This window comes from Vibrio xiamenensis (genome assembly GCF_900100015.1).
In the GTDB taxonomy this organism is placed as follows: Bacteria; Pseudomonadota; Gammaproteobacteria; order Enterobacterales; family Vibrionaceae; genus Vibrio; species Vibrio xiamenensis.
Genome location: NZ_FNDD01000004.1, coordinates 115,344 through 230,686, shown reverse-complemented (window position 1 = coordinate 230,686; position 115,343 = coordinate 115,344). Strand labels below are relative to the sequence as shown.

Below are 115,343 nucleotides of genomic sequence, written 5' to 3'. Positions count from 1 at the left end.
GTTTCCGTTTTAATAATTAATAATCTGAATTAAATTGTTTTTCATATTTTTATTATTACTAAACCTGTGGGTTAGGCTTTATTCTACTATGGTTGAGATAATTGCAAACAAAAATCCACCCTATTATATTTTTAGCGCAGTTACTGTACTCGGACCAATTTCGAAAAACGTTTTGGATAGCCACTGTTGTAGTAATCGGTTTCGGTGACGCCAAAGTGGCGCTTGGATGACGAGCTATGAATAAAGTGCAGTTTGCCTTTGCCTACTTGGGTAATAATGCCCGCGTGACCAGGACGGCGAGTACTAGGGTCAGTGCCGGTGAAAACGATGATATCGCCCACTTGCGCGTTATCAATCGAGACCGCTTGGTCGTACAGGCTAGGATAGGCAGCGGTGGTACGTGGAATATCGATATCAAAATGGCGATAAACGTATTGAATATAGCCAGAGCAATCAAAACCTTTTGGTGTGCTGCCGCCCCAAATATAGCGAGTGCCAAGATATTTGCGTGCGTAGGAAACCAGTTCTTCGTCAGATAAGCGTTGTTCCGACGGTTGTGATTGGGCAGCGAGTGAGCTTTGCGGTGTCGACTGGGCGTTGTTAACCGGCGCTGAGACTTTGCTACTCGGTAAACTCGCCGAGCTGCAGGCGGCCATTAGACACAGTGGCAGCAATAAAAGAGGTTTGAGCGTCATAATAAATATTGGGTTTCATAAAATGAGAAATAAAATTAACACAGTCGTACTGTAACTGGCTATTCACCTGTGCAAAATTGACACACATCATACAGCCGCAAACATCTGCACAAGCTAGAAGATGCAAAGGGAAGCCCAAAGCATAGGCTTCCCTTTTTTGCTTGGCGTTCAAACGGTGAATTATTGGTGCAGTTTTTCAAATACTGCCACAGACCAAGCTGGCACGCTGAGGAAACCGTCTTCATCGACGCTCGAAGCTAGGCTGTTATAGGCAATCGAATCACTGCCGGCAGCACTTTGGATACTGGATAGCTGGTAATCGCTGGCATCAAAGCCGGCAAAATCCTCCAAGGCATCGGGGCTGGCATTAAGTACCACCAATACACCATCGCGCTCACTGTCTATAGTCGCATCATACAAGCTGGCGCTGTTATCAATACTCATCACAATCACGCCGGGTGTTTGCGTGCTACCAGTATTATGAAATTGCACGCGACGAATGATTTCGCTGCCTTCACCGAGCGAGAATAAGCCGGAGCTGCTTCTTAGCGATACCAGTTCTTGGAAGTAGTCGTCCATCGCCGCGATGTTTGCCGCTTGTGGTGCGGCGTTGTCTCCCGCTTGGCTAAGAATCTCTTCAATCAAACTCCAGTTGGCACTGTCTTTGTCTTCACGCGGCAAACCGACATTCCAATTATTGGTCTGTTTGGTGAAATCGACATAGTTATACCAGTCGCCAGAGTCATAGGAGTCGCGTTGCATCGACTTCGAGCGCAGCAGTTCGCTGCCCATGTGAATAAAGGGGACGCCTTGACCGAGTATCGAGGTGGCGATTGAGAGCGCTTGCATGCGTACGCGAGTTTCAATCGATTGGTCATAGCCAATTTTGTACTGGTTATTGTCCCAAAGCGTTTGGTTATCGTGTTTGGAGACGTAGTTTTGAATCTCCCATGCGTCATCGGCATAACCTGCGGCTTGACCATTGTAATCAAGCTCTTCGCCAGTAATGCTGGCATCGGTGCTGTCGATAAATGGGAACGCTTTAAGGTTACCAGCCATCCCCAGACGCACTAAATCGGCTAGGTGCAGGGCGCTTTGTTTCACGCTGTCTGTTTGGCTATTGAGCTCATTGACGGCGACATAAGCACCATTGCCAAAGCCTTGGTTTTCACGAATGGTATCGCCTTCATCAAATGGGCCGCCGCCGCGTACGGCATCACGCAAGCGATCAGAGAACGAACCTATACCAGTGCCGCCAAGGTTGGCCTGCGACGCTTGGACGAACATGCGATCGTCTGCCACCTCACCAAAGTTCCAACCTTCACCATAAAAGTAGACGCTTGGGTCGATGGCTTGCGCCGCGGTAAGGGTTTGCTGAATCTGCGCCAATGGGTGATGGCCCATTAAATCCCAGCGAAACGCATCGATTTTGTACTGCTCAACCCAAGTGGCAATTGAATCGTCGATGAGTTTGGCAAACATGCGATTTTCCGGCGCTGTGTTTGAGCAGCAAGTCGAGGTTTCCACCGAGCCAGTCAGTTCATTGAGGCGCTGATAATACCAAGGCACGATTTTATCCAGCACAGACTTATCAGACACGCCGGCTTCATTGGTGTGGTTATACACCACGTCCATGACCACATTCATACCGATGTCTTGTTTTATCGACATCACCATCTGACGAAACTCTTTAATACGCGTCATGCCATCGGCATCGCTGGAATAAGAGCCTTCCGGTACGGTGTAGTGATACGGGTCGTATCCCCAGTTGTAGCCGTCAACATCGCGCACATAGCCATTAAGGCGTTGAATAATCGCGTTACTGGAACTGTCTTGCGCTTTGAGACTGGCAAATACCTCTGCCAGCGTATCGGCGCTTGAGCAGTAATTGCCAAGGTCGCTGTCACTGCTGACATCGCTATTGAGTTCGCACAGTTTGCTGAAACTAGCATCGATATTAGCCACTTGGTCCGGATCTTCATTGATGGTCGCAATATCAAATGCTGGCAGTAGGTGTAGGTGGGTCACGCCAGCATCAGACAGCGCTTTAAGGTGTTCAACTGGCACTGAATCCTCTTGGCTAAAGGCGGCGTATTTGCCTCGAGCTGCGATAGCTGTCGATTCATCACGAGCGGAAAAGTCGCGAATGTGCGCTTCGTAGATCACCATTTTGGCTGGGTTATCTTGGCTGTGCGGCGCGGATAAGCTATCCCAATCGGTCGGTTTGAGTTCAGCGCGGCTTAAGTCGACCACTTGGCTGTATTCAGAGTTCATCGACAAGCTTAACGAGTAAGGGTCGGTGACTTGATAAGTCTCTACCTCATCGGTCGCCGGGTGATACACGGTCACTTGATAGCGGTAGTAATCACCATGGCCAAGTTCGGTGTTGTTAAGGTACCAACTGCCAGACGCTTCATCGAAGCTCATGGCTTGGGCGCTTAAGGCGTTTTTATCACTGTCGAAAGGCACTAAGCTGACTGATTGCGCAGTGGGTGCCCACAAGCGAAAACTGGTGCTGCTATCACTATTGACGATGGCGCCATATTGAAGCTGAGTTGCGCTATCGGCATAAAGCGCATCCAAAGCACTGGCAGGTTGTACTTCGGTGGCGAGAATCACGCCAGAGCCATCACTGACCACAGCAATTAACTGATCTTTCAGTAAATCTTTAAGCGATAGATTGGCCGCATCAAAGTCAAAATCAAAGCCGGTGAAGTCGCTACTTAGCTGCGGCTTATTGCTTTGCCAATTGGCAGCGCTTTGCACGCTGGAACTGATGCTACCATCGGCACCCTCGACGCTTTTGGTTTGGCTATTAAAGCTTAGCGCCGCCGTTTGTGAGTAGTACAGAGTCACCGATGTCGCTTCTTGGCTGTTGACCAGCAGCACGCTGTCATCGGCAAAAATCGCGCTGGCGCCAGAAAGCTCAACTTGGTTGCTCGGCTTTTGCGCTAGAGGTTGGTAATACACTTTATCTGTGCCCTTAAAGACGAAACCGATATTGCCGATCGCGGTGGTGTTATCGAATTCAAATTTTAGGTCGGAAGTTTGGTAGTCGCCATTAGACGAGTTGGTCGCAATAAAGTTGACGCAGTTGTCGGTTGAAGTGACCGGAATGTCCCAATACACGCCATAAGTATCACTGCTGCCCGTTGGGGCGATGCCGGGCCAACTGGTGTCGCTGCCGTCATATTCATCACAAGTGTCGTTGTTCCAAAGGTGCAGGGTGAAAAATTGGCTGTCGCCATCTTGGGTGTTGAGATACACCCGCGCGGTATTTGCAGGGATGTCGCCACTTGGAATGAGCTCGGGATACACCGCTTGTACCCCTTGCTGAGTGTAGACGGCGTTATCACTACCCACTTGGTTAAGATCCAACATGGCGTCGTAATCCCCAAGCGGCTTTTCAAGGTCAACACGCGGAATAAAGTTGATGCACTGACTGGCATCATCGTTATATTCCAGCTCCCAATACGCGCCATATTGATCATCTACGCCATCGGGCGTCAGGCCCGTTGACCAGTTCGATGCATCTTCGCTGCTGCCGGAATATGCGGCGCAGTTGTCGTCGTTCCAAACGTAGAGCGAAGCGCCATCGTAGCTGCTACTGTCGCTAGCAAGGGTGGTCGTGTCGCTGCTGGCTTGGTAATAAACTCGAACCGTATTGGTTGTGGTATCACTGCTGGAATCCTCTTGATCGTCAGTGTTGTTACATCCTACAAGTAGAATGGGCACCATCACTGGCATGATGGCTTTGGCGATGGCAGAGAGATGAAATGGTTTCACGTCGGCTTTCCTTATCATTGTTATTTATCGGAAAAATACTAATGACATCGGATATTTACAGATTGTGAGGCGGTTCATTAAAGATATTTCATAATGCTAAAAAAGTGCTGAAGTATGCTGTGGTCACGCTTGGTAGGGGTAAAAACCGTCTGAAGCTGTCTCATTTTTGGGTTGCAATGTAAATAATTGTGGCTTTGAAGCGATTTTTGACATCGCGCTCAAGGTTAGAGAACGCTAATCAAACGTGACAGGGCTACAAAAGCGGAAACCGATCACAGTAAACAGCGGCCTTATTTAGATTCCAGAAATAAGGCAGCGAAACACTACAAGTGTTGGTTAGAGAATAAGCGAATCAATCGCTTAATAAGCACTGAACAGACGCTGGTGGAGGCGCTGGGCATGGACGTCGGTCATGGCCGAAATGTAATCGGAAATCACGCGTATTCTTGCACCATCGGTATCGCAGGCGAGCCATTCGCCGCGGGTTTGCTCAGGAAGCAGGCGCTCCGCATTAGGGCTTAACGCATCAAATAGGTCCATGATGATCTGCTGACCGCGGTACTCCACAATCTGGATTTCAGGAATTTGGATCACTTGCTGACTGACAAATTGCTTAAACACTTCCAGTGCATCGGCCATATGTGGTTCGAGATAGGCATTAAACGCCAGTAAATCACTATCAAATGGCGCATCGACGGGTTTGACGTGGATCGACGTCAATAGTGCGTTAACGATGCCACCAATCGCGTCTTTGCGCTGGTGGTGCTTACCGGAGAACAACATATCGCTAATCGAGGTAATGTGTTGCTCAAACCATGGCGCACCGATATCCACGAGTTTAGTCGCAACGTGCTCTTGCCATTGATTACGGCTAATCAGCCCCATGACGATGGCGTCTTCAAGATCGTGAACGCCGTAGGCGACGTCATCGGCCAGCTCCATAATCGAGCAATCGAGGGATTTAAAGCGCGTTAGGTTGTGACTGGTTTGCGGATTGTCATTGTGGCGAAATTCGCTCAGTCGCGCTTTATCTTGGCTGCTTAATGGCTCTAACACCCATTCAAACAATGCGTTATCGACATCATACAAGCCTTTCGCCGGCATCCATTCGTGAGCGTTGAGATGACGTTGATGCAACAGGGCTTGCGGCAGAGTTTTAGCACGAGCACGGCTAAGCAGCGCCGGGTATTTGATCAAACCAAGCAGAGTGCGACGGGTTAAGTTCATGCCGTAGTGCTCAGTATAAGGCTCGAGTTGGGTCACGATACGAAACGTTTGCGCATTGCCTTCAAAACCGCCGTGTTCACGCATCATATAATTGAGGGCGATTTCGCCGCCGTGACCATAAGGCGGATGGCCGATGTCGTGGGCCAAACACAGTGAGTCAATCAAACTGTCGCTAGGGAGTAAGGTGCGAAACTCCGGCTGCTTCTTTTTGATCTGCGCGACAATGCCGGTGCCAAGCTGCGCCGCTTCTAAGGAGTGCGTCAGCCGCGTGCGGTGAAAATCGCTGTCCGCAGCGCCGTGGACTTGAGTTTTTGACTGCAGGCGTCGAAACGCCGCCGAGTGAAGAATTCGAGCTCGGTCACGGTGATAAGGGCTGCGATGGTCATCGCGGCGGATTTTGTGTTCATCATCGTGGCGTTGTTGCCATAACGGGCTGATATCGAACGTCACCTAGCTCTCCTTAGTGTTTTTTCTTACTCTACAAAGCGTTAACTGATTTCGTCCAGTGATAACTCAAAACTTGGCGCAAAAGTATTGAGAAAGTAGTCCATTTCATCACTCCAACGCTGTTTGAGTGTGACATCAAGACGCTTTTTCGCCAGCGCGTATTCATGATTGCCCGCGCTTAACTCTTCTAGACATTTCAAATACGCGCAGATGCAATCTGCTTGTTTGACGATATCCGCGTCATCAGAATTTGCTTCGTGCGCTAATAAGAACGGCGCAAAGTCCTGCTGAAACTCTTGTGGCAGCATCGACAGCAATTTCTGCTCAGCGGCTGCTTCAATCTTCTTATATTCTTTGGCGATGTCTGGGTTGTAATATTTAACCGGAGTGGGTAAATCGCCAGTCAGCACTTCGCTGCTGTCGTGGTACATCGCAAGAATCGCCACACGTTCAGGGTTGAGATTGGCACCGAATTTCTTATTTTTGATCAGCGCCAATGCGTGGGCGACAAACGCCACTTGCAGGCTGTGCTCAGAGACATTTTCTTTGGAAATCGAGCGCATCAACGGCCAGCGTTGAATCAGTTTCATGCGCGCGAGGTGAGCGAAAAAGTGGCTTTGTTTCATGGTCATCGGCTTCCTATCTGATTGCATCACTAAAGTGATGGGCAAAGAACAACGTGCGATTTTCCATCGCCTGAATTGCACAGAGACAAAAACGGGCGCACTTCTCATTGTAGAAAAGTGCGCCCGTTTAGCCTATCACGTTAAGCGAGTCGCGATAATAAGTTCTTCGCCGTCGGCAGTTATTGGCGATACGTCGCTAAGAAGCGTTCAAAACGGCTGATGGCGATTTCTAAGTCTTCAACGTGCGGTAAGGTCACGATACGGAAGTGATCCGGTTTGGGCCAGTTAAAGCCAGTGCCTTGAACCAAAAGCACTTTTTCTTGAACCAGAAAATCAAACACCATTTTTTGGTCATCAACAATGTTGTACTTTTTGGTATCAATTTTCGGGAACAGGTACATGGCGCCTTTGGGTTTAACACAGGAAACGCCAGGGATTTGGTTGATCATTTCCCACGCTTTGTCACGCTGCTCAAGCAAACGACCGCCAGGCAAAATCAACTCGTTGATACTTTGGTAGCCGCCGAGCGCAGTTTGAATCGCGTGTTGCATTGGTACGTTGGCACACAAACGCATCGAGGCGAGAATATCGAGGCCAGCAATGTATTTTTGCGCGACGTGTTTTGGACCGGTTAAGAACATCCAACCGCTGCGAAAACCGCACACGCGATACGCTTTCGATAAGCCGTTAAAGGTCACGACCAATACGTCTTCGGTCAGCGAGGCCAACGGTGTGTGCGTTGCACCGTCGTAGAGAATTTTGTCGTAAATTTCGTCGGCAAAAATAATCAGGTCGTTTTGGCGTGCAATTTCAATCACTTCAAGCAAAAAGTCACGGCTGTATACGGCGCCCGTTGGGTTATTCGGGTTAATCAGCACAATACCGCGGGTATTTGGAGTGATTTTGCGTTTGATGTCGTCGAGATCTGGGTACCAGTCGGACTCTTCATCACACATGTAATGCACCGCATTACCGCCTGATAGGGCAACCGAGGCTGTCCACAGTGGGTAATCAGGTGCTGGAACCAACATTTCGTCGCCGTTATTGAGCAGTGCTTGCATCGCCATCACGATAAGCTCAGACACGCCGTTGCCGATATACACATCTTCGACATCGAGTGAGCGAATGCCTTTGCGTTGGTAGTGTTGCACCACTGCTTTACGGGCTGAATAAATGCCTTTTGAGTCGACATAACCTTGCGAAGTAGGAAAGTTACGAATGACATCGACCAAAATCTCGTCCGGGGCGTCAAAGCCGAAAGGGGCGGGGTTTCCGATGTTGAGTTTTAGTATTTTATGCCCTTCTTCTTCCATGCGTTTAGCATGTTTGAGTACAGGTCCCCTAATGTCATAGCAGACATTATCGAGTTTTGACGACATCCCGATATTTTGCATTACTTTTTACCTGTTTATTTTACGATTCCTTTATTAATCTACACCTAAATGCGGTTTTTTAGAATAAAAAACTACGCTAAGTGATTATTTTTTATTATGTAAATGTGATTATTATTTAACCGTTAAATAAAAGGCGCAGGAATATCCTTGATTTAAGAAAGGTCTATAAATAGAGTAATCATCTTACCACCGCAAAGCGCGAAACTTACGAGGTTGATTTGCCATACTTTCATCAAGCCGTTAGCGCACTGATCCAACGCATCGAAAGAGCCAGTGCCGGCGCGAATCGCCTGATTCAAAATATCGAACAGGCGCCTGATTTTTCGTTTATCGATTGGCTTGAAGCCCAGCCCATTTTTCCTAAATTCTATTGGCAATCTCGTGATGGACGTGAAACAGTCGTTGCATTAGGCCAGTTATACACCTTTACCGATCCACTTCCTGCTTACGCCATTTTAGCCGAAGGCCAACGGGTGTGGGGCGGGCGATCATTTGATGGTCAAACCGACAAAAACCGCCGCTGTATGGCGTCGTTTTTCTTTCTGCCGCAGATAGAACTGATTTGCCAAGATGACGAATATTCTCTGGCGGTGAATTTGACGTCGGATATCAACCGCACGCTAGCCAGCTTAAAAAAACTGCAGCATCAGGTGGCGCCGCAGCCTGCTTTGCAGCATCAAGTCAAGCACATGAGCCATACTCCAGAGCGCGAGCAATGGGGTAAATTGGTTGACAAAGTGCTGGCCGGCATTGAGCAGCAAGCCTTTAAAAAAGTGGTGTTAGCGCGGCGTACCACCGTCGAGCTTGATGCGCCGCTGAGCGCTGCTGGGTTACTGAAAGCCAGTATTGCGAAAAACCGCGACAGTTTTCATTTTCTGCTCGCGCTCGATCAAACTCACTGCTTTATGGGTTCGACGCCAGAGCGTTTGTATCAGCGTCAAGGCGCTGAGCTGTATACCGAAGCATTGGCTGGTACGAGCGGGCGCGGTGAAACCGCTGAGCAAGATCAGGCGCTCGCCAACTGGCTTAGCCACGATGACAAGAATCTCAATGAAAACCAGTATGTGGTGGATGATATCGTTGAGCGTTTGACTCCGCACTCGTTGGATGTCGATGTTGAAGCTAAGCCGCAACTGGTTCGCCTGCGCAAAGTGCAGCATTTGAAACGCCGCATTCATGCGACGTTAAAGCCCGGAATCAATGGCGTGCAACTGCTTAGCGCTCTACAGCCTACCGCGGCGGTTGCAGGCCTGCCACGCGATGCTTCGATGGCGTTTATTCGTGAAAATGAACCATTTGCACGTGGCTGGTACGCTGGCTCAATGGGTTATATCAGTCACCGCGAAGCGCAGTTGTGTGTGGCGATTCGCAGTGCCTTAGTTGTAGAACAAAGTCTCCACCTATTTGCAGGAGCTGGCATAGTGCCGGGTTCGATTGCAGAGCATGAGTGGCAAGAGTTGGATAGAAAGATGTCGACATTATTATCACTCATCAATCAGTATTCGCCGCTTGGTGTGGCGTCATGAGCGCCCAGCAAGCCACATTAAACCGTATTTGGGCGCAAACTGTTTTAGAAGAATTGGCGCGTTTTGGCGTTCAAGATGTATGTATTGCGCCGGGCTCCCGCTCGACGCCTTTGGCGCTGGAAGCGAAAGCGCAGGCGAAGTTTACTCTGCACACTCACTTTGACGAGCGTGGGCTAGGTTTTCTGGCTCTTGGCATAGCAAAGCAAAGCCAGCGCCCCGTTGCGGTGATCGTCACCTCTGGTACAGCGGTGGCAAATTTGCTACCTGCCACTGCTGAATCGGGGTTGACGGGGGAGAAATTGGTGCTGCTCACCTCAGATCGTCCAATTGAATTGGTTGGCTGCGGTGCAAACCAAGCGATTAACCAGCAAGGCATCTTTTCAACTCATGTCACGCAAAGCGTCAATCTGCCAAGTCCATCGACGTCGCTGCCATTAAACTGGTTGCTCACCACCGTCGATGAGGCGCTGTATCAGCAACAGCGTGTTGGCGGCGCGATTCAGATTAATTTCCCATTCCCAGAACCGCTTTATTCAGACCATGACTTGAGCCCATTTAGCACGTATCTCAACGCGATTGCGCGCTGGCAGCAAAGTGAGGCGCCCTATACGCGTCAAATCGTCGGCCAAACGCCTACGCCAAGTCTTGATAGCCATCTATTCACTCAGCGCGGCGTGATCATTATTGGCAGTGTTAGCCTTGCTGAGGCACAAAAGGGCTTGGCATTAGCAAAACAGTTAGGTTGGCCGGTGCTGTGCGATCCACAAAGCGGCGTGAGCAGTGAGTGGGCGCATTTTGATTTGTGGCTTCAGCATCAAACCGGGCGCGAACTACTTAACCGCGCGCAGTGTGTGATTCAACTGGGTAGTCGTTTGGTATCCAAACGTTTGGGTCAATGGCTCGCATCGCTCACCAATCGCGATGTCGAATACGTGTATGTCTCGCCGCATCTCGAACGCAATAACCCAGCGCACCTGATTCAAACCCATGTGCAAGCCGAGATAGGCACTTGGCTGGATGACACATTGACCAGTTTAGCCGCCAGCAGCGAAGCGCCAAACCGTTGCTTGGCATTTGGCTGGGCGGATTCACTGAAGCCGCTGGTGGCAAGCATCAATGCGATGATCAAAGACTTTACCGCCGAGGCATCACTGACGGAAATCGCGGTCGCGGTGAGCGCAAAACATTTACCGCAAAACACCAATGTGTTTGTCGGCAACAGTTTATTTGTTCGCCTGCTGGATATGTTTGCGACATGGCCTGAGCTTGAGGTGTTCACCAATCGCGGCGCCTCAGGTATTGATGGGTTGGTAGCCACCGCCTCGGGCGTGCAGCGCAGTCAATCACAACCGCAAGTGGTCTTTATTGGTGATACCTCGCTCTTATATGACTTAAACTCGTTGGCGCTGATGCGCGCGCCGCAGGCGCCAGTGGCGATTGTGGTGCTTAATAACGACGGCGGGGCGATTTTCGATCTGTTGCCTGTACCGAGCGAGCAACGCGAAGCCTTGTATCAAATGCCGCATGGTTTGCATTTTGAACATGCGGCGCAGCAATTTGGTTTGGCTTATTGTAAACCCGATAGCCTGAGCGACTACCAGCAACTCCTCAGTGAGCATTTAAGCGCTGGGCAAGGGACGCTGATCATTGAAGTGGTCACGCCGCCTGAGCAAGCCGCGCAGCATATTAAGCAGTTGATGGGCAAAGTGAATGCTCTTTAGTCACTATCATGCGTCTAGCAGCGACTCTCAGCAACCAGTGGTGGTGTTTTTACACGGCTTATTGGGCAGCGGTGAAGATTGGCAAGGCTGTTTAGAGGCGCTTGACGGCGTGAATTGTTTAACCATCGATCTTCCCGGGCATGGCAACAGCCACGCCATTGATGGAAAAAGTTTTGACCACTGCTGCGAATTGGTGGTGCAAAGCATTCAATCAAAAGTCAGTCGTAACACGCCGATTTTATTGGTGGGTTATTCCCTTGGCGCAAGAATCGCCATGTACGGCGCTGCGTTTGAACGCTTTAACACGCTGAACTTACGCGGGCTGCTGATCGAAGGCGGCAACTTTGGTTTAACCGACGAGGCGCAGAAAAACGCCCGTTGGCAACATGATAGCGCTTGGGCGCAGCGGTTTAAAAATGAACCCATCGGCCAAGTTTTAGACGACTGGTATCAGCAAGCGGTATTTAGTTCATTAAATTATGCGCAAAGACAAACATTAGTTGAGAAACGTAGTGCTAACCTTGGCGCAGCGATTGCAAATATGTTGCTAAGTACCTCATTAGCGAAACAGCCGTACTTATTGACACAGTTAGCAGGTCAAAAACTTGCAGCACATTATATCTGTGGCATAAAAGACACTAAGTTTTCTGCAATGGCAGAGCACAGCGGGTTGTCTTTTAGTCAGGTTAAAGACGCCGGGCATAATGTTCACCACGAGCAGCCTAAAGCGTTCGCCAACCTAGTTTTACATCACCTTCAAGCCGTTTCAGAGGCTTGAGTCAGCAAAGAGAATAACCATGGCAATGACAGTAGGCATGACAGAAGAAGAGCTTTACGCTCCTGTTGAATGGGCGGATCACAGCGCAGAATATGAAGATATTCACTATCAAAAATCGCCAGATGGTATTGCGAAAATTACCATAGCGCGTCCGCAAGTTCGTAATGCATTTCGCCCTCAAACCGTCAAAGAAATGATTCACGCTTTAGCCGATGCGCGTTACGATGAGCAAGTCGGTGCGATTATTTTAACCGGGCTTGGTGAAGATGCGTTCTGCTCAGGCGGTGACCAAAAGATTCGTGGCGATTATGGCGGCTATAAAGATGATAGTGGTACGCACCATCTCAATGTATTGGATTTTCAACGTCAAATTCGTACCTGTCCAAAACCAGTTATCGCATCGGTCGCCGGTTGGGCTGTGGGCGGTGGTCATGTGCTGCACATGATGTGCGATTTAACTATCGCGGCTGAAAATGCCAAATTTGGTCAAACTGGGCCAAAAGTCGGTTCCTTTGACGGCGGATGGGGTGCATCCTATATGGCGCGCATCGTGGGCCAGAAGAAAGCACGTGAAATTTGGTTCTTGTGCCGTTTCTACGATGCCAAAGAAGCCTTGGATATGGGATTAGTCAATACGGTTGTGCCGCTGGCGGAGCTTGAAAAAGAAACCGTGCGCTGGTGTCGTGAGACTCTGCAACATAGCCCAATGGCGCTGCGCTGCTTGAAAGCGGCCCTGAATGCCGACTGTGATGGTCAAGCGGGTCTACAAGAGCTTGCTGGAAACGCGACCATGATGTTCTACATGACCGATGAAGGCCAAGAAGGTCGTAACGCGTTTAATGAAAAACGTCGTCCAGATTTCAACAAGTTCCCGCGTAACCCTTAAGGGGCGCGTCGCAAGGCATTCGCTCGTCCGTGGCTGATGGAACAGTCACGTCGACTCTTTACAAGGATGATTGAACCGTTGTGGTTTTTGATGCTCTAAGCGCGTATAAGCTGCAATGGTTCGTTTAATGGGGTAAGAACAGAGATGAAATCAGCCAAACTGTACCGCTATCGACTCCCAATGGATAGTGGTGTCATTTTGCGAGACAACAAATTGGTGGAGCGAGTCGGCTATATTGTCGAGCTGCATCGAGATGGGGATGTGGGGCGAGGTGAAATTGCCCCTTTGCCGGGCTTTAGTTTAGAAGACCTTGATCAGGCGGGCGCCCAGGCCCAAGAGATGGCCCAGCTGTGGGTTCGTGGTGATGACCTTGATCTGGAATCCATGTTTCCGAGCGTGGCGTTTGGGTTATCCATGGCGATGCTTGAACTTGAGCAAGGTCTACCACTTGATGGCAATCATCGCAGCGCGCCGCTGTGTTATGGCGATGCGGATGACTTAATTCCAGTGTTGAGTACTTTATCTGGCGAGTGCGTCGCGAAGCTGAAAGTTGGCCTGTATGAGCCGATTCGTGACGGCATGTTGGTCAATGTGCTGCTTGAAGCGGTGCCAAACTTAATGTTGCGTCTTGATGCCAACCGCGCCTGGACGCTTGAAAAAGCGCAAAAATTTGCCAGTTATATCGCACCTTCACGCCGTCAGCGTATCGCCTTTATCGAAGAGCCATGTAAGCACCCCGGTGACAGTTTGTCGTTTGCCATTAATACCGGTATTGCGATTGCGTGGGATGAAACTTTGCAAGAGGGCGTGCGCGATGAAGAGTTCAGTTTGGAAGATTTGACTGGCGTAAAAACCATCGTGATCAAACCGACGCTGATCGGTTCGATTTTGCGCTGCATTACTCTGATTAAGCGCTCGCGCGACCTCGGCATTCAACCCATTATTAGCTCGAGTCTTGAATCCAGCCTTGGCTTAAATCAACTCGCACGTTTATCAAGATGGCTGTTGCCAAATGTCACGCCAGGGCTTGATACCATGCAGCTATTTAAAGCGCAGCTCGAAGTCCCTTGGCCAAACAGTGATTTGCCATTAGAGCGTCTAGAGCAGCAAGAACTTGTGTGGCAGTCGTGAGTCTTTTTCAGCAAAACCCGATTCAATACTGGGCTCAGCAGAGCCCTTTTTCTATTGCATTAAAAACTGCGCGCGGTGACTACACCTGGGCGCAAGTTGCCGAGCAAGTTGAGCGCTGCGCTTTGCTACTCGCCAAGCAAGGTGTGGTCGAGGGCAGTGTCGTGACTCTGGTGGGGAAAAACTCGCTTGAGATGTTGTGGTTAATGCTTAGCTGTTTTCGCCTAGGCGCCATCAGCGCGCTGACCATGCCGCAGCCAGCTGCTGCGCTGCAAATTAAGCTCAATACCCTTTATCGAGCAGACAGTCGCCAGTTTGTTTGGCTCGACAGCGGTATTGATACGACGGTGGCGCCAAGCATTCAGTTGGATCAATACATTGAGACCAAAAACGGCGAGGGCGCGACCGAGGTCAGCTACGACGCTGAGCGTTTGGCGACACTGGTCTTTACCTCTGGTTCAACTGGTCAGCCCAAAGCGGTTGCTCACACTCATGGCCAGCATCTCGCTTCGGCGCAGGGACTGCTGGCGCAATTTCACTTTCAGCCCTCAGATACTTGGCTACTTAGCCTTCCTATGTATCATGTGTCTGGCTTGTCGATTGTTTATCGCTGGCTTTACGCGGGAGCGTGTTTGAAGTTTGCCAGTGGCGATCTGGCGAAGGATATTCAAGGCGTAACTCACGCCTCATTAGTGCCGACTCAGCTTCAGCGCCTGTTTGATGAGGCAACGCCTCTGAGCTTAACCCACGTATTGCTTGGCGGCAGCCATGTGCCGGTGAGCTTGGCGAACCAAGCCAAGCTGCAAGGGGTGAACACTTGGATTGGCTATGGCATGACCGAAGCGGCGTCGACCGTTACTGCCAAGCCAGTGAACGACTCTTCCGGTGCTGGGCAAGTTCTGGCTAATCGCCGAGTGACGCTGCGCGGCGAGCATATTTTGATTGGCGGCGCTACGTTAGCGCGCGGCTATTTTTATCAAGGCAAGCTGCGCTCTTTGCGCGGCGATGATGGCTGGTTTGAAAGTGGTGACTTAGGACGCTGGCAAGACGATGAACTGCACATTATTGGCCGCGCCGATAATCTGTTTATTTCCGGCGGTGAGAACATTCATTGCGAAGAGATTGAAGCGGTGCTCAATCGTCATGCGCAGATACGCCAAGCGTTTGTGGTCCCGATTAAGGATGCTCAATATGGCGCGCGACCCGTCGCTATCATTGATGCCGATAGCTTGCCTAGTCCGCAGTCATTGAGTGAGTTTTTGGCGCCGTATCTGGTGAAATTTAAACATCCGGATCACTATTTTTTGCTGCAACAAGAGTTCAAATCAACTGGGATTAAAGTATCGCGTCAGCAGCTAAAACAGTGGCTTCAGGCGACAACAGACTTTGCAGTTATGTCTTAGTTCAAAAGCGAATTTGTATTGATATAACTTCCTATCATAATAGTGAGCGATATAGGTAAGTTATGGATATATGAAAAATGAAACTTACAATGATTGGCGCCGTGCTTTTGCAACTGTTACTCGCAAGCTTAACTCAAGGTTTACCGCGTTCTTTGGCGGAATTAACCGCCTTTGTGCTGCTGGTGGCACTGGTATTAAGCGGCGCCAAACCAAAGCCAAATGCCCATCACTGATATAGAACCCAAGTCAGTGACGCGATAGAAATCACTACCCACAAACTCACACCTAAAATCAATGGCTTGCTGCCTGCTGCTTTGATCTTGTCTAGTGAAATACCACATCCAATCAAAAACAAACACACCACAAGCGCACGCTTTGCCAGTGCAAAAATGCTTTGATAATAGTCAGAAAATTGCGGCAGTTGGTCGCTAATACCAATCGCAGCGCAGTAGAAAAAGATAAAGTACGGCAGCACCCATTTTTTGTTTTTGCTGCCAAAGGCGAGGGCACTTATCAAGGTGACCGGAATGATCCACAGCGCGCGAGCCAGTTTCAGTGTTGTGGCTGTTGTTAAGGCTTGCTCGCCATAGGCTGAAGCTGCGCCAACCACCGATGAGGTGTCGTGAATTGCCACCGCCGCCCAAGTGCCAAATTGAGTTTGACTGAGCCCAAGCGCATGACCGATAACCGGAAACACAAATAGCGCTACTGAGTTGAGCACAAAAACCGTCGCTAATGCCAAACCAGTCTGGTCATCTTTGGCGTTAATCGCAGGCGAAACTGCCGCGATGGCGCTGCCGCCGCAAATCGCGGTGCCAGCAGAAATCAGATAACCGGTGCGCAGGTTGATATTCAGCCATTTCGTCAATAGTACGCCCAGCAGCAAGGTGCCGAAAATCGTGGTAATAATCAGGCCAATGCCGTGACTCGTGACACTCAAAGCTTGCTGAAAGGGAATGCCGAAACCAAGGCCGACAATCGAGTAGGCAAGCAGTTTTTTGGTAATTTTTGCGAGTGGAACTTGGCGTGGAACCCAGCCAATCGCGCTCAGTAGAAATCCGACGACCAGCGCGGAAGGAGAATTGGCATAAGGGGTTAAGCAGTAACCCAAACCGAGCACAAATGGAATAAAGTGAATGTTACGAGACATGAAATCGAACGCCAGTAATGGAGAAACCCAAGTAGTTGAGAAACTTAGTGTAACAAAGCTGCGTTAAATTACTGTCTGATTATTTTAAACAAGCGTTCAGTTTTTCTTAACGAAGGCTCGCGTTTTCACTGCCGCGAGCCCATTTCGCTATTCACAACTATCCACAATTACCCACAACACGGCACGTAAGCGAGGTTGTTTTCGATTATTGCCAATCGCCGCGTAGCGCTTTAACTTGCTGCTGCATCGATTCTGTCGTAGCGATGTCTGGCAAAACAGGGGCTCCGGCTTCGATTTCAATTCGCGACCAGAAACGGTTCGGTAGACCGCAACAAGCTGTGCCTTTTTGGCGGCTAAAATAGCTGCCCCATAAGCCTTTGATGGCCATTGGAATTACGGGGACTGGGCTGCGTTTTAAAATGATGTCCATGCCGCGCATAAAATCGTGGATCTCACCATCAGGAGTTAACCTTCCTTCAGGGAAAATACACACGATGTGGCCGTCACGTAGGGCCTGTTCAACATCATTAAACGCGCGGCGAATTGATCCTTTACGTTTTGCGCAAATCGGAATAACCCCTGCACGTTTTAAGAAGCGTCGCACTGGTGGGTAATTGGCGTAATCTTCTTCCATCACGAAGCGGATCAGTCGCGGGCATACGGCGCTTAACAGCAGCGCGTCCATATAACTGACGTGGTTACATACTAATAGCGCGCCGCCTTGCTCTGGTAAGTTATGCAAATTCTTATGCTTAACGCGATACAAACTGTGGGTGAGCAGCCAAACTAAAAAGCGCACCACAAAAATCGGCACACTGAAAAAAAGCAGCGCTGTGACCACTAAATTCATCAACGCCAGCAATAAAAATAATTGTGGAATCGACATCTTTAGCAGGCTCAAACACACAATACCAAGCACAGCGCTAGCGACCATAAACAGCGAGTTATAGATATTAAGCGCGGCGACCACTTGAGCACGTTCGCTCTCTTTGGAACGCTGCTGCATCATAGCGTACAGGGGAACAATAAATACGCCGCCTGATGCGCCGAGTAATAGCAAATAGATAAAGGTAGGCCAGAGCTGAGTATCAGTGACGAACTCGTGAAACGACAAATAGTTAGGCAAAGAATCGGGTACCGATGAGGCCATTAAAGCGCCGAAGATGGTGATGCCCAGCGAGCCAAGTGGAACGATACCAATTTCGATTCTGTGATTGGAAATTTTATCGCAGGCCAGTGAACCCACCGCGACACCAATCGAAAACAGCGCCAACAGAAACGAGACCGCACTTTCATTACCATGCAGATAGAGCTTAGTGAAGTTGGGGAACTGAGTTAAGTATGTGGCGCCAAGGAACCAAAACCAGCTGATGGCCATTAACGACCAGAATACTGCGCGATCGGATTTGGCAATTTTCAACGTATGGCGGGTTTGTGACCACGGCCGCCATTTGAATACGAGTTCAGGAGCGCTGGCTGGCGCTTTAGGAATAAAACGGCTGGCGAGATAGCCGAGCACGGCAAACAGCACCACACAACCTGCGGCGATATATTTGGCTTGATCTGCTGAGGCAATCACCCCCGCTCCTAGTGTACCGAGTAAAATGGCCAGAAATGTGCCTGTTTCTACGAGAGCGTTACCTGGCACGAGCTCATGTTGTTTGAGCTGTTGAGGAAGCAGGGCATATTTGACGGGGCCAAAAAACGCCGATTGGGTGCCCATTAAAAACAGCAGCAGCAATAAAATCAGATAGCTTTGGGTGATGAAGCCGATGGCGCCAAGCATCATGATGATGATTTCGGCCAATTTTACTTTACGAATAAACGCGGATTTTTCGTACTTATCGGCCAAAACGCCGGCGGAGGCGGAAAACAAGAAAAACGGCAAAATGAACAAGCCAGCGGCGAGGTTGATAAACAGGTTACTTGAAATAGAAAGGGTATCGACACTGGCAAACGCAACCAATAATAACAGCACGTTCTTAAAAATATTGTCGTTGAATGCGCCTAAGAATTGAGTTGCAAAATAGGGGAAAAAACGCCTCTGCGTCAGTAACGATTTGGGTTGCTTAGCCATCTCTCGTCCTTGAGTTACCACTGCCTTAAATAATTGCTGAGCAAATTTTCAATCAGCTCTTTACCGTTAACGGGTTCGGCGGCAAAAAATTTGTCATCCACGCTTAATAGGGTGATACCGTGAACGCCAGACCATAATACTCGGCTAGCTTTAAGCACTTCACTACTGGAGCGATTGGGTCCGAGCATGCGCAGCAAACCTTCAAGCATGCTGGTCATCTTTTCAATCCGAGTCGCTTGCCATTCTGGCAGCGCCTCACCATTCATGTTGTGTTCGAAAATCAGTTGCCAGCGATAAGGATTCTTCTTGGCAAAATCGTGATAGCAGTAGGCAAGTTCATACAGGGCAATACTTGGGTCAGTCTGCTTTGAGGTGACTTTCTGGGCTTCTTTTGCGAGGTCATCAACCGTTTGCGCGACCACATGCAGTAGCAATAGATTGTAATTGCCGAAAACATTCACCAGTGTACTGGGAACATAACCGATCATATTGGCTATCTTACGTAGGCTAAGCTCGTGATAAGAGTGATGATTGAGAAAGGTTTTTACCGTATTGAGTGTCAGAGCGATCAACTCTTCCCTTGTGTGATCGTTTCTTCTTGCCATGGTCCGAAATCGTTAATGAACAACGTTCAATATAGTAAAGACCGCGTAGTGTAAGCGTCAAGGCGTAGTGTCTATTATTTGCAATATTCTGATACATCTATCCAGAAACAAGCGGTTTTATTCAGTGTTTGATCTGGTTATGATGGCTGCGATTATGGATTATTCTAAGGAATCACATGAAACGTCTTTTTACTTTTGTGGCTCTGTTAATGGTGGCGGTAGTCAGCGTACCGCACGCAGAAGCGCGCAAATTGGGTGGTGGTAAGTCATTTGGTAAGGTGTTTAAAACCGCACCTGCGCCGAAGCAGACAACCACAAACACCAGTTCTGTTGGCAGTAACAAAGCGACAACCAATCCAACGTCAAGCAAAAAAGGCTTGATGGGTGGTCTTTTAGGCGGTTTGCTCGCGGGTGGTCTGCTTGCCGCATTCTTTGGCGGGGCGTTTGAAGGTATCCAGTTTATGGATATTCTTATCATCGGCTTGATTGCTTACTTTATCTTCCGCATGATGCGCGGCACGCTCGCTGCCAAACAGGGCAGTATGAATCAGAACCAGCATCAACCGGCTTTTGGCGGTCATCAACGTACTTATGAGCAGCCTAATGTGCACAACTTCGAACAGCCTCAAACGGTGGGGGCAAGTGGCTTTGGCGCCAAGCCTGAAGTTCCACACAATTATCCGCCAGGGTTTGATCAAGCCGCGTTCGTCAACGGTGCGCGTGAACATTATCGTATTTTGCAAGGCGCTTGGAACTTCAATCAGCTAGATACGATTCAAGAGTATGTTTCAGAAAGTTTATTTGAAGACCTTAAGCAAGAGCGCGCCAAGCTGGATGGCGACCAACATACCGATGTGATGTACGTAGATGCGGAAATTGTTCGCGCCGATTACGATGCCAACAAAGCGCAGTTGAGCCTCCAGTTCAGCGGCCGCTATGCCGATTCAGTTGAAGGTATCGAAGAAGACATCACCGATATCTGGCATTTAGAACGTGATTTAACCGTACCAAACGCACCTTGGTTAGTTGTGGGTATTCAAGGTTAGAAATATTGGCTAATCAATACGTTATAAAAAACGCTTCACTCGCATGTGAAGCGTTTTTTTTTGCGTCTCAACATGAATAACGCGCGGCTTCAGGCTATGATGAGGACAAGTCTTCACTCTAATACTAAGGAAGTAATGTGGCTGATTTCAAATATAAACAACTCAACCAGCAGCAACAGGACCAACTCGATGCCGCGGTGTTCCGCCGTTTACTCGAACATCTTGATAATAATAAAGATGTGCAAAATATCGATCTGATGATATTGGCCGGGTTCTGCCGAAACTGTTTCAGTAAATGGTATCAAGCAGAAGCCGATCAACAAGGGCTAAATATTGATATCGATGACGCACGTGAGCGCGTTTATGGTATGACTTACCAAGAGTGGAAAGAGAATCATCAACCGCCAGCTACGCCGGAACAGCTCGCAGCGTACGAAGCGAAACAGAAAGGGTAAACTCAATTCTTATCAGGATGTCTAACGTTAAAGCCACGAGTTTCTAAAACTAGGTTAAGAAACTCGTGGCTTGATACCGTGATTCTTGGCTACATACGTCAATTTAATTTTTTTTGCGACAAATCTATGCCTTTATTATGACGAGTTGGGTGTGAAAAGCTGACCGAAGACTTAGGGTACAGAATTAATACTAGGTCTAGTTACCAGTATTCTATCGAAACTATAGATTTTTTTTATGTTTCTTATGGTGTTACAGCAATTGTTATTATTCAGTAAATAATCGAGGGTTTGGTATTTATTGACTACTTAACTTATATTGATTTGTTCGTTTTTACTAATCTTATTTGAAATTTAAATTAATTATTTTAAATACAATTTGATGGTAAATGTATTTATTTCTGAAATATTATTCCCATTTGCAAGACTATAGGTCTTATTAACCTTGGTTTGTCTGACTTTATATTTCGTTTATGTTTAATAAAAGGGCTTTATCTAGATTCAACAGGCCTTATTGAAATATGAAAAAACGAAATTTAAAAGTCGATACGCTGCGCGGATTGGCTTGTATTATGTTGGTGGCATACCACGTGATTGGCGATAGCTCGGGTAGCGGTTTGAAAATCGACAGCGGTTGGTACCGGCAGATTAACGACACATTTGCTTATGTACGTATGCCGCTATTCACTTTTATTTCTGGCGTAGTCTATGCCTATCGACCATTTAACGGCGATTTCGTACGTTTTTTAAAAGGCAAATTTAATCGCGTTTTGGTCCCCATGCTGACTCTTGGTACGTTATTCGCAATAGTACAATCTTTAACACCAGGCGCGAATGGTGGTGATTTTAACTGGAAACTTTTGCATATTATTCCAGTGGCACATTTTTGGTTTGTTGAAGCAATATTCATCATTTTTGTGATTGTGTCTGTGCTTGAATATATGAAGTTATTATCTAAGCCTTTAACTTATTTGATGGTTTACATATGTGCTTCCGCTATATTTCTGACACATGTAACTGTTCCTTATTTTTCGATTCAAGGAGCAGCCTATTTGATGCCTTATTTCCTAACTGGCTTGGCGGTGCAACGTTTTAATTTATTAGACAAAATTCCATCTTATGTTGGCGGGGCAATGGCACTTGGAGTGCTATTATATTTGACCGCAATTATGTTCGGTTATTTCGAATTGGATGGCCGTACGTCGCTACAAGGGCTGATATGTGGTGCGGTATTCTGTACTGGTGCGTTAGCGCTGGGAGCTGAAAGCGAATCACTTGCGCGCATTGGTTACTACTCATTTACCATTTATTTGCTGCATGTATTCTTTACTTCTGCGGTGCGAATTTTTATGTACAAACTTGGTATCACCAACGTTCATGCGGTTTTCTTAATGGCTTGGATTGCCGGTATTTTTGGCCCTATCATTGCAGAAATTGTGCTTGATGGTACTAACTTTACCCGTCAGTACTTACTTGGTAAGCGTAAAGCCGAAAGCAAAGATCTTTGGATCAGTCGCTTCGCTTCAAAAACCAATAACTAATCAATTTGAATCAGTGGCTTGAGTGGAGTTAAGTCGATAATCGGTTTGGTTCTGATACTCGAAGGCGCAGCAAATAATAGAAACGGCTCAAAATGGGCCGTTTTTATTTTGTCCAAATTTATTAACTGATTAAGTGCGTAGAATCGGCTTACGTATTGACGCGACTCACTGGGCAACGGTAGGTCACTAAATTGACGAGTATTGCTTTGGCCTATGGCGCGCGCCAACCTTCCTTCTCCGGCATTGTAGGCGGCTAACGTCAGTGAGATGTCGCGATCAAATTTGCGATACAAAAATGCCAAATATTGCAGCGCGGCATGAGTACTGCGTTTGGGATCTAAGCGTTCATCCTGCTGATGATTGATGATCAGCCCAAACCGTTTAGCTGTGGCGGGCATTAATTGCCAAATGCCTTTCGCGTTGGCGTGTGATACCGCATTTGGGTCTAGCGAAGATTCGAGCATCGGAATAAACGCCAGGTTTTGCGGCAAACCTAACTGATTGAGCTGTTTGATCACATCGTTAATAAAAGGCGCGAATTCTAGCATACGCTGCTCAATTTGCGCTTGGTAAGGGGAAAGCGTGGCGTGCGCGGCGGCGAGGTTTTGCGCGCTGGGTAAGTTAGCGCTTAAGGCAGTCGTGTTTACGCAGAGATGAATTAACAGTGCTGCCGACAGGTTACAAGCAACGCGCTTTAAGTACGGCAGCATTTAACCCTTACCAAGCGTTAAGCTCTTGATAGGTGTGCTGTTCTGGTTGGAAAATCTGCTTCATCAACTCATGGAAAGAGGCAGAGCTTTGGCCATTATCGTGATTTAATTGCTGGCAATGCTGAATCAGGCTTTGCAGTTTCGCCCACTGTTTTAGAATGCCGGGCTTAATCGGTGCGGGTAGGGCATTAAGTAGACGATTTGCCCCTTGCTCATTCACTGGCAAATTAAGCATTTTCATGCAGTTGCTGCGAGTGGCTGCCGATTGGTTAAGTTCTTCAAGCAAAGGGTTAAGCTGGTTTAAATTTGCGTCTAATGCCGCGCCGTCAAATTGCAAATAAAGGGGTTTTTGAGCTTTAAGCAGTTGCGCGAGTTGTTGATAGCGTTGAATATCTGCTCGTATCGTGCCAACAAACTGCTGCGCTAATTGCGTTTTGTTTGCGTTCATTGTCCCCTCCAATTGGTCGTTATGACTAAAAACCGCGTAAGGTTACGCGGTTTTTAGTGAGTAGAGTGTTACGATTCATGCCCAGTATGGAACTGCATGATGGCATGGGAGAGCGCCTTGGTATCGAGTTTAATTTCGCCTTTTACCAATGCGTCTTTGACTTTTTCAACTTTCGCCATATCCACATCCGGAAGCTTGGCCATCTCGGCTTGCGCTCGCTCGATCGCCGCGGTATTTGCGGTCATAGTCGCTTTGGGCACCGCTTTTAATTCCGGGGCACTTCGCACTGTACTGCTAGACTGGCTGAAACTGGTTTGAGGGACGTGTCCGCCCGAAACTTTGTCAATTTTCATCTGTCGTCTTACTTAATTGAGCCATTGTTACCATTAATAAACGACTTGGGTATTAACAATATTAAATGGAATAAAGGGATTTCATGCGAAAGTTTATTATTTTTATTATTACACCGACCAAGGGTTAAATTTCGAGCGCTAAAAACCAAAAATGATAACCGCAGTCAAATTTTAAAAAATCCCTCAAAACTGAGTGTGAACCTCATTGACACCAGTGACGACGGCGCGAATTACCTTTTGCGAACTACTGTTTTGTACTTCAATTTGATCGCCTTCGCTGCCGTTTTCTAAAGCGATACCTTTAGTGCTGGCTTCAAAGCCATTTTGCGCTGCGATCACCACCACTTCGTTGCCTTTCTCCACCCAATCAGGCGCGACGATAAATACCGGGCTGAGAATTTGACCGGTACGCACTTGGCGTCGCGCTTCTCTCCCGGCCGCTTGGGAGAGGCGAGTAAAGACTGACGATTCGTGTTTCAAGGTTTTGGTGACCAGTTGCAGAGCATTGATGTTGACGGTTTCACCGCGGCGAATCACGCTTTTGGCGACCACCACAGGCATGGTAATGGCCGATTTGACGGTGACATTGATTTTCCACGCCGACTGGCTTTGATTGCAGCTCACTAAACGTTTTAGGTGGCCCACGGGCATACTTTGGTTATCTCGCCCTGACACGTCTAAAGGCACTTGGCATGCGGGTAAGTGTTTGGCAGAGCCCGGTACCCAAAACTCGTATTCAGCGTGATATTTCGGCCATTGACGAAACTTGGCCATCTCGGCAATTTCTTTATCCAATGACGCGCGCACCACTTGCTCTATCGCCTGTTCAGTCATCTTATCTTGCGCGCTGACGTGCTGACTTACCAGCAGCATGACCAGCATCATCAGTCGACCAATCATCGGAAACCTTAGCGCTTTCCTCTTCACATTTTTTGCTTCCGTAGAGCGGAAGTTTGGCTTCCTTGTTCTTTTGTAAGTCATTGAATTTAGTCACCTTTATTTATGGCATGTATCTTGTTTAATTCATCTAGTCTCTACGCCGAATGATAAGGAATGACGAAATGGCGATTAATTTTGAAAATGCGTTAGGTGTCCACCCCGACGCGCTAAATTTTCGCGTTCAGCGTACCAAAGTCCTCGCCAGTAACCTAGCAAATGTCGATACACCTGGGTACCTCGCGAGGGATTTAAGCTTTGACACTGTGATGAACGAATTAGCGACTAAGGGCGTGAATCCCGCCGTTCCCAGTTTGCAGATATCGTCTAAATATTCGATTCCATATCAAAACAGCAAAACGGGAAACACGGTTGAACTGGGCGTCGAACAAGCCAAGTTCACGCAAAACAACATGGACTTTCAAACTAGCCTGACATTTCTCAATATGAAATTCAACGGCTTATCTAAAGCGATTGAAGGACGTTAACAATGCCTTTTACCGATATTTATTCGATTGCGGGTTCAGCGATGACGGCCCAAACCGTTCGCCTTAACACCGTTGCCAGTAACTTGGCTAACGCCGATGCGGTTTCCGCTAACGCCGACGATGCGTATAAGGCGCTCAAGCCGGTGTTTGCCACTGTCTATAACAAGACACAGTTGGCGGCGAGTGACAATGCTTATCCGGGTGCGGAAGTTCGCGTGCTAGACGTTGTGCAGTCTAAAGGCAAAGCGGAAAAGCGCTTTGAACCTCATAACCCACTTGCCGATAACGACGGCTATGTCTATTACCCAGACATCGACGTGGTGGCGGAAATGGCCGATATGATGTCGGCCACCCGCAGTTTTGAAACCAATGCGGAAGTATTGGCCAATGTGAAAAGCATGCAACAAGGCCTGCTTCGTCTCGGACAAGGAAGTTAACCATGATAGATCAACTTAGCGCCAAAACTGCGGATACCACCACAACCGCAAACGCGGCACCGCAAGTTAAAGCCAATGCGGCAGATGACAAAAACAGCAAAGAGTCGATGAAAAATGAATTCATCAGCTTGATGGTGGCGCAGATTCAAAACCAAGACCCACTGAACCCGATGGACGGGACTCAGTATGTCAGCCAATTGGCGCAATTCTCTCAAGTGGAAAGCATGGAGAACATGTCTTCCATGCTGCAAAACAGCAATGTGCGTCTTGATAACATGCAAGTGCTGTCAACCGCGGGCTTGGTCGGTCAAACCGTGTATGTTGCGGGTAACGATTTCGATCTTGGCAGTTCACCGCAAAGCGGCAAAGTCGAGCTCGACCAAGATGCCAGCCAATTGAATCTGTTGGTTCAAGATCAGTACGGCCAATCCACCAAAGTGGCGCTTGGCCCGCACAAAGCCGGGGATGTCGATTTTGCTATCGACCCGAAAAAACTCGGTCTTAGCCCTGGTAAATACCAAGTGTCGGTTGAAACCGCAGAGAACCAGCCCCAGCCGAAAATCATGCTGTCAGGCAAAGTTGAGCAAGTTCAAGTGCCAAGTAGCGGCTCGAACGCAGGTTCAACGCTGGTCAATATTCAAGGTGTGGGAAGCGTGCCTTTCTACAATATCGCCCAATTCGGTGCTTAATCGTTTAAGGAAGTTAGAGGTTAATTATGAGTTTTAATATTGCTCTCAGTGGATTGGACGCAACCAACACTGAACTGAACACCATCAGTCACAACATTGCCAACTCGGCGACCACAGGTTATCGCGGCGCGCGTACCGAATTTTCGGCGGTGTACAACGGTTTTCAGCCGGGCGGCGTGGAAGTGTCTGGTATCACTCAGAACTTTGATAAAACCGGCTCAATTACCGGGACTGGTCGTTCACTTGACGTGGCGATCAACGGTAAAGGCTTCTTTATCACTAAAGGCAGCTCGGGCGAAGTGTTGTACTCACGCTCTGGTGCGTTAAATAAAGATAAAGACAATTTCATCGTCAACGACACTGGCGCCAAAATGCAAGGTTACAACGTCGATGGAGACAATAATCTGCAAAGCGGCGCAGTGACTGACCTTAAGCTTAACACCGCGTCACTTAATGCGCGCGCAACAGACCGTTTGGGTTTTGTGGCTAACTTTGACGCCAGTGCTCAAGAAGTGAACCAAGTGGCGAACCCGTTTAATCCAAACGATCCTAACTCGTTCAACTCTTCTTACACCTCACAAGTGTATGACTCACTCGGTAACACTCACACCGTAACGCAATACTTCACCAAAACCGCGCCAAACACCTGGGAAGTGAACGTTCAAGTCGACGGTTCAACCAGCCCTGTAACAACTCAAGACGTGGAATTTAACGAAGACGGTTCACTCGCATCGCCACAAGGCTCTTATGAAGTGAGCTTCCCTGCAGCTGGCGCAGAAGACATGAATATTGCCGTTAGCATCGATGGCAGTACTCAGTTTGGCGCTGAGTTTGGTGTTAGCACTAACAATCCGAACGGTTATACCGCGGGTGACTTAGCCGGTATTCGTATTGAAGGTAATGGCATGCTTTACGCCACTTACACCAATGGTGAATCTCAACTGCAAGGTCAGGTTGTACTTGCCAACTTCGCTAATCCGCAAGGTCTTGGCAAAGTGAGCGGTACGGCGTGGACTCAAAGCTACTCATCAGGCGCACCGATTGTTGGCGCTCCAAGTACCGGTACACTTGGCGACCTCACCCCAGGTGCACTGGAAAGTTCAAACGTGGATTTGACCAGTGAGCTCGTGAGCTTGATGACCACGCAACGTAACTACCAAGCCAACGCGAAGTCGATTTCTACGGAAGACAAATTGACCCAAGCGCTGTTTAACGCGATTTAACGAGACGGTTTATGGATAGCTTTTTATACACCGCAACCTCTGGCGCAAGCCGCGTATTAAAGGCGCAGCAAGTGCACTCAAACAACTTATCCAACGCCGATACCGCAGGTTTTCGCGCAGATATGGAAAGGTTGAAAAGTGTGCCGCTGCAAGGGTCTGGGTTTGATGGCCGCACTATGGTGGTCACCAACTCGGCTACCACGCGTTTTGATTCCGGTGACATTACCAAAACCGGTCGTCCGCTTGACGTCGCCATTCTTGGCGACGGCTTTATTGCCGTGGAAACTCCAGATGGTCAGGAAGCCTATACCCGCGCGGGTAACATCGCGGTGGACGTCAATGGTGCGCTGAGCATCAACGGTTTTGCACTGGTAGGCGAAAACGGCCCTATGGTGCTGCCGGAATATCAAAAAGTTGAAGTCAGCGAACGCGGCCGCATTTCGATTACCCCACCGGGTGGCGGTGCGGAAGTGGAAGTGGGCGCGATCAAATTGGTTCGTCCTGAAATCAACCAACTGCAAAAAGAGAGTGACAGCTTGCTTCATCCGGTTAACGGCGCGCCGCTGGAAGCCGATGAAACGGTGCAAGTGGCACCTGAGCACATTGAAGGCAGTAACGTATCAGCCATTGATGAGCTACTCAATGTCATGTCTCTAACCCGCAATTTCGAAATGCAAGTACGCATGATGAAGGCGGCAGAAAGCTTGGCGCAAGCCGGTAACAAAATGATGAGCGCGAGTTAAGCGACCGCTTACGTAAGGAGAACACATGCACTCAGCACTTTGGGTCAGTAAAACGGGGATGGCCGCTCAAGATTCGAAAATGACGGCAATCTCAAACAACCTGGCAAACGTCAACACGGTCGGTTTTAAACGTGACCGTGTGGTTTTCGAAGACTTGTTTTATAGCATTCAGCGCCAGCCCGGCGCTCAGGTTGACCAAGTTAACCAGTTACCTACTGGTGTTCAACTGGGTAGTGGTGTGCGCGTCGTCGGCACGGAAAAAGTGTTCACTCAAGGTAACACTCAAAACACCAGTCAAGACTTGGATTTAGCCGTCATGGGCCAAGGTTTTTTCCAAATTGAAAACTCCGACGGCCAGATCATGTACACCCGTAACGGCCAGTTTCAGGTCAACTCTGAAGGTTTGATGGTTAACGCGCAAGGTTTGCCGCTGCAGCCACAGATTCAGATTCCTGACAATGCTCATTCTATTTCTGTCGGTACTGACGGCACCGTTAGCATCACCACCGCCGATGACCCAGCACCGCAGCAAATTGGCCAAATCACCTTGGCAAAATTCATCAACCCAGCCGGTCTTGAAGCACTTGGCGGTAACTTGTACCGCGAAACTGCATCCAGCGGCCCGGCGGATGAACTGATTGCAGGCACTGACGGTGCTGGCGCAATCAAGCAAGGTACCCTTGAAGGGTCGAATGTGGCCGTGGTGGAAGAGATGGTGGATATGATCACCACTCAACGCGCTTATGAAATGAACGCCAAAGTGGTTTCAGCGGCGGATGACATGCTCAAGTTTGTCGCCCAGTCGATGTAAGGATAGTCATGTTCAAGAAGGATAGAAGTATGCTGTGGCTTTCGAGAGGATGGGTGGTGATAGCCTTGCTCCTGACAGGGTGCATCGGTCGTCCGCCATTTTTTCCGCCGGAAGCAACGCATCGAACTGAGCCAAAATCTACGCTCATGGGGGATGTTGATACCAGCAAACCTGTGTTGCCGTCGACCGATGAAGAGCGTTTGCCGTATCCGGGTGACCCGCGTTTTGCGCCGCCGGATTTGACGTTCCAAGTACCTCAGCCCAAAGCGGGCAGCTTATATCGTCCTAAATACAACATGACGTTGTTTCAAGATCGTCGCGCTTACCGCGTCGGCGATATGTTAACCGTCAAGCTCTCTGAAGAGACTCAAGCCAGCAAAAACGCTGATGCCCAGTTGGATAAATCAGTCAATCTCGATGTCGGCGAGCCGGAATTTATCGGTAAATCGCTGGATAAAATGGCGGCGTCTGCAGATGGCAGTTTGAGCACTGGCGGCAGTGAAAGCAGTAAACAGGGCGCGACACTGGATGCCACCATTACGGTGACGGTTCACGAAGTGTTGCCCAATGGTTTGCTGCGCATCAATGGTGAAAAGTGGATTCACTTGACCCAAGGGGATGAGTATCTGCGCTTAACCGGCTATGTGCGTTCTGAAGACATCGACCGTCAAAATCAGGTTCTGTCTCAGCGTGTGGGTGATGCTCGCATTACCTATTCTGGTCGCGGCGGCTTGGCTGAACGGAACTCTTCTGGCTGGCTCACCAAATTCTTTAAAAGCCGATGGATGCCTTTTTAATGAAATCTACACTCTCTTTTTACTCAACAGTACTGCTGATTCTATCGGCGTGTTTTCTTAACACCGCCAAAGCAGCGGAAGTTGAGATTCCGATTATGGACTTGGTTGACGTTCAAGGGATTCGCGAAAACCAATTGGTCGGCTACGGTTTGGTGGTTGGCCTTGCGGGCAACGGCGACCGTAACCAAGTGAAATTTACTTCACAGTCGGTGACCAACATGCTGCGCCAATTCGGCGTACAACTCGACGCTAATACTGACCCGAAACTGCGTAACGTGGCATCGGTCAGTGTCACCGCAACGGTTGATCCTATGGCCGGCCTTGGCCAAAAACTCGATGTTGTGGTGTCATCAATTGGTGATGCCAAAAGTTTGCGCGGCGGTACGCTGTTATTGACGCCACTGCGCGGTATCGATGGCGAAGTGTACGCGGTTGCCCAGGGTAACGTGGTGATTGGCGGCGTTTCCGCGCAAGGGCAAAGTGGCTCAAGTGTGTCGATTAACATCACCACCGCCGGGCGCGTGCCGGGCGGGGCGACGCTGGAAAAAGAGATCGCATCGGATTTCAACCAGCGCCCGACGGTGACTCTGAACTTACGTAAGCCAAGCTTTACCACGGCGAAAAACATTGCCCGTGAAATCAACAATACCTTTGGGCCAAACGTCGCAACCGCGATTAACCAATCGCGCGTTGAAATGCGCGCACCTGAGGATACTCAGCAGCGTGTGGTCATGATGTCGATGCTTGAAGACATGAAAGTGGTGGAGGGGCGTAAACCTGCACGGGTGGTATTTAATGCCCGCACCGGCACGATTGTGATCGGCAAAAACGTCAAAATCGGTGAGGCGGCAGTTAGCCATGGCAACTTGACGGTGCGCATTACCGAAACGCCGCAGGTCAGCCAACCCAATCCAATGAGCGGCGGACAGACGACAGTGGTGCCGCGCAGCCAAATTGGGATTGAAGAAGAACAAGCCAAAATGATGGTGTGGCCGCTTGGCACTGAGCTCGACACTATCGTTAATGCCGTCAACAGTTTAGGTGCAACACCGACCGATTTAATGTCGATTTTGCAAGCGCTGCATCAAGCTGGCGCGCTCAACGCTGAACTGGTTGTGATCTAAAGGAGACACAAATGAATTTAGATGGTGTGAATAACCCGGCGCAGTTGAACTCTCTGTTGTATCAAGACAACAAAGGCCTTGAGAACATCAAGCACGCCGCTGACCAGCATCAAGCGCTGAAAACCGTTGCCGGACAATTTGAAGCGATGTTTTTGCAGTTGGTGTTGCGCCGCATGCGTGCCGGTAGTGATGCTATCGCGGATAAAGACAGCCCTTTCTCTAGCCAGCAACAAGGCGTGTTTCGCGACATGTACGACGGTCAGCTTGCGATGGAAATGGCCAAAAAACAGAGTTCAGGCATTGCCGACATGTTGGTCAAGCAGCTGAGTCCAAACGTGCAAGATACTGGTATGGAGCAGGCGAGCAATGTGATTCCAGCGCAAGATGCATTTAATCAGACTGCGCTGGAACGCAAGTCACAAGCTGGTGACTTGCTGGCAAATAATGTTAACGCAACCGAGCAAGTGGTCACCTTATCTAATAAGGCGTCTGGGGCAATCAATTCGACTGCATTTGCCCAGCCACTGATTAGGAAAATGGAGCTGTAACCAATGAATTTGGTCAATATTGGGCTATCTGGCTTAAATGCCAACCGAGTCGCGTTGGACGTTACAGCGCAAAACGTTTCAAACGTTAACACCGATGGCTACACGCGCCAGCAGGCGATGATGGCGACGGTGGGCGGCGTGAAAGACGATAATCTCGATCCAGGTGCGGGGGTGAAAGTGTCAAACATACGCCGTGTGACCGACCAGTTTTTGGTGAAACAAATGTGGTCAACTAAGAGTTCGTCTTCGTACGCCTCTCACTACACCACCAACATGAGCCAAATGGAAAACACCCTTGGCGCTGACGGATTCAGTATTTCCGCCGGTCTCGATTCTTTGTATGCGGCGTTGCACGATGCGACGTCAAAGCCGGAGTCGGTGCCGCTGCGTCAACAAATTCGTAATGAATCGGAAGCGATTGCACGCCGTTTCAATACGCTGACTCAAGCGCTTTATAGTCAGCATAAAGATATGCATGACCAGCGTAATGCGGCGGTCGCCAATGCCAATACCTTGCTGATTAATATCGCGGATGTGAACAAGCAGATCGCTGAAACCAGCGGCACGGGCGGTAACCCAGCGCAGCTTTTAGATAAGCGTGATAACTTGATTCACCAACTGTCTGAACTGGTCGAAATTAAAACTTCGGACCAACACGATGGTACCACTCAGGTGACGTTGGTTTCTGGTCAACCGCTGGTGATTGGCGGCGAGTACGGCACGCTTCGAGCGGTACCGCGTGATGACGATTCGTATCTGGCGCAGATGGAAGTCGATTTCGATAAGCAGACTTTTGCCGTGCCTAACGCGCTAGGTGGTGGTCTTGGCGCGATCAACGATTACCAAAATGAAGTGCTTAAACCGTATATGAATGCCCTTGATGACATGGCTGCAGGCCTTGCCGACATGTTTAATGGCGAGTTGGCTAAAGGTTTGGATTTAAATCGCCAAAAAGGGACGCCACTGTTTAAGTACGACCCGGCACATCCATCACAGAGTTTGGATATTACTGATATCACTCCAGAGCAGCTTGCACTGTCTGGCGACGGTAACCCGGGTAACAGTGATGTGTTGGCAAAATTGATTACGCTAAGTAACCGCCCGGTTGGCGTTGGTCGTTTTGGCAATATGTCGCTCAACGACGCGTTTACTGCGATTGTGGGTGAAACCGCAATTCGCGGTCGTCAGGCGGAATCGGACTATCAAGCGAAGAACGCTATGGATGAACAAGCGGTCGCAGCGCGCGACAACATCTCAGCGGTGAACAGCGATGAAGAAGCGGCAAACTTGATGACGTTTTCAAAAGCGCACGATGCCAACATGAAAGTCATCAGCACCGCCAATCGCCTGTTTGACACTGTTTTGCAGCTATTTTAAGGCCTCAGCATTTAAGGACCCATCATGAGAATCAGCGATACGCAATTTAGTAAGACCATGCTGCAAAGTCTCGATCACAATAATGCCGGGCTTGGCAAAGTGATGCAGGAGATGGCAACCGGTGATCGCCTTACCAAGTTGTCAGACGATCCGATGTCGACCATCAAACTGCTCAACCTTGATCGAGAAGGCAGCGCGATTTCTCAATACAAAGCCAATATTGCCAACGTCAATACCACGTTATCGAGCCAAGAAGTGTACCTTGACTCAGTCAATGAAAGCTTAAAGCACATGCGTGAACTGGTGCTTTGGGGCTCAAACGGCACCATGGACCCAGAAGCGCGCCAAGGCATTGTGACTGAACTGGTTAGCCTTCGTGATGCAATGCAAGCGGCGTTTAATGCTCAAGATGAAGAAGGTCACTACCTGTTTTCAGGTACCAAAAGTGACCAGCCACCTTTGGTGATCAAAAACGGCCAATACGTGGTGGAAGGCAATGGTGACAAACGGGTGGTTACAGTCGCTAAGGGCGTGACCATGGAATCGAACATGACCGCAAAAGACATCCTTGACCTTGATGGCGCTAACGATGTTTTTAACATGATCGATGGATTGGTTGCGGAATTTCAAAGCCCGACCCCAAATTTTCGACCTAAAGTCGAACAAGCATTGCACAGTGTCGACGGCACCATGAATAATGTGCTTATGGCCATCACAGAGATGGGCGGTCGTCACAACAACTTGGATTTGATGGACAGTGCGCACGGCGACAACAAATTGTTCGTCGATAAGCTAACCAGCGATCTTTCGGCGTTGGATTACGCTGAAGCGTCGGTTCGTCTGAATAATTACATGGCCGCTCTCAAAGCGACCCAAGCCAGCTATGTGAAAATCGACGACCTGTCGCTGTTTGACCGCTTATAACCGCTCATATCACTGTGGTGATGGTAAGAAACTAAAGGAATTTTTCATATGGCATTGAGCACGGTTGAAGTCAGACCGCATAGTATTAAATTAACGGGCCAGGAACAGCCCGTCATTACTTCTGCTCGTTCTACTGAATCTGCGATTCGTCCCGCGCCGTCGGCAAGTAAAGGCCGCGCACTGCCGCCTTCGTCTTACTCTGTTTCCAGCATCATGCTCTCGCAAGGCCAGCAAAATGCCACTGAAGTGCAGATCGCCAATAAAGCGCTGCAATTTGTCGGTAAAGAGCTGAGCCATATTAAGCGCGCGTTGTCGCAGGCGCTGACTCAAGGAGACGTACCGGTACAAGAGCTCGGCGAGCGACTCGACCAATCAAAAGGCCGCATTTTAAATGAGCTCAACAATGCCCGTTACGATGGCAAACGAGTGATCGATAACGAGCTCAACGTAAAATTGGATAGCGCCGATACGCGCCGATTTATCGTTCCGGGCTTGAATGTCAATCGTCTGCCGGAAAAGCCCGAGCAAATTCGCTTGGATTTTCCTCAAGGGCGCTCGGTGATGATTCAGTTTGACGGTCAATCCGATGGTCAGCGTCTGATCAAACAGATAGACCGTATTTTGATTCCACTTGGCATGCGCGCTAGTTTGCATGATGACGGCTCGGTTGTGTTTGAAACTACCGAACGTGCTTACAAACAGATGCAAAACAAAGTGTGGGTGACCGGTGAAGGGCACCGTTTTCCAGCCGGGCAAGCTAACGCATTCAATGTCAAGCCACAGCCGGAAGGCATTTCTGAGCTGGGGTTTAATCTCGCCTCGCGCGATGGGATTAAACGCACCATCGCCAGAGTGAACCAGCATCTGCAGCAAGTACAAAAGAGCTTAGAACAAGCGCGTGAGTTCCACAGCGATTTAAACGTCAAAATGGACAACTTGCAAAGCCAAGGCAAGGTGCTGAGCACCGATGAAGTTAACCAAGCGTTGGACGGTTTTGCCGATGCATCAACGCAGTTCACCTCAACCTATAAAGCGCTTAATGCTCAGGCTAACTTGCGTCGTCATTCGGTGGTGGCGCTACTCAAATAATCTCGTCAATCATCAATCAAAAAAGCCCAAATCATGATTTGGGCTTTTTTGTGCGTTTAAAAACAACGTGCTGTTATTGTTTGTAAGCTTAGGGCAGTTGCACCAATTGGTATTTAAGTTCATCCGCGTGGGGAGCATGACTGTCGAGGTCGAGCAAGGTCAGTTGATGATTGCTGACAAAATAGCGATTTTGCAATTGGTCTTCACCGGAAAGTTGCAACACATTGCCATCATCACTCCAACTGACGCTGCCGCTGGTGATCACCGGCGAGCGGTCGCTGCCGATATAAATTTTTTGAATCACATAGGTGTCATTTAAATTTAGGGTTAGGGTAGTGTCGATGCCGCTGCAATCGCCGCACGGCAGTGTGCCTTGATAAACCCCGTGCTGGCTGCTTGGCCCCATATTTGCTGACATCTCGCTCGGCGCATCTGTTGATGCGCTATCGTTGCTCAAAGTGTTTGGCCCAGGCGGCGTTTCGTAATGAGCCTCACGGCTGGGTAATGGCGGCAGCGGTCCATCGTCAAAATCATGGTTGTCGAGATCGCAGCCGACCAGAACAAGTGCCAGAGCGAAGATTGCAAAGAATGACTGATTCATAAGAACTCCCTATAGCGTGCACATTCGCGCAGTTTAAGTGTCAGCCTTTAGGACTAACTCCTTGGTATGAGTTCAGTATTAGGTAAATCGATGGATAAATAGTCAGTCAATGGTTAGGGTGATGGGACTGGCTGTCAGAAGCGTGTAAGTTATTGCATAAGGTTGACGTTTGTTCAAAAAAAAGCCAGCAATATGCTGGCTTGTTTCATTCGTTGACGAGTTTTAATCAGATTGGCTGATAGCGGTGGGGGAGTCGCTGTCGTCAAGTTACCCGTCGTGTAAAGGTTGTACTCGACAGTAACAAAAAAGCAAAAAGGCAAGGCGTTGTATGCCTTGCCTATATGATTAACTTAAACGCACAGCGAAGGTCGTTCGTCGCGAGCAAAAGTTAACTTGCAAAAGGAAGTGCTTACTTCTCTTGTGCTTTCGCTGCCGCTTCGTCTGCTAGCTCTTGAGCACTTTTTGAAGCGTCTTGTGCCACTTCATTGGTTGCATCAGCAGCGTTGCTTGCTGCATCTTTTGCCGCGTCTGCAGTTGCATCGTAAGCGTCAGAAGCCGTATCAGATACCGCGTCGCCTGCGTCTTTTGCAGCGTCTGCAGTTGCATCGTAAGCGTCAGAAGCAGTATCAGCTACCGCGTCACCTGCGTCTTTTGCCGCGTCTGCAGTTGCATCGTATGCATCAGAAGCTGTGTCAGCGACAGCGTCGCCAGCATCGCTCATTGCATCACCCGCATCGCTCGCCATTTCTTTCGTTGCATCAACGGCGTCAGAAGTGGTGTCAGCAACCGCGTTACCCGCATCTTTAGCAGCATCTGCAGTTGCGTCGTAGGCGTCAGATGCAGTATCTGCAACCGCATCGCCGGCATCACTCATTGCATCACCCGCGTCGCTTGCCATTTCTTTTGTTGCATCAACAGCGTCACCAGTGGCTTCGCTGATGTCGTTGCCCATTTCCTTGGCTGATTCTTTCACTGAGTCAGCAGCGTCAGAAGTCATAGTTGCAAGATCTTTAGTCTCTTTGTCAACTTTTTGCGCGGCATCTTGTGCTGCTGCTTTAACTTCGTTTGCGTGTTGGTCGTTAGAAGCTTTGTCACAACCCGATAGCATAAGTGCTGCAGCCAGTGCTGAAAGCGTGAAAATGTGCTTGTTCATAAAAAGGGATCCTTTCAATGTGATCTAATCACTGTGTTCTGTTGCGTATATTATCGGCGCTGTTTACCGTATAAGCGTCAAAAAAATGTCATGCATTACAGGTTGGTGTCAGGTAATTGTTATTTATTGAAAGGAAAGGATTTTGATCTGATTAAACCAGGAAGAAAAAATACAAGAAACAGATGAATGCCAATAATGTGGCGGAAATTGTCGGGTAGATAATGTACGACTCATTACGGGTAGTGCGACTAAAGCACAAAAAGCCCAGCAGAATGTTGTAAAACAGAACAAGGCCGCTGACCACAGTGCCCGCGTTGAGCGATAACATCGGTAGGCGTGACAGAAACAGTGCCAAGATTAAATAGTCGATAACAATAAGCCACAAAAACGCTTTCTTTAAAATGTCGTCATGACTATTCACGGCATAAGGGTGGGGAAAAGACATAGCAAGCTCATCGTTGTTTGGATAAAGGAACTAGGCCATTTTCATAATGGCGCGTGATTTAATTACCTTAGCTCTATTGCAGGCAGCTTGAGAGCTCAAGCTGCCCTAATCATCTTATCCAAGTGTCAATAGATGCGATGACCAATAGAACACCTTAATGGACAGCTGGATCCTCGCTGGGTTCTTGGCGAATGACAGGCTGGTTAAATTCGGCCTTGTCCTTTGCTTTGGCAAGTTCAGTGTCTTGTTGATTTCCAAACAAATTCTCTAACATATCCGCCGCTGGCGTGGTGAGCACAAACAGCTCGATACGGCGGTTCTCACTGCCATCGGGATCGTCTGGATTGAGCAGTGCTCGGTCCGACATCCCCGTGACTTGCAGCACGCGATCTTGAGGCATACCACCTTCGACTAGGGTTTCCCTTGCGACGTTGGCACGGTTGGTGGATAAATCCCAGTTCGAACGGCGACTGTATTCTTTACTAAAAGGGGTCGCGTCGGTATGTCCGCTGATGATGATTGGGTTATCAACGCGTTGGAATACTGGCGCCAGTGCCATTAGTAGATCTTCAAAGAACGGCGTCATTTCCGTGCCCCCGCGACCAAACATATGCTGTTTGTAATCGTCTTGCAGCACAATACGCAGCCCCTGCGGTGTGACCGATACCAGCACATTACCTTGTGCGTTAATCTGTTTCATCAAATCATCAATCAGCTTAGCCAACGCTGCTAACCGCTCCTGAGTATCAAATTTACCCGGAATCAGTGAGTTAGTTTCAGGCCCGTCGCCGTCGCCGTCAAAAAATGAAGTGACCACATGGGTTGAATCGTCACGGCTTTGCACTGATGACTCAGAGGCCAGGTCGATTGGCGTAATGCTTGGGTTGGAATCAAATGGGTTACCATAGCTGCTGTCAAACACACTGGCGCTGTACATATTGGCCATGATTGCTTTGCGCTCTTCCTTATTTACCACTTGCATAATCCACAGCACAAGAAACAGCGCCATTAGGGCGATCATGAAATCGGCAAAGGCGACTTTCCATGCGCCGCCATGATGCGCCTCTTCATGTTTCTTGCTTGAGCGCTTAAAAACAATGTGTTCTTGCTTTTGCATTAGGACTCCTGATCAGCTAACCATTTTTCCATTTCATCGAAGGTTGGCTTGATATCCAGCTGAATGTGTTTACGTCCAGCGTCAATCGAGAGCAGAGTCGGCTTTTTCGCCACATACGCAACCAAGGTCGCGCGCACACATTCGTACGCAGACATGTTACGTTTCACGCGCTGTGCCATGGCATTACTTGCAGGGTCAAGACAGCAGTAACAACCAAAGATACCGATAAATGTGCCCACCAATGCCGCTGCAACGTGGTAACCGATCAGAGCGATGGAACCGTCGATAGACTGCATGGTGATGATGATGCCGCCAACCGCTGCCAAGATACCAAAGCCAGGTAGGGCTTCACCGGTACGTTGCATAGATTGGGCTGGGAGCATCAAGTCCGATTGAATCGCTTCAATCTCTTGCTCTAGCAAACCTTCAAGTTCATGAGGCGACATCTGGCCCATTGCCATTAAACGCAAATTGTCGGCAACAAAGGAAACTAGGCGCTGATCATCTTTGATCATCGGATAACGGGCAAACACTGGGCTTTGTTCTGGATCTTCGATATGACGGTCAAGGGACTTAAAACCACCGCTGCGAACCGTTTCCAGTAGCACTTGCATCAAGCCCATCAGCTCCATGTAGTACTCTTTTTCATTTTTCGGTTGCGACAACAGAGCGCGCAGCTGTTTGCGCATTTCTTTGAGAACTTGAGGTGGGTTACCGATGATAAGTGAACCAAGAGCTGCGCCGGCAATGATCAGGAGCTCCGCTGGCTGCCACATGGCAATCAATTTGCCTCCGGCCCAGAGGTAACCACCGAATACACAGCCTAAAACGATGATAACACCGAGAAACTTTTGCATGAAAATAGCTCCTAAGAGGATAAATATTGATTAAGTTGTTTGAGCGCTTGTTTGTGCAGCTGACAGATACGCGGCGGAGTTAAATCCAGTACCATCGCTATCTCATGCAAGTTGAGTTCGTGTTGATAAAACAGCGTAATCAACAGCTGGTCGCGCTTTGATAATTTGTTGAGGGCTTTTTCCAAACTACGTCGAATTGACTCGTGATTGATGCCGTCATACTGGCCATCGACATGAGTCTCTGAACCATTTTCAATCAATTGATCGAGGCTTTGCATATCGCCTGCTAGTGACGCCTTAAGCCGTGAATAGTAGTCTTGCTGGTCAGTGCCCAGCGCTTCGATAATTTCGTTGTCGTTTGGTTGACGACCGAGCTTGCGAGTTAAGTCGCGTGTGACGTCGTTGAGTTCATGAGCTTGCTGGCGCGTTTTGCGCGATCGCCAGTCAAGGCGACGCAGTTCATCCAGAATAGAGCCGCGAATACGGCAAACCGCAAAGGCCGGGAAGTTTGGATCTTCCACGTTGCCATAGCGGCGGCCTGCCTCAAGCAGACCGATTAAACCTATCTGTTGCATGTCTGCAACGCTACAATGCGTGGTGGCATGAGCTCGAAGTTGGTTGACAACCCGTTTTACTAATTTTTGGTGCTGCATCAGCAGCTTATTTTCATCGATAGGCATACTAGGAGACTGAATTTCCGCCTCCACGTCATAGCCTTCTTGATAATGAATATCCAACATATGAGCCATTCCTTTTGATTACTGAACCACGTATTTGGTCAGCAGCACGTCATCAATCTCACGAACGATGTCGGTTTTTTCAAATGCGAGTAAAACGGTCTGTTTTACTTCGTTTTCTAAACTGTCGACGGCCCCTTCTTTGTTCAATGATTCGTAACTTTTGTTGTTGAATAGACGTAAAAGCGCGTTACGAATCAAAGGGGTGTAGTTGTCTAAGTTTTCGATTTTTTCTGGGTGACGCGTTTCAATGGCAAGTTCAATCATCACAAAGTGATTCTGTTTCTTACCTTTCACGCTGAGCACGACCTTATCCAGTGGCAAAAAGCTAGGCGTTTTGCTTTCATCAGAACTACTGCTAAAGAAAGACATCAGCGAAGACGCATTACCGGATGGGTCTTCGGCTGCTGAGTTCTTTAAGTACCAAGCACCGCCAAAAATCGTTCCCGCTGAGACGAGCGCGCTGGTGAGAATCATCACCACAAAAATGACGGTAAGTTGCTGTTTAGTCATGCCTTTTCCTCGTTATGCATTAAGCTTGCGTATTGAGCCAGTGCTCAGATTGAGATGAAGAGAGTGCATCGATGCCGTTATCATTGCCGCGCGAGGCGAAAATGGTGGTTGGCTCCTCGTCTTGAGAAGAGGGTTGATCGCCGCGTCCGCCATCACCGGAGCTGACGTTGACATCCACATGCATGAAGTTTTGGTTTTGTAATTCCGAGCGCAAACGGTCAGAAATCTGCATCAGTGCTTCGCGAGTCACCGCCGTGTTGCTGTGGATCTGCACACTTAAGCGATCGCCTTCCACGCGAACCATCAAATCCAACTTGCCAAGCTCAGGCGGGTCGAGACGAATCTTGGCTTCTTGAAGATTCTGCTGAGCTTGTAAGGTGACTCTGTCTTGAAGGACTTGCAGCATCTGCTCGCCCCATTTACCAGCGCTAGTATCGAGGCGCATGCTTGCCCATTCGCTACCCGTGGTCATCGCCGCTGGATTGGTATGCAAACCGGGCTGCGCCGTGGTGTTGCTATTTGGCGAACTGGCCATCAAAGCACTTAGGCTTGCGCTATTGAGTGGGCTGCCTTCTTGCGCCGAAGCAAGCTTGACCAAGTTTTTATCCAGCGGCGCACCGTCAAGTTTGGCGCTGGCTTGCAACTGAGCGAGCAAGTTTTGGCTATTGATTTTGCTATCGGTCAGCGACGAACTGGCGGAGCCTTGGCTGGCAAATGGATTGTCTTGCGCGCCGGCTTGCAGTTTGGCGAGTGCGTCAAATTTACCGTTTGCACCAAGGCCGTTAAGCGCCGCCGCTTCGCCGCTCACCGCTGAGGTTTTGAGAGGTTGCTGCGCCGCTTCGTGATTGGCAGTCAAAGAGGCAATCAGTGCCATCACTTCATCTAGGGTCGACTCATCATCTTGCTTAGCGTCTTGACCGTCCGCTTGAGCTTTGACGGCATCGGCGCTTTGCGCAGGGTCACTGTGCTTGGCGTTGGTTGCATCTTTGCTTGCCAAAGTGAATTTTTGGTCGTCGTCTTGGCTTTTCTCTGCACCGTCGGTTTTGGTCGAACGTGCTTGTTGCACTTTCGCGCTGTCTTGAGAAGCCGACGCCGTCTTTGCAGGCGGCGTCGTCAGTAGGGTGGCTTGAACCATAATTAATACCCCATGGTGGTCGCGAGCTGGTACGCCAGTGCACGCTCTTGCTGGGCACTGACCAGCTCAATCTCGCCCTTAAGCTCGGCCGTGGCGTGCTCAAGGTAGCGATAAGCGGCTTCATGGACCGCCTTGGTGCGCGCGATTTCTGGCGCTAGCAGTGGGTCTTCAAAGAACGTCTTTTGGCTTTCTAATAGCTCACGAAGTTCCATGTCGTAGCGCTGCAGGGCTTTCCAATCTTGCAGTTTGGTTGCTATTTGTATCCGCCTTGCTAGGTGGCGGAATCGCTCAGGCGATACCTTTTTATGCGTAGTTGCCAAAATTCATCCATCCTTCTCGTATGTTGGTCATGACTTGTTCCACATTCGTCAGACGTTCGTTGCTGTTTTGAACACTCGCTTGGTACAGTTCTACCTGACAAAACTCGTACAGCTGATGGAGGCTTTCGGCGATTTCACCGCCATTTTCCTCATCAAGGGCGCTGTCCAGACCAATTAAAATGTTCATACATTTGTTGATCGACGCGCCTTTCTCGGCCAGGCGGCCAGCACTCATGTGTCCACGAATACGTTCGATTTCATCTAATAGGCCATTGATAAGCATCACGACCAATTGATGCGGGTTGGCGGCAGCGGCCTGTGCATCGAGGTCGATTTGTTGGTAAGAGTCGTAGCCTGAGTCCATTAACATAAGAATTCTCCTGATTAATTAAGCGAACATGGATTTGGTCTTTTCCATCTGTTTACTTAACGAATCCATCTGGGCAAATTGTTTGAGGTAGCGGTTGTAGACCATGTCGTATTTCCGCTCGAGACCGGTTTGTTTCTGTTCAATGCGACTGATGTTTTGTTGAAGAGCGTCTTTACGGGACTTGAACAAACCGTTGGAAAACTGCAAATACGGTGACAGCAGCTTCTCGACCGAATCGAGCAGGGCGCCGTTGCCGTTAAACAGTTTTTCGACCGCAGCGCTGTTGTTGCGCTGCGCTTCTAAGAATTTGTTGGAATCAAGCTGCATGCTGCCGGTGCGATCGATGGTGATGCCAAGTTCGCTCAGCAAGTGACCATCGTATTTGTTGCGCACCACGCGGTTAATCTGGCTTTCAAACGACTTAAGTGTCGGGTCGTTAGCCAGTGCGCCGCGTTTGACATCCTTGCCGTCGCCAATCTGAGTGGCGGTGTCGATGGTTTTCATCAGGCCGTTATAAGCATCGACCAAACCTTGAATCTGGGTTTTAGTGGCTTCTTCATCAGGCGCAATGTTCAGCGTTAGCGGCGCTTCGCCACTTTGCTGTGCTTGCTCAACGGTGATGTCCACGCCGTCGATGGCGTTGGTAAAGGTGTTGGTTTCGCTGGTCAGTTTCAGACCACGGTTTTGCGCGCCAAGCCAGACTACCGCGTCGGCTGGGCTTGAAATCTCTTGAGTGTTGGCAAACGCTTGGTTAAACCAAGGCTGAGTTACGCCACTGGTTTTTACCGAAATTTTGCTGGCCGCACCGGTGTCGGCGCTGGTGAGCATAAAGTAGGTTTGACCATTAGAACGCAGTAGGCTGGCATTGACGCCCGGATTGTCGCTGGCGTTATTGATTGATGAAATCAGCTGCGCCAGGCTTGCTTTGCCGGTCAGTTGTTTGTCCAGGCTCGCCAAGTCAAGGCTCATGCTTTTATCGCCCACGCTCAAATCGAGCTTACCTATGGTCGGAATTTGGGTTTGTGGGTCAATGTCGGTCGGTAAATTGACTGAAAGCTGGTGCCCTGACGCGACACTTTCAACGAATATTTGATAGTTACCACTGAGCGCTTTAGGTTTGGCATCGACGGTGACAAACCCTTCTTTTGACACGCTGGCACCATTTTTAATAATGCTGCTGGTTGGGCTATTTATATCATTGACACTTTTTCTAAAGTCACGAATTTTGCCTTCCACTTTACCCAATTCAGTTAATTGGGTTTTATACGAATCGGCTTGAGTTTTATAGCGATCTTGAAATGGCTTAACATCATATGTCGCCATTTGTTTCGCCATTGTAGTTGGGTCAATTGAACTCATCCGTTCGCTCCTGTGATCGTCAATAATTAACGTGACATTCGTGGTTGCTATTAATTGCGTATCGAATTACATCGATTTCTATTATTTAGCAACATGTGTGCCAGTGATTTAGTTGTTTTAAATCAGTGATTTAAAATTATTTCGCTCATATTGCGGAAGCATTGCTTCCTGTTAAGAAAATTCCGCTTCCTTAACGATTAAAATAGAGAGCATCAAATAATTAAAGCGACGTACAACCGCGAGGATTAAATAGGATGGAGGGCTTTAAACTAAGCGTTGGCTTGATTGTGATGACGGTTCAAAAATAACATTAATCAAATTTAATGTTTAATTTGTGTCGAAGAGTTTGATTACGAAAAATAAATAAAGTTCTATTTCCCAGAAATAAAAAAACCGAGTGTCGAAGGAAGCACTCGGGTGTTTGTCTTCTGTAAAAGAACAGACCATTCGCACTGGCGAATGATCTGTGATTGTCAGCAGGAGACAAAAATATGCAAAATAGAGATTGTTATACTCAATACCACTTAGCGTAGTAGAGAGATAGCCATCGCTGGAATCTGGTTAGTTTGAGTAAGTACTTTAGTACCAGATTGCATCAACATTTGGTTCTTCGTCATGTTTGAAGACTCAACAGCGAAGTCAGCATCTGTTACACGGCCTTTCGCAGCTGCAGTGTTTTCAGAGATGTTCGCCAAGTTGTTGATGGTGTGTTCTAGACGGTTCATGTTCGCACCGAGTTTAGAACGCACTTCGTTGACTGTGTCGAATAGACCGTTGATTACGTCAACTTGGCCGTTTGCTGCTTCGTTCGAATCAAGTTCGCCAACTTTAGTAAAGTCTACGTTGCCTAGTTGATCAGAAAGGTCGAAAGTCAGTGTTTCGTTTGCAGAAGTACCGATTTGGAAATCAACTGCTTGGTCAAGTTTACCGTCTTTCAACAGTTTCATGCCCGCACCGTAAGAAGTCTCTTCTAGAATACGAGTCGCTTCTTTAGAAAGCTCTTGGTATTCAGAGTCTAGTGCTGCAAGTTCTTCAGTACCGTTGGTGCCGTTCGCCGCTTGCGTTGCAAGGTCTTTCATACGGTACGCAACGTTAGTTAGCTCTTCTAGCGCGCCATCTGCTGTTTGTAGCATTGAGATAGCGTCTTGAGAGTTACGCATTGCAACAGCCATACTGCGGTTTTGCGCTTCAAGTTTGTTTGAGATAGTCAAGCCTGCAGCGTCATCCTTTGAAGAGTTGATGCGCAGACCGGTACTCAAACGTTCCATTGCTGTATCAAGTTTGTTGTTAGTGTTGTTCAGTGTATTTTGAGTAACTAGCGATGCGTAGTTAGTGTGCATTGATAAAGCCATTCAAGTCTCCTTGGTTTTCACTATACAGGCTCTGGGATAAACCCTTTGGTCACTAACTAGAGGCGGATGTGGTGGCGAGAAGATTAATAAAAAATTTTATTTTTTTTTAAATGCCCGATTTTTGTGAGCTGAATGCAAGAAAAACCGGGCATTTGGGCGGCTATTGAGGATTTTGTGATTACCAAACCTCGTTGTCTTCATCACTGAAAGCTTTAAATGACATCGAAGTTGGAATGTCACTGAAGTAGCCAAAGTAGTAACTCGCACCTAAAAGGCGATATTGATTCAGTTCTGCTTGGGTACCAACTCGGCTTGCGATCCAAGGGAAGTGGTAGCGTTTGAAAAAGCGAATCAGAGGGAGGAGGGCGGTGCGGTCTTCTTTGGTTTCTAAAGTGCCAGATAACTTAACGGCGTGCGGTTTGTAGTAGCTAATTAGGGTGTAGTCTTTATCTTTGGGAGTGACTTCAAACCACACTGCGTACGCTCGCTCTTTGAAGTCTTCTATCAGCTTGTCGATAACGCCGGTACGTGACATTGACATCGGCATTTGCAGCGAAGGCACCAAATGGGCGAAGGCGTGGGCGCTAAAACGCATCACATGATCGATAAACACTTGGCCGTGTTCCCAAAGCAAGGCTTCGAGGCGAATCGGCACCACCACATTACTGATTAAATCAGGGTGGAAGGTTTCGAGCTGAAACTGGGTTTGGCGCAGGGCTAAATATAAGCTGTAAAGATCTAAGCAGTACGACATGGTATCTGACAAGTCGAACTGATAGACGCTTTGCTCGTTTTGGCTGCCAAAGCGCAACGTTAAATGCTGAAACTCGACTTCGCCATCACGCGTGGCACGAATGGCCTGACACGCATGGCGAATGTCATTTTTTTCAAAGGCTTCAAACACCAACTGGTCGTCTTCAGTGACGACATGCTCTTCCATCAGCTGGTGAATTTTGTGATACAAAGAGCGGTAATTTGATAAATTATCCAAGGTTACCCACCACGTTTATCTGTTTATTTTCCGGTATTTCATTGTACGAAAGCACAGCTAATCCGTGGGCAAAGGTCCTCGCGTAGCGTGCCAGTAACGGTCGTAGCTGAGGCATTACTAGCAGAATCGGCGCAAAACCACGTTGTTTAAGCTGTTGCTTAATCAAAGGCAAGTTTTGCTGAAGCTGACTGAGAATGTTCGGCTCGATCGGGAAACTATCCAGAACCACACTACCATTGCTTTGTGCTTGTTGCAGAGACGCCATTAACATTTGTTCTAAATCATCGGCTAAAGCATAGACATTTAGTTCGTCTCTTTGACCTGCGATAAGGTTAACTAATGTTCTACGTAGCGCACAGCGTACGTCGGCGGCAATAAGTATTGGGTCCTTAGAACGTTCGGTGGACTCTAGCATGGTATTAGCAATTGTACGAATATCTTTTAACGGTACTTGATCCACTAAAAGCTGGCGATAAACCTTTAATTGTTGGGACGCATTGAGCGCAGCGCCCAGTGCTTCTGCGAGTTTTGGAGCATGCTGTGCAAGGCGCTGATTCATCGCATCGACGTCGTCATGATTAAACAGGTCGGATAAGTTGGTCTTCATGACTTTACTAATGTGAGTACTGACTACCGTGGCATCGTCGACCACCTGATAACCCATGTTTAATGCTTTGGCTTTATCTTGATATTGAATCCATACCGCGGGCAGCTGGTAGGCTGGATCGCTACCTAAAATGCCGTCGATTTCACCATACGTTTCGCCCACCGCAATCGCCATTAAACGCTCAGGTTCGATAAAGCCGTGTTCAATCACTTCGCCGTTGAGCGCGATGGTGTATTGGTTGGGTTTTAAATTGAGGTTATCGTGAATGCGCACTTCTGGCAGCAAAAAGCCGACTTGCTCAGACAAATTGCGTCTTAAGCCACGAATCCGTTGAGTTAAAGGTGCGCCTTGCTCTTTATTCACCAAGTGCACTAAGCGATAGCCCAGTGACAGCGAAATAGTGTACACGTGTGGTAAGTCATCCCAGGTGAGCGGCGCGTTGTCATCACGCTGCATCGCATGACTGAGCGCTTCCACTTCATCAAGTTGCGGATCGCTTTCGACCTTTTTATGTTGGCGCCAACCTGCAAAACCCAATGCACCAGCAAACGCAAAGAACGCCAAATGCGGCATCCCCGGCACCAGACCGATAACCAGCATGATCACCGCCACGGTATACAGCGTGGTTGGCGTGGCCAGCAGTTGTTTGTGCATGGTTTCTTGCATGCCGCTGTCAGTGTCGTTAATTCGCGTAACGATGATGGCCGCTGCAGTTGCAAGTAATAAAGAAGGGATTTGCGCCACCAAGCCATCACCGATGGTGAGTAGGGCGTAGGTTTTAAACGCTTCAGATGCGGGTAGGCCGTGGGAGAACACGCCAATAGAAATACCGCCGAGAATGTTGATGAACAGGATCATCAAACCCGCAACCGCATCACCGCGTACGAATTTAGACGCACCATCCATCGAACCGTGGAAGTCGGCTTCGTTGGCCACTTCTTTACGGCGCAGACGCGCGGTTTCTTGGTCGATAAGGCCGGCGTTTAAGTCGGCATCGATCGCCATCTGTTTACCGGGTAGGGCATCCAAGGTAAAGCGCGCTGATACTTCTGAGATCCGCTCGCCACCTTTGGTAATTACCACGAAGTTAATGATCATCAAAATGACGAACACCACCATACCGACCACGTAGTTACCGCCGATGACCACTTCACCAAAGGCTTGGATAACCTTACCGGCGGAATCGCCCCCGTTATGACCTTCCAATAGCACGATACGGGTGGAAGCCACGTTCAAGGTTAAGCGGAGTAACGTCGCGACCAGCAAAATGGTTGGGAAAATCGAGAAATCCAGCGGACGTTTGGCAGTGGTACTGACCAGCAGCACCAAAATCGCCAGGACGATGTTAAAGGTGAACAACGCATCGAGCAGTAGCGGAGGCAGTGGTAGAATCACCATCGCCAATACCATCAGCAGCACTAATGGTATGCCGAGGTAACCTTTACCCGATGACTGAAGTTGTTTTAACCGATTCAGCATGATGTTTATCCTTGATGTCGTGCTGTGCAATTAGTGTTGCAAGTTTTTAGGGATCTTAAAGTGCGGCAACGGCAGCGGTTGCTTGGCCTTACCAATTCGAAAATCTTTAAGTTGCAGTATGTAAGTCAAAATGTGCGCCACCGCGATGTATAGCTGGCTTGGAATCGCTTGCTCAATGGCAGTGGTGTGATAAATAGCCCGCGTTAGAGGCGGCGATGTCACCACTTCCACACCGCTTTGACGTGCGATGCGTTGAATGTGCATTGCCGTTTCATCCACGCCTTTGGCGACCACAAACGGCGCCTCAGACAAAGTAGGGTCGTATTTTAAAGCCACCGCGTAGTGGGTCGGGTTGGTGATCACTACATCGGCTTTGGGCACCATTTTGTCGATTTTTCGCCGCGCAAATTGTTGTTGAATCTGGCGCACACGCTGTTTGACTTCGGGGCGACCTTCGTTGTTTTTGTGCTCCTCTTTGATCTCTTGTTTGGTCATCTTAAGCTCTTTAAGGTGCTCCCAGCGCTGATAAGGAATGTCGATAAAGCCAAATAACAAAAGCGCCAGCCCCATCAGCAATAAGCCTTCAAACAAGATTTTTAAAATTACGTACACGCCTTGGGTGAGCGGCAAGCGCTGCATGCCAAGTAGTGGCTGAAGATGGTTATCTAGGTAGCCGTACAGTACGCCGCACACTACCAAAATTTTTAGCGTTGATTTTAAAAGCTCGACCAAAGAGCGAGTCGAAAACACTCGCTTGATGCCGCTAAGCGGGTTGAGTTTGCTGAGTTTAGGTTGGACATTAGCGGGGCGGAAAATCCAACCACCGATCACCATGGTACTAGCAAAGGTGACCACCACGATCACCATAAATAGCGGCAGTAGGGTTTCAATTAAAATCCCTAAACTGTTGCCAACATGCTCGATCATCATGTTGGACTGTTCGAGGTCTTGCTTGGTGAGTGCCATATTAAAGCGGAATACGCCTTTGATATTGGCCCAGACTACGCTGAACTGGCTGTAGAAAAATATCGCCACAGCGAGGAATATCACTGCGGTTGTAAAGTCTTTGGCGCGTGGAATTTGCCCCTCTTGACGCGCTTTGCGAATCTTCTGCGGGGTGGCCTGTTCGGTTTTGTCCTGAGACGATGCTTGTCCGCTCATTTGCCCCCCAACATAAAGATATTGAGATAATTAAGCGCATCGTGCACCAGTGCGGTGTAGCGCGCCGGGACGCCGGAAATTGAAATCAGCACGCTGAACAAGCCAAGCATCATGGTCATTGGAAAGCCAAGTGCATAGACGTTCAAACTTGGCGCGGCGCGATTCATGATGCCGAAACTGATATTGGTTAGCAGCATCGAAACAATCGCAGGCAGCGCCAGCGCGAGTGATGCGCTAAACATCCAGCCAAATATTGACACAATGCCTTTAAGCGATAATTCGCTGATACCGGAGCCGACCGGCCAGATGTGAAAACTTTGAATCAAAATGTCGATAACCAACAGGTGGCCATCGAGCGCCAAAAACAGCAGTGTCGAGAAAATCAAAAAGATGCGGCCAAGGACCGCCACCGACATGCCGTTGATTGGGTCGTTCATCATCGCCATACCAAGGCCCATTTGCAGCGACACAATTTGGCCAAGCATGGTGAAGATGGTGAACAGCATATGCAAAATAAGGCCAAACAACAGACCCCAGATCATTTGCTCAAACGCCAGTGCCAGCGAGCTCATCGACAGTAAATCCACTGATGGCATTACTGGCACCAGCGGTGCGACCACCACTGAGAGCGAAAACGCAAACATGGCGCGCACCCAAAGTGGAATGAAGGCGTTGCCAAAAAATGGCGAAGACAAAAATACCGCACCAATGCGAAAAAATGGCCACCAATATTGGCCCAGCCAACTAGAGAGCTGCGCAAAGGTAATGTCCATTATCCGATCAGTCCGGGAATGTTGTTAAACAGGAACGCAAACAGGTCCATGATTTTTTCCAGCATCCAGTGACCAGCGTAAATCACCATTAGCAGTGTCACCAACAGGCGAGGAAGAAAGCTTAATGTCTGTTCGTTAATCTGGGTCGCGGCTTGAAATACCGCGATGCCAAGGCCAACAATTAGGCCTGGCACCACAAGTACAGCAACGATGGAAATAATCAGCCAAACCGCATTGGAGAAGAGCGTGACGGTCATTTCTGGGGTCATAATTAGCGCTCCTATCCAAAGCTGGCAGACAAGGTGCCAACCGTCATTGCCCAGCCATCAACCAGCACGAACACCACCAGTTTAAATGGCAGCGATACAATCAGTGGTGACAGCATCATCATCCCCATCGCCATCAACACACTAGCGACGACTAAGTCAATGATCAAAAACGGAATAAATAGCATAAAGCCGATTTGAAAGGCGGTTTTTAGCTCGCTGATGACAAACGCCGGTAGCAGCACGGCAAAAGAAATGTCGTCGACGTTTTGATCGACTGGTTCGTTGGCGATGCGCAGCATTTGTTCAAGAGAGGTTTTGTGGGTTTGCGCCAGCATAAATTTACGCATCGGCTTTTCCGCCACCGAAAAGGCATCGACTAAGGTAATGTCGCCTTTGTCGTAAGGAATAAACGCATGTTCGTAAATATCTGACCAAACCGGTCGCATAATAAGAAGAGATAAGGTGAGCGCAATGCCCACCAATACGCGGTTTGGCGGACTTGACTGCAAGCCGAGTGCTTGGCGCAAAATCGCCAATACCACGATGATACGAGTAAAACTGGTGGCCATGAGGATAAACGCAGGAATAAAGCTCAGCGCGGTCATCAACAACAAAATTTGCAGTTTAACGCTGTACTCTTCATGGCTAGAGCCATCGGAGACCGTAAACAGCGTCAAACCTCCATCCGCCGCCCAAGATGTCGAAGAAAATGCCAATGACGCCAAAATAAGGGGCAATAGCCAAGCCAGCGAACGAGAGAGTTTAGTCATAGAAAAGCTCGTTATTCGCCCATTTCGGTTAAGGCAGAATCCAATACATCAATTAGGCGCAGGCCATATTTGTCATTGACTACAACCACTTCCGCGTGACCCATGAGCGAGCCATTGACTTTGACGTCGAGCGGTTCGCCATTGAGCTTATCGAGTTCAATCACGCTGCCTTCGCCAGCCTTCATTAAATCGCCCAACGCGATCTCTTTGCTTGCCACTTCCAAAGTCACTGTGACCGGAATGTTTTTGAAAAAGCTCAAGTCGCGCTCTGGTTTTGGCGCTTCAACAACTGGCTCTTCGACCACCTCTGCAGGTTGGTCATCGAAGTCTTCAAGGTCAAAATCATCAAAATTGAGCGCGTCACTTTCAAAAGGGGCTTCAGATTTGAACTCGGTTGCGTTGTCGGCGGTTTCTGGCGCCGCGCTTTCTGGCGTTGCATCTGTCGCCATGGTGTTTTCGGTTTGCTCCGGAGCGTCACTCATCACTGTGAATCCTTATCATCGTTGAAAATCAAAACTAACTGCCCGTCCTGATCCGCAACGCGGCCAGAGAAGAGGTGTTGACTGCCGATACTGACTGGCGCACGGGCTAGCAGTTCGATCGGTAAAATATCATTAGGGCGAAGCGCCAAAACATCGCTCAGAGCCAGGGTCTTTTTGCTCAATAGCACATTGAGCTTGACCGGTGTGGCGCTCAGCGATTTGTGAAAAATCTTGCCGAGGTCTTTACGCGGCTGAAGTTCGAGCTCTTCAATCAAGGTGTGGACTAAAACGCTGTCGAGCTCGATGTGAAACTGGTAATCCATGTCGTGCAACATCACCCCAAGTACGGCTTTAATGCCAACGCCATGGCTGGGTTCAAAATGGGTGATTTGCCACATGGTTTCTGGCGCAATCCAAGCACTGATGTGTTTGCCAATACGCTCCTGAAAACGGAAATCGCTGCTGGTGAGAGGCACATCGCTGCGATCCAGTGCTGCACCATAGAAACGGTCAGACAATTTCAGCAATAACGCTGAATCGGTATACACATAAACACGCCCACCGGCTTTATGACGCAGCGTCGAGGTTTTATTTTTCGCCAACTCATTAGGTGAAAGCATGTGCAAATTAATTTGCTGCAGTGTCACGTTTACTTGATCTGTTTTTAACCAAGTTTGCAGCTCATGGGTTAATCCATGGCACATGTCCATCATGATGGCTTCTAACTTTTCACGAATTACATTAATAGGCTTTCCTAAAAGCTCTACGTTTAAAGCCTGTAATTCGTGCTTGGGTTGATCCGACGTTGGATTAGGTTTTGGCATTTATATTTTACCGTTTCTTGACGATTCGAAACTAATTAAACAATTTGAACTCTAGTCTATACAGAGTTTTTGGTTTGTTTTTAGTTTCTGTTTTTAACTTTGTGAAGTTAGTTCGAATGTTGATTTGAACCTATATTAGGGGGCTTCAAAAGGAATTAGAAACAGAGTAGCTTCAACTTAGAATTATTATTAAAAGAAGAGTGCGTTTTGCTCTTTAAAGTATGTAGAAATAGGCGATTTAAGCTAAAGAGTGATATTGGTTCTAACATTTCTACTTCTTTTTATATCAATGAGTTAGTTTATTTCTGTCGCTTAAACATATCGTTTTTGGTCAGTTCGCATCGAATAAAGGTTGCAATATGAAGGTGTATGCCAACAAAGATAACTTAATGGCATATTTTTATAATTCGCTTATGTCAGCTAAAGGTAAAATAAAAAAGTTTGAACCAAGGTTTAACTTTTATTTTTCGGCTGTATTTTTGCTCTTGCCTATTTTTAGTTCTGTGGCGAAAGCAGATAATGTGATTCAGGTTCCAATGGACTTGGCAACATGGAATTATAAAGAACAACATTTAGAATGCACACTGATTCATAATGAGGAATCGGTGGGGAGTATTTATTTCCACGCTGTTACTAATCGTTCTACAACGTTAGAGTTGAAGATGAAAAATAAATCGGTTTATGGAAATAATGCCGAGCTATATCGAATGGCTCCACCTTGGATGCCAGCAGAGAAAGATTTTATTTCTGACGGATATTCGGAACCAAGATCGAATAAAATTAAATTTAGGCAAGGTGTCAGTGAATTAATTCAGGCCGTCGAACAGGGCAGCTGGATCAATATTCAACTTAGCGACGATAAGTCGACACCACTCGCCGATATTCGCATTCCCGCAATTCGGTTCAAACCGAGTTTCGACCAATTTACCAAATGTCAGTCTGCTCTACCTGATATCACTTATGCACAAGCGCGTGACACGCGGTTATTTTTTGATGTTGGGCAAAAGGAGCTGACGGGCAAACAACGTCAAAACCTCAAGGCTCTATCCAGTTTTATCCAAGCCGATGACACAGTCACCAAAGTATTGGTTGACGGTCACACCGATAACGTTGGTACCAACGCCGCCAATCTGAATATGTCACGTATTCGTGCTGAGGCGGTTGAAAAAGTGCTTAACGAACTCGGTGTGCCGGATCAAATGATCGAAGTGCGTGCTCACGGTTCTCGGTATCCGGTTGCAAGCAACAGTAGTGCAATTGGTAAAGCACAGAATCGTCGAGTAAGCATACGACTGGTGCGTAATGATGAGTCAGTAGTTTTTGAGCAATCCATACAAAATAACGATGCAGGGAAGGTTCAATGATGGCTAAAACAGACATCCTTTTAGTAGAGCCCAACGAGCTCTATGCCGATGCGATGATCGCGGTGTTAACAGCAGCGGGTTATGCGGTTCGCCATGCCCGTACTGGGCGCAGCGCGCTGCTTGAAGCGAAAGCGCCTATTACTTTGGTGAGCTCAACTTTACCAGATATGGGCATGCGTGAGTGGGTTTCTTGTTATCAGCGTCAAGGGCAGAAAAGCGCCACGATCGCAATCGTTGATCAAGCGGAAGGCATACTTGCCGCCGACACCATGAAATCCGGTGCCACTGACTATTTGGTGCGACCTTTTGAGTCAAAACAATTACTTAATTTGTTAAGTCGAGTTGAAGCGTTAGAGAAGCCGATGGCCAATTTCGTCGCCGAGTCTTGGCGTAGCAAACAGGTATTGCAGCTGGCTCATCGCGCCGCGTGCACCAACGCCAGCGTGTTGATCACCGGTGAGTCGGGTACCGGTAAAGAAGTGCTGGCTCGTTATGTTCATGAACAGTCTCCACGCTGTGAAGGGCCGTTTGTTGCGGTGAACTGCGCCGCGATTCCAGAATCCATGCTAGAAGCGGTACTGTTTGGTCATGTCAAAGGCGCATTTACCGGTGCAACCTCATCGCAAAGCGGTAAGTTTGAAGAAGCCAATGGTGGCACGATTTTGCTCGATGAAATCGGCGAAATGTCACCAGGGGTGCAAGCGAAGTTACTGCGCGTATTGCAAGAGCGAGAAGTGGAACGTGTTGGTAGCCACAAAGCGATCCAGCTTGATATTCGCGTGATAGCGGCCACTAACAAAGACCTGCGTGAAGAAGTGCAAAAAGGCACTTTCCGGGAAGATTTGTACTATCGCTTGGATGTGCTGCCACTGCATTGGCCGCCGCTGCGCGAGCGCAAAGAAGACATTCTTCCGATCAGTCGCTTCTTTATCGAAAAATACCAGGATAAAAGTCAATGTCACTTGTCGCAAGATGCGCAAATGGCGCTTAGCCAATATAACTGGCCAGGCAACATTCGTGAGCTTGAGAACGTGATTCAACGTGCTTTGGTGATGCGCCATGGCGACTACATCACCGCGCAAGATTTGATGTTACCTATCGAGTTTCAACGTCCGGTAATGGAAATCACCCCACATGAGAACTTCGGCCACGTGGAAGCGAAGAAACAGGCCGAGTTCAGATTTATCCTCGATAAGCTACGTCAATTTGGTGGAAATAGGACTAAAACCGCCAATGCCTTAGGCGTGTCCACTCGAGCCTTGCGTTACAAATTAGCCGCGATGCGCGAGCAAGGTATCGATTTACAGTCAGTCCTAGGCTCAGCCGCCTAAAGGAGAGAAAACCAATGAATAACTTAAATACCAACCCACTCTCAGCCGAGCAGCTGATGCTGGCAAAAATGGACGCGATGAGCGTTCGTGCCACTCCGGATTTTGTGGTTAGCGAAAACCCTTTGGACGTTCAACAGTTAAATCTTAATGAACCGATGACTTTTTCAAAAGCGCTGACCAGTGTGCTTAACGTGGTTAACGAGCATCAAGCGATTGCCAGTACGCGCATGACCGATGTTGAAACCGGTAAGAGTGATGACTTGGTGGGCGCTATGGTAGCGAGCCAAAAAGCCAGCCTGTCTTTTGATGCTTTGCTGCAAGTGCGCAACAAAGTGGTTGGTGCGTTTGACGACATTATGAAGATGCCGGTGTAAATCATGTCTGACTTATCTACTCAAGTAGCGAATACTCCTCTACCGGCGACGCCTGTGGCGCCGAATATGGCCTCGGATTCGATGTCGCAAGTGACGGCCAAAATCAAACAGCTGTGGTCTAGTAGCCAACGTAACTTGGTGCTGTCTGCGGTAATGGCAGCGATCGTTGCGGCGATCATCGTGGTGGTGTTGTGGAGCTCATCGCAAAGCTATCGTCCTCTTTATGGCCAGCAAGAACGCTTTGACATTGGCGAAGTGGTGTCTGTGCTGGAAACGGAAGGCGTGAGCTACCGTTTGCAAGAGCAAAACGGCCAAGTGTTGGTACCTGAAGGTGAAGTGGCGCGCATTCGTATGTTGCTGGCAGCCAAAGGCGTTAAAGCCAAGTTGCCAACCGGGCTGGATTCGATTGGCGAAGACAGCTCGCTTGGTACCAGCCAGTTTATGGAAACCGCCCGCTATCGCCATGGTCTGGAAGGCGAGTTAGTACGCACTATCATTTCACTTAACGCGGTTACCAATGCACGCGTTCACTTGGCGATTCCGCGTGAGACTCTTTTCGTGCGTCAAAACGGTGAAAAGCCTTCAGCATCTGTGATGCTAGAACTTAAACCGGGTAAAGATTTAAAACCGGAGCAAGTTGAAGCGATCATCAACTTGGTGGTTGGCAGTGTGAGCGGCATGGCGATGGAACATGTCTCAGTGGTCGACCAATACGGTCGCCTGCTTAGCGCCGATGTGGGTTCAGAAACGTCTGGCAAAGTGAACGCAAAATTCCTTGAATACCAGAAAAACGTTGAGAAGCAGATCATTCAACGCGCCGCTGATATGCTAACGCCGATTGTTGGTCCAAGTAACTTCCGTGTGCAAGTGGCCGCTGATCTCGACTTTAGCCGTGTTGAAGAGACTAAAGAAGTGCTCGACAACCAGCCAGTGGTGCGCACTGAGCACACCATCAACAACAACTCGATTGACCAAATTGCGCTTGGCGTTCCGGGCTCGCTCAGTAATGAGCCACCAGTGACCGGCGAAAAGCCGACCAATGACAGCCAAAACCGTAACTCACGAACTGAAGCAAACCGTCAATACGCGGTAGGCAGCAGCGTGCGTAAGACTCAATATCAGCAAGGTCAGATCAAAAAGCTTAACGTTTCTGTGCTGTTGAACCGTGTGGCGGCGCCGGATGGTCAAGCGTGGACACAACAAGAGCGCGATGAAATTCAAACCATGCTTTCTGATGCGGTGGGAATTGATACTGACCGCGGCGATAGCCTGAGTTTGCAAACCTTCAACTTCACGCCAGTTGCGCTTGAAGATCCGATTGAGATTCCATGGTGGCAAGACCCAACCGTGCAACAGCCATTGCGTTACGTGATTGGTGGTTTGCTTGGCTTGGCGATGATCTTGTTTGTTCTACGTCCGCTTATCATGCACTTAACTGGCGCTGATCGCCGTGACAGTGAACTTGAACTGGCCGATGCGATTGAAGAGCAAGACTTTGACCTGCAAACTCGTGAAGAGCGCGAGCGCGAAGAGGCGATCAACCGCCGACTCAGCGAGAAAGGCATTACTACCGCGACCTCTGGTTTGGATATGACCAACGAAATGTTGCCAGCCCCAGGTTCGCCACTTGAGATTCAATTGAAACACCTAACCCTGATTGCTGATGAAGAGCCTGAGCGTGTTGCGGAAGTGCTCAAGCAATGGGTCAATGTCAATGAGAACAGCGAAGAAGAAGACGGAGAGGCAGATGCAGAATCAAACGCTTAATCCTGTAGAGCAAACCGCCCTTGTCTTACTTGGCATGGGTGAAGATGCCGCGGCGAAAGTACTACGTCACTTTAGCCGCGACGAAACACAGCGCGTAACCCGCGCGATGGCCAAACTAAGTGGCATCAAAAGCGACAATGCCAAAGTGGTGATTCAGCGCTTCTTTGAAGACTTTAGTGAGCAGAGCGGCATTCGCGGCGCATCGAAAACTTATTTGCGTAATACTTTACGTAAAGCGTTGGGTAACGATTTAGCCAAAGGCTTGCTCAACGACCTGTATGGCGATGAAATTCGCAACAACATGCAGCGTCTACAGTGGGTGGATGCGGAAATGTTGGCGAAGTTTATCAGCCAAGAGCACCCGCAGATGCAGGCGATTTTCCTCGCGTATTTGCCATCCGAAACCTCATCGTTGGTGCTGAAACAATTGCCTTCGGATTATCACGATGAGCTGCTGTTTCGCATTGCGCGTTTGCAAGATATCGACCATCAAGTCGCCAGCGATCTTAACGATCTGATCGAGCGCTGCATCGAGAACATTTCGATCACCCAAAGCGCGCCAGTGTCGGGCGTCAAACAGGTGGCGGATATCATCAACCGTTACGATGGCGACCGCGCGATGCTGATGGAGATGCTGCGTCTGCAAGACGAAGAGATCGTCGGCGAAATCGAACAGAACATGTTCGAATTTATGGTCCTTGGCCGCCAGCGCGAAGACACCATGGACCGTTTGGTGCAGCAAGTGCCGTTGGAACTTTGGGCTGTCGCGCTCAAAGGTGCCGATATCAGTTTGCAACAAGCCATCAAGCGTTCTATGCCACAGCGTATGATCAAATCTTTGGAAGACGAGATGCGTATCAGTGGTGCTCTGGGTGTTAGCCGCGTTGAGCAAGCACGCCAAGAAGTGATGCAGATCGTCCGTGAACTGGCCGATGCCGGTGAAATCGAACTGCTGCTTTATCAAGAGCCGACGCTGGAGTAATCGCGATGGGGGAGAAGATCATGCGATTACCCAACAATGGGTATCGAATACATCGCTTTCCACCGTTGGCTCAGCCAACGGTGGAGGAGCAGGCGCAAGCGGCCAATGGCAAAGAACGCCAAGTCGACATTCAGCGCCAATTGGAAGCGGGTTTTAAACAAGGTTTGAGCCAAGGCCATGACGAAGGTCTGCGCCAAGGTATCGAACAAGGTCGTCAACAAGGTTTAGCCGAAGGGCAAAAAGAGGGCTTTCAAAAAGGGTTTATGTCCGGTGAACAATCAGGAAAACAGACGTTTCTTGATGCCGCTAAGCCAGTTAACGAGCTATATCAAACCTTGTCGCGCTGGCAAAAAGAGCGCGAGCAACAGCAGCGTCACATTATTTGTGAATTGGTGCAAAAAGTGGCTCAGCAGGTGATTCGCGCCGAGTTGACTCTGATGCCGCAGCAGATTTTGTCTTTGGTGGACGAAACTCTGCACGCCATGCCTGGTAAGTCCGAGCAAGTGACGGTGCATTTAAATCCGCAGGATCTTGAGCGGATTCGCAACGTCAATGCCGAGCTGCCTAAAGAGTGGCGTTTGGTGGCCAATCCTGAGTTGCCAGTCGGCGGTTGTCATCTGGAAACCGAACACGCCGAAGCGGACGCCAGCTGCGATTCACGGCTTGAAACCTGCATGGACAACGTGAAACAGCATCTACTGGATGAAAACACCACCACATCGGTCACTGACCCAGACATTGCCGCAAGTGTTGCACTGGATGGTGGCTCTGATTCAACAACTTCTGATTCAAGAATGTCTGACTCAAACAGCGCCGCTCAAGGAGTGTCTGAGTGAGTCAAAGTGGTATGAATTCTCAACTGACGGATCGCCTAAACGATGCCATAGCCTCACTGGATTCTGTCCCCGTTGCGCGAGTAACGGGGCGTCTTGTTAAAGTGAATGGCTTAATGCTGCAAGCGGTAGGTTGCCGGTTTAAGCTTGAGCAGCGCTGCTTAGTCGAAACCGCTGAAGGCGACATGATTGAAGCGCAAGTGGTGGGTTTTGACCACACCATAGCCTATTTAATGCCAATTCGACGCTTAGGCGGTTTGTTTGCTGGTGCCAAAGTGGTGCCACTCGATGGCGACAGTACTGTGCTACTTAGCCATCAATGGTTGGGCCGCGTGGTTAATGGCCTTGGCGAACCGTTTGATGATGGCCCCGCGTTTAAAGGGGGCGATCGCGTTTCCCTTGAGCCAAAACAGATTAACCCGCTCAAACGTCGCCCGGTCGATACGCCGCTTGATGTCGGCGTGCGGGCAATTAACGGCCTATTAACTGTCGGTAAAGGCCAGCGTATCGGTTTAATGGCGGGGAGTGGTGTTGGTAAGAGTGTGCTGATGGGCATGATTACTCAAAATACCGAAGCTGATGTGATTGTGGTGGGATTGATTGGTGAACGGGGCCGAGAAGTACGTGAGTTCGTTGAGCGTAATTTATCTCCTGAGGCGCGCAAAAAGGCGATCATGATCGTTGCACCAGCCGATGAATCTCCGTTGATGCGTCTTCGCGCGACCCTGCTTTGCCATCGCGTGGCGGAGTATTTTCGCGACCAAGGCAAAGATGTACTGCTACTGATGGATTCACTGACGCGCTACGCGATGGCGCAGCGTGAAATCGCGTTGTCACTTGGCGAGCCGCCGGCATCGCGTGGCTATCCGCCATCGGTATTTAGTATTTTGCCCCAGCTGCTAGAGCGTGCTGGCAACAGCGAAAACCAACACGGCAGCTTAACCGCTATCTATACCGTGCTGGCTGAAGGCGACGACCAGCAAGATCCGGTGGTTGATTCGGCGCGGGCGATTTTAGATGGTCACGTGGTGCTGTCACGGCAACTGGCCGAGCAGGGGCATTATCCGGCGATTGATATTAATGCCTCCATTAGCCGCTGTATGTCAGCGTGTACTCAAGAGGTGCACACCACGGTATCAAACCAGTTCCGTCAGCTTTATTCTAACTATCTGCAAGTGAAAGAGCTTTTGCCTCTCGGCGGTTATCAGCCGGGGCAAGATCCTGAGCTGGATAAAGCAGTGCAGATGTATCCGCTACTCAAAGCGTATTTGCAGCAACCGGCCAATCAGGCCGTGGATTATCGCACCAGCTTGACCGAACTGGCGCAGATGTTTCAAAGCTTGTAACACCAAGCTGAATTAAGAGCATTTCAAAATCGGAATTTTGCAATCACTGCAATACAAATAAGGCGCAATCATGGACTCAAAAATTACCGCAGTAGGAAAACTGCACCAAGTGGAAGAAAAGCGCCGCGATGACGTCGGTCAGCAGCTTGAAAACATGCGCAAGAAAAACCAGTACATGCAGCATCAGATGGAAATGCTTAATGAGCTAAAAATGCATACTGGAGAATCGGCGTTTCGCAGCCCAGTGCTCAATAGCGCTGCGTTGATGAACCTAAATCACGTCGATACCATGTTGCAAAAGCTGCTGGTTCACCACCGCCAAGAGCAGGCGGTGATGGAAGCGGAATGCATGTCAGTGCAAAGGCAGCTTGAAGACAAGCACGCACGTGTTAAAGGCCTTGAAAGCGTGCTAGAGCGATGGCAGAAAAAGCAAAGCTATGAAAAAGCTAAGCGCGAACAAAAGCTGATTGAAGACATCATTAACTCGCGCCTTAAGCAGCGTGAAGTCCTTTAACATCTCTAAATTCAATTACTACTAAGCGAATCGTCCGGTGGCCTGAAACGTTTCTAATTGAGCGAAGTAAGGCTGCACATCACCAATGTTATCTTTCACCCACTGACTGTCGTAATAGGTGTCGAGATAACGCTCGCCGCCGTCACACAGTAAAGTCACAATCGAGCCGCGCTCACCGCGCTGCGCCATTTCACTCGCCAGTTGCAGCGCGCCGTACAAGTTCGTGCCTGTTGAGGCGCCAGCTTTGCGTCCCAGCAAGGTTTCAAGCCAATAAATAGTTGCCACGCTGGCTCGGTCTTCAATGGTGCGCATTTCATCAATCACGCCGGGAATAAAGCTTGGTTCCACCCTTGGTCTGCCGATGCCCTCGATTTTACTAAACACGGTGCTAGTTAACTGTTTATCACCGGTGCGATAAAAGTCGTGAAACACTGAATTTAGCGGGTCAACCACACACAATTTAGTGGCGTGTTTTTGATAGCGAATAAAGCGGCCAATCGTGGCTGAGGTGCCGCCTGTACCTGGGCTCATCACTACCCAAGTTGGCACCGGGTAGCGCTCAAGCTGCATCTGATTAAAAATAGCGTTGGCAATATTGTTATTGCCGCGCCAGTCAGTGGCGCGTTCAGCGTAGGTAAATTGGTCCATATAGTGACCGCCGAGCTCTTCAGCTAGTCGCTGAGATTCCGCGTAGATTTGATCCGAGCGTTCGACCAAGTGCGCTTTACCGCCGTAGAATTCAATCTGCTCAATCTTTTTTAGCGCAGTGCACTTTGGCATCACCGCGATAAACGGTAAGCCGAGCAGGCGGGCAAAGTAGGCTTCTGATACCGCAGTGCTGCCCGACGATGATTCAATGATCGGCGTGCCACGATTTACCCAACCATTACAAATCGCATACAGAAACAGCGAGCGGGCCAAGCGATGCTTAAGCGAGCCGGTTGGGTGAGTGCTTTCGTCTTTTAAATACACGTCGATGCCATCAAGGCAGGGCAAATCGAGTTTGATCAAATGCGTATCGGCGGAGCGTTGGTAATCGGCTTCAATTAAGCGAATCGCTTCACTCATCCATTGGTGGTCACTGCACATGCTGGTGTCATTCCCTAGAACTAAGATAGATCTAATTTAGCCCGTGCTAGGCAGAAAAACTTTGCTTTATGAGCTCCAAATACGCTTAAATGGAGAATAAATTTCTTCATTATTTGAATATTAGAGAAAATGAATTTCGACAAGACCGATCGGGCGCTGCTGGCGCTGCTTCAGCAAGACGCAACCATGGCGCTCAATGAGTTGGCGGAGCGAGTGAATTTAACCACCACGCCGTGTTGGAAACGGCTTAAGAAACTTGAAGAGAGCGGTGTGATTGAAAAGCGGGTGGCGCTGCTTAACCCCGAGCGTGTCGATTTGGCGTTCACTGCGTTTGTGATGATCAAAACCTCAGATCACTCCCATCAGTGGTATCAAGGCTTTGTTGATACAGTTAACGAGTTTCCCGAAGTGATGGAGTTTTATCGCATGGCGGGCGAGTACGATTACATGATGAAAGTACAAGTCAAAGATATGGGCTGTTTTGATAAGTTTTACAAAAAGCTGGTCAATTCGGTGCGCGGCTTATCGGATGTGACCTCAACCTTTGCCATGGAGCCGCTCAAATACACCACGGCGTTGCCAATTTAGCCATCTAGCGTGGCATGTTACATCGTATAACCAACAAAGCTTAAAAGGGGCTCAGCGTTTCACGTTGAGCCCCTTTGGGGTGTTAGTGACACTTTGGACGCTTAGGATTTAAAGCGCATCACGCCCTCTTGCACTGCAGTGGCGACCAAATCGCCTTGGCGATTGTAGATTTCACCGCGCACTAAGCCACGAGTGTTACTCGCGGTTGGGCTTTCAATTGCATACAGCAGCCACTCATCCATCTTAAACGGGCGGTGATACCAAATTGAGTGGTCAATGGTCGCGACTTGGAATTTGGGCGTCATTAGCGTGACACCGTGTGGATGCAGCGCGGTAACCAAAAATCCCCAGTCAGAGGCGTAAGCGAGCAGATATTGGTGGATCAGTTGGTTGTCGGGCACCTCACCGTTAGCGCGAATCCACAAGTATTGTTTAGGCTCGGCCTTTTGCGGTTTCAGCGGATTGATGACGGTGACAGGGCGCATCTCAATGGGCTTCTCACCGCAGAAAATTTTGCGCACTTGCTCTGGCAGCAAATGAGCAATTTGCTCTGCCAGTTGCGATTCTGAGGCGAAGTTTTCCGGGCCCGGAATGTCGGGCATGGTGTTTTGGTGTTCAAATCCTGGCGCGTCGCCGTGGTAAGACGCCGTCAGATAGAAAATCGGTCTGCCGTTTTGAATCGCTTTGACTCGGCGTGTACTGAAACTGCGCCCATCACGCAAGTTCTCGACATCATAAATGATCGGTTTTTCCGGATCGCCCGGATAAAGAAAGTAGCTGTGAAATGAGTGAACCGTGCGCTCCTCTGCCACCGTATAGCGCGCTGCAGACAGAGCCTGACCGATCACTTGACCGCCATAAACTTGAGGTAAACCGAGGTTCTCACTTTGGCCGCGAAATAAGCCTTTTTCTAATCGTTCTAACTGCAATAGGTTTAATAACTCGTTGAGCGGTTTACTCATTTTATTTCCTTACCGATTTTCTGACTTTCAACGTGATGAGACTAACATAATTGGCTGGAAAACCAATGCAAAGTCAGGGTTGTGTTGATAGGTTAATTTACTGTCAATACCTCTCACTGTCTCATGACAATGACTAGGGTGATTCCTATAATCCTTTAGGTTGATAATTCTAAAGAGAGGCGTTATGAAAAAGGCGTTCACCCTATTTATGTCAGTGGCTGTAGCCTCAGTATTGGCTGGTTGCCAAACCTCGGACAGCGAGTCGAGTATGAATCAAGTGCAAAGCATTAGTGGAAGTTTAACCTATAAAGAGCGTTTAGCACTGCCTGATGATGCGGTCGTAACTGTGATGCTAAGAGACGTGTCTCGTGCCGATGCTCCCGCAAAAATTCTTACCTCTCAACAGTTTGAAACCCAAGGTGCGCAAGTGCCGTTTCATTTTGAACTGTTATACGATAAAGACCAGATTGATACTCGTCATACATACAGCGTTGGCGCTCGTATCGAAGTAAACGGTAAATTGCGTTTTATCACCGATACCAGTTATCCGGTCATCACCGATGATAAGCACACCAAAGTGGTCGACATTAAGCTTATTGGTGTCAGCGGTTAAACGGTCTTTTTGACCGTTTTATCACCATGTGTTTCATGTCGTGTTCGAGCTTTGGTTTACTTGCTAAGTAGCATTGAACTAGAACCTTGACTGCGCTGAAACTAAATTTATAACTGTACAGTCTAGTATAATTATCTGATTTTGCCTTGGGTATATTGCCGGGTTAAACAAGCACTTATAGAATTGCATTTTGTTTACTCCACTAGGGCATTTTCTTGATTAAATACGTTACACTTGCAGCAGGCGCTATGGCTTGCACACTGAGTTATTCGACTGCAACGCTGGCCGAATCTACCGATGTCGCCACCGCCATTGAGCCTATCGCGACCGAAGCGACTCAAGAAACAGTAAGCTTAGAAACCAGCACTGGCACTGAAGAAGTGGTGGTGGATCGTAGCAATAAGTTTCGTCCTATTATTCTCCCTTTTTACGATCCTTCGATTAAAGCTGGCATCAGCGCAATCCCACTGTTTGCCTTCTATCCTGATGACAATGATTTGGTATCCGATGCCTCGACCATCGCGATTCCGCTTATCTATACCTCTAACGACAGCTATGTGGCTAAAGTCGCCGGTGACATCATTTTAAATGAAGACCGCTTCCGTATTTCATTTGAAGGTGGCTTTACCAGTACCAATTTGAATTTCAATGGCACGGAAGGTAACAAGCAGCAGTTTGATTTTGATGCAGACTTTATGTTCAAAGTTGCGGAGGACATGTTTGTTGGCATCGGCGGTATTTATGAATCGTCACGCTACACAGCGGACCATTCTGATGAGCAGCAGAACATGGTTAATATGGGCTTTAACACCGATTACCAAAGCGATGTCGGCTATCGTCTTTCATTCCAATGGGATACCCGCGAGCAGTTCTACTATCCGCACGGCGGTTTCATGTGGCAGGTTAACTACGAAGATCACGCCAAATGGCTTGGCAACGATGAAGACAGCACCTATTCATCGCTGTTTAGTGATTACCGTTACTTCTACAGCCTAAATGACGATCCGCACCATATCATTGCCACCAAACTGGTTGGGCGTTATCTGTTTGATGCTGATAACGCGCCTTCATCGGCGTTCACCACGTATGGCCGTCAGGGTAAAGAAGTTCAGCGCGGTTATGCGCAGGGCGATTACATCTCGTCGAACATGCTGAATCTAGAAGTCGAATATCGCCATCAATTCCAAGATTCCGAGTACGATTTTGTGAACAAGTCAGCCGTCGTGCTGATCGGCGGTGTGGGTAAAAGCTTTGGTGAAAAACTGGAAGGTTACGAAGAAGGTTTTCGCGACAGCGATTGGCTTGGCGTGATTGGGGTTGGCTACCGTTACACTATTTTGCCGTATGAGCGCCTTAATATTAAGGTTGATGTGACGCAAAACAGCGACGGCGAAACTATCGCGTACTTTGGTTTTGGTGAGAGCATCTAATCCAAAAGACAATACAAAATACGCTTAAAAATAGGCGCTAAAAATTGATACCGATGGCCTTTAAGGTTGCCATCGGTATTTTTTTAAGCTGACTTTTCCGCAGGTGCTCACTTCCACGCCCTCGGCTATCAATTCGCGGCGCTGACGTTGCATATCCCCATCTTTTAACGAAATTTTTCCTTGGCTGTTGATCACGCGAAACCAAGGCAGTTTGCTGCCCTCAGGCAGATTCCCCAGCGCTTTTCCAACGTGACGTGCGTAGCCCGGATAGCCGGCCATTTTGGCGACTTCGCCATAAGTAGTAACGCAACCGAATGGAATTTGTTGAATAACAGCAAAGATTTGCGCGAGAAATTGATCCATACTGAAAAAGTCCTAATTCATTTTTACCAAGGAAGGCGTGCTCAACGTCACTGACCTCCTGAGCGCGATGGGTTGTTGATGGTGACTCAATGAAGAGTGGAATTCAACGCTTAAGCAAGGGAAACGTGCGGTCTTTGTCAAAGACTTGATTTGCGCACAGTGAACGATGAGCGCCAAGGAGCAAAGGGGAAGGGCATGATAATAACTACGATTCAATTTGTTGTCGCAACGTTACTGGCAATTGCCTGCGCACGCTCGCTGAACATGAGTCAGGGAGATGTGCCGCTTTTAGCGATGGTGATTCCTGCGTTATGGGTTCTACCTAAAGCCAAAGCGGCAGGCTTTACATTGCTTGGCGTGATGATTGTATTCGCACTCACTTTACCGCATCAGCCGATTAGCTTATCGGTCGCGGTGTGGGGCGCGCTACCACTGTTAATGGTGATGTTTTCACCGAAAAGCAATACTGTGGTTGTAGTGGTGTCATCGATGATCATGGTGACCTTATGGATTGGCGTGATGGCGACGCAATCTAACGGCAATCTCGAAGGCAGCGCGATGCTTTCGCTCACTCAATTACTGTGCGTGGTGGTTGCCTGGTGGTGTTCAAAACATTGGCAAGCGACCACACGTCGCCGCTGGTGGGCGCTGGCTTTATTGGTGCCGCTTTGGATCTCGCAGTGGTACGACGCCGTCGTGCTCGCCATTTGCATCACATTACTTTTGGCGGTGATTGAAATGCTCAGCAATGCTAAACATCAGCAAGTGGAATGGGGGAGTTTGATGTGCTGGACTCTGCCGTCGGTGGCATTTGGTTCATTAATCGTGATGCCCGATATCGAAGTGCCCAATCCGGTGTTCGTGGTGTGGCTATGTTTACTCGCGACTGCTTGGATGACCGATTACCTGATTAATGAAGACGAAGAAAGTGATGAGTATTAGCTGAGGCGCTTTGGTTGCCTAAATGCTAAGCAGTTAAACGCGATAAGGAGAATTTCTTGCTCACAGCCCTTGCAATGCTAAGTGGGATAATGAATAATCCTCCCACTCTTAAGCGTTATGCGCTTTTGAAACAGAATCTATGGAGGCTCTGGTCCTCCCGCAACAATAGCATGTGAACTCGGTCAGGTCCGGAAGGAAGCAGCCGCAGCGTGTGACTTGTGTGCCGGGATGTGGCTGGGGCTTCCACCCATTAAAAAGGCCGCTAATTTTAGCGGCCTTTTTGCTATTTGTGGTTAAGACGGTCTGCTGCTATGCCGGGACTGCTCCAAGTTTTGAGACAGCCCACCCACACGACCTATACGTTATTTCTGCCTTGAAGTGGGCTCAGTCAATAGTACTTTGTTCAATGAGCCTTCTAACTTCCCCTTTAAAGCCATTTATTTATTACTGTTGGGGTTTGAGGCGTTCACGCTTTTCGATTCAAAATCCACTAACAGGCTGATTTTTTAGGTATATGTATCCTAGGGTAGATAGATAAATAATTCCCTAGAAATGAGTTACGTCAAGTTGCAAAAACTTAAGCTAGTCTTCCTTCATCGTTTAGCTAAATCAATTTAAGAACCAAAGCCACAACACACTAGTAAGCAGGTGCGTCTATCACATTAAAGCCTATCCTCGAATATCACTCGCTCATTATTTATTAAGTTTTTTACAAAATCGCGATAACTTTTTAATGGGCGACCTAAGAGTTTGGTTAAATGCTCCGTATCGCCTGCTTGAGGGACCATGCCATAACCTACATAACGCTCTGCCATCAAGCGCATTTCATAAGCACTCCACTTGGGCATGATTGTCTCCATGTATGATTCAAATCCACTCGGGTCATCACCACCATATTTGATGGTTTTACCCAATTCTTCAGACCAAATAGCCGCGATGTCAGTGCCGCTTAGTGTATCTGGGCCAACAAGATTTAAGGTTTCAACTGGAAGTGTCGTTTCGGCTTGGTCTCGACGGATTAATTCGAGTGCAGCTATCTCAGCAATATCGGTAACATCAATCATTGCAATTCCTTTGCCGCCAATAGGTATTGGATAAACCTCATTGTTAAAAATGACTTCCTTTACCCTAACATCATTATCGATAAAATAAGCTGGGCGCAAGATAGTTGCACTAAATCCTTGTTCTTTCAGCATTCTTTCTGCTCCATATTTCACCGTAAAATGAGGTACGTTAACGGCTTTTTCGGCATCAAATACGGAGAGATATACGACTCGATCTACACCAACTTCTTTGGCTATGTTTAAAGTGATAAGCGCTTGGGTAAATTCGTCACCAGTTACAGCGTTAAGTAGGAACAGAGTTCGAATGCCAGTCATTGCTTCTCTAAGTGAATCAATATTAAGTAGATCACCTTTAACCACCTCTACCATTTTAGAAAATGACACTTTTGAAGGGGATCGGGTTAAAACTCGAACGTCCATGTTACGTTGTAGTAATTGTTCAACGATTTGTTGGCCCACGCGGCCAGTCGCCCCGGTTACGAGAATGGTCATAATGTGTTCTCCGAATTATTAATTAGACAGTATTGTCTGCTGACAATTGAAATATTAGGCGTTTCTTTTTTAATTATATAGATAGTAAAATTGGACAATATGTCTCATGGATGGAACGAAATTATGGACTTACTTGCGCTTTCAGATTTCAATTTAGTCGCTAGATACGGTGGCTTTAGCAGTGCTGCACGTGCTACAGGACGCCCAAAAGCAACTTTATCAAGACGTGTTGCTGAACTTGAACATAGTCTTCAACTCAGGTTATTTGAACGTGGCTCTCACCGACTCAAATTGACCGAAGAAGGAATGGTCCTCTATGAACGAACAGGTGTTTTGCTAACAGAATTAGATGAAACTGTTTTGGCCATTTCGTCCAGATCGAGTCAACCTCGTGGACGTTTGAGAGTTAGTGCTCCATTACTATTTAGTCAACTTGTAATGGGGAAGCTGGCCGCTGAGTTCTCATTAAAATATCCGGATGTACAATTAGAGGTGACCTCAGACGATCATATCTCCGATATGGTCGAGGAGGGGTATGATCTGGTAATTAGAGTTAACCCTGCGATAGATGAAAACTTATATGGCCGCAAGTTTTTGCAGGATAAACTCGTAGTGGTGGCAAGTACTGAGGTAAAACGACCATCCAATAATCAAGCTGTTCCGGTCGTAATACATGGCTCCGGTAAACAACCAGATATGTGGAATTTCATTTCAAACGGCGAGAAAATAAATCTACGAGTTATTCCAGTATTACGGCTTTCCTCCATGATTATGATCCGTGATGCCATATGTGCTGGAGCTGGAGTTGGAATGCTTCCTCTCTCACTAATAGATAGAGAACTAAAGTCAGGTAAATTGATTCGATGGGGAGAGGCTCAAACAGCCGATATTTCCTTGTGGGTACTGTATCCATCACGTCGATTACTTAATGCCAGAGTCAAGGTATTTTTAGAGCATTTGCAAGCGGCATTTCCATTGGGGCAGCCAGAAGAACTCGTCGCCTACCTTGATTAGGATGTCCAAGGGAGGGGGGATGCTCCCCAAGTCGAATTTAGACAAATTTAAACTTCAATTTACAGACTGAATTGGAGGTTTCCTCGTGGTGATTCACTGATAAAAATAATAATACTGATTATTCCCGATAAAGTTTTTATTGAAGATAATTTTTCAAATTCTCTTGAATAGGAAACGATCATTTCCTATTATGAGTTAAATTCGAGTTCAGGGTGCCATTGATGACAGCATTACCAGGAAGACCAAGAACGTTTGATACTGACGTTGCGTTAGCGAATGCAATTAACGTATTCAGCACTAAAGGTTACAACGGGACATCTATCAAAGACTTGAGCGAGTCACTCAATTTGACTGCTGGGAGCATTTATAAAGCGTTTAAAGATAAACGAACGCTGTTTATGAAAGCGTTAGATTACTATAAAGATCAAAGGTATACGTTAAGTCAGGTTCGAATTGCTCAAGCAGACTCTGGTAGGGAAAAAATTCGTAATTTATTGAACGGCTATGCGCAAGACAGCTTGGGTGAATCGGGTCAAATCGGCTGTATGGTGGTTGCTACAGCGGTTGAATTATCTAGCGAAGACAGTGAAATAAAGCAGAAAATCAATAGACTGTTTGACTCGGGGATAAAAACGATTCGTGAACTTATCATCCTTGGTCAACAAGATGGGTCGATTTCGATGGCTATTGATCCAGATAAAATGGCTCAAACAATCCACAGTATTACTCAAGGAATGCGGGTGATTGGAAAAGTGAATGTAGACAAAAGTCATTTGGAAAACATTGTTTCCACATCAATGAGCCTACTTGATTAATAAGTAGTGCGTTCACCTAAATAACTTTCAATTTTTCAATTGGCTATCCAATTTATTGTGTAGCCATAATTTTTACGTAATTAGGAAACGAACGTTTCCATAATGGGGTGTAATATGCAAAATATTAAATTTGACGAGCAACTGTTTTGGCAACAATTTTCTCATGGGGTCGTAAGAACACAAATGGGACGGCTGCACTATGTCTCTGGAGGACAAGGCCCCACGGTATTATTGTTACCTGGATGGCCGCAAAGTTGGTATGCGTGGCGTTATCTGATGCCAGCACTGGCTAACTCAGGTAAACGAGTAGTCGCCCTTGATCTTCCAGGAATGGGTGACTCTGATCATCCAACCGAAGGATATGATTCAACGACTATTGCCCTAATATTACACTCAGTGATTCAGAGTCTCGCTTCAGAAGAAAAAGATGGTATCGAAATCATCGCTCATGATGTCGGTGCGTGGATGGGCTATGCACTTGCTTCAGACCACCCTGATTGCGTTAAAAAACTGGTATTAATGGATGCTGCAATACCGGGGCTTAGCACTCTACCCAGTGGTGAACTGACAGATGAACAAGTCATGCGTACTTGGCATTTTGCTTTTAACCGGTTGAGTGATCTTCCTGAAATTTTGCTTAAAGATCGTGAAGAACCCTTTCTAAGATGGTTGTTTTCAACCAAAGCTGAATTCGGTTGGATGATAGATGAAAAGGCGCTTGCGGAATATGTTCGTGTTAATTGTCTTCCTGGAGCGCTACGCAGTGCGCTAAGTTACTATAAAAATGCGTTCTCCAAGCAGGATATGGCGATAAATAAATTACGCTCAGAGAAGCAATTGTTAATGCCTGTATTCGCAATTGGTGCACGATATGGTGTCGCTGATTTGCTTTATAATACATTATCTCCAATGTGTGCTGATATTCGGGGAGAAGTAATCGAAGGTGCTGGTCACTATTTGCCAGAGGAAAGCCCCGAGCAACTTGAGGCTGTGTTAAAAGAGTTCCTGTCATGAATGTAATCAGTGTTGTACTTGCGCTTTTCGCAGGACTGATGCTACCAGTGCAGTCGTTGATGAATGCTCAGTTAGCGAAAGGCTTGCACTCTAGTTTATGGGCAACCGCGTTTTCTGGTGGAATATTAACTATCATTCTCTCGTTGATCGCATTCATGACAGCGGGGGGCTTACCGATGATTAAAGGAACAATAGCGCAGCCTTGGTGGGTGTGGCTAGGTGGTATTTGTGGATGTGTTGTTTTATCAGTATCCGCGATCGTTGTTCCACAACTTGGTGCGGCGAAAATGGTCGCCTTTATAATGGTAGGGCAAATTTTCAGTTCCTTGCTTATTGATCGATTTGGTATGTTTGGTGCCAATGTTGTTGAAATTGAGCCTACACGAGTAGCCGCACTCTTTTTCCTTATGATTGGCGCAAGTCTATTGGCGTGAGAAAAATATTCTTCGTGTATATTTCTTCACTCCTCCTGAGCCGTTGACTAATTTAACGGTTTAGGAGCGATAGATATGATGCGGCTACCTAAATATTGCGATAGATGAAGTTATCCGCCTTTATCTAATTTAGAAAAATCGCTAAAACGAAACTGTCCAGCTTTATCTGGGCTGGCACAGTTATGCACCTTTCCTTCTCAGCGTGAAAGTGCACTCAAAATCTGCTGTTGTACGTTTGCCTTACCTGTAGTTACAAGAGGGAGTGTCGTTGTAAGCTTTTTAAAAGCTATGCGTCATTTTGTAATCTAATGCCAATACCGCTCATTAACCTATTGATTATAAATTGAACTTTTATTGAAGATGCTGCATGATAAGAGTATGAAAAGTCGGCTAAAAACCGTATAACAAGCGTTAGCTGCCAAAGGACTAGAATGCACATTCCCGAAAAATGGAAAATATATTCCAACACAGAAATGCACAACTTTATTAAAGAGTATAGCTTTGCTGCTGTCATATCTAATGATTTAGAAGCATCGCATCTCCCTTTATTGCTTAAGGAAAATGAGGGGGAAAATGGCACACTTTATGGTCACTTTGCCAGAACAAATCACCACTGGAAAGCTGCTAACGGAGCCAAGGTTTTAGTGATTTTTTCTGGTCCACACTCATACATTTCACCAACTTGGTATGAGACTTCTCCAGCAGTACCAACTTGGAACTACAGTACAGTCCATGCCACAGGAATAATTCAGCTAACGGATCAGGAAACAACTCTGACAACACTTGATGAAACCGTGAAAAAATATGATCCTAATTTAACTATTCCAGAGGGCTTTAAATCAAAACTTAGTAAAGGTATTGTTGGTTTTAAAATCAACATAGAATCGCTTCAAGGTAAAGAAAAACTAGGGCAACATCGCTCAACAGAAGATCAGCTTGGGGTTGCATCGGCTTTATCAAAAACAGAAAGCCTTCAAAGCCAATTACTTTATCAGTACATGCTTAACAGGGGCGTTGGTATCGGCAAGTAACAAACGATCAAGGTGTCAACATACTTTTCCTAATCTGACAGAAACGATTTAGGGCAATAGTTCTAACGCGTTTCTATCCAGAAACGTTTTACTAAGACCTCATTTAGTGAGCAGCGAATCTGTCGTATCTTAATTATCAAGCGACTTAGAGTGGATTGGTTTTTGACGTAGCAGTAATAAGGCCGCTAGTGTTAGCGGCCTTATTGGTTTAACGGGTTGAAAACAAGGTTTCCAGTCGATCGAGCAAATGCATGGCGCTGTAAAAATCGAGTCGGAATGAGTCTTCTCCCAATGCATAAACTTGTTTTGCTGTAATTGCCGGTAAGTGGGCGATAAACGGGTTGTTTTCAACTGCGCTAACCTGTGGTGTGTCGGCTGCGAATAACAAGATTGATTGGCCGGTGATTGCATCAGCAAACTTCTCTCCGTTGACGGGAACAATATCGCTGCGTTGACCCATCTGATGATTATTCTTAATCGATGTCGGCAATGGACTGAGGCTAAAACCAAGCGCGGTAAGTACTTGACCTTGTGCTGATGCCTGAGTCCAGAAATTGGCCCCACGACCGTCTTCATAATAGGTCATGGCGGTGATCGGTTGGGGCGGTAGGGCAAGTTGCTGACGCACTGAGTTGAGGCGTTGCTGATACTGCTCGATCGCTTGTTCAGCCAGGGGTTGACGATCAGTAATCGCGGCTAACTGACGGGCGAGTTGCTGCCAGCTTTTGTCATCATAGTTGATGACAATCGTGGGGGCGATCGAGGAAAACTGGCGATAAAGTTTGAGTGCTGAGTCACCTCCGGTGGCGGAAACAACAATCAGATCAGGTTTTTGTTTTGCTACCGCTTCAGCATTTGGTATGCCTTGATAGAGGGGCTGCACATTACGCTGCAGGGCAATCTGGCTCCATTGCTTAAAGAAACCTGAGTGGTCAGCAACTCTGGTGTTGGCTTGAGTACCCGCAGAGGCGACCAGCGGCGCATTAATGGTCAGTAAGGTCCCGGTCAGAGTGACGCTGGTAGAGACAATTCGGGTTGGTGGTTTTTCTAACGTCACCACAGGGTAGCCGGGAATGGTGATGGTTTTCGGCCAGCCATCGCTGATGGTGAACTTAGAAGAGGGCGCTGTCGGCGCTTGCTCTTTCGGCCCACATCCGCCCAGCAGGGTCAGCATCAGGGCGAGTAATAATAAACGTGGGTAGGGGTGGTATTTTGAAATTGACAAAATCATAGGGCTCCTTGGCCGCAGAGATAAAATGTAAAAGGCAGGAAATTCAGTGTATTAAACTGATTTCCTGCCGTTCTTATGGCTTAGCTCTGCGGGTGATTTACAGGCTATAAGTCACGTTCAGGCCGATAGTGCGAGTCTGACCGACGTAGGCGCTATCGCTACTCTTGAAGTACACAATGTCTTCATTGGTCAGGTTGTTGATGTAGAAATCGACCGTGAAGTCAGCATACAGATACTGAACTCGAGCATCGGTCTTAATGTAGTCATCCACTTTAAGATCGGCGCTGTTATCGAGATCAGAGTAGGCAGAGCCCACATAAGTCACATCGACACCCATTGACCAGTTGTTACCGATATACTGTGTTAACCCAGTCGATAAGTTGACTTTCGGCGCGCTTGGCAGTTGATTACCTTAATAACTTTGGTAGTCATCAATCTTACTGCGCAGTAAACCGGCAGAACCACGAATCTCGGTTTGATCTCCTAGCCATCCTGTTGCTTCGGCTTCAAGGCCATAAGTATGTGCCGAATCTATGTTGTCAATATAGGTGGCATCAATAAACGCTTGGTAGTCGGTATAGTCGTTATAAAATACGCTGGTATAGAGTGTCGCGCGGTTGGCAAACTCACTTTTACTGCCGAGTTCGTAGGTGGTTACCTGCTCACTGCCATAGGTATAGATATCGCGGTTTCCATCCCAAGTTTGGCCCAACAAACGCCTTATCTTTTGCTTGATGAGCCCACCACGTATTTGGATATCGCTCATCAGATTGAAATGTTGGAACTCTTTCGTAAGCTCAATCGTCGTGCTGGGCGTACCGTGATCTGCGTGCTTCATGACTTGCACCAAGCTTGTCGTTATGCGGATCATTTGATTGTCATGAAGCAAGGTAAAGTGATTGCCGAAGGGGCACCGAAGGCGATCATTACCGAAGCCTTGGTTGAGACAGTGTATGATATGAAAAGCTTGATTATTGATGACCCGCTATCTCACACACCGATGGTATTGCCGTTGTGGAACAAGGATAAAGTCTAACCCTGCGGCACTTTTCTGAGTCACAACATTCATACTCGTAGCCAAAATCAGCCAGAGAGAAGAGGACATATTTTTATCATCTATCTCTACTGGCCGATTTAGCTATTTTTTATCGATAATTGAGCCGGGTGTGCGCGTTTTAACAGCCGTATTGCTTCGTAATATACGTTTCAAATTGGCTAAATAAGTCTTGGTCTGAGAGCGAATTGTCACTTAGCAGGCGCTCACCATCGACCACTTTAATGGTCGCATTGAGGGGAGCCACCTCCGCTCGCTGACGGGAAGATAACGCGGCAATTTTCTGTTGCTCAATATTCCATGCATCCTCAGCTGACAGGTTACACACGTCGGCGAGATATTTGGCATTAAAGCCTTCGCCAGTCAGGCTTTCTATCGTCTGGTTATGTGAAAGATGATTGCCTTGATTCCAGTAGTGTTTCGCCAGTAACGGCCCAATTTCCGGGTTATCAGTCAGATAGCCGAGTGTGCGGGTGAAATACGCCCGGGTCTGATACACCGCCATATGCGCCAGCAAATACCCCTGATATGAACAAGCTGACTCATCAGAAAGAAGATGCGGGATCGCCATTAATGGACGTGGGCTACATGCCAGCCCTAAGATGCGCTGTTCGGTCTCTCGCGCCAATTGTGTTACGGCTTCAGGGGTAAGTTCGTCATCCCTCAATTGATACAGTGCCCGTTCAAAATATGGCACTACCAGAATGCTGCGCTCTGCATAAGCTTTAAATGGCTGACGACTGTCTATCATGGTTTTTATGACGGCATCTGGCACGGCTTCACCGGCGGCGTTTTTGGCGTACTGTTTTAACCAGTCGCCATCGGTCAGCAAACTATCACAAAACATCGACTGAGTTTCGGCGTAGGCCATGGACGTTGGAGCAAATTCCTGAGAAAAACACGGCGCATTCATTTTGACGTTCGCAAAATGGGCGGCGTGACCACCTTCATGGAATAGAGTATTGATGCCATCGTAACCGCTACCGACCTGATCCGGTTTGGCATTACTGGTAAAGTTTACTTTCGCCGCAATCCAATTGCCTTGATCGACAAAAGAGGGAATCGGGCCGTGACAGAAACCATTTTGGTATTTACCTTTGCGATCGAGTAAATCTAGGGTTAATTCGGCGCCGGAATAGTCAATGTTCAGACGACCAAATGATTCCACCCAGCGGCGCAATGACTGAGAAAATGGCACATAGGGGTCTAATTGGCGCATCACATCGCCAGCAAAAGAGAACGGGAAATTATGGGCTTGCAACGCCTGCTCACCTTTCTCTTTCGCCAAATTATTCAGACTGTTTTGGTGGCTTTGTCGAGTGCGCTGTTCAAAATCATCCAAAATAGTAAATAGCTGCTCAGACGTCATCTGTTCGGTTTTCACCACCGAATAATCAAAGAAAGAATCAAACCCCATAGCTCGGGCGAACTGATTTCTCAGTTTCACCAGTTCCAGAAATCCGTTATGCAATAACCACTGCTCAAGATCCATTAACGCCTGATGCGCAGACTGACGTACCGACGGGTTATCATTGGTGCGGATAACCGAACTGAGCACGGGTAGCGAGCCTTCAACCTGATTGCCGTGTTCATCTTGGTAGGTCATCACATGTTGCTGCTTCTTCTCAAACAGTTCGGCTTCAAACTCAATAAGTTGCTGTTTGAGTTTATTGCCCTCTGGTGTTTCGATAGCGTGCGCTTGAAATGTCGCCAGCCAGCCGTGCAATCCAATCAGCGTCGATTGACGTTGTTGCGGATCTGCCAGCTTTTCTGCCTCAGCAATTGTCTGTTTTATGTCGGCAATTTTTTGCGGATCACTTAAAAAGTGGGTCCACTCGGTTTGCGCTTGTGCAGATTGATTGTGGGCATCGCTGGTCCCCATATAGGTTGACCAGAACAAGTCTTCCTTTTTGCGGTGAATCGCAAGGTAGGTCTGGTTTAATGTGTTGAGCGTTTGGGTCGGAGTCATAGGTGCCTGCTTATCATTGTATGGTGTGATAACAAATCTATCCCTATACACTACACCAATCTTATCAAGGGATTAAGTGAAGTTTGTTTGGTCAGTCTCGGTATTAGCCGAGACGTAACTACGACGAGGTAGTTATGGTGGCAACTTTTTTGTTGGTCGCTCAGCAACTGCTGAAAATACACCACGACCAACACACTCAGTTATGCTCTATTCTTATTGACTTTATGCTTATTTATCAATCGCTTTGTATACGTCTCACCTGATTTTGAATAGAAAGTAATCTGAAAAGAAGTCTCTCTATCTCGCAGTAACACTGAAATGTCGAGAATCTCCAAGATAAGTGACATTGAGTTAAATGAAAATATTTACGTATATTTAAAATAACTACCATCTTAGTTATTATGTCTGGGTAAATTAAATTTATTATTTCTGAATTTACATTTTTCTGGTTATTTTGACGGTTTAATATTGTGTATTGCATGATGTTATATACATAGTCGCAGCCATTTTTAACAGTGACAGATAGGATGATTAAAAAATCATTGTCAATTATACTTTCTTTGATGTAATTTCGATCCAACAACGAGTAAATTGAATGGCTTAACGTCTTGGCGCATTGTTATTGATGTAGAAATGATAACTTGCACCCAAAATACGAAACTATTACTGCGCGTTGTTTAGATGATCTATTAATCTAATAAATCGGTTAGTCTAACCGGAACATATCTCTATTAAAGTGACTCATAAAAATAAAGAAATATGAGCTTATAAAACGTTAACTATATTCAGTTGGGCTGCATGGAACTTCACGAGTTTGTTAGTCAATTATTGGTGTTTCCAACCAATATTTTTGCGATTCCGCTTGGTCTTTTTTTCCTTATCATGTTGATAGATTTACTCTTTAACGTGGTAGAAACACTAACCGCAGACATAGATCTTTTTGATTTAGACAACATTCCAGGTCAAGGTGTTTTATTACCTCCAGTTTTATCCAAAGTACCTCTCACCATTGCTTTGTTTGTTAGTTTCTTCGCTGCGACCGTCTTGTCGTTTTATTTCCAGCAATTTATGCAAGATGTTGAGGCTTTACTGTTTGAACATGTATCACTTTCCATCTTCGTTGATTTTGGAATTGTTTGTGATGTTATCTCCATTCCAATTATTGCTTATCTCGCTCTTATTATCGCTGCTTGGGTATTAAAGCCAATCACACCTCTATTTAGCAATCGGCGCTTTGCAGAGGTTGATTTTATCGGCTTAAAAGGACGGGTTCATAGCAGTAAAATTACCAATGACTATGGAGAGGTTGTAATTCTACATGATGGCAATGAGTTTTTAATCGATGCCAAAATGGAATCCAACTTGTCCGCACAATATGGTGACGAAGTAATTATCGTTGCCAAAGATAATGCCTCGAACAGTTATGTCGTGGCCTTAAGTAACTAATTATTTGAGGAAATTAAATGGTATTCGCACCAGACATCGTACTGACACCAAGTATGATCTTTATATTGGCAGGAGTCGTGGCATTCCTACTGATTTTAATCTTCTTTACATCCCGATATAAAAAGATTCGCGGTGAAGGTGAAGCGCTTATTGTTAACGGCTTGGAACGCACAAGGGCCTCGCTCACTGGTACGTTTGTTTGGCCTGTGATCAATCGCCACGAATACATGGACATTACGCGCAAGAAAATCTCTGTGGTGCGCAGCGGTAAAAAAGATAAAGACGGCGAAGAATATGAAGGTCTGCATTGCCGAGACAATATTCGCGCTGACTTGAAAGTTGATTTCTACATTGGTGTTAATCATGAAGAGGAAGATATTGTTCGGGTAGCGAAACTGTTCACGGCTCGCGAAGCATCAAATATCGACCGTTTAAAAGAGCACTTCCAGCCAAAATTTTCTGAGGCGTTAAAAACTGCGGTTAAACAGTTTGAGTTTGAAGAACTGCTGACCAATCGCCGCGCGTTTCGTGATGCGGTGGTTCAAGTGATTGGCAGTGAAATGGACGGTTTCAAAATCTATGACGTTGTGATCGATAAAATCGACCAAACCACATTAGATGCCCATAACCCAAATAACATTTTGGATGTTGAAGGGATTCGCAAAATTTCGGCGATCACAGCGCAAAAAAATACCGAAACCAACGCGATTCGCCAAGATGAGAAAACCACCATCAAGAAGAAGAATGTTGAAGCGGAAGCCAATCGCCTGCAATTAGATAAGCAAGAGCAGGAAAGTATCGCACGCACCAAACGTGAAATCGAAATCATTAAAGCTCAGGAAGAAGCTTTAGCTGCCGAAAAACGTGAAGAATACACGCGTTTGACTCAAGTGGCGGAACTGGAAACACAGGAAGAGATTTCGAAAAAGCGCGAAACAGTAGAAATGGAAGTTGAGATGACGCGAATTGCCAATCAGCGTCAAGTTGCGATTCAGCAAGAAGAGTTAACCCGTTCAGTGGAAACCGAAAAAGTTCGCACTGCATCAGAAGTTGCTGAAAAAGAGATGCAGAAGGAAACGACGGTGGAAGAGGCGCTTAAATCGGTGGCTGAAATGCGTTCTCAGCGCGTTGAAATCGAGCGCAAGATAGCCAAAGAAGAAGAAGAGACAGAAAACCTCCGTGTCAATGAGCGCGTGAATCGCGAAAAACGCGTGAAGATGGTTGAAGCAGAAGCTCAAGCGGAAGCGAAACAGCTTGAGTTGCTTGTGGCTGCACGTGCTGAGAAAGATGCCGCACGTGAACAAGCAGAGCGACTATTGATTGAGAACGAAGCGCAATTGAAAGTGAAAACCCGCGCGGCTGAGAACGATCTTGCGGTTAAAACGCGCGAAGCCGAAGCCGAGCAAGTGGTTATTTCGAAGCGTGCTGAAGCGGATCAAATTGCTGCAGAGAAACGTGCTCAGGCTGACTACGTCACCAAAGAGCGCGAGGCGGCTGCGAAGGAACGTATGGCGCATGCTGAGAAAGAATTCATCAGTGCGACTGGTCTGGCTGAAGTTGAGATTGAACGAGAGCGAGCTCAAGCGATTCGCGAAACAGGTGAAGCTCAAGCGCATAACTTGCAAACCGCTGGTGAAGCGGAAGCAGAAGCGATGCGCGCTAAAGGTTTGGCGGAAGCCGAAGCGCAAAGTGCTCGTTTTGAAGCGGCCCAGAAATACGATGAGCAAACTCGTGAACACGATAAGTGGGTCATGCAGTTACAGCAACAGAAAGAGCTGGAAATGGCGCGTATTGATGCGCAGAAATCGGTCGTTAGTGAAAATGCTAAAGCGCTGGCGCAGGCTCTTGGTCATGCAGACATTAAGTTGTTTGGTGGTGAAGGCATGGAACAGCTACGTCGTACCATTATGGAAGCGGCGACCATGGACACCAAGTTTACGGAATCCCAAGTACTGAAACCGTTGGTTGCTGAGTACATGGAAGGCAGCCGCAGTTTACCGCAAGACATTAAAGATGTTTTAGAAGGTACTGAGTTAAAAAGTAGCGATTTAAGCCAGCTTGCACTGGCGAGCCTATTGAACTCTCACGGTGGTGCCACCGAAGTGTTGAAAAAGCTGCAGTCGACCTTCGGCACGTCTCAAAACGATAACCCAGCCTAACTTTTCTTTAATTCACTTCCCGCTTCTTTAGGAGCGGGAAGTCAAGGTATTGCTATGTCAGAAAATAAGCCACTTGGGATGGGCGAAAGCGGTGCTTATGAGGTACTTAAAAATCGTCTTTCTCAGCAAGGTCAACAACTAAAAACGCTGGCTCAAGATTTTAACCAACATCGACAAAACCTGTTTGGTGGCCAAGACATAAAACTGATCGGTAAGGTTAATGTGCAAACCGAAGCACGTTGTATACCGATTGATATGGGGCAAGTCAACGACCAATTGCTATTTGGCTATCAGGTACGGGTTGGATTAAAGGCGATTCCTGCTTTGCACGATGTATTTGGCTTATATCAGCTGCATGAAAACGAAGGAGTATTTCGTCTAGAGCCCACTTCTATTGAAGAGAGTTTCTTGGCAGATGACCGCTTTGTGCATGAATTTACGGAATTATTTACCTATTACAGCGATGCCAAATTGCAGCAAATTGCGCGCCAGGAAAGCATGTTGTATATCGCATTTCAAATCGGTATGCGTCCGGAAGATCGCAAAGTTTTTCGCTTCCAAATTGGTCGTGATTCGGTTAGCTACCTAGACGCCCTTGGTCATACAACATTAGAAAAAGTCGCTCAGTTTGATTTTGAGTGGATTGCAACCTCTCGAGAAGATCATGTGCTAGGTACCCATCCACACGTATCGATTCAAGATAAGTTGTTTGTCGAATGCGTTGGTGGTGACCTCACTATCAAAATTGAAGACAACACCAACGATGGTAAAGGCATCTATCGAGAGCCGGTAGATGATCTTCACCAAAGCGTTGCAGATGCGAGTATTGATTACGTCTTTATTGGCGAGTTGATCGCGCTGCGCATCAAGCCTCATCGAGAAAAAAATTCCCGTTATTTCATTTACAATCCGATTAATCAAACGGTCGTGAGAAGCGATGCTTTGGGTAAGGCTGGTAAAGTGCTACCCGAAGAACATGGCGTGTTGCTGTCGCATGGTTACGTATTAGCTAACGGTGAAAGTAAGTTTTTTGATATTCCTTGGGTCGACTTGGAGTTTTTCTACAAGATTGCGTCACCAAACGGTGAAGATGTCATTTATTACTTTTTCAATAAGGCCACCGGTGCTTATGTCTCGTTCTCGTACAATTTGATTGAGAAACGCTTTTCTTCGCCACTCGATAGTCATGGATTCAGTCTATCTGCCGATGGGCAAATGTTAGTTTTTCAGGCTGCAGAAAATCCAGAGGCGTCGACGCTGCATCCTTTGCAGATTTGGCAGACACCGTATTCGACCCCTGAATATTACGCCAATATTACCGCTCAAGCGCAAGGAACCAGCCCTCTGTTCAATTTGGGCAATGCCGAATTGGTTCGCGCATTGTCATCGGTGTTGTCGATCTGTCAGTTGGCGCAGAATCATGAAGCGACGCAAGCAGCGTATGAATGGTTACTTAAGCAGTGTAATAGTGCGTTGGACCACTATCATTGGCTCCAACATGATTACGCATTGGGCATCGGTTCTGCGATTCAAAATGTAGTGGATACTGCTGATCATATTATTGACGAGTTTGCAAAAGTTCAGCAGCTCAAGCTCAATGCTCAACAAAGCCTCGCATCGCAACGGACTGCTGTGGCAGAGCTAATCGGCAAAATAAAATTAGCGCCAAAGGAACAGGCGAATGTGTTGATCGAATTTCTGGCTAAAGTGAAAAGTTCACTTGGCCGTGTCATGGCGTTGAATCAGCAGCACTATATGGATAGCGAAGGTGTCGAGACGTTACTTGATACGCTTTCACAGCAGCGTCATGGCTTGAATCAGCAACTGCTGACCTTGCTTCAAGATCCCAAAGCATACCAGCCGTATAAAACTGAAATTGAACAGATTGAGCTGAGTTTAAGTGACACAGAAAAAACCTCTGAGCTTAATGAGTTGCAAAAGGATATCGAAGCGTTAAGGGCTAAGTTGCAGCTGGTGACCGAAGAAGTTACCGATATCGAAACCGATGATCCAACCCAATCAACGCGTATTCTTGATTTAACCACCGAAGTTTCTTCGTTGCTTAATGCCTTGTCCGCCAAAGTACGCGGTAAAAGCCGTTCTTTGCGAACGGAAGAGGCTCAAGCGGAGTTTGGTGCTCAATTCAAATTGCTGTCACAGGCTGTTAATACCGCTATGGAGCAGGCGACCACCCCAGATGAATGTGATAATCAACTGGCGCGCTTGATTGGCCAATTAGATAAGCTCGAGTCACGCTTTGCAGATTTTGATCAATTTTTGGCGGAAATTTATACCAAACGTGACGAGATTCAATCGACACTAGATAACCACAAGCAGCAGTTAATGGCTGGCCAGCAACGCCGTATCCAAAATTTGCAGCAAGCCGCTCAGGTGACGTTATCCAGCATTGAAAAACGTGTCAGCCGATTTGAGGATGTGGGGGAGCTGAACAGCTATTTCGCTACCGATGCTTTAGTCGTAAAGTTGCAGCAATTATCGGCATCAATTCGTGAATTAGGTGATAGCGTTAAAGCGGATGCGTTAGATTCGAAGCTCAAGGCGCTTCAAGATCAATCATTGCGAGCGATGCGTGATAATCAAGATATCTTTGAACAAGGAGGCAAAGTTCTTAAGTTAGGGCGCCACCGTTTCAGTGTTAACCAGCAGGCGCTGGACTTGAGTTTAATTGAATATCACCACCAACTTTGTACCCATATCTCGGGCACCGATTTTTATCAGCCGATTGTCGATGAACAATTTTTGCAACTTCAGGACAGCGCTAAGTTAGAGGTCACGTCGGAAAGCGAGCATCTCTATCGAGGCGAATATCTCGCCTATTTACTGTTGAATGCGGCGCAGCAGGGTGATGAGTATTCGCTATCGCAACTTGAAGCGGCGCGAAAAGACAATCAGCTATTAAGCCTGATACAACGGTTTTCGGCGCCACGCTATCGCGAAGGTTATGTAAAAGGCATTCATGATCATGATGCACACTTAATTCTCAGCCAAATACTGCCCATCTATCAACAAGCAGGGTTGCTGCGTTTTGGGCAAATGGCAAGAGCCAACGCACTGATTTGGTGTTGGCGACAAGCTTCGCTCGAAGACTGGCAAGTGCAAGCCAATAATGCGTTACTGTTGAAAAACCATCTTCACTCAAATGCGGCTTACGAAGAATTACAGCAGCGCTTAATGGAGTCCTTACCCGCCGCGTATGCGCGCGAAAGCAGTGACTACTTAATTCAAATCTTGGCGCAACCGATATTGAATATCACGGTCAGTAGAGAGGCATTTGAACTATGTGAAGATTATCTTCAATACCGACGTAGCCTAGGATGGTCGCATCAAGCGATGGACCTAGATATGTGTTTGGCCGACCATATGCAGTGGCTCGCGCCGTATTCGCAATCTCAGCAACGAGGGGAGGCGTTTGTGGTCGAAGCGGCCATGATTGCGGTCTGCCAAACTCAAGTCCACTCGGCTCTTCACCCGGTTGATTTTTCACTCGCTGCCAAGATATCCGGTCTGTTAGGCGAACACCCTCGATTAACACAAGGCAACTTGCAGATAGTATTAGATGATTATTTACAACGTTGTGAGCACCACCGCCGCGAAGTGGTTCCTCGATTTGATGCTTATCTAGAAAAACGTACCGAACTGCTTAACCAAGCTAAACAACAGTTCCGTTTGCAGGAATTCAAACCAAGACCATTAACATCGTTTGTTCGAAATAAGCTTATCAGTGACAGTTATCTGCCATTGATTGGTGATAATTTCGCCAAGCAAATGGGCACACTGGGCGATAAAAAACGTACCGATTTAATGGGGATGCTACTGCTTATTTCACCGCCAGGTTACGGCAAAACCACCTTGATTGAATACGTGGCAGCCAAACTCGGTTTGGTGTTTATGAAAGTGAATGGTCCGGCAATCGGGCATGGCGTTACCTCTTTAGACCCATCGGAAGCTCCGGATAAAAATGCGGCCAGAGAAATTGAAAAAATCAATTTGGCGTTTGAAATGGGCAATAACGTGTTGCTCTATTTGGATGATATTCAACACACTAATCCAGAGCTACTGCAGAAATTCATTTCGCTTTGTGATGGTACGCGGCGGATTGAAGGAACCTGGCAGGGACAAACTAAAACCTACGACATGCGTGGTAAAAAGTTTGCCGTTGTTATGGCTGGCAACCCGTACACTGAAAGCGGCGAGGCGTTTCGCATTCCGGACATGTTAGCCAACCGTGCGGATATTTATAACTTGGGGGATATGCTATCCGACCAACAAACCTCGTTCGCACTGAGTTTTATTGAAAACGCGCTTACCTCAAATACGGTTTTAGCCCCGCTTGCTACCCGTGATTTACAGGATCTTTATCGCTTTGTGCGCCTTGCTCAAGGAGAAAGCATTGCGTTGAGTGATATGACTCATAGCTATTCTGCGACCGAAGCCGACGAAATTGTCAGTACGCTGAAAAAGCTGATGCGTATTCAAGACACGATTTTGAAAGTCAATCAACAGTACATTCAATCCGCTGCTACAGCAGATGCTTATCGAGTGGAGCCTCCATTCAAACTTCAAGGCTCATATCGAAATATGAATAAGTTGGCTGAAAAAGTCTCTGCGGTTATGACAGACCAAGAACTCAACGTGTTGATTCAAGATCACTATCAAGGCGAAGCTCAAACTCTCGCGGCTGGCACAGAAGAGAACTTACTTAAATTGGCACAATTGCGCGGCGATATGACCGACGAACAGCGCGCGCGTTGGCATGAGATCACGCAAAGCTATCAAAGACAACGTCTAATGGGAGACTCAGAAGATCGGGCTGGACAAGTGGTTCAGCAATTAGCGTTACTCAATCAAAGTATCGCGGGATTTTCTTCGCGCTCCAATGCAAAGGAGTCGTTATGAATATAAGCCTCGAAGTAGATACCGGCAGTGAGGGTCGAGAGCGCGTCAATATGGCATGTCTAAAACGTTACTTAATTCCTTGTTTGACAGTCAATGTTAGGCAACAAAATGGAGGTTATTCCTATGACTGAATCAGCTCAAGTACCAGAGTCATCACAACCACCTGAGTCATCACAACCAAACTCAGCCAATCAACCGAAGCAGATGGTGTCTCAACAAGCAGTCGATATTGCGGAAAAATTTGACCCATTTGATGCGATTGCCACCATTACTTTTGGTAAAGAGGTATTAGAAGAGATCACCGCATTCTCCGATCAAGTGTTAGAGAAAGTTCGAGTTTCTGAAACCGGAGAAGCGGGCGATGTATTGCAAGCGATGGTCGAAGTAATGGATCAATCAGAATTTGTCAGCTTAGGTCAACGCAGCTTTTTGGAAAAATTACCCTTGATTGGCGAGTTGTTCGATTCATTCAAAAAGTTTTCGCAACGTTTTGATTCGATAAAAGAACATCTTGATAAGTTGGTCGTACGCTTGGAAGGTCAAGAGGCTAAACTTGGACACGATATTCAGCAGCTCGATACTCTGTATCAGCATAACTTGACCTTGCTGTCGCAGTTAGATATTTACATTGAAGCCGGTCAATACCAGTTGGCAGAACTGAACAATACGGTGCTACCGCAATTATTGGAAAAATCCCAGTTAAGCGGCGATGCGTTGGATGCTCAGCAATATCGAGATGCGTCTCAAGCGGTGGCCCGCTTGGAAAAACGAGTGCATAACTTGGTGTTGACGCGTTTAGCGGCGATTCAGACCGCTCCTCAGATTAGGTTATCGCAAGAGGGCAATAAAATGTTAATGGAGGATATCCAAGATATCGTGCATAACACGTTGCCATTGTGGAAGCGCCAGTTTCTGATCGCGATTTCCAACTACGAAAAGGAAAAGGCGTTAAAAGTGACCACCGCGGTGAAGGACTACACCAATTTGCAATATCAGAAGAATGCCCAACAGTTAAAAGATCTGGAAGAGCAAATTGCGCAAAATTACCAACGTGGCATCCTTGATATGGATTCGTTACAAGCGGTGAATCGGTTAACGATTGAAACATTGACCAATACACTGTCTCGAGTCAAAGAAGGGAGAGCTCAACGTGAGCTTGCTGAGCAGCAGATACAACAAGCTGAGCAAGAACTTAAAGATGCGTTATCACAGACGCTCTCTTAGCGAGACGCTCGTACCCTCTGTGACAGCCATGTCGCACTTATCTTCGACGAACTAGGCCGTGAAAATTTGCGGCCTTCAATATGTTGTTCGCCAATCAGGAGCAGTGTTCGACATTAATAGTTATCAACGAGTGGGCTAACTGGGGGCGTACTTGAATAATAAGCGCCAATCTTCGGGCGCTTTAAATGCGATCAAATGGAACGGATGGCTAAATTTAGTTGGCTGGATGAATGCTCTGAGTTGAGTCTGGGGTCTGAGCTTTGGTATTTTTGGCCATTGGCAATATCTAGAGGTTCGCAGAACTCTATAAGTATTAGATATGTGAGAAAATGGCAGACATCAAAATCTAAGATTGGAGAGTTTTATATTGAAGGTTCGTCTATAAAAGGATTTTTTCTAGAGCCTGCAGGTCCTGATACAACAATTAGAGATTTAGATAAACGAATACCTATCGGTGAATACTCCTTATGTTGGCATTATGGTGGACATTATAAAGGTGTCTTAAAGTTATATAATGAAATAGCTCCCAAGGATAGAAATATTTTGATTCATAACGGAAATTTTCCTGAGGATAGCGAATGGTGTCTTTTATGTGGTGTTAAACGAGGAAAGGATTACGTTGGGCCTAGCGTTGTAAAATTGGAAGAAATAAAAAGTCATTTTAATAAAGTTGGATTAAAAATGCTAAGATTATTATTACAGAAAATTATCAAAATGATTAAAAAAAACTTTTTAATATTAATTTTATTATTGGTGCCTTTGCATTCATATGCAAATCAAAATTATTTCTCGCTTAGAGATGATGTGTCTTGTTTGAAAGGGAATTTCGAAGGAGCTCAAAATAAAGTAAAAGAATCGGAATTGATGTTTTTCGATTGTTTTCCTAAAGACTTTAGAAAATACGCAATGCTATTTGGTTTGGAGGGCGGGGGAGTTGATAATAACTATGGAAAGCTCTATAACGAATCTTATGATTATGTGATGTTGTACTTTGAAATATCAAAAAATATAAAAAATATTCATCTATATTCAGTATTGCTATAAATGGTCACTGGGAGGCTGATGCGGTTAATATTTATCAACATGAATTGAAAGAGTTAATATCTGACAATCCTAAAGTATCATACGATGAACTAAGTGGATTTGATGATAAAAATTTATTTAGTTTCTGGTTCTTTTATTTTGATGGGCCCGTTCATCCCAAAGTATTACCTAGAGAAATATTAAGTATTAATGATTCGTCGAAAAGAATGGCAACGTCGGCTCAATATCTAGTCGACTATTTTAATAAAGAAAATTAATGATAATGTTAATATTCACAATAGAAGGTTAAATGATGAAAATAAAAAGTAGAAAAATCATATTGTTGTTTTTATTTATGTCTGATGTTGCAATGTCTTATCCGATGAAGGATCTTTATAATACACTGGATGTTACATCATTTAATAGTTCTTTAATGCCTGGAATTGAGCCAAAGGATAGATATGAATATAAAACGTTTAAAGATATCAACCAACCAGCTACTACCATAACTGAAGATGAGATAATAATTGATAGTGAGGATTGGAGATACTCTTTAAAAGTAATTAAGGCGAAAGGCTCTGATCTTTATGTTTGCTTTTCGGACAAAGCAAAAGTTGGTTCCTATGATGCTCAATCACCTTTAGTGATCCGTAAATATAATGATATCTATATGGCTACCGCACGCGAAACAGCGGTTTGTGAAGAGTATGCTCGGTAATAGTTAAGCGTTATGTCATAAAAAAATAAAGCCACTTTATCTTACGTTGCACTTGTCACAATTAAAAAGGCCGCAAACATTAGCGGCCTTTTTCGATCTGCTTTCGGCTGTTTGCCTCGTTTGCCTATTTCTTGACTTGTCTGTGCTTGGTTCGTTATCTGCCATTGTTCAATTTGTGATGTTTAATCACCATTCTTATTGACTTTATGCTTATTTATCAATCGCTTTGTATACGTCTGCGTGGCGTTTTTTCAACAAGCTGTTTGTCATTTTTCGTCAAAGTGAATTTTTGCTCCCAATGATAAAGCGTTGCTCTGGGCATAGCGGCGCATTCCACTTATTTATGGCTTGGTTCGATTTTATATAGAATGGTTATACAAAATGATGTTCGTATAACTATCTGGTTATTAAGACAAAGTTGGTAAGGGAATAGGCAAAATTATGACCAAACAAAAATGTTTTCAAGGCAAAGCTGTGGCGCTTGCGGTTGCGTTATTGAGTGGCAGCGCATTGGCGAGCGTGCCAGCGCTAACAGTGAGTGGCAACCAAATTCTTAGTGGCGGTGAGGCAACCAGTTTTGCTGGCAATAGTTTTTTCTGGAGTAACACCGGTTGGGGCCAAGAGAAAATGTACAACGCCAGTGTCGTGAAATGGCTTAAAGACGACTGGGGTTCTTCAATTGTTCGCGTGGCAATTGGCGCAGATGAGAGCGGTTCGTATATCGACGATCCGGAGGCGAATTTAGAGCGTGCGTATAAAGTCATTGATGCTGCGATCGACAACGATATGTATGTGATTATTGACTTTCACACCCATCACGGTGAAGACAAACAAGCGGCAGCGATTACGTTCTTTCAGACCATGGCAAACCGTTATGGCGATAACAATAACGTGATTTATGAGATTTACAACGAGCCGCTGGCGGTCAGTTGGTCTGATGTAATCAAACCTTATGCGCAAAATGTGATTGATGCGATTCGAGCCATCGACAGCGACAACCTTATCGTGGTTGGTACGCCGAACTGGTCACAAGATGTCGATGTGGCTTCGCAAGACCCGATTGAAGGTTCCAATATCGCTTATTCATTACATTTTTATGCGGGCACTCATGGTCAATATTTGCGTAATAAAGCCAGCACAGCGCTAAACAATGGTGTCGCGCTGATGGTGACCGAGTGGGGGGCGGTGAACGCAGATGGCGATGGCGATGTTGCCAGCGATAGCGTTGATGCTTGGATGGATTTTCTGAAAACCAACAACATCAGTAATGCCAACTGGGCGGTGAGCGATAAAGACGAAGGCGCTTCCATCATTAACTCCGGTGCCAGCGCAGAAGGCAATTGGTCAGCCAGCGATCTTACCGACTCTGGGACTTATGTGAAAAGCATCATTTCAAACTGGGGCACTTCAGTGGACGCCAGCAGTGACGAAAGCAGTGATACGTCGAGTGATTCGTCTGATCAAGCGAGCGACTCTGATACTTCGACCAGTGATGATAGCGCCGCGAGCTCAAGTTCAGTCACGTGCGAACATGTGATCACGTCAACCTGGCAAGGTGGATTTCAAGGCGCGATTCGCATCACCAATAATGGCGATAGCACAGTTAACGGTTGGAACGTGAATTGGTCCTACAGTGATGGCACCACCATTAGTCAAAGCTGGGGAGCGACGTTAAGCGGTGCGTACAGCGCAACGAATTTAAGCTGGAACGCAACCATAGCACCGCAGCAAACCGTCGAAGTCGGCTTTATCGGAAGCGGTGATGGCAGTGCGTCGGCGGTCACCGGAGATGTGTGTAACTAAAGAAAGAGCCGCAAATGCGGCTCTTTGCTTATATCACTGTTTATTCATATCACAGTAGTCTTTTATCACGTTGAAATGAATGATTGTCTACCAAGTGTAATTTAGCGAGGCGTTAATGGAGCGGCCCGGGTTGTAATAATCTGAGGTGCCAGAGCCGACCACATATTGCTTGTCGGTCAGGTTATGGACGTTCACACTCAGCTGGGCTGCTTTGGAAATGCGATACGCAAACGCAGCATCAAGCAAGGTTACCGCTTCGCTCTTTTCACTGTTTGCGGCGTCAAAATAGTAGCTGCCGAGGTAGCGGGCGCCTACGCCTAAGTCGATGGTTTTGATTGGCAAAGTATAGTAACCCCATAATGATGCGCTGTGATTCGGCGTCGCGACAAATTCATTGCCGTTAAGGCTTGCACCACCGCTCGTACTGCCGTTAACCACTTCTGATTTCATGTACGAGTAACCGCCGGTTAAGTTGAAACTTTCTGTCAGTTCCGCCTTGGCCTCTAGGTCGATACCACGCACGCGCGTTTCACCCATGGTTTCTTTCTCGATGATTCCGCTGTCTTGCACCACCGCCATTGTGACGTCTTTTTTGTTGAGATCGTACACCGCCGCTGAGAATAGCGCGTTAATCGCCGTCGGTGCAAATTTCACCCCAAGTTCTAATTGCTCACCACGCTCTGGTTTCACGCCAATAGAAGGCGGCGCCACTGATTCAACTTGACTAATGTAGGTCGACCACTCATCGCTCACTTTATAGGTCAGCGCAGCACGCAGCGACGTCTCAGAAAAATCATCACTGGTGTAGGTATCGTCGATATCGCGGTTCGATAAATCGAGAAAATCGTGTCGTACCCCAAGAGTTAAGATATAACGGTCATACAGCGATAGGTTTTGCTGCAAGAAGATGGATTTGGTGGTGTAGTCTTGGTCGTCATCGGCATAAGGCGTTCCAATGGTCGGCGCGCCGCTATAGCTTGGGTTATCAATGTTGATGCTGGTGGTGGTGCCGTACACCGAAGTTTCTTGGCTAGAAGCATCACGATATTCAAGGCCCACCAGAGTATTACTATCGACGTGCTCAAAACTGGTGTTGTATTGCAACATGGTGTTGCCAATTAACTCGTGCGAGCGGGTGTCGGTGCCAAAATAGTAGCGTGAGATATCACTGCCGGTGCGACCTTCGTAATCATAAAGATACACGTAACCGAAATCGTCAGTCAGGTGGCTGTAACGCAGATTACCACTGAGCTTAAGGCCGTTTTCGAAGTAATGCTCGATTTGTGCGCTGATGTTAGTGCGCTCGACATCGTGTTTGTTGTAGTCCGGTTCACCATAAAATTCGCTGCGATCGTACTCTTTATCCATTGGGTAACCGCCACTGTTGGGCGTAGCGTCACGGCCTAGATAATCGATAAGCAGAGTGGCGGTGGTATCGAGGGATGGTTGCCAACTGATGCCGGCCATCACCAATTGCGAATTATCTTTGGAGTAATCGTATTCCAAATCGCTGTCTTTGATTTTGGCGGTAAAGCGATAGGCTAGGGTAGCATCTTGATTCAGCGTGTTACCAAAGTCGACGCCGAGCTCTTTATGATCAAACGAGCCATAGCTGACATAGCTATTGGCAAAACTTTCAAACTTAGGCTTTTTGCTGACGAAGTTCACCGAACCGCCTGGGTCGGCTGGACCAAATAGCGTCGAGTTGGCTCCGCGAATCACTTCAACGCGTTCATAAGCGTAAGGATCTTCACGCACGCCGCGCATCGATCCGAGTGTCATGCCATCGCGATAGGTAGTGGCTTGATAGCCACGAATTTGGAAATAGTCGTTGCGATCGTCAGAGCCGTAGTAATCGGTGATAAGTCCGGAGGCATATTGCAAGACTTCTTCCGTGGTTGCGGCGTTGCGCTGGGCGATCTCTTTCTCGGTGGTGGCCGAAACGAGCGCTGGCGTATCGACAACACTGGTGGCGACTTTACCACCGACCCACAACTCTTTGGCGACGGTGGTGTTGGCATCATCGGAGAGGGCTTGGCCGTAGACGGTCACGGTGTTAACGCGATGAGCACTTTCATCATTATTGGTTTGTTGCTCGGCAAAGCTAAGCCCAGAATAAGCCAGCATTGGCACGCAGCACAGTAATGCGCGCTTGGTGTCATTTTTCGAATTGGCGATACGCCAACCACTAACAATCTTTTCCATTTTCAGAATCCTACACTGCAAAGAGCTATGAATATTTTTATAAATTAAATAAAATCAAGGTATTAAATTAATGTCTTACACATTTATTAGGTGAGTTTGCATCGTTAGTACAGGTGCTTTGCGCCGTGGCAAAAATGGCGAGTAAAGCGAATCCACGCCGACAAACCCAGACAAGACTTCGATGTTGCGTTACTATCGAGCGTCGTTTTATCAGGGCGAAATCCGGCCATGACAAAATCGTGAAGCCATTCACTGACAAAATAGATGCTGGTGCAAAATATCGAAACGATAATGCTTCGTATTTGTAATTAAAGAAATTGACATATAGTTATCAACCGATGCCGTTTAAGAAGTGATCGAATGGAATTACGCCACCTTAAGTACTTTTTAGCCGTTGCTGAAACCGAAAATATTCGTTTAGCTGCGCAAAAAGTACACATTACTCAACCTGCCATTTCACGAAAAATCAAAGAATTAGAGAGTGAGCTTGGTGTGCAGCTATTTGACCGCTTGCCTAAAGGTTTGTGTTTGAACCGCGCAGGCAAGGTGTACCAGAAGCAGCTTGGTGCGATCTTTCGCCAAATTGAAGATGCAAACGCCAAAGTGCGCCAATTTGCTAACACCGAATACGGAACGTTGGCATTGGGTGTCCCTGATTTTGTGTTGTGGGAAGGTGAGGTGACCACGTCACTCAATCGTTATCGCGATGACAATTTAGCCGTGGAACTGGAAGTGTTTTCTGACTCTCCAATGGTACTGCTTAAACGCTTGGAGCTTGAGCAAATTGATGCGGCGTTTTTGTATTATTTTCCGTCGCTGTCTGATGAATACGCGATTAAACCGATCAGCGAAGATAAATTAGTGCTCGCTTACCCGATGGATTGGCAAGATAAAATTTCTGCAGATATGAGTATCGAGGCGCTAAATCAGCTGCCGGCGGTACGTTTAACCCATAGCGCAGACCCTTATTATCACAATTGGCAGCAAAGCTTGTTTGACAAGGTTGGTTGGAGCCCAAGCATGACCCAATGGGCGCATGGCGAAGGAACGATTTTGGGCTTAGTCGCCGCTGGGGGCGGTGTGGCGATTGTGAATGAACGCCATTTTGCGCGTCAATCACCGCGCATTGGCTATATGGCGCTCGATAACTTGCCACAGTCGATTGCTCTGAATTTGGTGTATAAAAAAAGCTCTGATAACCCGGCGTTGGCCAAGTTTCTGCAACTCGTGTTATTCGAGCAAGGATAAGCCATATTTACGGTAAATGTTGGTGATCGTGCCGTCTTGACGCATCTCAGTAAGGGCTTGATTGAACGCTGGCGCTTGAGGATGGTTAAGCGGCATGCCGTAATAATTACCGATAGGATTCGGATACACATAGTCGGCGAGTTGGTAGTGTTTAAATTCGATTGCCTGCAATTCAGCGATGAGCGCTGGCAGATCCAACACAATCACTGCATCGATACGCCCAGCTCTGAGCATACGAGCGAGGTTAAAATCGTCCGCCACGGCGGTTTTATGCAGCTCAGTGTCGTTGTCAAAGCGCACGAAATAAGCGGTGCCGCGTTTCATACCAATCTGCAGGGTACGTAAGTCTTGATAGTCGGCGATTTTGGGGCCGTTTAGTTGAGTCACAAAGTGAATGTCATAACGCTCTATCCCGATAGGGCCCAGATATTCAATAAATTCGGTGCGCTCTATGGTATGAACGACTCGTGGCACGATGTCGGTTTTGTGGTTTTTGAGATTGTCCAAGCTGCGAATAAATGGCACCACACGCCATTCAATGGTATGCCCTAATTTAGCTGCCGCCTGTTCAATGACGTCTTTAAGTGGCCCGCTCAATTGGTAGTTATCTAGGTCAACCACCATTTCCGGCGGTCGATGGCGAAAGTCGCCAATCAAGGTGTCGCTAAAGCTTGAAGTAGAAAACAGCACAGCGCAAAGCGCAGTAAATATCTGAGAACGTATATGCTTCACTGGACTCTCCGGTTTATCTACCTCGATAGTTTATAAGTATAAGCACGGGTTTTAGAGGCGGATGGATTCTTCTTCGCTAGCGACAAAAAAGTTGTGATTATTTTTCGTTATCATTTCGCCTCTTAGCGGTGATAGCACAGTGCTTCTGCGCATTACGTCTTTACTGATAAATTAATTAACTAAACTTTAGTCATGAACTTTTGCTAATCGGTGGTCACAAAGTCTCACACTGGCCGCTAAGCGGAGAGTGACGATGAAACATGCAATGATAGCGCGCCTTGTGCGTCGCAGCTTATTTTTAGCGTTGTTAAGCGTGTTGGCGCTTGGCAACGCGCAAATCCACTTAAGCCTGATTGGCGTGGCGCATGCTGCGCAAAATTCTGCCACGGGCATGGGTTTAACCAAGCTACATCCTCTGATTCAACAGGCGATAACTGCACAGAGAAAACACGCGCCGGGGCTAATGAAAATAGATGGTGTACTCGGTAGCGGTGTTGGTATTGACGCATCAGGCCAAGTGATTATTCGCGTTTTTGTCCGTGACACTGCGCTGTCAGGAATCCCAAACCAGCTTGATGGCATCAAAGTAGAGCGCCAAGTGACCGGGTTAATTATGGCGCAGTTTGATACGACGGCGCGGGTTCGCCCAGCACCAATTGGAATATCGTCGGGGCATCCTAATATTACTGCCGGTACGATTGGCGCTCGGGTGATTGACGCTGGTGGGAATGTGTATGCACTGAGCAATAACCATGTTTACGCCGACAGCAATGCAGCTAGCCTTGGCGACAACATTCTTCAGCCCGGTAGCTACGATGGCGGTGTTGAATCCAGTGATGTGATTGGCCAGCTTTCCGATTTTGAGGCGATTAACTTCAATGGCAATAATGCGATGGATGCTGCGATTGCGCAAAGCTCGGCGCTTGAACTTAGTAATGCCACACCATCAGATGGTTACGGCATTCCTAGTGGTGTGACCGCCGCCGCCGCACTGGGTCAACAGGTGCAAAAATATGGCCGCACGACATCGCACACCCTCGGTACAGTGCAAACTATTAATACCACGGTGGAAGTGTGTTATAGCGTGCGTTGTAACGCGCTGTTCTGTACTTGTCGTAAAAGTGCGCTGTTTAGTAACCAATTCTCGATTGCCGATAACGATAACAACGATGCGACGACTTTCAGTGCTGGCGGCGATTCAGGTTCGCTGATCGTCACTCAAACCGGAAATCATCCCGTGGGCTTACTGTTTGCTGGCGGTGGTGGTGTAACTTTTGCCAGCCCAATCGACCCAGTATTAAGTCGTTTTGACGTGGTGATTGATGATGGTAGTGGCTTGATTAACAACCCGCCGCTGGCTGACTTCTCCTACAGTGTTGAAGGGCTAGCCGTTAGCTTTAGCGATACCAGCAGTGATTCCGATGGCAACGTGGTGTCTTGGCTGTGGGACTTCGGTGATGGTGCCACACTCAGCGGTGATGCCAGCACGGTGGATATTCAAACGCCGATTCACGACTATTCAGTCGCAGGCGCTTATCAGGTTAGGTTAACGGTCACCGATGATAGCGGAGCGACGGACGTTAGTGAGCAAACCGTTAATGTCGGAGACAGCTGCCTTGCGCTGAGCGCTGAGGGCTACAAAGTGAAAGGGCGGCAAAAAGTGCAATTGAGTTGGAGCTGCGCGGCGGCGCAAGTCGCGATTAGCCGTGATCAACAGTCTATCGGCAGTTTTGATAGTGACAGCAACGGCAGCGGCGCCCATCTCGATGAGGTGAATGGCGTGGGCGGCGCGAGTTATCTCTACCAACTGTGTAATCTCAATACGGAGGTTTGCGCGCCAAGTGTGATAGTCAATTTATAACCCCTTGATAAGATTCTGGTGCACCAAACGCCGCAGCTTGTTGTACGGCGTTTTTATTTGCTCAATCGTATTGATCTTTTTCTATTCATTGAAACTGCAAAGTTCGAGGCAGTTAGAAATTAGCTGAGGTAACCCTTTTGTCGGCGAATGATAAATAGGAAGCTTGTTCAAACAAAAATATACCGATAAGGCAAACTGATTGCAGTGGTCGATTTGCTTCATTTACTATTTTTAGATTATTAGACATTGAGCTTTTTCATGGTTGAAAAAATAACATCCCAACCAACCAGTATCATGCAACGCAGTATTCAACTTGGATGGCAATGGATACTGTTTTTAATTATTTATTACGCCAATCATTATCATGCAGAAAGCCTCGATGTTCATACATCGATGATCAGCACTTGGGATCAGCAAATTCGCCCGATAGGTTGGATGATATTGCCGTATATGAGTTCGGGACTGCTTTTTGGTTTGGCGTTCTTACGCTCTCAATCTAGGGCTTCATTACAACGCCTATTGCAGCAGACAACACTGGCAACCCATAGTTCTGGCTTGATATTTTTCTTTTTTCCGCTTAGCTATGGCGCGGTGGATCATGCCAATTTTGGTGTCTGGTCACCCTGGTATGATGTTTTGCATACCGTGGATAACCAATATAATCAGATGCCTTCGCTGCATGTAATGTACGCAATCATTTTGTTTACAGCACAATTACCCCAGACAACTTGTTCTAAACCATTACCACTTAAATTATGGCGACCTAAAACCTGGTTCGTGACGTTAATGTTAGGGGTTTGGAGTGGGCTGTTAATTGTGTCGACGCTGTTCACACAGCAACATCATATTATCGATATTATCAGCGCATTGATATTTTCAGCGGCGATTATTTGGCTAACTCGCCGTTACACATTTAATTCGATTGCATTTTTCTATGTGGCAAATATGTTGATGTGTTTATTATTGGCCGGGATTTTTCCTTCGCTGTCCGTGTTATTTGTGTATTGTTCGCTTGGCTGTTTATTATTGTCGATAGCGTATTTAAGCAGGCGGCCTCGTCTACTTGGTAAAGCGCAAGATGGGGGGCTGAAGCATGTTCGCCGAATGGTTATTTGGCCTTATCTTATTGGTTACCATTTGTTATGGCGCGGGAAAGTGTGGCGCCGTTCAGCGGCTTTTATTTCAGTCGGGGTGCATTTGTACCTAGGGCGCCATCTCTCGGCTAAAGAGCGCGCTGCACTACCTCAAAATACGCGCTGCTTGGATTTAGGCGCTGAATTGGCCGCTCAGCCAAGCTTGTGGCTAGAGTATCAATCTTTACCCTTGCTTGATTTAGCGCCGATTGATGCGCGGCAGATGCTAAAAATTTGCCGACTACTTGAGCTGTGGCAACAACGCTATCCAACGGAAGACATTTATGTGCATTGCACAATGGGCATAAGCCGCAGCGTGGCTGCGATACTGTGTTATGCCCGATATCAAGGCCGCGACGACGAAGAGTTGGCACAGCGTATTGAGGCTAAAGCATGGCCGACTCATGTTCCTGAGCACTACCTAGCTGAGCCCACATTGCTCGCGATGCAAGGCGGCCGTTGTGATGGTTGATCAAGTCTTTATCAATGGCTGTTTACTGGTGTTATCCGCGGTCATGGGCGGCCTGCTGGTAAGCCCGATAAATAAGCAGGGTAATTTTTATCTAAGGGTTCGCTCTTGGTGGTGGATGCTCGGCGTGCTGGCGTTAGTCACATTTGCCGGACAGCGCTACTTTCAGCTATTGATATGGCTGCTTGGTGCCTATGGCGCTTTGGAAATATTAAGCCAGCACCATCCATTATCGAAGTGGAATGCGGCAATTGGGGTGGTGTTATTGCCCGCATCTGCAGCATTGTGGTCAGTGAGTCCGCTGGTGTCATTGCTGGTTCTATCTTCGCTCTTATTCACTTTGGCGGTCACAACATCGCTGCGCCACGGCAATAAAAAATTATCAATGACGTTATTGCTGTGTTTATTTGCTTCGATAGTCGCAATGTCGCAGTTATTGGCTTTTGATGCGCAAGGAGATGGCATCAGTTGGGTGCTTTATCTGTTTTTCGTCACTCAGATTAATGATGTCAGTCAGTATTTTTGGGGCAAATCGTGCGGAAAATCTAAGCTGCTGCAAAACGTGAGCCCCAACAAAACGCGTGAAGGCGCACTGGGTGGGGTGTTAACCAGCAGTTTGCTGGGCGTTTTTGTCGGTGGTTATCTGCTTGATCTTGAACCGATGGTTGCGTTGAGCGTCAGTATGTTGCTGGCGATCACCGGGATTTGCGGCGATCTGCTGGTCTCGCTATACAAGCGGCGAGTTGGGGTGAAAGACATGGGAGCGCTGATCCCCGGACACGGCGGTTTGCTTGATCGCATCGATAGCTTGCTTATCAGTGCGCCTGTGTTGTGGATGTTTAGTTACCAGTTGATGGAGCCAGCGCTATTTGCGTTTTGAAACAATCTGTTCGGTGATACCTACAGGCAACAAATTGAGTAAGTAGCTTATATATTTCATTGGCTTAGGGAATATATGTAGCGCTCGCTGCGTTTCGATTGCCTGAGTGATTTCCGCCACCGCGGTTGCCTGTGACACTAAAAACGGTTTATGGGTGGCATCGCCGCCGTTTAATTCTCTTAACCTTGGCGTGTCAATATACCCAGGAGCAATCACTGTCACGTTGATCCCAAAGGGCTGCAAGGTGGCGCGGTAATCCAGTGCGGAGTGAATCATTTGCGCTTTGAGCATCGCATATAGCGAAGGGCGTTTAGAGCGTATGGTGCCAGCAACCGATGCAATGGCGACTAAGTGTCCACGACCAGCAACGAGCATTTTCTGGCTTACAATGCGAAAGCAATCGTCAAAGCCGAATTTGTTGACCGCCAACATCTGCTTGGTTTCCGCTAGGGTTAACCGCTGTTTACGCTGATTAAAATAGTAGCCGGCGTTATAAATGCAGAGTTCGGGGACCTCTTCTAAGGATGAGAAAAATTCCGCCAAAGCCATTTGGTCACCGACATCCACGCTCGCGCAGGTCACATGTGGGTAATCGATGTGTATCGAGGTGGGAATTTGACTGACATCTCGGCCCAAAATGGTGACCTGGCAGCCAATCGCTAAATAGTGTTGGGCAAGCGCTAGGCCCAATCCTCGTGTACCACCAATAATCAATACTCGCTTTGTTTTGAGCGTATTTGGATTGTCCATTAGCGCTCCATCAATTGGCGAAATTGAGCGGATGTATTGAGCCGATTGGCATTGCGCATTCTCGTTCGAATATTCTTAGGCGAGCGATAACACGCCAAACCGCGCTGATAGCCATATTGCCACTGCGCGAGCATCATTTTTTGAAATGCATCGTAGCTTGGCGGCGCTTCAACCATCAAACGGTTCGCCCGCCATGCAAGTTTTTTCCTGATCTGATCATCTTTGAGCACACGGTGACTATCACTGGTATCACACCAGTTATCGACAGCGCTATCATGCCACTCTCGCAGGCGCCGATTAGGATCAAAACCAAGATATTTCTTGAACACCGGCACGGCAGTGAAGGGTGAAAACGGCTGCTTTAATTCCAGCGTAATTTGCTTGGCGCAATGGCGCGCGTATTGGTGTGGAATCAAATTGAGCATTCCGCCAATATACGATGTGTGGTGGTGGGTAAATGGCGCAAGATAGCCAATATCACCAATCGAGATTCGAATTGCCGTTGCCAGCGGAATTGATGTCTCTAACTGTAGCGTTTCGCTGATTCGTGGTGATGGCGGCTGATAGGGAAAGCTGCCAAGCGCCATGGCTAATTTGGGGCTGCATAATATTGCTTCAGCAAAGGATGGCGCATGAGTTTGCGCCTTGCCGGTTTGACTTGAAGCTAACACCTTTGCTGCGATGATGGCAATGTGTGGCTCACCGGCGTAATCGCCTCGAAACGGAAATAGCGGCGTGTCGTTTTCATCTTCAACATTAAACAGCGCGAACTGGGCAAGGTTAGCCGCCGAGCGAGGGATGGAGGTTGAGCAAAAACGCCCTATGGCGGCTGTTAATGTTCGCCATAATCGCACCTGACTTTGCACCTGAATTCTTCGATACATGCGATACATTTCTTGACTGACAAGCACCTGTTTACGGCTTTCATCGTCTTGAAAACATGCAACAATGCCCGCGGCAATCGCGCCGCCACAAGCGGCAAAAATCGCATCGGGCTGACGCCCGCATTCACTGGCGGCGGCGTGCATGCCAAGATAATAACCAAAGCGAAATCCACCGCCGGAAAATACCATGGCATGGCGAAACGGCTTAGTGGTGCTCGCCGCGTTATCCATTAGGGTTTGACCGCCACAGATACTGAAAAGATGCCAGCGTCTTCAACTTGGGTTTGGATTTTTTTCAATCCACTTAGGCTGACCAATTGATCCATTTCCGCTTGAGAGCGGCAGCGCATGACCCAGGGTTCACCCTGATGATTGGTTAAGGTTCGCGCGATGAATTCTTGTTGTGGATGCCAAGCTTGGTTGGTGTAGATCAAGATACCGCCGGGCTTTAGCTGTTTCGCTACGCCATCTAATGCGACTTGAATGGTTGGATTGTCGCCAAACAATTCAAATAACCCCGAGATGATCGCCACGTCAAACTTGTTTTCAACCGCATAACTTTGAGGAGCAAAAGCGTCAGCTTGGACGACATCGAGATGTTGGAGTTGTAACGCTTCTCCACTTTGACGAATCAGTTTGACGTTATTAGCGTCATAGTCGCGAAGTTCGGCTTGAACATTCGGATAACGGGTCAAAGGCGGTAGTAGATAGCGGCCGTTGCCAGCGGCGATATCCAATATATTGCCGTTGTCTTTGATGCGTTCCAATTGCTGTTCTAACAACTGATCAATCAAGTCCTTTCGGCGTCGAATGCCCGCCCAGCCAGGGCTGTTCAAATAAATGCTATCGATAATGCGTCCCAGAGCATTGCGACCGCGAGGCTGATTTTCGTACACATAATCCAGGCTGCGCCCCGAATCAAAACCGCACTGATGAGCAAGTTTAATCCCATCACTGTGTTGGCCTAATGTCGCCATTGCCCATTTTGTCAGCGGGAAAACGGGATTGAGCGATGGCAATCGCAGCGCGTCATAAGTGTCGCGACTATAGCCGCGTTGGTGGGCTTGCTGATAATCGGTATTTTGAGGCTTGGCGCTAAACACACGATCGATAAAATCGAGGCAGTCTCGAAACACGATTTGTCGTGAGTCTTCGTGAAACAGTGCGTGATAACAGTCGGGATAGTAGCGCCATTCTTTCCAGTTTGAGGTCAGGCGCTGAAAGAATTTACGTTGGGATGATCGCTTGACTACCCAATCCTTACCCGCGCATAGCACCAACATCGGAGTATCGATAGCGCCAGCGTTGGCAATCAGTCTTTGGCCAGTGTACAGAGTATCGAGCAGTAAGTCGGTTGAAATACCGCCGGAAATCAATGGGTCATGGTTATATAGCTTTTGTTGCATGCGATCATGGGTGAGCACTTTTGATTTGACGTAACTGCTGACCCTTGGCATCCAACCAAAACGGCGCGCCAATTTGAGAAGCGGGGTCGCAAAGGGAACATACAGCTGAATTTCAAAAGCGGCTGTTGCCAGTATGACTCCGCGAATTTTGGGCGCATGATCGTGCAACCAACTGGCTGCGATAACCGCGCCCATGCTACTAGCAACCACAAACATATTGTGGATCGCAACACCGGATTGCTGGCTGACTAAGTTGACAAATTGATCGAGATCTCGAGCGAAGACATTAAAGCTGCTGGCTGCGTCGCGCTCACCGCCGGACAACCCATTACCGCGCGCATCCCAAGCGTAGACATGATAACCCTGACGACAAAAAAACTCGGCGAGTTCTTGCATCCGTCCAGAGTGCTCATGTCCGCGGTGCAACAATATAATGACTCGATTTAATGGTTGAGTTGCATGCCAGTAGCGAAACACGATCTGAGTGTCGTCTTCAGCAATAAAAGTATCTTGTTGCAATGATAGGTTCCTATAAAGTGGTGTTTATGCGTCGGTAGATGGTCACAAACAAGAGAGCGATCAGCAGCCATTGAATCATGCTGACCAACCAATATTGCGGCTGGCCAATGGCAACCCAAATGGCCAATAAAGAGAAAACCAAAGCACGGTCGCTTTTGCCCATTGGGCCATGATTAGCACGTTGCCCTGTGATATGAAGTGCGAGGAGCGCAACAAATTCACTTAGCCAAGAAAATAACACGATGCTAATCAGTAAATAGGGATTAAACGCTGAGCAGGCAAGAAACGAAATATATACCGCGCCATCGGATAATAAGTCGCACAGCTCATTTAAAATAAACCCTAAATTAGAGGCTTGATTGTGTTCTCTCGCTAACATGCCATCTATTGCATTCATCGCCATACGAATCAGCAATATCGCCGGCCAGGCTAACCAGTATAAACTAGGGCCGAATGACCAGAGCAGATAAGCGCTTGTTATGGTAAGGAAAGCCGCAACACAAGTAATTTGATTGGCGGTCATTCCCCAATGATAAAAACGTTTTACTATCGGTCTGAGTAAGGATTGAAAACGCGACTTTAATAAATATACGCTCATGAAATACGATTAATAAATATCGTTATGGCAATAGGTTTTCGATATCTCTAACAGCTATTATTTGCATTGACAAGCAATAGGAATCCAAGTTTTAGAATGCTTCCAAGAAATTGATGTATTACCCTAAATATGATGGTTTATGGTTTGGAATACGATTCACATCGAGAACACATGCTTCTCGGAATGAATTAAACAGCGCGAATATTATTGGCGATAGGGAAATATTCAGTCCACCTTTAAGATGCAATGTGTTTTATAGCTCAAGATCTAGCGTTTAAATTTAAGTCCGTTCAATAACGCTCTGCATTTCTAAGCCGAAAAATGGCGTAAATTTGTCTTAGCGCAACAAACGTCGATGGTTGTGACTTTTGCTTGGTATACGGGTATTGATTAAGCGTGCATCGCGCCACATAATTGCGCGTCGCTGCTTTTGGTGGAGTCTCTGATTCGCCAAGCGTTTTCATTCCTATTTAACAGGTCACATCATTGTGAATTCATCACCAGCCCATTTTGCCCACGGTAGCGTGTTTAAACTCAGCGCGTTTCGTAATCTGTTTTTTGCTCGTCTGTTAACCGTGCTTGGTAACGGTATCGCCCCAATTGCGTTGGCGTTTGCGGTGCTGGATATGGGCGGCAGCGCCGCTGATTTAGGCATAGTGGTAGCGGTGCGCTCGCTATTTAATGTGATTTTCCTATTGCTTGGCGGTGTGTTGGCGGATCGCTATTCGCGCAGTGCAGTGTTGTTTTTGTCCTCGCTGGTGGCGGCGTTATCGCAAGGCGCGGTTGCATGGTTAGTGCTGGGTGGCAGCGCGTCGATTGTCTCATTAGCTGTGCTTGGCGCGGTCAATGGCGCGGCGGCTGGTATGGCATTGCCAGCCTCATCGGCATTAGTGCCGCAAACCGTGCCAGAGAATAAACTGCGAGAAGCCAACGCCTATATTCAGTCGGGTGTGTATGGCGGCTCGATTTTGGGCGCGTCGCTGGGCGGACTGCTCACCAGCGCAGTCGGGCCGGGGTGGGGGCTAGTGATTGATGCTCTCGGTTTTGCGATTGCTGCGCCGCTTTATCAAATGATTCGCACCGTCGGTCCTTCGCAACTGGCGGCGGCGAGCAATATTATTGATGACCTGCGCGAAGGTTGGCGTGAGTTTATCACTCGCTCTTGGGTATGGGCGGTGGTGGTGCAATTTGCCATCGTGAACGCCGCGTTTAGTGGCGTGATGATGATTCTGGGGCCAGTGGTGGCAGACGACACTTTTGGCCGCGCCAATTGGGGGATTATTGTCGCCGCGCAAAGCTTAGGTTTGATGGTTGGTTCGTTTGCCGCGCTGCGTTGGCGTCCAAAACGTGATTTATGGATCGGGGTGCTCAGCATTGTATTTTGCGCGCCGCCCATGGCTTTGCTCGGCCTGCAAGCTTCGCCTTATTCCTTGATGGCAGCGTTTTTTATCGCCGGGCTGTGTTTTGGGGTGTTTGGCGTGGTGTGGTCACACGCGCTGCAAACCCATATTCCAGCTCACAAACTGGCGCGAGTTTACGCCTACGATGCGCTCGGCTCGTTTGTGACTATTCCACTTGGTGAATTGGCTGCCGGGCCTTTAGCGCTTAAGTTCGGTTATCAGCAGGTGTTGTTGGTTTCTGCAGCAGCGGTGGTGGTGGCCACGCTCTTGGCCAGTTGGACGCCCTCGATTCGCCGTTTCGACAGTCATGCGCCGCTGACGCCAGCTCAATCTTTGCCAGCTCAGTCTGATAAGGGAATTGAGCTCAGCTAACACTTTTATACCTTATCTTGAATTTCATTCATGATCGCTATGAGCAAACTTGAGTTGCTCTCATGCTGAGAACTCTAGATGATTTAGCCATCTAGACGTTTTTAATTGAGAGTAACCATGACGGCGAGTGTTATTGACCCGCGCAAGTTTATCGATGAACAACCGATGACGCGTATCCAAGTATTGATTGTAGCTTTGACGGTGCTTTTCAGCGCTGTGGATGGCTTTGACGTGTTAGCCATTGCAGTGTCGGGCTCTGGGATCATGGCGGAGTTTGGCTTAGATCGCGCCGAGCTTGGTTTAGTGCTGTCGATGGAACTGATTGGCATGGCCATCGGCTCGATTGTGCTCGGCGGCATTGCTGACAAACTGGGGCGGCGCGTTATGTTACTCAGCTGTTTGCTGGTCATGGCATCGGGAATGTGGGCGGCAAGTTTGGCTAGTAGCATTGAAACGCTCAGCGCGGTGCGCATCTACACAGGGCTGGGAATTGGCGGTTTGCTGTCTTCAACCAATGCGGTAGTGGCGGAATTTTCTAACCACAAGCAGCGCGGATTGTGCATTTCACTGATGGTGATTGGCTATCCCCTTGGCGGTATTGCTTGCGGCGCGATAGGGCATGCAATCCTCGGCGCTCAAGGAGCGAGCTGGCGCGATATGTTCATCGTTGGCGCGTGGCTGTCGGTCGCGCTGTTTCCCATCACTTGGTTATTGCTGCCAGAATCGGTGCATTGGCTCACTCGTGTGCAGCCCCAAAATGCCTTAGCGCGGGTCAATCATGCGCTTAAAAAGCTCGGTCATACTGGTGTGGCTTCACTGCCTATCACTCGGGCCTTAAACGCTAACCGCTTGCAAGCCAAAAGCTCGATTTTGGATATTTTTAGCCCGGCGCTTTTAGCGGCAACACTTTTGATGACGCTGGCTTACTTATTCCAAATGCTAACCTTCTATTACATTCTCAAATGGACACCGGCAATCGTGGTGCAGATGGGCATTGGTGCAGCATCGGCGGCGGGCGTGTTATTTTGGGTCAACGTGGGTGGCGTATTAGGCGGGTTGAGTTTTGGCTTTCTCAGTCGCCGCATTGGTCTCAAACCTCTGACGATGGTAATTTTAGTTCTGACCTCGCTTGCGGTGGCGCTGTTTGGTCAATCTAAGCCGCAACTTGCCGAGCTCAGCTCTCTGGCCGCCGCAGCGGGCTTTTTCGCGAATGCGGGAGTATCGGGCATTTACACCTTAATGGCAGTGGTGTTTCCCACCCATGTGCGCGCCACTGGTACCGGGTTTGTGATTGGAATGGGGCGCGCCGGGGCGATTGTATCGCCATGGCTTGCGGGTATTTTAATGCAACAAGGCTTTGAGCGTGGCGACGAGTTGGCATCCGTACTCGCGTATGTGGCGCTTTTGATGGGGCTTTGTTCATTGGTTGCGGCTCTGTGTTTAGCTTTTCTTGGCACTAAGCACAACCAAGCGACCGAGCAGGCTGTCGCCTAATTGCGTTGTTACGATTTTATATAGTTGACCACACGGCTTAGGTTGGCATTAACCTTAAGCTGTGTTGGTCACAGCACATTATCAATCACCAACATATTCAGTTTCTTTGACTCTTTGAGTTCATCTTTGGTCAGGCGCAGCTGCTCTTTAAGCTCATCTGAGTAGGGGTGGCTGGTTAGCGACACCAAACATTTAAACGCGCACGGACGCATGTCAGCAGATGATATGCCACACAACATGCCGTAGGTACTGTCTCTGAGCTCCAGCGGGTTAAAAATATACAGTAGGCTCTCTTCTAACGTGTTGTATTGATTCACAAAAGAGAAGCGAATTAACCTGTCACTATAGGTCACATCACCAAGGTAATAGATTTCACTGTTCTTGCCATTGGGCGTCACCACGCTGATGGTCAGCGTCGCAGTTTGCTGGTTGGCGGAGGGCTTAGGGCTACTTTCCAGCGGCAATATATTGATCACGCCATCTTTTAAGCGGTTATAGCGGCCATCATAAAAGTAAAAGTACAGCTGAGTGGCGTTGTGAAAGGTTTTCAGCGCCGAATTAGGCAGCGCGGCTTTAGGCGTATTGACGCGATAATCGATCAGCTGATTGGGCGTCACCTCCAGCGCTGATGCGATGGCAAACAGTGTCACCATATCCAAACCAATTTCACCCGTTTCGTATTTCGAAACCGTCGCGCGGCTTTTGTGAATACGCTCGGCGAGCGCTTGAATGGTAATGCCACGATTTTTGCGATGGGTACGAATGCGCGCACCGATATGGCGGTTAATCGTTGTATGGTCGTTGGGTTTTAGGTCCATGATAACTAGCTCTCGCGAGGTGATTCGGGGCGCTGATTTGGTTCTTATAACGGTACATTTGGCTGGTTTTTGATGCAAAGCCATGAAAGCGCGGCAGAATACTCATCAAATTGGCGTAAAATTCTCTTGCTAAGAGAATATCTCAAAAATAAGTTTCTTGATACGAAACTTTTGCTATTTGCTGGCGATAGAGCGGCGTTTATATACTGCAAACTATTCACTTGGGTTATTTGTTGCGCGCTGAGTCATGAGTCAGCGGCGTGATGGTGTAAGGAAATCAAGAGTTATGAAAATTGCGGTGATTGGCGCTGGCGCGATGGGTTGTCTGTATGGCGCGTATTTAAGTCAGCATCATCAAGTGATCATGATTGATGCGCTTAAAGAGCAGGTTGAGGCGATCAACCAAGGCGGCATTGTGATGACTGAGGCAAATGGCGAGCAACGCACCTTTAGCGGTGTGTCGGCGTATGTGTCCGGTGAGTGCGAGCAGGCGGTGGATGTGGTGATTGTGTTTGTTAAATCCACCTACACCCAAGTGGCGCTGGAGCAAAACCGCGCGCTATTTAAGCCTACGACCTTGGTGATGACACTGCAAAACGGCGCGGGTAACGACAGGCTTATCGAACAATACGTTGATAAACATAATATTATTATCGGCACTAGTAAGCATAACGCGGTGAACTTAACCCGCGGCCAAATCAAGCATCCCGCTTCTGGCGTGACCACGATTGGCAGCAATTTCAACGCCGAACAACAGATTCAAACCGCCGCGCAGCTACTTGAACAGGCAGGTTTTGCGATTGATGTGACCGATGACATTCAGCGCATTATCTGGAGTAAGTTGCTGGTCAATTTGTCGGTCAATACCTTTACCGCCATTACTCAAACGCCGATTGGTTACATGCTTAAAAACCAACACGCATGGGATTTTGCCAAGCGCTTAATCTATGAAGCGATTGAAGTGGCGGAAGCAGACGGCACATATTTCGACCGCCGTGAAGCGTTAGAAATGGTCAAGAGTGTGTGTGAAACCGCAGGCGGTGGTTATTCTTCGATGTACCAAGACCGCAAAAATCACGTCAAAATGGAAATTGATGCCATCAACGGCGCGATTGTCGAGCAGGCCAAACGCTATGGTGTGCCAACGCCGTATAACACTTTGATTGTCGACTTGATTCACGCCATTGAAGGTGCGTACGATATCTACGGTTAAGTCTTGATTTAAGCGATAAAAAAGGAAGCTAAGGCTTCCTTTTTTTGTGGTTGCTGCTTGGCAAGTTAGCCAATTGGCTGCGGCGCGAAATCGTGGCTTGGATTGACGATCTCTTCTTGGCCAAAGACTGTCATCAGTTCCCATGAACCATGTTTCGCAGTGGTTTCCAATACGCCATACACCGCGTTGTTGGTGTGGCGAAACGCCTCAAGTGGGGCCATGCCTTTTACCAAACAGGCGGTAAAAATAGCGCTGATCAGATCGCCAACACCGACGGGCGCTTTGGCAAATTCCAGCTCCGGGCGCTCAATCAAATAGCAGCCTTGCTCGGTGGCAAGAATGGTGCTGAATACGCCTTGCGCTAGCGAGTGCAGGTGTTTCACCAGCACCACTTTCGGACCAAGATCCAACGCCTTACGACAGGCGGTGATGGCTTGCTCAAGGTTGCTTATTTCAACGCCAGTAAATGCGGTCAGCTCAAATTGGTTGGGCACGATCACATCGGCCATCGGCATCAGCGTTTGCACCAAATGCTCAGCGACGCCATCGGAGACGATACAGCCTTTTTGCGGGTCGCCCATCACAGGGTCACACACATAGCGCGCGTTTGGGTTTTGGGCGCGAATCTGTTCGACGGCTTGCGCCACGGCCAAGCATTGGTCTGCGCTGCCTTGATAGCCGGAGATCACCGCTTGGCAATCTTTAAGTTTGCCGATGTTGTCAAGGCCCTTGACCAAAGTACGAATGTCTTCAGAATCGAAACTCTTGCCGCTAAAGCCTTGTGGATATTGCGTGTGATTTGAAAATTGCACCGTGTGAATGGGCCACACTTCTAACCCCATTCGTTGCATAGGGAACACCGCCGAGCTATTGCCCGCGTGTCCAAATACCACATGGCTTTGGATGGATAAGATTCCGTTCATGATTTTCTCTACTAACAGTCGATAGCTTAAGTCACCGAAGGGCACTTAAGGCAGGCACACTTAAAATACGGCAACAAAATACAGCCTCTCACCGCAGAGTCAAATGATATCGCTATCTGTTTCTAAATGCTCGGATTATGTGGGTAAACATAAGGCATAGCATGTTCAAAACACTAACAAGCTTGGCTAGAAATGCTGATCGTGACTCAGCAGTTCTTTAACCAGTTCACTTTGCTCGCTGCGCACGTGGTATGCGGCGTAGGCTTTCATTTCAATATTGGGCGCATCAGCGACGCTGTGTAGCTCGCCACTTGCCAGCAGCGGACTGACCACGGAAGTGGGCAGATAAGCCGCGCCGCCGCAGTAGCGAATCAAACTAAGCGCAATACCGCCGCTATTGACTCGGGCTCGCGCTAATAATCGCTGGGGAAAAAAGCTTTCGTGCAGAGTGGCAAAGGTTTTGCCCCATTCGACGCGAATATAACCTTCGCCAATCGCGTGTTCGACGTTTTGCTCAGGCTCACTTGAGACCAGTTGTAATTGTACTTTGGTGATTTCTTCTACAGCGATGCCCTTGATTAGTGGCGGCTCGTAGAGAAAGCCAAGATCAATCATGCCTTTTTCTAATTTGTCGACCACGCGTAGCGGAGTACTCTCTTCGGCGCGAATGCCCAGGGTTGGAAAGTCGCGGTAGATATCATTGAGCCAGCGCTGCAAAAACACATCCCAGAGGCTTGCGACACCGGCAATCACTAAGCGGCGTTTGTGCTTTTCGCTCAGCGCGGTATCTTCGTATGCGCGATCCCAAGCCTGCAAAATAAAGTGCGCATGGCGCTCCATGCGCTCTCCGGCCGGTGTGAGCAACACTTGATGATGCTTGCGAGTAAACAGCGAAATCCCCAGGTGCTCTTCAAGCTGGCGAATTCGCGCACTGATGGTCGATGGCGAGACGCACAGTTTGTCAGCTGCTTTTGCAAAATTGCGGGTTTGGCTCACTTCAAGAAAGGTTTTTAGCAGCACCATATCCATGGTTAGAACGCTCCATATTGGGTCGAAAGTAAGATTCGAAAATATTGGTTGTGACGGCCAGTTTATTTCGTTTTACGCGTGATGGAATTATATCTAAATTGGCCTAGCAATGTTATGAGGAACCAGTAGATGCCCGCCAATTTAGTGAAATTACTGCCCTTTTTACAGTGGGGCAGAGAAATCAACCAAGCGATGTTCGGAAAAGATCTGCTGGCGGGGATCACCGGCGCGGTGATCGCATTGCCGCAAGGGGTGGCTTACGCGTTGATTGCCGGTTTGCCCGCTGAATATGGTTTGTATTCGGCGATTGTGGTGTGCATTTTGGCATCGCTGTTTGGCTCTTCCCATCATATGGTGTCGGGGCCGACAGCGGCACTTTCGATTGTACTGATGAGTGTCATTAGCCCGCTGGCGAACGGCGCAGAGGATTACATTCAACAAGCGGTCACGCTCACGCTAATGGTTGGCGTGATTCAATTGGCGATGGGAGCGCTGCGCCTTGGTAGCTTAGTCAACTTCATTTCTCACACTGTGGTGATTGGTTTTACCGCAGGTGCCGCGGTGTTAATCGCCGCCAGTCAGTTGCAACATCTACTCGGCGTTGAAATTGCTAGCGGTTTGTCGCTGGTGGATGAACTGCAGGCGATTGCACTGCAAATTCCGAATACTCACGGTTTGTCGTTGGCGGTTGGCGCGGTATCTCTCATCATTAGTGTGATTGCGCGACGTATCAGCCGCAAGTTACCACATCTGTTACTCGGTCTTGGCGCGGCGAGCTTGCTGAGCTGGGCGATAGACGGCCCCCAACGTGGTGTGGCTTTGGTGGGGGCTTTACCGAGCGAACTGCCATCTTTTGCTACCCCGCAATTCAGTGCCGGCGCCGTTAAAACGCTCTCATCTGGCGCTTTAGCCATCGCCATGCTTGGCTTGATTGAAGCGGTGTCGATTGCGCGCGCCATTTCACTACGCTCAGGTCAGCGCATTAATGGTAACCAAGAGTTTGTTGGCCAAGGGCTGTCTAATTTTGTTGGCGCGTTTTTCGGCTGTTTTGTTGGCTCTGGGTCATTTACTCGTTCTGGCGCCAATTATGACGCTGGCGCGCAGACACCTCTGGCGGCGATATTCTCCTCGCTGCTGCTAGCGCTGATTGTGGTGTTCATTCCAGACGTCACTGCTTATTTGCCGATGCCAGCGATTGCCGGTTCGATTATGCTGATTGCGTGGAACTTGTTTGATTTCAAACATATTAAAGAGATTTTGCGCGCGAATTATAACGAAGTGGCGGTGCTGGCTGCGACCTTCCTGTCGACGCTGTTTATCGAACTGGAGTTTGCCATTTATGTCGGCGTGATGTTGTCTTTGGTGCTGTATTTACGCCGTACCTCGCGCCCACGCGTACTTGAGCTGACCGCGCAAGAGGCTTCGTTTCACCAGCAACTTAACCAAATCGGCCTTAAGCAGTCTGACTGGTGCCCGCAAATCAAACTGATTCGAGTCGATGGCTCACTGTTTTTTGGCTCTGCCGACCATGTGCAGCGCCGACTTCGTGAATTAACATCAAGCGGCAATACGCTGGTGTTGATGATCGGCTCAGGGATTAACTTTATTGATTTGGCAGGAGCGCAAATGCTTGAGCAAGAAGCGCAGCGACTTGAATCCGCCGGCGGTTACCTAGCGATCATCGCTCTAAAACATGCAGTCATTGATGAACTTAAAGACAGCGGCTATCTGGACAAAATCGGCGAAGCGCGGTTATTCGCGACTCCTCAAGCGGCGATTGCGATGCTACTAAGAGTGGTGGATAAACAGCGTTGCAACCCGTGTCACCAAAAAGCATTTGCCGAGTGCCTGCGTTAGTTTCTTAAATCAGTTGTTTACGTAAATAAGCTAGTTACTGAATGCGCTAATTAGGCAAATGATTAGTTTGTTTCTATGATGGCGGTTTTTTGCATGCAACAAGATGGTTTTTGCTAGAGAATAAATGCACTTAGAAGCGGGTTAAAGAAACTTTTTGATGTCTGACCTTGTTCAATTACGTCTTGCTAGTGCAGCTGATGCCTGCTCAGTTCAGACGCTATTGCATCGCGCGTTTGGTTGTCATGCGCTTGATGCCTTTGTGTTTAGCGCTGCCACGGTTGAGTTGGCGGTTGTTCAGCAGTGGATAGCGCGTAATGAAGTGTATCTGTGCCTGCGTGGCAATGCTTTATTGGGCGTGTGTCGTCTCAGTCATTACCCACAATACGGCTTGGTGCTAAGCCGCTTGGCGGTTGATCCTAACTGCAAGGGGCAAAAACTCGGCTCAGCGTTGCTCGATTTGGCTGAAAGTGAGGCGCGAGCGCTTGGTCATACGCATCTGACCCTCAAAACGCCAAGCCAACACCCATTCCTAGTCGATTACTATCTTGCTGCGGGATATCGCCGCCAAGGTGAGCATTTTACACCTGGCGATCGTTACGTCGAAGCAGTATTGGTTAAGTCGCTGGTTTAAGTTGGGCATAAAAACGCCGCTGTTATTTCAGCGGCGTGATAGGGGGAGAGGTTGTGACTCGATGCTTGGGTTAGCGGCCAAGCGCTTGGTCAAATTCAGCCCAGCACTCTGTCATATCAATGACGGCTTTTTGTTTGCGCGCCTCATCGATCATAATCGCGGTTAAGCCTGCTTCGAGAGCATCCACCACCGATACTTTGAGCGGCGTGCCGCGTAGCATGTGATTGACCACTTCTTGCGCCATTAACTCATCTGAACCGTAATGGCCGTCATAGGCGCTGCCTTCATACTGTTTGTCGATTAAACAATCTGTGGTGCGCGCATCGTGCAGTTTGAAGAAGTTACGCACAAAATCGCCTTCAGCTTGGCCATCCGTACCGATCACACAGAAGCGGCGAAACTCATCGGGTACGTTCAAGTTAGCGTGAAACGATAACGTCGCACCACCTTGATATTCGATGATTGCGTTTTGGTAATCGATGATGTCGGCATCACTATCAAACACCGCATCGGTGCTGCTCCAACCGCTTGGCTTGGTATGATACATTTCCGAATCTGCGGTCACTGCGCCAGTGGGTGTGTGCTGTGGGGTAAACGATTTGCGACCGCCAAAGCTGGCAACTCGAACTGGGCGTTCACCCACCAAGCCTTGGTAGAGATCGATATCGTGGCAACATTTTTCCAAAATATACGGCCCCGCGTATTTCTCCATTCGGCGCCAGTCACGCATAAAGAATGCGCCATGATATGGTGGAATATGCTCGGTGGCTTCAATGGAAGTAATTTCGCCCAATACGCCTTGCGCTTTGGCGTTGACCAAATCTTGATAGAGCGGTGAATAGCGTAGCACCAAACCGACGATGATCTTGTCTTCACCGTATTCGCGCACCAGTTTTGCCAGCTCGATGCTCTGAGCCTTATCGATAACCACAGGCTTTTCGGTGAATACGGTGTAACCCGCTTGCAGTCCGGCGCGAATATGCTCAAGGTGCAAAAAGTTCGGTGTGCCGACCATCAGTAAATCAAAACCGCCAGCTTCCAACATCTCTTCAAGGCTTGAATAAGATTGGCCGGGTTCGATACCAAATTGGTGTAAGTTGTCCAGCCCCGCGGGCGCTGGGTCAACATAACCTGTGATTGAAAATTCTGGGTCGGCTTTCTTCATGTCTTTGGCGACGTGAGAAAGTCGATGTCCTAATCCAATTATCGCTACTTTCATTTTTCCTCCCTGGCCAGCGATGTCTTGAGCCAAGCTCCATTCTGGCAAGACAATTCATATCAATGGATGAGTGATATTTAATCTACTCCATTTAGTTCACGAAAAAAAGTAATATAAATAATTATGCTGAATGTATTTTGTTCATTTTAACTTTAATTATTAAAAAACAGTTATTTATACTTTATAAAATATTAAAACTTAATTTATATGGAATCTTTTTTATTGATATCGTCATGGTTTTTTCCTATTTTAGCTAGAGGTGACAACTTGGATGTGACCGATTTCTCGCTAAGAGAGCAAGGAGAGACAATTTGGACTGTCAATATTTTATCGGTGTGGATGGCGGAGGCACTCGCTGCCGAGCACGTCTGACACGAGCGGATGGCACTGTGCTCGCCGAATGCGAGGCTGGCTCAGCCAACATTTATTCGAATTTTGATAAAGCTTTAGAAACGGTGAGCCGTTTGATTTCTGGTACCTATGCGCAAGCCGGTTTAGCGCTAGAATCTTCTGCTCAAACCAGCGTGGTACTGGGGCTGGCGGGGGCGAACGTTGAGTCGTATCGCCTACGCGCAGAAAAAATGCTGACTGGTTTTGCCAGTTTGCAAGTGCTCTCTGATGCGGAGATTGCTTGCATCGGCGCCCATTTAGGGGACGCTGGCGCGGTGCTGATCGCTGGCACCGGAAGTCAGGGCGTGCGTTGGGACGGTGCTGAATTTCGCCAAGTCGGCGGTTGGGGGTTTGATCTCGCCGATCAAGGTTCTGGCGCGACGTTAGGGCGCCGCGCGGTGCGTTGTGCGCTGCAAGCCCATGAGAATTTATTACCACCTAGTGCGTTTACGCATGAAGTTATGGACTATTTTTCCCATTCGCCGGAGCAGATGCTCAGTTGGGTAAGCCAAGCAACCCCAGCAGATTGGGGGCAATTCTCACCAACCTCTTTTCATCACGCAGAGCTTGGCGATGCGCTTGCAACGCGACTTGTGCGACAGACAGCAAGAGAAATCGACCAAATACTGGATTATTTAACCGCGCAAGGCGAGAATGGCGCCACTTTAATGGGCGGGCTTGCCAAACCCATTGAGCCTTGGCTTGATGAGCAAAGCCGCGCCGCCCTGATTGCCGCCAAAGGTGACGCGCTAGATGGCGCACTTTTATTAGCCCGCACCCCTGTGCTATCGACCACATAACAACCATAAACGAAATCATTTTGAGCTAAATTTATGCCGACACCACCATCTATCACAACTCGTATTCTGCGCTTGATTGTGGAGCATGCTTCCATCAGCCAGTCAG

At 47.7% G+C, this 115,343-nt stretch carries 107 protein-coding genes, 1 other RNA gene and 1 pseudogene (1 of these 109 only partly in view); 59 read left to right on the top strand and 50 right to left on the bottom strand.

Features of this window, described 5'->3' with window-relative positions; genetic code table 11:
- Positions 1-140: 140 nt before the first annotated feature.
- The 5 genes from BLS03_RS05545 to BLS03_RS05525 all read right to left on the bottom strand — a co-directional run bounded on the left by BLS03_RS05545 (position 141) and on the right by BLS03_RS05525 (position 8,175).
- Positions 141-695, bottom strand: a complete 555-nt coding sequence (locus BLS03_RS05545; protein WP_093270557.1) for a C40 family peptidase — start codon at positions 693-695, stop codon at positions 141-143.
- Between the two features lie 180 nt (positions 696-875).
- Positions 876-4,442, bottom strand: coding sequence for a pullulanase-type alpha-1,6-glucosidase (gene pulA, locus BLS03_RS05540; RefSeq protein WP_425445097.1), 3,567 nt, complete (start codon positions 4,440-4,442; stop codon positions 876-878).
- A 399-nt stretch (positions 4,443-4,841) separates the two neighbouring features.
- A complete protein-coding gene (locus tag BLS03_RS05535; protein ID WP_093270551.1) occupies positions 4,842-6,158 on the bottom strand; it encodes an anti-phage deoxyguanosine triphosphatase in 1,317 nt (438 codons plus the stop codon).
- Between the two features lie 38 nt (positions 6,159-6,196).
- Positions 6,197-6,781, bottom strand: coding sequence for a 5'-deoxynucleotidase (yfbR, locus tag BLS03_RS05530; RefSeq protein ID WP_093270580.1), 585 nt, complete (start codon positions 6,779-6,781; stop codon positions 6,197-6,199).
- A 179-nt stretch (positions 6,782-6,960) separates the two neighbouring features.
- A complete protein-coding gene (locus BLS03_RS05525) occupies positions 6,961-8,175 on the bottom strand; it encodes a pyridoxal phosphate-dependent aminotransferase (RefSeq protein WP_093270548.1) in 1,215 nt (404 codons plus the stop codon).
- Positions 8,176-8,435: 260 nt separating this feature from the next.
- Here BLS03_RS05525 and BLS03_RS05520 point away from each other — a divergent pair, with 260 nt between their 5' ends.
- From BLS03_RS05520 to BLS03_RS25630, 7 genes are all read left to right on the top strand, one after another.
- Complete coding sequence (locus BLS03_RS05520) at positions 8,436-9,701, top strand: isochorismate synthase (RefSeq protein ID WP_425445096.1); 1,266 nt, start codon at positions 8,436-8,438, stop codon at positions 9,699-9,701.
- Positions 9,698-11,422 carry a 2-succinyl-5-enolpyruvyl-6-hydroxy-3-cyclohexene-1-carboxylic-acid synthase gene (menD, locus tag BLS03_RS05515; RefSeq protein WP_093270542.1) on the top strand — a complete coding sequence of 575 codons (1,725 nt, stop codon included), beginning with the start codon at positions 9,698-9,700 and terminating at the stop codon, positions 11,420-11,422. Before BLS03_RS05520 ends, menD begins: the two co-directional genes overlap by 4 nt.
- Positions 11,412-12,200: a 2-succinyl-6-hydroxy-2,4-cyclohexadiene-1-carboxylate synthase gene (gene menH / locus BLS03_RS05510; protein WP_093270540.1), complete on the top strand. Its 789-nt coding sequence runs from the start codon at positions 11,412-11,414 to the stop codon at positions 12,198-12,200. Before menD ends, menH begins: the two co-directional genes overlap by 11 nt.
- Before the next feature lie 19 nt (positions 12,201-12,219).
- Positions 12,220-13,086 (top strand): 1,4-dihydroxy-2-naphthoyl-CoA synthase, encoded by an 867-nt coding sequence (menB, locus tag BLS03_RS05505; protein WP_093270537.1) that lies wholly within the window; start codon positions 12,220-12,222, stop codon positions 13,084-13,086.
- Positions 13,087-13,230: 144 nt separating this feature from the next.
- Positions 13,231-14,217: an o-succinylbenzoate synthase gene (menC, locus tag BLS03_RS05500; protein WP_093270534.1), complete on the top strand. Its 987-nt coding sequence runs from the start codon at positions 13,231-13,233 to the stop codon at positions 14,215-14,217.
- Positions 14,205-15,617 (top strand): o-succinylbenzoate--CoA ligase, encoded by a 1,413-nt coding sequence (menE, locus tag BLS03_RS05495; protein WP_093270531.1) that lies wholly within the window; start codon positions 14,205-14,207, stop codon positions 15,615-15,617. Before menC ends, menE begins: the two co-directional genes overlap by 13 nt.
- 77 nt (positions 15,618-15,694) lie before the next feature.
- Positions 15,695-15,850 (top strand): hypothetical protein, encoded by a 156-nt coding sequence (locus tag BLS03_RS25630; protein ID WP_176765528.1) that lies wholly within the window; start codon positions 15,695-15,697, stop codon positions 15,848-15,850.
- Here BLS03_RS25630 and BLS03_RS05490 read toward each other — a convergent pair.
- The 3 genes from BLS03_RS05490 to BLS03_RS05480 form a co-directional block, all read right to left on the bottom strand.
- Complete coding sequence (locus BLS03_RS05490) at positions 15,844-16,767, bottom strand: YeiH family protein (RefSeq protein ID WP_093270528.1); 924 nt, start codon at positions 16,765-16,767, stop codon at positions 15,844-15,846. The genes BLS03_RS25630 and BLS03_RS05490 overlap by 7 nt on opposite strands.
- Positions 16,768-16,972: 205 nt before the next feature.
- A complete protein-coding gene (locus tag BLS03_RS05485; RefSeq protein WP_093270525.1) occupies positions 16,973-18,844 on the bottom strand; it encodes an MFS transporter in 1,872 nt (623 codons plus the stop codon).
- A 14-nt stretch (positions 18,845-18,858) separates the two neighbouring features.
- Positions 18,859-19,449, bottom strand: coding sequence for a TetR/AcrR family transcriptional regulator (locus tag BLS03_RS05480; protein ID WP_093270522.1), 591 nt, complete (start codon positions 19,447-19,449; stop codon positions 18,859-18,861).
- 176 nt (positions 19,450-19,625) lie between these two features.
- On the opposite strand from BLS03_RS05480, the gene BLS03_RS05475 reads away from it, so the two are divergent.
- From BLS03_RS05475 to BLS03_RS05465, 3 genes are all read left to right on the top strand, one after another.
- Positions 19,626-20,495 carry a Tim44 domain-containing protein gene (locus tag BLS03_RS05475; protein ID WP_093270519.1) on the top strand — a complete coding sequence of 290 codons (870 nt, stop codon included), beginning with the start codon at positions 19,626-19,628 and terminating at the stop codon, positions 20,493-20,495.
- A gap of 137 nt (positions 20,496-20,632) precedes the next feature.
- Positions 20,633-20,950: a DUF1244 domain-containing protein gene (locus tag BLS03_RS05470; protein ID WP_093270516.1), complete on the top strand. Its 318-nt coding sequence runs from the start codon at positions 20,633-20,635 to the stop codon at positions 20,948-20,950.
- A 518-nt stretch (positions 20,951-21,468) separates the two neighbouring features.
- Positions 21,469-22,488 carry an acyltransferase family protein gene (locus BLS03_RS05465; protein WP_093270513.1) on the top strand — a complete coding sequence of 340 codons (1,020 nt, stop codon included), beginning with the start codon at positions 21,469-21,471 and terminating at the stop codon, positions 22,486-22,488.
- Here BLS03_RS05465 and BLS03_RS05460 read toward each other — a convergent pair.
- The 4 genes from BLS03_RS05460 to flgA form a co-directional block, all read right to left on the bottom strand.
- Positions 22,485-23,198 (bottom strand): lytic transglycosylase domain-containing protein, encoded by a 714-nt coding sequence (locus BLS03_RS05460; protein ID WP_093270510.1) that lies wholly within the window; start codon positions 23,196-23,198, stop codon positions 22,485-22,487. The two genes, BLS03_RS05465 and BLS03_RS05460, sit on opposite strands and share 4 nt — an antisense overlap.
- 7 nt (positions 23,199-23,205) lie before the next feature.
- Positions 23,206-23,646, bottom strand: coding sequence for a flagellar protein FlgN (locus BLS03_RS05455; protein ID WP_093270507.1), 441 nt, complete (start codon positions 23,644-23,646; stop codon positions 23,206-23,208).
- Positions 23,647-23,714: 68 nt separating this feature from the next.
- Positions 23,715-23,999: a flagellar biosynthesis anti-sigma factor FlgM gene (gene flgM, locus BLS03_RS05450; RefSeq protein WP_093270504.1), complete on the bottom strand. Its 285-nt coding sequence runs from the start codon at positions 23,997-23,999 to the stop codon at positions 23,715-23,717.
- Positions 24,000-24,182: 183 nt separating this feature from the next.
- Positions 24,183-24,899 carry a flagellar basal body P-ring formation chaperone FlgA gene (gene flgA, locus BLS03_RS05445; RefSeq protein WP_245696599.1) on the bottom strand — a complete coding sequence of 239 codons (717 nt, stop codon included), beginning with the start codon at positions 24,897-24,899 and terminating at the stop codon, positions 24,183-24,185.
- 161 nt (positions 24,900-25,060) lie between these two features.
- On the opposite strand from flgA, the gene flgB reads away from it, so the two are divergent.
- Genes flgB through BLS03_RS05385 form a run of 12 tightly spaced genes read left to right on the top strand, consistent with a single transcriptional unit; the run spans position 25,061 to position 35,185 of the window.
- A complete protein-coding gene (gene flgB, locus BLS03_RS05440; RefSeq protein ID WP_093270502.1) occupies positions 25,061-25,423 on the top strand; it encodes a flagellar basal body rod protein FlgB in 363 nt (120 codons plus the stop codon).
- 2 nt (positions 25,424-25,425) lie between these two features.
- Positions 25,426-25,860, top strand: coding sequence for a flagellar basal body rod protein FlgC (flgC, locus tag BLS03_RS05435; RefSeq protein ID WP_093270499.1), 435 nt, complete (start codon positions 25,426-25,428; stop codon positions 25,858-25,860).
- Between the two features lie 2 nt (positions 25,861-25,862).
- Complete coding sequence (gene flgD / locus BLS03_RS05430) at positions 25,863-26,549, top strand: flagellar hook assembly protein FlgD (RefSeq protein WP_093270496.1); 687 nt, start codon at positions 25,863-25,865, stop codon at positions 26,547-26,549.
- Positions 26,550-26,575: 26 nt separating this feature from the next.
- The gene (gene flgE, locus BLS03_RS05425; RefSeq protein WP_093270493.1) at positions 26,576-27,772 is read left to right on the top strand and encodes a flagellar hook protein FlgE; all 1,197 of its coding nucleotides are present in this window, start codon (positions 26,576-26,578) and stop codon (positions 27,770-27,772) included.
- Positions 27,773-27,783: 11 nt separating this feature from the next.
- Positions 27,784-28,515 (top strand): flagellar basal-body rod protein FlgF, encoded by a 732-nt coding sequence (gene flgF / locus BLS03_RS05420; RefSeq protein WP_093270490.1) that lies wholly within the window; start codon positions 27,784-27,786, stop codon positions 28,513-28,515.
- 25 nt (positions 28,516-28,540) lie between these two features.
- Positions 28,541-29,326, top strand: coding sequence for a flagellar basal-body rod protein FlgG (gene flgG / locus BLS03_RS05415; protein WP_093270487.1), 786 nt, complete (start codon positions 28,541-28,543; stop codon positions 29,324-29,326).
- Between the two features lie 29 nt (positions 29,327-29,355).
- Entirely contained in the window at positions 29,356-30,123 is a 768-nt protein-coding gene (gene flgH / locus BLS03_RS05410) for a flagellar basal body L-ring protein FlgH (RefSeq protein ID WP_093270484.1), read from the top strand.
- Positions 30,123-31,247, top strand: coding sequence for a flagellar basal body P-ring protein FlgI (locus BLS03_RS05405; RefSeq protein ID WP_176765525.1), 1,125 nt, complete (start codon positions 30,123-30,125; stop codon positions 31,245-31,247). The genes flgH and BLS03_RS05405 overlap by 1 nt, the downstream gene beginning before the upstream one ends.
- An 11-nt stretch (positions 31,248-31,258) precedes the next feature.
- Positions 31,259-31,795 (top strand): rod-binding protein, encoded by a 537-nt coding sequence (locus BLS03_RS05400; protein WP_093270478.1) that lies wholly within the window; start codon positions 31,259-31,261, stop codon positions 31,793-31,795.
- 3 nt (positions 31,796-31,798) lie between these two features.
- Positions 31,799-33,172 carry a flagellar hook-associated protein FlgK gene (gene flgK / locus BLS03_RS05395; protein ID WP_093270475.1) on the top strand — a complete coding sequence of 458 codons (1,374 nt, stop codon included), beginning with the start codon at positions 31,799-31,801 and terminating at the stop codon, positions 33,170-33,172.
- 24 nt (positions 33,173-33,196) lie between these two features.
- Positions 33,197-34,096, top strand: a complete 900-nt coding sequence (gene flgL, locus BLS03_RS05390) for a flagellar hook-associated protein FlgL (protein ID WP_093270472.1) — start codon at positions 33,197-33,199, stop codon at positions 34,094-34,096.
- Between the two features lie 48 nt (positions 34,097-34,144).
- Positions 34,145-35,185 (top strand): flagellin, encoded by a 1,041-nt coding sequence (locus tag BLS03_RS05385; protein WP_093270469.1) that lies wholly within the window; start codon positions 34,145-34,147, stop codon positions 35,183-35,185.
- Positions 35,186-35,273: 88 nt separating this feature from the next.
- Here BLS03_RS05385 and BLS03_RS05380 read toward each other — a convergent pair whose 3' ends face one another.
- From BLS03_RS05380 to BLS03_RS05285, 20 genes are all read right to left on the bottom strand, one after another.
- Positions 35,274-35,786 (bottom strand): copper resistance protein NlpE, encoded by a 513-nt coding sequence (locus BLS03_RS05380; RefSeq protein ID WP_093270466.1) that lies wholly within the window; start codon positions 35,784-35,786, stop codon positions 35,274-35,276.
- A gap of 409 nt (positions 35,787-36,195) precedes the next feature.
- On the bottom strand, positions 36,196-36,939 hold the full coding sequence (locus BLS03_RS25890) for a hypothetical protein (RefSeq protein ID WP_176765524.1): 744 nt from the start codon (positions 36,937-36,939) through the stop codon (positions 36,196-36,198).
- A gap of 151 nt (positions 36,940-37,090) precedes the next feature.
- Positions 37,091-37,384, bottom strand: coding sequence for a hypothetical protein (locus tag BLS03_RS05370; protein WP_093270463.1), 294 nt, complete (start codon positions 37,382-37,384; stop codon positions 37,091-37,093).
- 154 nt (positions 37,385-37,538) lie between these two features.
- A complete protein-coding gene (locus BLS03_RS05365; RefSeq protein WP_093270460.1) occupies positions 37,539-38,501 on the bottom strand; it encodes a flagellar motor protein MotB in 963 nt (320 codons plus the stop codon).
- Positions 38,501-39,358 (bottom strand): flagellar motor stator protein MotA, encoded by an 858-nt coding sequence (gene motA, locus BLS03_RS05360; RefSeq protein ID WP_093270457.1) that lies wholly within the window; start codon positions 39,356-39,358, stop codon positions 38,501-38,503. Before motA ends, BLS03_RS05365 begins: the two co-directional genes overlap by 1 nt.
- A gap of 11 nt (positions 39,359-39,369) precedes the next feature.
- The gene (locus BLS03_RS05355) at positions 39,370-40,098 is read right to left on the bottom strand and encodes a FliA/WhiG family RNA polymerase sigma factor (protein ID WP_093270454.1); all 729 of its coding nucleotides are present in this window, start codon (positions 40,096-40,098) and stop codon (positions 39,370-39,372) included.
- 18 nt (positions 40,099-40,116) lie between these two features.
- Entirely contained in the window at positions 40,117-40,608 is a 492-nt protein-coding gene (locus tag BLS03_RS05350) for a flagellar basal body-associated FliL family protein (RefSeq protein WP_093270451.1), read from the bottom strand.
- Positions 40,609-40,627: 19 nt separating this feature from the next.
- Positions 40,628-41,743 (bottom strand): flagellar hook-length control protein FliK, encoded by a 1,116-nt coding sequence (locus tag BLS03_RS05345; RefSeq protein WP_245696596.1) that lies wholly within the window; start codon positions 41,741-41,743, stop codon positions 40,628-40,630.
- Between the two features lie 2 nt (positions 41,744-41,745).
- A complete protein-coding gene (locus BLS03_RS05340; RefSeq protein WP_093270449.1) occupies positions 41,746-42,063 on the bottom strand; it encodes a LafD in 318 nt (105 codons plus the stop codon).
- The gene (gene fliS / locus BLS03_RS05335; RefSeq protein ID WP_093270446.1) at positions 42,047-42,433 is read right to left on the bottom strand and encodes a flagellar export chaperone FliS; all 387 of its coding nucleotides are present in this window, start codon (positions 42,431-42,433) and stop codon (positions 42,047-42,049) included. The genes BLS03_RS05340 and fliS overlap by 17 nt, the downstream gene beginning before the upstream one ends.
- Before the next feature lie 18 nt (positions 42,434-42,451).
- A complete protein-coding gene (gene fliD, locus BLS03_RS05330) occupies positions 42,452-43,792 on the bottom strand; it encodes a flagellar filament capping protein FliD (protein ID WP_093270444.1) in 1,341 nt (446 codons plus the stop codon).
- Positions 43,793-44,316: 524 nt separating this feature from the next.
- A complete protein-coding gene (gene lafA, locus BLS03_RS05325) occupies positions 44,317-45,144 on the bottom strand; it encodes a lateral flagellin LafA (protein ID WP_093270441.1) in 828 nt (275 codons plus the stop codon).
- Positions 45,145-45,322: 178 nt separating this feature from the next.
- A complete protein-coding gene (locus tag BLS03_RS05320) occupies positions 45,323-46,135 on the bottom strand; it encodes an EAL domain-containing protein (protein WP_093270438.1) in 813 nt (270 codons plus the stop codon).
- Positions 46,128-48,221: a flagellar biosynthesis protein FlhA gene (locus BLS03_RS05315; RefSeq protein WP_093270435.1), complete on the bottom strand. Its 2,094-nt coding sequence runs from the start codon at positions 48,219-48,221 to the stop codon at positions 46,128-46,130. The genes BLS03_RS05320 and BLS03_RS05315 overlap by 8 nt, the downstream gene beginning before the upstream one ends.
- A gap of 30 nt (positions 48,222-48,251) precedes the next feature.
- Positions 48,252-49,382 carry a flagellar biosynthesis protein FlhB gene (gene flhB / locus BLS03_RS05310; protein WP_093270433.1) on the bottom strand — a complete coding sequence of 377 codons (1,131 nt, stop codon included), beginning with the start codon at positions 49,380-49,382 and terminating at the stop codon, positions 48,252-48,254.
- The gene (gene fliR / locus BLS03_RS05305; RefSeq protein WP_093270430.1) at positions 49,379-50,155 is read right to left on the bottom strand and encodes a flagellar biosynthetic protein FliR; all 777 of its coding nucleotides are present in this window, start codon (positions 50,153-50,155) and stop codon (positions 49,379-49,381) included. The genes flhB and fliR overlap by 4 nt, the downstream gene beginning before the upstream one ends.
- Entirely contained in the window at positions 50,155-50,424 is a 270-nt protein-coding gene (gene fliQ, locus BLS03_RS05300) for a flagellar biosynthesis protein FliQ (protein WP_093270428.1), read from the bottom strand. The genes fliR and fliQ overlap by 1 nt, the downstream gene beginning before the upstream one ends.
- 11 nt (positions 50,425-50,435) lie before the next feature.
- Positions 50,436-51,194, bottom strand: a complete 759-nt coding sequence (gene fliP, locus BLS03_RS05295; RefSeq protein ID WP_093270426.1) for a flagellar type III secretion system pore protein FliP — start codon at positions 51,192-51,194, stop codon at positions 50,436-50,438.
- An 11-nt stretch (positions 51,195-51,205) separates the two neighbouring features.
- The gene (gene fliN / locus BLS03_RS05290; RefSeq protein ID WP_093270572.1) at positions 51,206-51,643 is read right to left on the bottom strand and encodes a flagellar motor switch protein FliN; all 438 of its coding nucleotides are present in this window, start codon (positions 51,641-51,643) and stop codon (positions 51,206-51,208) included.
- Between the two features lie 32 nt (positions 51,644-51,675).
- The gene (locus BLS03_RS05285; RefSeq protein ID WP_093270423.1) at positions 51,676-52,500 is read right to left on the bottom strand and encodes a FliM/FliN family flagellar motor switch protein; all 825 of its coding nucleotides are present in this window, start codon (positions 52,498-52,500) and stop codon (positions 51,676-51,678) included.
- Positions 52,501-52,859: 359 nt separating this feature from the next.
- Here BLS03_RS05285 and BLS03_RS05280 point away from each other — a divergent pair, with 359 nt between their 5' ends.
- From BLS03_RS05280 to fliJ, 8 genes are all read left to right on the top strand, one after another.
- Positions 52,860-53,864, top strand: coding sequence for a MotY family protein (locus BLS03_RS05280; protein ID WP_093270420.1), 1,005 nt, complete (start codon positions 52,860-52,862; stop codon positions 53,862-53,864).
- Positions 53,864-55,195 carry a sigma-54-dependent transcriptional regulator gene (locus BLS03_RS05275; protein WP_176765530.1) on the top strand — a complete coding sequence of 444 codons (1,332 nt, stop codon included), beginning with the start codon at positions 53,864-53,866 and terminating at the stop codon, positions 55,193-55,195. Before BLS03_RS05280 ends, BLS03_RS05275 begins: the two co-directional genes overlap by 1 nt.
- 14 nt (positions 55,196-55,209) lie before the next feature.
- Positions 55,210-55,569, top strand: a complete 360-nt coding sequence (gene fliE / locus BLS03_RS05270) for a flagellar hook-basal body complex protein FliE (protein WP_093270415.1) — start codon at positions 55,210-55,212, stop codon at positions 55,567-55,569.
- A 3-nt stretch (positions 55,570-55,572) separates the two neighbouring features.
- A complete protein-coding gene (gene fliF, locus BLS03_RS05265; protein WP_093270412.1) occupies positions 55,573-57,336 on the top strand; it encodes a flagellar basal-body MS-ring/collar protein FliF in 1,764 nt (587 codons plus the stop codon).
- Entirely contained in the window at positions 57,317-58,318 is a 1,002-nt protein-coding gene (locus tag BLS03_RS05260; protein WP_425445095.1) for a flagellar motor switch protein FliG, read from the top strand. The genes fliF and BLS03_RS05260 overlap by 20 nt, the downstream gene beginning before the upstream one ends.
- Before the next feature lie 20 nt (positions 58,319-58,338).
- Positions 58,339-59,154: a flagellar assembly protein FliH gene (gene fliH, locus BLS03_RS05255; protein ID WP_425445094.1), complete on the top strand. Its 816-nt coding sequence runs from the start codon at positions 58,339-58,341 to the stop codon at positions 59,152-59,154.
- An 11-nt stretch (positions 59,155-59,165) separates the two neighbouring features.
- Entirely contained in the window at positions 59,166-60,497 is a 1,332-nt protein-coding gene (gene fliI, locus BLS03_RS05250) for a flagellar protein export ATPase FliI (protein WP_093270569.1), read from the top strand.
- A 70-nt stretch (positions 60,498-60,567) separates the two neighbouring features.
- Entirely contained in the window at positions 60,568-61,011 is a 444-nt protein-coding gene (gene fliJ / locus BLS03_RS05245) for a flagellar export protein FliJ (protein ID WP_093270404.1), read from the top strand.
- A 21-nt stretch (positions 61,012-61,032) separates the two neighbouring features.
- Here the strand turns inward: fliJ and BLS03_RS05240 are convergent, their stop codons facing one another.
- On the bottom strand, positions 61,033-62,100 hold the full coding sequence (locus BLS03_RS05240; protein ID WP_093270402.1) for a PLP-dependent cysteine synthase family protein: 1,068 nt from the start codon (positions 62,098-62,100) through the stop codon (positions 61,033-61,035).
- 129 nt (positions 62,101-62,229) lie between these two features.
- On the opposite strand from BLS03_RS05240, the gene BLS03_RS05235 reads away from it, so the two are divergent.
- A complete protein-coding gene (locus BLS03_RS05235; RefSeq protein WP_093270399.1) occupies positions 62,230-62,688 on the top strand; it encodes an Lrp/AsnC family transcriptional regulator in 459 nt (152 codons plus the stop codon).
- 101 nt (positions 62,689-62,789) lie between these two features.
- On the opposite strand, the gene tesB is transcribed toward BLS03_RS05235, so the two are convergent.
- Positions 62,790-63,650 (bottom strand): acyl-CoA thioesterase II, encoded by an 861-nt coding sequence (gene tesB, locus BLS03_RS05230; protein WP_093270396.1) that lies wholly within the window; start codon positions 63,648-63,650, stop codon positions 62,790-62,792.
- Between the two features lie 184 nt (positions 63,651-63,834).
- Here tesB and BLS03_RS05225 point away from each other — a divergent pair, with 184 nt between their 5' ends.
- On the top strand, positions 63,835-64,263 hold the full coding sequence (locus BLS03_RS05225; protein WP_093270394.1) for a YbaY family lipoprotein: 429 nt from the start codon (positions 63,835-63,837) through the stop codon (positions 64,261-64,263).
- 215 nt (positions 64,264-64,478) lie between these two features.
- Complete coding sequence (locus tag BLS03_RS05220) at positions 64,479-65,693, top strand: BamA/TamA family outer membrane protein (RefSeq protein WP_143015595.1); 1,215 nt, start codon at positions 64,479-64,481, stop codon at positions 65,691-65,693.
- A gap of 60 nt (positions 65,694-65,753) precedes the next feature.
- Here the strand turns inward: BLS03_RS05220 and BLS03_RS05215 are convergent, their stop codons facing one another.
- Positions 65,754-66,056: an MGMT family protein gene (locus BLS03_RS05215; RefSeq protein ID WP_093270390.1), complete on the bottom strand. Its 303-nt coding sequence runs from the start codon at positions 66,054-66,056 to the stop codon at positions 65,754-65,756.
- 195 nt (positions 66,057-66,251) lie between these two features.
- On the opposite strand from BLS03_RS05215, the gene BLS03_RS05210 reads away from it, so the two are divergent.
- On the top strand, positions 66,252-66,998 hold the full coding sequence (locus tag BLS03_RS05210; protein WP_093270387.1) for a VP0952 family biofilm-associated protein: 747 nt from the start codon (positions 66,252-66,254) through the stop codon (positions 66,996-66,998).
- A gap of 146 nt (positions 66,999-67,144) precedes the next feature.
- Positions 67,145-67,241: signal recognition particle sRNA small type (gene ffs, locus BLS03_RS05205), an RNA gene on the top strand.
- Between the two features lie 419 nt (positions 67,242-67,660).
- Here ffs and BLS03_RS05200 read toward each other — a convergent pair.
- Entirely contained in the window at positions 67,661-68,554 is an 894-nt protein-coding gene (locus tag BLS03_RS05200; protein WP_093270385.1) for an SDR family oxidoreductase, read from the bottom strand.
- A 123-nt stretch (positions 68,555-68,677) separates the two neighbouring features.
- On the opposite strand from BLS03_RS05200, the gene BLS03_RS05195 reads away from it, so the two are divergent.
- The 5 genes from BLS03_RS05195 to BLS03_RS05175 all read left to right on the top strand — a co-directional run bounded on the left by BLS03_RS05195 (position 68,678) and on the right by BLS03_RS05175 (position 72,862).
- Complete coding sequence (locus BLS03_RS05195; RefSeq protein ID WP_093270382.1) at positions 68,678-69,568, top strand: LysR family transcriptional regulator; 891 nt, start codon at positions 68,678-68,680, stop codon at positions 69,566-69,568.
- 221 nt (positions 69,569-69,789) lie between these two features.
- Positions 69,790-70,383: a TetR/AcrR family transcriptional regulator gene (locus BLS03_RS05190; protein ID WP_093270380.1), complete on the top strand. Its 594-nt coding sequence runs from the start codon at positions 69,790-69,792 to the stop codon at positions 70,381-70,383.
- A gap of 114 nt (positions 70,384-70,497) precedes the next feature.
- Entirely contained in the window at positions 70,498-71,397 is a 900-nt protein-coding gene (locus tag BLS03_RS05185; protein WP_176765523.1) for an alpha/beta fold hydrolase, read from the top strand.
- A complete protein-coding gene (locus BLS03_RS05180) occupies positions 71,394-71,831 on the top strand; it encodes a DMT family transporter (protein WP_093270373.1) in 438 nt (145 codons plus the stop codon). Before BLS03_RS05185 ends, BLS03_RS05180 begins: the two co-directional genes overlap by 4 nt.
- 431 nt (positions 71,832-72,262) lie before the next feature.
- Complete coding sequence (locus tag BLS03_RS05175) at positions 72,263-72,862, top strand: FMN-binding negative transcriptional regulator (protein WP_093270370.1); 600 nt, start codon at positions 72,263-72,265, stop codon at positions 72,860-72,862.
- Between the two features lie 208 nt (positions 72,863-73,070).
- Here BLS03_RS05175 and fepB read toward each other — a convergent pair whose 3' ends face one another.
- The 3 genes from fepB to BLS03_RS05160 form a co-directional block, all read right to left on the bottom strand.
- Positions 73,071-74,093 carry a Fe2+-enterobactin ABC transporter substrate-binding protein gene (fepB, locus tag BLS03_RS05170; protein ID WP_093270367.1) on the bottom strand — a complete coding sequence of 341 codons (1,023 nt, stop codon included), beginning with the start codon at positions 74,091-74,093 and terminating at the stop codon, positions 73,071-73,073.
- Positions 74,094-74,190: 97 nt separating this feature from the next.
- On the bottom strand, positions 74,191-74,430 hold the full coding sequence (locus BLS03_RS05165) for a TonB-dependent receptor (protein ID WP_176765522.1): 240 nt from the start codon (positions 74,428-74,430) through the stop codon (positions 74,191-74,193).
- Positions 74,431-74,505: 75 nt separating this feature from the next.
- Positions 74,506-74,859: a TonB-dependent receptor domain-containing protein gene (locus BLS03_RS05160; protein WP_245696593.1), complete on the bottom strand. Its 354-nt coding sequence runs from the start codon at positions 74,857-74,859 to the stop codon at positions 74,506-74,508.
- Here BLS03_RS05160 and BLS03_RS25620 point away from each other — a divergent pair.
- Positions 74,794-75,129 (top strand): annotated as a pseudogene (locus tag BLS03_RS25620) (ABC transporter ATP-binding protein); the annotation flags it as partial. The gene BLS03_RS05160 and the pseudogene BLS03_RS25620 sit on opposite strands and share 66 nt — an antisense overlap.
- A gap of 139 nt (positions 75,130-75,268) precedes the next feature.
- Here the strand turns inward: BLS03_RS25620 and BLS03_RS05150 are convergent.
- A complete protein-coding gene (locus tag BLS03_RS05150; RefSeq protein WP_093270358.1) occupies positions 75,269-77,116 on the bottom strand; it encodes a M3 family metallopeptidase in 1,848 nt (615 codons plus the stop codon).
- 798 nt (positions 77,117-77,914) lie between these two features.
- Here BLS03_RS05150 and BLS03_RS05145 point away from each other — a divergent pair.
- The 7 genes from BLS03_RS05145 (at position 77,915) to BLS03_RS05115 (ending at position 90,406) form a co-directional block, all read left to right on the top strand.
- Positions 77,915-78,562: a DUF1449 domain-containing protein gene (locus tag BLS03_RS05145; protein ID WP_093270355.1), complete on the top strand. Its 648-nt coding sequence runs from the start codon at positions 77,915-77,917 to the stop codon at positions 78,560-78,562.
- 17 nt (positions 78,563-78,579) lie between these two features.
- Positions 78,580-80,721 (top strand): peptidase, encoded by a 2,142-nt coding sequence (locus BLS03_RS05140; RefSeq protein WP_245696591.1) that lies wholly within the window; start codon positions 78,580-78,582, stop codon positions 80,719-80,721.
- Between the two features lie 54 nt (positions 80,722-80,775).
- Positions 80,776-85,638: a DNA repair ATPase gene (locus BLS03_RS05135; protein WP_093270352.1), complete on the top strand. Its 4,863-nt coding sequence runs from the start codon at positions 80,776-80,778 to the stop codon at positions 85,636-85,638.
- Positions 85,639-85,842: 204 nt separating this feature from the next.
- Positions 85,843-86,862 (top strand): toxic anion resistance protein, encoded by a 1,020-nt coding sequence (locus BLS03_RS05130; RefSeq protein WP_342720193.1) that lies wholly within the window; start codon positions 85,843-85,845, stop codon positions 86,860-86,862.
- Positions 86,863-87,066: 204 nt separating this feature from the next.
- Positions 87,067-87,906 (top strand): DUF5675 family protein, encoded by an 840-nt coding sequence (locus tag BLS03_RS05125; RefSeq protein ID WP_093270347.1) that lies wholly within the window; start codon positions 87,067-87,069, stop codon positions 87,904-87,906.
- 289 nt (positions 87,907-88,195) lie between these two features.
- The gene (locus BLS03_RS05120) at positions 88,196-88,603 is read left to right on the top strand and encodes a hypothetical protein (protein WP_245696590.1); all 408 of its coding nucleotides are present in this window, start codon (positions 88,196-88,198) and stop codon (positions 88,601-88,603) included.
- Positions 88,604-89,044: 441 nt separating this feature from the next.
- Positions 89,045-90,406, top strand: a complete 1,362-nt coding sequence (locus BLS03_RS05115; protein WP_093270344.1) for a cellulase family glycosylhydrolase — start codon at positions 89,045-89,047, stop codon at positions 90,404-90,406.
- 87 nt (positions 90,407-90,493) lie between these two features.
- Here the strand turns inward: BLS03_RS05115 and BLS03_RS05110 are convergent, their stop codons facing one another.
- A complete protein-coding gene (locus tag BLS03_RS05110; RefSeq protein WP_093270342.1) occupies positions 90,494-92,611 on the bottom strand; it encodes a TonB-dependent siderophore receptor in 2,118 nt (705 codons plus the stop codon).
- A gap of 360 nt (positions 92,612-92,971) precedes the next feature.
- Between BLS03_RS05110 and BLS03_RS05105 the strand changes: the two genes are divergently transcribed.
- Positions 92,972-93,859 (top strand): LysR family transcriptional regulator, encoded by an 888-nt coding sequence (locus tag BLS03_RS05105; RefSeq protein ID WP_093269554.1) that lies wholly within the window; start codon positions 92,972-92,974, stop codon positions 93,857-93,859.
- On the opposite strand, the gene BLS03_RS05100 is transcribed toward BLS03_RS05105, so the two are convergent.
- Entirely contained in the window at positions 93,842-94,591 is a 750-nt protein-coding gene (locus tag BLS03_RS05100) for a substrate-binding periplasmic protein (RefSeq protein WP_245696550.1), read from the bottom strand. The genes BLS03_RS05105 and BLS03_RS05100 overlap by 18 nt on opposite strands.
- Positions 94,592-94,844: 253 nt before the next feature.
- Here BLS03_RS05100 and BLS03_RS05095 point away from each other — a divergent pair, with 253 nt between their 5' ends.
- From BLS03_RS05095 to BLS03_RS05085, 3 genes are all read left to right on the top strand, one after another.
- The gene (locus BLS03_RS05095) at positions 94,845-96,452 is read left to right on the top strand and encodes a PKD domain-containing protein (protein WP_093269552.1); all 1,608 of its coding nucleotides are present in this window, start codon (positions 94,845-94,847) and stop codon (positions 96,450-96,452) included.
- A gap of 258 nt (positions 96,453-96,710) precedes the next feature.
- Positions 96,711-98,057 carry a hypothetical protein gene (locus BLS03_RS05090; RefSeq protein ID WP_093269549.1) on the top strand — a complete coding sequence of 449 codons (1,347 nt, stop codon included), beginning with the start codon at positions 96,711-96,713 and terminating at the stop codon, positions 98,055-98,057.
- A complete protein-coding gene (locus tag BLS03_RS05085) occupies positions 98,050-98,934 on the top strand; it encodes a phosphatidate cytidylyltransferase (protein WP_093269547.1) in 885 nt (294 codons plus the stop codon). The genes BLS03_RS05090 and BLS03_RS05085 overlap by 8 nt, the downstream gene beginning before the upstream one ends.
- On the opposite strand, the gene BLS03_RS05080 is transcribed toward BLS03_RS05085, so the two are convergent.
- The 4 genes from BLS03_RS05080 to BLS03_RS05065 are packed head-to-tail and all read right to left on the bottom strand — an operon-like array spanning position 98,920 to position 103,091.
- A complete protein-coding gene (locus BLS03_RS05080) occupies positions 98,920-99,684 on the bottom strand; it encodes an SDR family NAD(P)-dependent oxidoreductase (protein ID WP_093269544.1) in 765 nt (254 codons plus the stop codon). The two genes, BLS03_RS05085 and BLS03_RS05080, sit on opposite strands and share 15 nt — an antisense overlap.
- Entirely contained in the window at positions 99,684-100,799 is a 1,116-nt protein-coding gene (locus tag BLS03_RS05075; protein WP_093269541.1) for a patatin-like phospholipase family protein, read from the bottom strand. Before BLS03_RS05075 ends, BLS03_RS05080 begins: the two co-directional genes overlap by 1 nt.
- On the bottom strand, positions 100,799-102,493 hold the full coding sequence (locus BLS03_RS05070; protein WP_093269539.1) for a bifunctional alpha/beta hydrolase/class I SAM-dependent methyltransferase: 1,695 nt from the start codon (positions 102,491-102,493) through the stop codon (positions 100,799-100,801). The genes BLS03_RS05075 and BLS03_RS05070 overlap by 1 nt, the downstream gene beginning before the upstream one ends.
- A 10-nt stretch (positions 102,494-102,503) precedes the next feature.
- Positions 102,504-103,091 (bottom strand): CDP-alcohol phosphatidyltransferase family protein, encoded by a 588-nt coding sequence (locus BLS03_RS05065; RefSeq protein ID WP_093269536.1) that lies wholly within the window; start codon positions 103,089-103,091, stop codon positions 102,504-102,506.
- A gap of 488 nt (positions 103,092-103,579) precedes the next feature.
- On the opposite strand from BLS03_RS05065, the gene BLS03_RS05060 reads away from it, so the two are divergent.
- Positions 103,580-104,863 carry an MFS transporter gene (locus BLS03_RS05060; protein WP_218121988.1) on the top strand — a complete coding sequence of 428 codons (1,284 nt, stop codon included), beginning with the start codon at positions 103,580-103,582 and terminating at the stop codon, positions 104,861-104,863.
- Positions 104,864-104,980: 117 nt separating this feature from the next.
- A complete protein-coding gene (locus tag BLS03_RS05055) occupies positions 104,981-106,357 on the top strand; it encodes an MFS transporter (RefSeq protein WP_218121987.1) in 1,377 nt (458 codons plus the stop codon).
- Positions 106,358-106,425: 68 nt separating this feature from the next.
- On the opposite strand, the gene BLS03_RS05050 is transcribed toward BLS03_RS05055, so the two are convergent.
- The gene (locus BLS03_RS05050; protein ID WP_093269610.1) at positions 106,426-107,175 is read right to left on the bottom strand and encodes a helix-turn-helix domain-containing protein; all 750 of its coding nucleotides are present in this window, start codon (positions 107,173-107,175) and stop codon (positions 106,426-106,428) included.
- Between the two features lie 286 nt (positions 107,176-107,461).
- Here BLS03_RS05050 and BLS03_RS05045 point away from each other — a divergent pair, with 286 nt between their 5' ends.
- Entirely contained in the window at positions 107,462-108,388 is a 927-nt protein-coding gene (locus BLS03_RS05045; protein WP_176765506.1) for a ketopantoate reductase family protein, read from the top strand.
- 65 nt (positions 108,389-108,453) lie between these two features.
- Here the strand turns inward: BLS03_RS05045 and pdxY are convergent, their stop codons facing one another.
- Entirely contained in the window at positions 108,454-109,311 is an 858-nt protein-coding gene (pdxY, locus tag BLS03_RS05040; protein ID WP_093269531.1) for a pyridoxal kinase PdxY, read from the bottom strand.
- Positions 109,312-109,497: 186 nt separating this feature from the next.
- Entirely contained in the window at positions 109,498-110,340 is an 843-nt protein-coding gene (locus BLS03_RS05035) for a LysR family transcriptional regulator (protein WP_093269529.1), read from the bottom strand.
- A gap of 129 nt (positions 110,341-110,469) precedes the next feature.
- Between BLS03_RS05035 and BLS03_RS05030 the strand changes: the two genes are divergently transcribed.
- Both BLS03_RS05030 and BLS03_RS05025 read left to right on the top strand, forming a co-directional pair.
- Positions 110,470-112,197, top strand: a complete 1,728-nt coding sequence (locus BLS03_RS05030) for a SulP family inorganic anion transporter (RefSeq protein ID WP_093269526.1) — start codon at positions 110,470-110,472, stop codon at positions 112,195-112,197.
- A 157-nt stretch (positions 112,198-112,354) separates the two neighbouring features.
- Positions 112,355-112,828 (top strand): GNAT family N-acetyltransferase, encoded by a 474-nt coding sequence (locus BLS03_RS05025; RefSeq protein ID WP_093269524.1) that lies wholly within the window; start codon positions 112,355-112,357, stop codon positions 112,826-112,828.
- Between the two features lie 70 nt (positions 112,829-112,898).
- Here BLS03_RS05025 and BLS03_RS05020 read toward each other — a convergent pair whose 3' ends face one another.
- Positions 112,899-114,047: a Gfo/Idh/MocA family protein gene (locus tag BLS03_RS05020; RefSeq protein ID WP_093269521.1), complete on the bottom strand. Its 1,149-nt coding sequence runs from the start codon at positions 114,045-114,047 to the stop codon at positions 112,899-112,901.
- Positions 114,048-114,358: 311 nt separating this feature from the next.
- Between BLS03_RS05020 and BLS03_RS05015 the strand changes: the two genes are divergently transcribed.
- Together BLS03_RS05015 and BLS03_RS05010 are read left to right on the top strand one after the other, a co-directional pair.
- Positions 114,359-115,237, top strand: a complete 879-nt coding sequence (locus tag BLS03_RS05015; protein WP_093269519.1) for a glucosamine kinase nucleotide-binding domain-containing protein — start codon at positions 114,359-114,361, stop codon at positions 115,235-115,237.
- Positions 115,238-115,270: 33 nt separating this feature from the next.
- Positions 115,271-115,343, top strand: partial view of an ROK family transcriptional regulator gene (locus BLS03_RS05010; protein ID WP_093269516.1) — the 5' portion only. It continues 1,058 nt past the right edge of the window; only the first 73 of its 1,131 coding nucleotides appear in the window; it begins with the start codon at positions 115,271-115,273; the stop codon falls past the right edge of the window.

Coding starts and splice junctions, on each gene's coding strand:
- BLS03_RS05545 (WP_093270557.1), bottom strand. CDS start 695: ATGACGCTCAAACCTCTTTTATTGCTGCCACTGTGTCTAATGGCCGCC.
- pulA (WP_425445097.1), bottom strand. CDS start 4,442: ATGCCAGTGATGGTGCCCATTCTACTTGTAGGATGTAACAACACTGAC.
- yfbR (WP_093270580.1), bottom strand. CDS start 6,781: ATGAAACAAAGCCACTTTTTCGCTCACCTCGCGCGCATGAAACTGATT.
- BLS03_RS05525 (WP_093270548.1), bottom strand. CDS start 8,175: ATGCAAAATATCGGGATGTCGTCAAAACTCGATAATGTCTGCTATGAC.
- menD (WP_093270542.1), top strand. CDS start 9,698: ATGAGCGCCCAGCAAGCCACATTAAACCGTATTTGGGCGCAAACTGTT.
- menH (WP_093270540.1), top strand. CDS start 11,412: ATGCTCTTTAGTCACTATCATGCGTCTAGCAGCGACTCTCAGCAACCA.
- menB (WP_093270537.1), top strand. CDS start 12,220: ATGGCAATGACAGTAGGCATGACAGAAGAAGAGCTTTACGCTCCTGTT.
- menC (WP_093270534.1), top strand. CDS start 13,231: ATGAAATCAGCCAAACTGTACCGCTATCGACTCCCAATGGATAGTGGT.
- BLS03_RS25630 (WP_176765528.1), top strand. CDS start 15,695: ATGAAACTTACAATGATTGGCGCCGTGCTTTTGCAACTGTTACTCGCA.
- BLS03_RS05490 (WP_093270528.1), bottom strand. CDS start 16,767: ATGTCTCGTAACATTCACTTTATTCCATTTGTGCTCGGTTTGGGTTAC.
- BLS03_RS05485 (WP_093270525.1), bottom strand. CDS start 18,844: ATGGCTAAGCAACCCAAATCGTTACTGACGCAGAGGCGTTTTTTCCCC.
- BLS03_RS05480 (WP_093270522.1), bottom strand. CDS start 19,449: ATGGCAAGAAGAAACGATCACACAAGGGAAGAGTTGATCGCTCTGACA.
- BLS03_RS05475 (WP_093270519.1), top strand. CDS start 19,626: ATGAAACGTCTTTTTACTTTTGTGGCTCTGTTAATGGTGGCGGTAGTC.
- BLS03_RS05465 (WP_093270513.1), top strand. CDS start 21,469: ATGAAAAAACGAAATTTAAAAGTCGATACGCTGCGCGGATTGGCTTGT.
- BLS03_RS05460 (WP_093270510.1), bottom strand. CDS start 23,198: ATGCTGCCGTACTTAAAGCGCGTTGCTTGTAACCTGTCGGCAGCACTG.
- BLS03_RS05455 (WP_093270507.1), bottom strand. CDS start 23,646: ATGAACGCAAACAAAACGCAATTAGCGCAGCAGTTTGTTGGCACGATA.
- flgM (WP_093270504.1), bottom strand. CDS start 23,999: ATGAAAATTGACAAAGTTTCGGGCGGACACGTCCCTCAAACCAGTTTC.
- flgA (WP_245696599.1), bottom strand. CDS start 24,899: ATGATTGGTCGACTGATGATGCTGGTCATGCTGCTGGTAAGTCAGCAC.
- flgB (WP_093270502.1), top strand. CDS start 25,061: ATGGCGATTAATTTTGAAAATGCGTTAGGTGTCCACCCCGACGCGCTA.
- flgC (WP_093270499.1), top strand. CDS start 25,426: ATGCCTTTTACCGATATTTATTCGATTGCGGGTTCAGCGATGACGGCC.
- flgD (WP_093270496.1), top strand. CDS start 25,863: ATGATAGATCAACTTAGCGCCAAAACTGCGGATACCACCACAACCGCA.
- flgE (WP_093270493.1), top strand. CDS start 26,576: ATGAGTTTTAATATTGCTCTCAGTGGATTGGACGCAACCAACACTGAA.
- flgF (WP_093270490.1), top strand. CDS start 27,784: ATGGATAGCTTTTTATACACCGCAACCTCTGGCGCAAGCCGCGTATTA.
- flgG (WP_093270487.1), top strand. CDS start 28,541: ATGCACTCAGCACTTTGGGTCAGTAAAACGGGGATGGCCGCTCAAGAT.
- flgH (WP_093270484.1), top strand. CDS start 29,356: ATGCTGTGGCTTTCGAGAGGATGGGTGGTGATAGCCTTGCTCCTGACA.
- BLS03_RS05405 (WP_176765525.1), top strand. CDS start 30,123: ATGAAATCTACACTCTCTTTTTACTCAACAGTACTGCTGATTCTATCG.
- BLS03_RS05400 (WP_093270478.1), top strand. CDS start 31,259: ATGAATTTAGATGGTGTGAATAACCCGGCGCAGTTGAACTCTCTGTTG.
- flgK (WP_093270475.1), top strand. CDS start 31,799: ATGAATTTGGTCAATATTGGGCTATCTGGCTTAAATGCCAACCGAGTC.
- flgL (WP_093270472.1), top strand. CDS start 33,197: ATGAGAATCAGCGATACGCAATTTAGTAAGACCATGCTGCAAAGTCTC.
- BLS03_RS05385 (WP_093270469.1), top strand. CDS start 34,145: ATGGCATTGAGCACGGTTGAAGTCAGACCGCATAGTATTAAATTAACG.
- BLS03_RS05380 (WP_093270466.1), bottom strand. CDS start 35,786: ATGAATCAGTCATTCTTTGCAATCTTCGCTCTGGCACTTGTTCTGGTC.
- BLS03_RS25890 (WP_176765524.1), bottom strand. CDS start 36,939: ATGAACAAGCACATTTTCACGCTTTCAGCACTGGCTGCAGCACTTATG.
- BLS03_RS05370 (WP_093270463.1), bottom strand. CDS start 37,384: ATGTCTTTTCCCCACCCTTATGCCGTGAATAGTCATGACGACATTTTA.
- BLS03_RS05365 (WP_093270460.1), bottom strand. CDS start 38,501: ATGCAAAAGCAAGAACACATTGTTTTTAAGCGCTCAAGCAAGAAACAT.
- motA (WP_093270457.1), bottom strand. CDS start 39,358: ATGCAAAAGTTTCTCGGTGTTATCATCGTTTTAGGCTGTGTATTCGGT.
- BLS03_RS05355 (WP_093270454.1), bottom strand. CDS start 40,098: ATGTTGGATATTCATTATCAAGAAGGCTATGACGTGGAGGCGGAAATT.
- BLS03_RS05350 (WP_093270451.1), bottom strand. CDS start 40,608: ATGACTAAACAGCAACTTACCGTCATTTTTGTGGTGATGATTCTCACC.
- BLS03_RS05345 (WP_245696596.1), bottom strand. CDS start 41,743: ATGGTTCAAGCCACCCTACTGACGACGCCGCCTGCAAAGACGGCGTCG.
- fliS (WP_093270446.1), bottom strand. CDS start 42,433: ATGTTAATGGACTCAGGCTACGACTCTTACCAACAAATCGACCTCGAT.
- fliD (WP_093270444.1), bottom strand. CDS start 43,792: ATGAGTTCAATTGACCCAACTACAATGGCGAAACAAATGGCGACATAT.
- lafA (WP_093270441.1), bottom strand. CDS start 45,144: ATGGCTTTATCAATGCACACTAACTACGCATCGCTAGTTACTCAAAAT.
- BLS03_RS05315 (WP_093270435.1), bottom strand. CDS start 48,221: ATGCTGAATCGGTTAAAACAACTTCAGTCATCGGGTAAAGGTTACCTC.
- flhB (WP_093270433.1), bottom strand. CDS start 49,382: ATGAGCGGACAAGCATCGTCTCAGGACAAAACCGAACAGGCCACCCCG.
- fliR (WP_093270430.1), bottom strand. CDS start 50,155: ATGGACATTACCTTTGCGCAGCTCTCTAGTTGGCTGGGCCAATATTGG.
- fliQ (WP_093270428.1), bottom strand. CDS start 50,424: ATGACCCCAGAAATGACCGTCACGCTCTTCTCCAATGCGGTTTGGCTG.
- fliP (WP_093270426.1), bottom strand. CDS start 51,194: ATGACTAAACTCTCTCGTTCGCTGGCTTGGCTATTGCCCCTTATTTTG.
- fliN (WP_093270572.1), bottom strand. CDS start 51,643: ATGGCGACAGATGCAACGCCAGAAAGCGCGGCGCCAGAAACCGCCGAC.
- BLS03_RS05285 (WP_093270423.1), bottom strand. CDS start 52,500: ATGCCAAAACCTAATCCAACGTCGGATCAACCCAAGCACGAATTACAG.
- BLS03_RS05280 (WP_093270420.1), top strand. CDS start 52,860: ATGAAGGTGTATGCCAACAAAGATAACTTAATGGCATATTTTTATAAT.
- BLS03_RS05275 (WP_176765530.1), top strand. CDS start 53,864: ATGGCTAAAACAGACATCCTTTTAGTAGAGCCCAACGAGCTCTATGCC.
- fliE (WP_093270415.1), top strand. CDS start 55,210: ATGAATAACTTAAATACCAACCCACTCTCAGCCGAGCAGCTGATGCTG.
- fliF (WP_093270412.1), top strand. CDS start 55,573: ATGTCTGACTTATCTACTCAAGTAGCGAATACTCCTCTACCGGCGACG.
- BLS03_RS05260 (WP_425445095.1), top strand. CDS start 57,317: ATGCAGAATCAAACGCTTAATCCTGTAGAGCAAACCGCCCTTGTCTTA.
- fliH (WP_425445094.1), top strand. CDS start 58,339: ATGCGATTACCCAACAATGGGTATCGAATACATCGCTTTCCACCGTTG.
- fliI (WP_093270569.1), top strand. CDS start 59,166: ATGAATTCTCAACTGACGGATCGCCTAAACGATGCCATAGCCTCACTG.
- fliJ (WP_093270404.1), top strand. CDS start 60,568: ATGGACTCAAAAATTACCGCAGTAGGAAAACTGCACCAAGTGGAAGAA.
- BLS03_RS05240 (WP_093270402.1), bottom strand. CDS start 62,100: ATGTGCAGTGACCACCAATGGATGAGTGAAGCGATTCGCTTAATTGAA.
- BLS03_RS05235 (WP_093270399.1), top strand. CDS start 62,230: ATGAATTTCGACAAGACCGATCGGGCGCTGCTGGCGCTGCTTCAGCAA.
- tesB (WP_093270396.1), bottom strand. CDS start 63,650: ATGAGTAAACCGCTCAACGAGTTATTAAACCTATTGCAGTTAGAACGA.
- BLS03_RS05225 (WP_093270394.1), top strand. CDS start 63,835: ATGAAAAAGGCGTTCACCCTATTTATGTCAGTGGCTGTAGCCTCAGTA.
- BLS03_RS05215 (WP_093270390.1), bottom strand. CDS start 66,056: ATGGATCAATTTCTCGCGCAAATCTTTGCTGTTATTCAACAAATTCCA.
- BLS03_RS05210 (WP_093270387.1), top strand. CDS start 66,252: ATGATAATAACTACGATTCAATTTGTTGTCGCAACGTTACTGGCAATT.
- BLS03_RS05200 (WP_093270385.1), bottom strand. CDS start 68,554: ATGACCATTCTCGTAACCGGGGCGACTGGCCGCGTGGGCCAACAAATC.
- BLS03_RS05195 (WP_093270382.1), top strand. CDS start 68,678: ATGGACTTACTTGCGCTTTCAGATTTCAATTTAGTCGCTAGATACGGT.
- BLS03_RS05190 (WP_093270380.1), top strand. CDS start 69,790: ATGACAGCATTACCAGGAAGACCAAGAACGTTTGATACTGACGTTGCG.
- BLS03_RS05185 (WP_176765523.1), top strand. CDS start 70,498: ATGCAAAATATTAAATTTGACGAGCAACTGTTTTGGCAACAATTTTCT.
- BLS03_RS05180 (WP_093270373.1), top strand. CDS start 71,394: ATGAATGTAATCAGTGTTGTACTTGCGCTTTTCGCAGGACTGATGCTA.
- BLS03_RS05175 (WP_093270370.1), top strand. CDS start 72,263: ATGCACATTCCCGAAAAATGGAAAATATATTCCAACACAGAAATGCAC.
- fepB (WP_093270367.1), bottom strand. CDS start 74,093: ATGATTTTGTCAATTTCAAAATACCACCCCTACCCACGTTTATTATTA.
- BLS03_RS05165 (WP_176765522.1), bottom strand. CDS start 74,430: ATGGGTGTCGATGTGACTTATGTGGGCTCTGCCTACTCTGATCTCGAT.
- BLS03_RS05160 (WP_245696593.1), bottom strand. CDS start 74,859: ATGAGCGATATCCAAATACGTGGTGGGCTCATCAAGCAAAAGATAAGG.
- BLS03_RS05150 (WP_093270358.1), bottom strand. CDS start 77,116: ATGACTCCGACCCAAACGCTCAACACATTAAACCAGACCTACCTTGCG.
- BLS03_RS05145 (WP_093270355.1), top strand. CDS start 77,915: ATGGAACTTCACGAGTTTGTTAGTCAATTATTGGTGTTTCCAACCAAT.
- BLS03_RS05140 (WP_245696591.1), top strand. CDS start 78,580: ATGGTATTCGCACCAGACATCGTACTGACACCAAGTATGATCTTTATA.
- BLS03_RS05135 (WP_093270352.1), top strand. CDS start 80,776: ATGTCAGAAAATAAGCCACTTGGGATGGGCGAAAGCGGTGCTTATGAG.
- BLS03_RS05130 (WP_342720193.1), top strand. CDS start 85,843: ATGGTGTCTCAACAAGCAGTCGATATTGCGGAAAAATTTGACCCATTT.
- BLS03_RS05125 (WP_093270347.1), top strand. CDS start 87,067: ATGGCTAAATTTAGTTGGCTGGATGAATGCTCTGAGTTGAGTCTGGGG.
- BLS03_RS05120 (WP_245696590.1), top strand. CDS start 88,196: ATGATGAAAATAAAAAGTAGAAAAATCATATTGTTGTTTTTATTTATG.
- BLS03_RS05115 (WP_093270344.1), top strand. CDS start 89,045: ATGACCAAACAAAAATGTTTTCAAGGCAAAGCTGTGGCGCTTGCGGTT.
- BLS03_RS05110 (WP_093270342.1), bottom strand. CDS start 92,611: ATGGAAAAGATTGTTAGTGGTTGGCGTATCGCCAATTCGAAAAATGAC.
- BLS03_RS05105 (WP_093269554.1), top strand. CDS start 92,972: ATGGAATTACGCCACCTTAAGTACTTTTTAGCCGTTGCTGAAACCGAA.
- BLS03_RS05095 (WP_093269552.1), top strand. CDS start 94,845: ATGAAACATGCAATGATAGCGCGCCTTGTGCGTCGCAGCTTATTTTTA.
- BLS03_RS05090 (WP_093269549.1), top strand. CDS start 96,711: ATGGTTGAAAAAATAACATCCCAACCAACCAGTATCATGCAACGCAGT.
- BLS03_RS05085 (WP_093269547.1), top strand. CDS start 98,050: ATGGTTGATCAAGTCTTTATCAATGGCTGTTTACTGGTGTTATCCGCG.
- BLS03_RS05080 (WP_093269544.1), bottom strand. CDS start 99,684: ATGGACAATCCAAATACGCTCAAAACAAAGCGAGTATTGATTATTGGT.
- BLS03_RS05075 (WP_093269541.1), bottom strand. CDS start 100,799: ATGGATAACGCGGCGAGCACCACTAAGCCGTTTCGCCATGCCATGGTA.
- BLS03_RS05065 (WP_093269536.1), bottom strand. CDS start 103,091: ATGAGCGTATATTTATTAAAGTCGCGTTTTCAATCCTTACTCAGACCG.
- BLS03_RS05055 (WP_218121987.1), top strand. CDS start 104,981: ATGACGGCGAGTGTTATTGACCCGCGCAAGTTTATCGATGAACAACCG.
- BLS03_RS05050 (WP_093269610.1), bottom strand. CDS start 107,175: ATGGACCTAAAACCCAACGACCATACAACGATTAACCGCCATATCGGT.
- BLS03_RS05045 (WP_176765506.1), top strand. CDS start 107,462: ATGAAAATTGCGGTGATTGGCGCTGGCGCGATGGGTTGTCTGTATGGC.
- pdxY (WP_093269531.1), bottom strand. CDS start 109,311: ATGAACGGAATCTTATCCATCCAAAGCCATGTGGTATTTGGACACGCG.
- BLS03_RS05035 (WP_093269529.1), bottom strand. CDS start 110,340: ATGGATATGGTGCTGCTAAAAACCTTTCTTGAAGTGAGCCAAACCCGC.
- BLS03_RS05030 (WP_093269526.1), top strand. CDS start 110,470: ATGCCCGCCAATTTAGTGAAATTACTGCCCTTTTTACAGTGGGGCAGA.
- BLS03_RS05025 (WP_093269524.1), top strand. CDS start 112,355: ATGTCTGACCTTGTTCAATTACGTCTTGCTAGTGCAGCTGATGCCTGC.
- BLS03_RS05020 (WP_093269521.1), bottom strand. CDS start 114,047: ATGAAAGTAGCGATAATTGGATTAGGACATCGACTTTCTCACGTCGCC.